The sequence below is a fragment of the Acinetobacter sp. CAU_H_29a_1 genome (genome assembly GCF_058599505.1).
This window is the reverse complement of sequence record NZ_CM178655.1, coordinates 1845488-1960243: the sequence shown is the minus strand read 5'-3', so window position 1 is coordinate 1960243 and position 114756 is coordinate 1845488. Positions and strand designations below refer to the sequence as shown.

The following is a 114756-nucleotide window of genomic DNA, read 5'->3' as shown; positions in this document are numbered from 1 at the left end:
GGCGTTGATGATCCAGAATACAAAGCAGCGCTTGCATACTTTGGTCAGTCACCTAAGCCTCGTACACTGTATATCGGTTATTGGGATAAGACGGGGTCGGAATCAGTGCAGGCTGCGGTTGCTGAATGCCTCCAATCTCTCAAGTGGTATGGCCTAACTATTGCAGCCGACCTGACTAATGTAGAAGCTGACGCCGTAGCAGCATTGATTGAAGCATCTGACCCTGTGCGTATGTTTGGCTATACCACTCAGGAAGAAGAAAGCTTGAGTGCAACCAGTACGACTGATACTGCGTATAAGCTCAAGAATAAAAACTACCGTCGCACCTTTGCGATTTTCTCTTCTGATAATCCTTATGCAGCAGCTTCTGTGTTTGGTCGTGCATTTAGTGTCAACTTTATGGGCACTAATACCACAATCACGCTGAAGTTTAAGCAGCTGCCAGGCATTGCAGCTGAAGACCTGAAAATCAGTGAAGCCAATGCATTAAAGGCGAAGAACTGTAATGTTTTTGCAAGCTACAACAATGGCACATCCATTCTGCAGGAAGGGGTGATGTGTGATGGCTCATTCTTTGATGAAGTCCATAGCCTTGACTGGCTTCAGAATCATCTGGAAACAGCGTTATGGAATTTGTACTACACATCAAACACTAAAATTCCCCAAACACCTGCAGGTGTAAATCGCCAATGTGGTGTACTCGAGCGTGCATGTGAACAGGCCGTGACAAATGGGCTATTGGGTGAAGGGCAATGGAACGGTGATAGCTTTGGCGCACTAGAAACGGGTGATTATCTGCCAAAAGCATTCTACGTTTATGCCAATAGTCTTGATGATCAAGCTCAATCAGAGCGGGAAGCACGTAAAGCGCCCGTATTTCAGATCGCCACAAAGCTTGCAGGTGCCACTCACTTTGCAGATGTGATCGTTTCAGTTAATCGCTAAGGAGTTTTTATGACAGCTTATTCTTTTATGGATACCCAGTGCTCTTTAACAAGCGATGATGGGGTAATTGATTTGGGTTATGGCGCAGCAATTGCTGAGGAAGGCATTACCTTTGCCATGGCTGGTGATAAAAATACCATGACCATTGGTGCAGATGGTGAGGGTATGCATTCCCTTCATGCGGATAACTCTGGCACCATCACTATCCGTTTTTTAAAGACTTCACCAACCAATGCCAAGTTGATGAATATCTACAATGCTCAAAAATCATCAACACGGAAGTGGGGCAAAAACACTATCACACTCAACCATACAGGTTCTGGTGATAACCACACCGCGTCTAAATGTGCATTTAAAAAAGTTCCTGATTATACAAATGCAAAAGTTGGCTCAACCGTGGAATGGGTATTCGACTCAATCAAAGTTGATATGAAACTTGGCAAATATGAGTAATTGAAATGCAGATAACAATTAGCGGTAAAAACTACACGATCGGGCGCTTAAATGCGCTCGATCAACTTCACGTATCCCGAAAGATTGCTCCAATCATCCCAAGCCTAATTCCAATCATTAGCGAAGTTGCAAAGGGTGGACTCTCCAAAGTGATTGAGTCTATGGAGTCAGGTGATGATGTCGAGTTGGAGAATATCGATCTAAAAGAGCTTGATGGTCTTTCCAGTGCATTGTCACCGCTTATGGATGTCATTGCTGGGATGTCTGAAGGCGATACCAATCTTGTGATCCATAAGTGCTTATCTGTGGTTATTCGTGATGGTGCTGTACTGTGCCGTGGTGAATCAATCATGTTTGATGATTTAGACATAATGCAGATTCTTCCATTGGTTGTTGCCGTCATTCGTAAGAACTTGGGAAATTTTATTCAAGATCTTCTTATGAAGGCATCGAGCATGAAGAAGGTCGAATAAATTTTAAGTGTTTGCCAAATCATGAAGACTGGCTTTTACGGCCAGTCATTAAGGGTATGTGCAAATACGAGTCCCTAATCGATGGAACTCTCGATCTAGCTGATATTGCTTTGATGAATGATGCTCTTGATGTAGTTGCAGACAATGAGTTCTTAATCGAAGAAGCGCGGGAGCGAGAAAGCAAAGGGGTGTGATCTTGTATTAAGTGCTTTTTACAATTTCAAATGAATTAAAGACTACTGCAATAGTGAATAATGAAATCAATGAACCGAATAGCCGAGAATTAATCTCGGCTTTTTTATGTCTGGAGTTTTAGGAAGCATTTCCAATAATTTTAATGGATTGGATGCGTTTCAATAAGCCCAGAAAAGCAAAAACCCCGATGTTCGAGCATCGAGGTCTTTTGTGTTCACAACCTTGACCAGAAGGAAGCAAACCGTAAATGAATTTTAACCTAAATATACAGGTTGATAAAGTGATGAATAAATTGTCTGAAAGTAAAACTCTAAGAACTTGGACGTATGTGATCGGTCTAGTTTTTATCTTCGGCATATTAATCTGGCAGGCGGCTCCTATTATTACTGCCGTAGCAAAACTAATTGAAGTTATAAAATAAAGGTATTCCCATGGCACAAGCAGGTGTGATTCGTGACTTCATGGTCGCATTAGGTTTTAAGACTGACAATTCAGGCTTAAAGCAAATGCAAGATGCCATGGGCGGTGTGGAGCTTAAAGCAGCAGCATTAAAAGGTGCTTTACTGGCCTTAGCAACTGGCGCCGTCGTAGCAGTGCGTCAGACGGCAAGTGAACTAGATAAGCTTTACTTCTCATCACAGCGTATTGGTGCCAGTGTCACCAACATCAATGCATATGGCAATGCGATTGCTCAGCTTGGCGGTAGTGCTGAGGGTGCGGTAGGTTCTCTAGAATCTCTTGCCGAGAAAATGCGTAATTCACCAGGCTATGAAAGTCAGATTAATAGTCTTGGCGTTCAAACCAAAGATGCCAACGGTGCAATGCGCGACCGTGTTGAGGTGATGAAAGATCTAAGTGGTGTTTTATCTAAAATGCCCGCTCACCAAGCGAATGCCTATGCAAGTTCTTTAGGTATTGATCAAAATACTTTACTGGCCATGCGCGATGGTAAGTTTGTATCTAACATGGATAAATACCAAAAGATACAAAAAGAACTTGGTATGAATGATGACCTTGCCAAATCTGGCAATGAGTTCATGTCGGAGTATCGTGATCTAACCATGATGACTAAGACAGGTTTTCAGGTCATTGTGATGCAGGCGGGTAAAGCTTTAATTCCCATTTTAAAGTTGCTAAACACTTTAATTATGGCTGGTGTATCTGCATTCAGCCAGTTGAATCCGCAGATTAAAGAAGGTTTAGGAATCGCTCTTCGTTTTGGTATGGCAGCTCTTGTACTGGGTGCATTTATTAAAACATTTGGAATGATATTTAAGTTTATCCCAATGTTGAAAGGCTTTATTGGTCTGCTTAAGTTGTTCAGACTAGCTTTCCTTGCATCGCCGATCGGAATCATCCTTGCCTTGGCATCTGCTCTGTATTTGCTATATGACGACTACAAGACATGGAAGGAAGGTGGAAAGTCTTTAATTGACTGGTCCAAGTGGACGAACGGTATTGATAAGATTATTGCGAAGATCAAAGACTTTTTAGCCATGTTGGAAAAAGTTAAGGATAAGGTTATTAACTTTGTTCAAAAGATTGTCTCGGATCCGATTAGCGCCGTTAAAGATGTTGTCGATATCGCCAAAGACGAAGCAAAAAATGTTGCCCAAAAAGGTGCAGATGCTCTCAATGATAAAATTGCAGAGACTGAAACAGGCAGAAAGGCACTAGATGCAGTTGGATCAGGTGTAGCCAAAACCCTCGCATTTTTAGGCAATAAGGAAGCTCAAAAAGCTGTTGAGATTAATGAGGGTAAATCCGCCGTGACTGCTAAAGATATTGCTCTTGGTACTGCTAAAGCGGTACAAAATGCAGTTAAGGGGACGGTAGCCCAGTCAACCAGTAAATATGCTTTTAGTTTCGGCAAGGATGTGGATAAATATATTAAAGAAGCATCTATTAAGTACGGAATTGACGAGAAAATACTACGAGGATTTGTAAAGATGGAGGCTGGTTGGACTGGCAAGATGTCACCTACTGGTGCTATTGGTACAGGTCAGTTTATTCAAGGTACTTGGAATGGTTTAGCGAAATCCAAAGAAGGTAAGAACATTGGAATGACTAAGATTGATAAATCTAATTTTAGAAAATCTAATGACCCAAGATACAACAAACGTGTGAACACCTTGGCAACTGGTCTATTGGCAAAGCAAAACGCAGATATTTTAAAAAAATATGGAATTCCTCTAACAGGAGAAAATCTATATTTAGCTCATAATATTGGAGCAGTTACATTTGCAAAAGCTTTAAAAGGTAAGGGTGCTAATTCGGATGGGTTACGTGCAATGCGACAAAATGGGATGAAAAAGAGTGAAACTCCTAGGCAGTTTGTTAAACGACAAGCAGCTATATATCAAAAGCACTACAAAACAGCCAATCAATATGCCGACTCGGTTAAACCACCATCAACTCCTAAGAACTCTAAAGAGTTGGCTAAATTTGCACAAAATGCAGATGTACCAAATGGTAATCCACACAAATCACAAGTGAGCAACTCATCCAATATGACCGCTTCCAATGTGACTATTCACCAAAGCTTTAAAACGGATATGACGATCAATGGAGCAAGAGATCCAATTGAATCCGCTAACGCAGTAAAAAGGCATAATGAAAATTCATTAGCCTTTATGGCTAGGGGTGCACAGAGTGTATTGACATAGGAACTCATTGCTTTTTATATGGCTGATAGATTTTAGGATTATTCAGCCAAGCACCTGATTGCATACTCCGAATGCATAAATTAGGATTCTCCCATTGGCCATCAGGTTTCTCCTTACATATGTCTTTAACAACCTTCATGCAGGCATACATAACAACGTAGTCATAGGAGTGCCTAGTTTTAGCCTCTCCTACGCATAAACTCCAAGATGGTGCAGTGATAGCATGGTCATTGTAGATAATTAGTAGTTTTTCAAAGGCTATTTTTTGATTGTTAATGCATTCTTCTGCAGAAGTCTTATTTCCAGTAGCATTTGCCTCAATATTACAGTTATCCACATTTATTCTCATAATATCTTTATGGGGCATTGCTCCGAAAGAATTGGAGTCGTATGGTGAGGCCCAAGCCCCAACACTGAAAGTTGAAGCCACTGCTAAAAGTAATAGTTTTCTCATCTCAACACCTTGGAATTTTTTAAAAAGCAATAATTTATAGATTTATAAAGAAGAGGTTAGTAATATGCAAACTTATTTAAAATTAAATAATGAGGCTTATGAAAGCTTTATGGATTACGTCAAGCATATATTGCAACAAGCCAATTCCTTTGGTTCAAGGTCATCTATTCTGAGTATCTTAGCTTGGATATTAGGATCATTACTGTGTGCAACTACTTTAGCTAGTATTTTTAATGCTGATAAATTGATATTAATTGGCTTGTTTATTTTAGTCGTTATAATGATTATCGCAATTTTGGTTGCTTTTTTCTTTTGTTTATTTACAAATAAAACTGACATTCTTAGAAGTGAGAAATTCAATATTGAAAAACTTGCTCTCGAAAAACATGTGCCAGAAGATAGCCTAAATGGTGAGTTTAAAACAATCAACACTCAAAACACTAAAGCACTCACAGCCAGAGTAGATACGAGTGAGGATGTTAATGATGAAGCGTAGGTATATAGTTTGTTTGCAGAATTTAACTCAGAAACATAATGACGCTTTAAAGGAGTTTTTCAAAAGTAATGGCCTTGGTTGGTGGCATTGGGTTGGAGATACTTGGTTTTTAACAGATCCATCTGGAAAGTTCACTGCTCAGCTAATAAGAGATAAAGTAAAGAAAATAGTTCCTAACGAAAGATTTGTTGTAGTTGAAATTAATGAAAATGGTGATACATGGTCAGGAGTAACTGTAAACGACCCAGATAAAAAAATGTTTTCATGGTTTCAAAAGGTTTGGAAAAAGTAAGTTAGAAATCATTTTTCAGTGCCACCTTCGGGTGGTTTTTTTACACCTAAGGAAAAGTAAACATGGCAATTGGCTCATTAATTAATACCGTCACGTCCTCATTGCTAACTGAGTCGGTTGGGTCCTTACTGCTTGCAGGAAAGGGGCGAACAATCATGGGGCTTTTTGCGGATGTGACGATTGAAGAAAAACATAAAGATGAATTAAAAATTACTGAACACCCAACTGAAACAGGTGCAGCTATTTCTGATCATGCCTACATGGAGACACCAGAGCTCACGATGAAGGTGGGTTGGTCTGAGAGTGCTGGCAAACTTAATGGATATGTAGGTAGTACCTCACTTGGCGGTGCAACAAGTCTTGTCGCCGTGTACGAGTCATTACAATTGCTTCAAAAAACTAAACTCCCCTTAATTGTTTCAACAGGCAAGCGCCTCTATACAAACATGCTTATTAAGTCCCTCTCATGCACCACTGATAAGACGACGGAGCATGTCCTAATGATTGATATTACTTTTAAGAAAGTAATCCGGGTGATGACTTCTGAGACCACGGTACTTGTAGAGAATCAGGCTTCACCTGCAGGGACAGCCTCTGTTCAAAATGGTGGAACAGTTCAAACAAAAGAAGTGAATGAATCAATCCTAAGCAAAGTATTTGGGGGGTGATATGGCCTTACATGAGATACCACTAACTAATACCAATCAGCAATTCAATGTTCGCCTTGGTTCAATAATTTACAAGTTGCGCCTTATTTACCGTTTAGATGCATGGTACCTCGATATTTTAGACAGTTCAGGGCAATTGATACTTGCTGCAATACCATTGATTCAGGGTGTAAATCTTTTAGACCAACATCAGCACTTAATCAAAGGTGGCCTATTTGTACTGAATAGCAATGCTGACGAAAGCCAATCCTTTAATGATCTAGGTGTGAAAATTCAATTATTTTGGAGAGATTGATATGTCGCTACAGTGGGGAAGATTATGCCGGCTTACAATCCAAATTAATAAAGATGCTCCTGAGGCATTAGATCTATCAGACTTCCATATATATTTTCATATCTCACAACCCACGACTGAAGCACCAAAGGCGGCTGAAATTTATATCTACAATATGTCTAAGGAAACGATGGATTTACTGTGCGGTATTGATGATCAGAAGATAGAGGGCCAAGTTATTCTTGAGGCTGGTTATGAGGATTCAGGTTTAGAAATCATATTTAAAGGTAAGGTCTTTCAGTATCGACGTGGTCGTGATAATCAAACAGATACATGGCTTTGCATCCTTGCTCAGTCAGGTGATGCTGCGAAGAATAACGCCATTATTAATCAGTGTGTGCCAGCAGGTACCAGTGTTGAAGAAACTAAAAACATCCTATTGAAAGGTTATGAAGATGCAGGTTTACAGCTTGGTGAGTCGCCGCAATTGTCTGACCAAAAGCTGATTCGGGGACGCGTACTATTTGGCTCTCTAGACACAACCATGAAGCAATTTAGCAAGGACAATGATCTGGCATATACATTGTCAGACGATGAAATTCACATGCGCATTATAGATAAATATACGATTGAACCTGTGCAGATTTTAAACCCGCAAACTGGTGTGATTGGAATGCCTCAATTAACAAGTGAGGGATTAAATATTACTTGTCTACTCAACCCCAAGCTTAAATGGGGCGGACGAGTTCAGGTAGATATGACCAATATGCAAACTGAGTCATATGATATTAACTACGGTGGCCAAATGGTCGACCAACCTTACAAGAACCCGAACTTAGCAACTGGAGCGGACGGGGTGTTTATTATCTGTTCAATTGAGAGAACGGGCGATAATCGCGGTAATGATTGGCATGACAGTTTAGTTTGTATCGCTGTAGGGGGCACAGTTCCGAAGTCTGGTGTTTCTATCACGGGGGTGGCAGGGTAATGGCAATTTCATTAAGTGAACGTTCACCCGATATGCTTCAAATCATCAAAGATGCGATTCAGGGAGAGCTCGCCAATCTATGGACGTCACTTCCATGCATTGTTGATAGCTATAATCCTGACGCCGTGACTGTTGTTGTACAACCCGCAATTAAAATCCCAGTAAAAAAAATAGATGGATCAATTGAATTGGTGCTGATGCCTTTACTTATGGATGTACCAGTCATGTTTCCTTGTGCTGGAGGATTTACCATTACTCACCCTATTAAGGAGGGTGATGAGTGTTATGTCTCACTGGCAGCTCGAAATATCGATATTTGGTGGCAATCAGGTGGTATTCAAAACCCATTTGATACTCGAAAGCATGATCTTTCAGATGGGTTTGCATTTTTTCGGCCACAATCACAGGCGACAAAAATTAGCGATATTTCTACAACAAATTTAGAAATTCGGAATGATGCAAACACCTGCAAAATTCAGATTACACCTGCAGGTGAAATTCACTTTATTGGCACTAAATCAGTTTTTCATCATCCTGTTGAAATGCTAAAAACATTAGATGTATCAGGCGCAGCTAGTATGCAAACCACCTTAGATGTTACTGGCAAGTCCACACTTACTGGTGGGGCTTCTGTCGAGGGCATTGAATTTAAGACTCATAAACACAGTGGGATTCAACGTGGAGGCAGTGACTCTGATGGGCCAAAGTAAATTAACGTTAAATGAGGGGTCGCTGAAAGGCGTCTTTTTTTATGCGCTATAGAAAACTTGATGAAAATGGCGACTACGTCTTTGGGGTCGGGGTGAATAGTTTTCTAATTAATTCGCCTGAGGCAGTAGCACAAGCTGTTTTAACTCGCCTGAAGCTTTGGGTCGGTGAATGGTTTGCAGATACGTCAGACGGTACGGGATGGAATCAGTCAATTCTGGGGAAGCGGTCAGGCAATTTATATGAGCTTACATTGCGACAACGAGTCCTAGAAACGCTCGGTGTACAGAGCATAGAAGAGTTCGAAGGAGACTTAGATCCAGAGACACGAAAGCTCACCGTTTCAATTGTGCTGAACACTATTTATGGAAACATAGAATTATTAGAAGAGGAGCTTAGAGCATGACTATTTCGTCGGTTGCAGTTGTTATGACTGATGCAGGACCAGTAGCTCCAACCTATTTTGAAATTGTTGAATATTTAAAATCTGAAAATCGAAAAATCTACGGTGAAGATATTTACCTCGAAAATGATTCGCAGGATGGGCAGTGGATTGGTGTTATTGCTAAGGCGATTGCTGACTGTAATTCTTCTGCCATTAAAGCTTATTCAACCATGTCGCCAAAGACTGCAACCAAGGAAGCATTATCGCGTAATGTCGCTTTAAACGGCATTAAACCTTCACCTGCGACGTATTCAACCGTCGATGTTGTGATCACTGGAGTAGCTGGCACAAGTATTACCAATGCCAATGTTTCAGATACCAGCAACAACATTTGGGTTCTGCCTGTATCTATTACCATTCCACCAGAAGGTACGATCGTTGTTACGGCTACCGCAGAAAAGGCGGGTGCTGTTATCGCTATGCCAAACACCGTTTCAGTGATTGGTAAACCAACTCGCGGTTGGCATGGTGTCAGCAATCCAAATTCATCGAGTGTCGGGCAGGATGCTGAGTCTGATACCAAGCTGAGACAACGTCAGTCATTATCAACCGCTAATGCATCAATGTCGCAGCTTGAGGGATTGCGTGGGGCGATCCTTGCGTTAAATGGTGTGACTCGATGTGTGACCTTTGAAAACAAATCAAGTCTCACTGATGAAAATAACCTTCCTGCAAAGTCTGCGTGTGTCGTTGTTCATGGAGGTGATTCCCACCAAATTGCTAAGCTGATGCATATTAAGAAATCCATGGGATGTGATTGGTATGGCAATACCGATGTGACTGTATTGAATGTTTATAACGAGCCTGAGGTCGTTTCAATCTATCGTGCAGATGTGACAAATATCAGCTTCAAAATTTCCATTACAACCAAGGAATCTTATAGTGCTGATACAGGAGATATTATTAAGAATCTTCTCGCTGAGTACACCAATGCCTTGAATATCGGCGACAAAATCACGCAGAACAAAATTACTGGAGTGACTAATTTATATGGCGCGGAGCAGTCACAAACCTATGAGGTTGTAAGTATCAAAACCATTGCAAATGGAATTGAGCATGCGGGTGATTACACTTTGCCTTTTGGTAATGTCGCCTTTTGTGATGCGACCACAATTACTATTGAGGTGACAAGTGGATAGTAAAAATACCAGTGAATATTTAGGCCTCGTCACCAGTCAGCATCGACAAAAAAGCAAGTTCATAGAATCAATAAGGGTTTCAGTTGATCCTATTGTCGGTTGCCAAAACTTGCTTTCTAAAATGAGCGAGCTCCATGATTTAGAAACCGCAACAGGTAATTGTTTGGAGCAATTAGCGCATTGGACGGGTACTCCGTTAATTATTCCTGGTGCAGCTCAGCTTGAGTATTTCGGCTTTATTGATCAAGAAAACGCTATGACATTTGGGGAAACAGATGATCCGAGTATCGGTGGATATTTTCGAGAATCGGGACAGTCGGGGACTGGAGGTCTAACCCCTACAGGTGATTTTTTAAGAAGACTGATCAAAGCAAAGATTCTTAAAAATAAGAGCACAGGAAATATCAATGAAACCAAAGCAATTCTTGAACTTGCGCTCAACCACAGTCATTTCAAAGTGTTTGATAACAAAGATATGACGGTGACTTTTAAAAACCTCGCTACGCAATTTACAACGATGCAGAGAATATTGGTGCAAATGTTTTTCCCATTGCCTGCAGGTGTTGAACTTATTATTGAGGATTAAAAATGGCTATTGAAAAGCTATCCGAATTTGCTAAAGATGGGCAAAAGAATACCGATGATTTAAATTTAACTGATGGATTTTCTGTTAGCAAAAAGCCAGCAAGACAATGGTTTAACTGGATATTCAACTCATTAACTTTAAAAATTAATGAAATTATTGATGATAAGTTAGATAAAACTGAGAATGCAGCAACTGCAAGCCAATTGTTAACAGCGCGGTCAGTTAGTTTTAGTGGAGCTGCAACGGGTTCGTTTTCTTATAACGGATCTGCAAACTCATCATGTGTATTGACCTTGGCAAACTCAGGTGTGGCAGCCAGCACTTATGGTTCAAATGTCACTGTGCCTGTCATTACGGTGAATGCAAAAGGCATCATTTCTAGTGTTTCAAACCAAGCCATTCGTGCTGCATCAACAACACAAACAGGTATTGTGCAACTTGTTGACGATTTGGTTACGGATGATGCAACGAAAGCAGCCACAGCACGACAAGTTAAACTTTTGCATGGTTTGCTTTTTGGTGTAAATCAATCAACAAAAGAAAGAACAATTATATCGGGTACAACTTATACACACACAGGAGCAAAACCAATGCACTTGTCTATTGGATTGTCGGGATCAAGTACTACAAAAGCATTAATTGTTCATAAAGGAAATATTTTGCTTGATACAAATTCATCAAATCGCTATGTGGCTAGTTTATTGTTGGCAACAGGTGATGATTACACCATTTCAGGTAATTCGATCGTTTGTGTGGAGTATTCATAATGCAAAAATATATCAAAGATGACTTATCAGAGATTCGTTATTTTGAAGATGATGTCATTGTCAAAAAATGGATTGATCTAAAAGAATATCGATTAATGACTGAAACAGAAATTATAAAACATGAAACTCCAAGACTTAGCCAATTTCATACCGTTTGGAATGGATCGAAATGGATCGACTCTCGCACACTGGAAGAAATCGCAGCTTACAATCGATCTTTACTTCCAAGACTTTCAAAACGTCAGTTCGCATTATATCTCTACGATCACGGAATGTATGACCAAGTAATGGGTGCAATCAATGCGAATCCGCGTTTCAAGATCGAATATGACTCAGTTTCTGATATTGAACGTTTGAGTCCGATGGTTTCAGATATAACTACATTACTTGGTTGGACAGATGAGCAAGTCGACCAGATGTGGGAACAAGCAAGCACGCTTTAAAATATAGAAATTGAATTGGCCGCATTAGCGGTTTTTTTATTGCCAAAAATTAGGGGGCGAAATGTCTGAAACAACAGGGCAAGCAATTGCTGAAGCGAGTGCTGCAGTTACATCAATTTCAACCAAAACAGCAGTAGGGGGATCAATTGCTGGCTTGTCGGGGAAGTTATTGGGTTTAGATCCAATCACAGCGATTGGTTTGTTAGTAGCGATTGCAGGCTTATTAGTGAGCTTTATGAGCTTCTTGATTAATTGGTACTACAAGCGCCAAGAAAACAAACGTGCCGAACAACTACATCAGATTGCGCTGAGTAAAGCTAAGGGTGAATGCAATGTCGAATAAGACGAAATACTGGGCAATAGGATTAGCAGCTTCGGCTGCTTTTTTTTGGAATTTAGAAAGCAAAGAGGGAAATGTGTCGGTTCCTTACAAAGACACTGGTGGTGTTGTGACTCAAGGTATCGGATCAACAACCAAGCCTGATGGCACCAAGATTAAAATGTCTGATCCACCAATTTCACGCAAAACCGCATTGGAATGGGCAAAAGCACATGTGGCCAAAGACGAAATTCCATTTCGAAAGTCTCTCCAGAGCGTGAAGTTGTCTCAAGTCGAGTATGACGTATATCTCGACTTCACCTACAACTTTGGCCAAGCCAATTGGAATCAATCTTCCATGCTTCGCAATTTGAAAGCGGGGAAGTACAAGCAGGCATGTGATTCATTATTGAAATGGAAGTATGTGGCCAAACGTGATTGCTCTGTACGATCCAACAATTGCTATGGCGTTTGGACACGACAAGTTGAGCGTCACTCGAAATGTATGGGAGCACAGTAGATGAATGAATTTAAAAAAGTTAGCAATGTGCTTCTTGAGTCTAACGGTATTTATTTTATTGAATGCCCTGGTTGTAAAACCTTGCATCCATTCCATGTTGATCCAAAACACAAAATTCGCTGGGACTTCAATGGCGGGTGGTGTATCAAAAAGTATGCTAAAAAAAAGCAGGTTGAATTTTGATAAAATAGAGAAATGCAAATAACTCTAGAAATCAAATGTCCAACCTGCCTCAGTGACAATATAAAGAAAAATGGCATCAAAGTAGATGGGAAACAGAACTACCAATGCAAAGACTGCAAACGTCAGTTTATTGGTGACCATGCTCTGAGCTATCTAGGATGTAATTCTGGCATTACTCGTAAAATATTACAGTTAATGGTCAGAGGCAGCGGTATACGAGATATCGCTGAAGTTGAGCGCATTAGTATCGGTAAAGTCTTACGGACTTTAACTGAATCGGCCTATCAAATTCAGCCTAAACAAAGTCATTATGAATCTCTCGAAGTAGATGAATTCTGGACTTTTGTTGGAAATAAAAATAATAAACAATGGCTTATTTACGCTTACCATCGAGAAACAGGTGAGATTGTTGCTTATGTTTGGGGTAAGAGAGATTTAGCTACAGTCCAAAGGTTGAAGACAAAGCTTAAACAATTAGGTATTCACTACACCCGAATTGCAAGTGATCATTGGGACAGTTTCATCACTGCTTTTAAAAACTGCAAGCAAAGTATTGGTAAGTTTTTTACTGTAGGAATTGAAGGTAATAATTGCAAAATAAGGCATCGAATAAGGCGTGGTTTTAGAAGAAGTTGTAATTTCTCCAAAAAGCTTGAAAACCATTTTAAAGCCTTCGACTTAACCTTCTTTTACATCAATAATGGCTTCATTTAATGTCAGCATACTTTTTAAAACACCACCCAATGGCGATTTAGAGAAACCAACATTTAGCCCAAGCTTAATGGTAAATCAAGGCCACCCTAGTCAATGCCATTCCTTTGTCACGGATGGAAAAATTCAATTCCTATCTGATTGCCATCATGGATTGGCGGGGCAAACAGTTGATTTGCTAGAAGTGGAGGAATTCTGATGCCGTTACTTTATTGGATTTGGAACAACAAGCGCTGGACATTAATCATTTTGCTTTTGATTTATGGATTTTTTCAAACATGGCAATCCAATTCACTGGCTGGTGATTTAAGCAAGGCTAAGGCCGATTGCAAAAGTAAGGTGCAGCAGGAGGTCGATAAGGCAGTTAAGCCCTATCAAGATGCAATCACGAATGCCAAAGTACAGAAGGCCATTACTGAAAAGGCTTGGTCGGATAAATATATTGAGGTAGAACAAAATGCGATTAAAAAAATACAAGATGCAAATGCTGCCGCTCGTAGCGCTGACATGGCTGCTAATGGGTTGTCAAAGCAACTCAGTGAAGCAAACAAACGTCTGTCCGCAGCTCCCCGCCAAACCATCATTGAGTACACCATTACCAACGGTGAGTTACTCGAAGCTTGCACAGCAGAATATCGAAGCATGGCAGAAAAAGCAGATGGACACGCAATTGATGTCGAACGATTGAGTGGGACTTGGCCTGAATAAAACTCATTAATTTTGTCAAAAACCGATTTAAAACTTGCGTATCATGTATATAAAATCGGTTTTTTATTTATTAACAACCTTAGCACCTTTCCAAAACTCCCCGCGTACGCACTAGAAATGAAATCGCAATACTTTCAGCGTGAAACACTTTGGCATCATCCTTATTATCGACCCAAAACCATTCAGGTTGATAGACCAGTTGAACATCTGAAAAATCATCGTATTCCAGCATTTCTTGTGTTGCATCTCGATATGCAAGCCACTTACCATCTTTGGTGATGTAGGCCATTAGCTTTCTATCTTTGAGAAAATAGTTGATTTATATTCACCTAAAACAATGTCCTCAATAGCATTCATTGCTTCACGTAATTTTCTTTCACTAACTTGTACATAACCTGCAGTTACATCGCGGTCATCTTCTTCCTTATGATTGAGTAAGCGCTTAATTGTGTATCGACCATAATCCAAGTTTTCAGCAATAGAACCAAATGTTCGACGTAGATCATGGAAACTAAACTCAATTCCGCAAGATTTATTAATTTTCTGTCGTACTTTGGAAATATTAACAATATGTCCCGAAGACGATTTAGCAGAAGGGAACACCCATTCTGTAGTGGCCTGTGAGTAGCGCTTTTTCATTAATTCAAGTAGAAAATTACCCATTGGCAATGTGTGAGGTTCGCCATTCTTCGGATCTATAGATGTTATGCGCCCATACTTTAAATCAACACTTGACCAAGGGAGGGATTCACATTCTTCACGTCTAAAGCCAGTCAAAACTAAAGTCAGTAAAAAATCGCGGTTAGTTTCTAATTGTTGGCCACGATCTTTATATTGAAATACAGCTTTAATCCAATCAGGCATTTGATCCTCATTGATATAAGTCTTACGTCGTCTAATTTTGTTCCAAGCATTTTTAGCATTTAGGGTTTTAATAGGATTGTGAGCATCAAGAATCGGCTTATCATTTTCATCTAGATAATGCTCAACTGAATAATTATAAATGGCACGAAAAACGCGCATGGCCATATTAGCTTGAGCCTTACTTCGTTGTGATAGCTCTGTATGTTTAGCCTGAATCATAGTACGAGAAATATCATCCAGCTTTAAATTATTCCAATCTTTTAAATAGTCATCAATCACGATGGTGTAATCTTTAATGCTTCTTGGTTTTAAGGTTTTATGGAATAAGTAATTATCAAAAGCTGCTTTTAATGTTGGTTTGCTTCTTGATAGGTCGGTTTTAGCTTTTTCATCCGCAATAGCTTTGCGTTTCATTTCGTTTGGGTTGATGCCTTGCGTCATTTGAGCAAGCTTATCTCGGGCAATGTCTCGCGCCTGAGCAAGTGTTAGATTGCCATGTAGACCAATTGTAGACCGTACTGTCTTACCAAGAACCTTCTTTTCAACGATATAGGTTTTACAGGTTGAATTGACACGAATAGCAAAACCAATAAGCTCAATGTCACGATAAATGGCAGGAGTCATTTCGAGTTGGTCAATAAGTGTCTTTGTGAGCTTTACTCTGGATGATGACATCGCTAGAATCACTACCAATTGCAATACTTTGCAATATAGCACAATAATTTCTAGCGTCTACTATAGGACTACAAGTAAAAAATACTTGCTCAATAGGAAAATATTAGATAGTATTGCAGCACTGCCAAGCTATTGAATATAATCGCTTTGCAATCTTATAGGGCCTATAGCTCAGTTGGTTAGAGCAGCGGACTCATAATCCGTTGGTCGACAGTTCAAGTCTGTCTGGGCCCACCAAATTTTATACTTATATAGCTTTATATAAGATCTAAACCCTTAATTCTAATAGAGTTAAGGGTTTTTTAATGCTTTACTTAAATGTATATAACTTCATATGGGAACACGTCCTGTGTATCCTTGTTTGTATCCTTTAAATAAAATATAACTCAGGGATACACCAAGGAAAAAATCTCTGGAGATTCCATAAGTTATGAAAACAAATGATGTAAAAAGTGATGTAAACGCTCATTCAAAAAATACACCTCAGAATGTAAATATAAGGCGTAAAAAAAGCGTTGAAGATATTTACAAAGCACTCAAGCCGAAAGCTAAAGAATATCGTCAACCCACAGACATTGCTGGATTGTATTGTCGAGTTCAGCCAAACGGTAAAAAGTCTTGGCAGTATCGCTATAAGAATGATCAAGGTAAATGGGCATGGATTGGTTTGGGTGCTTATCCAACAGTAAATTATGTACAGGCACGAGAAAAAGCAGAAGGTATGTTAAATGGCACGCTTGAAATAAAAACACAGGCTGAGATTAAAAAAATAAAGTTACAAGATAAAGATGCCTTATTTTCTACTTTAATGAATGAGTGGTTAGAACGTAAGAAATTAACGTGGAAAGCTGAAACCTATCGAAAAGAAAAACAGTCCATTGAGAAACATCTTTTATCAGTTTTTGGGGATCGGGAGTACGCTACAATTACTTCTAGAGAGTGGTTAAATCATTATACAGAAAAACAAATTAACGAAGGTATTTTTAACCGTATTGAAAAATTGATCTCATACTGCTATGGAGCCTATAGTTTAGCTAAATTTAAGAAAGATCTCTTATATAACCCTTTAGAAGGTATAAGAGATCATTTAGCTAAAGGGGAAACAGAGAGCATGAAGCATGTAAAAATTCATGAGTTACCTGAAATGATTTCTTTAATCAGAAATTCCTCTTCTCGACCCGTGGCGATCGGCTTAGAGCTTTTAATTCACATGTTCCCTCGACCAGGGGAGCTGAGACAGGCACGATGGGAACAATTTGATTTTGCTGAAGCTGTATGGATCCGACCGCCGAGTATGATGAAAAGAGGTATTGAGCATGGTATACCGCTATCTCAACATGTTATGAACCTTCTAATAGAGTTAAAAGAGATTTCTCCAGAAAGTGAATACTTATTTCCAAGCCGTGACAATATTAATAAACCGATTTCTAATCTGACATTTAATGCGGCATTAAACAGGCTGGGGTATCGAGGTAAGCAAAATCCCCATGGATTTAGGCATATTGCATCAACAAATTTGAATAAAAATTTTAGTTCTAAATCTCAGGTGATCGAGTCTGCGCTGTCTCACTTAAAAGGTGGCGTTAAAGGGGCATATGATAAAGAAGCACATCTAGAAGAACGCTACGAAATAATGGAGTGGTGGAGTAATTATATCGAGTCTTTACTTAAGCATTAACACAAAAACGTGATCACTTTTTTTGTGTTTTAGGACGGATGGGATTAGAATTATTTTTTTTTGATAGCATGGTTTCTCTATTATTAAACGAGGATCCTCAATTGGATCATTTTAGAGCACATACATCACATACTCGTCGTAGTATTGTACGTACTGTTAAAAATTTTGATGATTTAGATATACCAGTGGTTTGTCACAATATGAAGCCATTTCGCTTAAAATACAACCAAGTTTGTGAGTTGCTTAATGTAACACGAGATTGCTTACGTAAAATCATCGAAAATGATCTTTCATTTCCAAGACCATTGAAAGAATGTAGTACTCGTCAAGCAGCAGTATATTTTGATACAGCTGAAATTGAAGAGTGGTATAAAACTTACAAAGCTAAATGTAGGAGTGAATAATCACTATTTAAACAACCATCTAGGCAATACTAGATGATCAATTCCACATAGCAAACACACAATGTGTTTATATCCATTTCGGGGCTATGCAAAAAAACCACTTTAAGTGGTTTTTTAATTTTCTAGTCTTCAGATTCTATATGCAGGGTCGACTCTAGTTATGATCTAAAGAAACAATAAATTTCTCAATCATTCTTCGCTCAACCTCAGGTAATTTTTGCAGGGTACTCACAAGGGGATCAACACCTAATGCACTCATCTCTTCACTCCGTCCTAAAATGTAATCGGCTGATATATTAAGTACGACAATGAGCTTATAAAAATTTTCTAAAGAAGGTTTACGTGAGCCCGACTCAAAATGCGCAATAGAGGTTACGGGTATTCCCGTTTTTTCAGCGAGTTCTTGCTGTGTCAGCTTTCGTATCTTTCTAACTTCTTTCAATCGAATCTTAAATTCATTCGAGTCTAATTCAAGTGTCATTATTACCGCCAAATAGACAATAAAAACTTGACGTTTTAGTCATGTTTTTATATAAATATAGACATAGTTTAGATGCTTACTTGTGAAACGAGAAGCAACTAAATCATTACTTGATAAAAATCTGGTGGTGTTTCAAAAAGTATGCTGAAAAAAAGCAGGTTGGATTTTGATAAAATAGAGAAATGCGAATAACTCTAGAAATCAAGTGTCCAGCCTGCCTAAGTGACAGTATAAAGAAAAATGGCACAAAAGTAGATGGTAAGCAAAATTACCAATGTAAAATATGCAGACGTCAATTTATTGGTGATCATGCTCTCAGTTATCAAGGCTGTCACTCAGGTATCAAAACCAAAATATTACACCTCATGGTGCGAGGCAGTGGTGTCAGGGATATAGCAGAAATTGAAAGAGTAAGTATCGGTAAAGTTCTACGGACACTTAGCCAATCAAAATATCAACTTCGAGCACAGCAAAGTCATTATGAAACCCTTGAAGTAGATGAGTTTTGGACTTTTGTTGGTCATAAGCAAAATAAACAATGGCTAATTTATGCCTATCATCGAGAAACAGGTGAAATTGTTGCTTATGTATGGGGTAACCGAGATTTAGCCACGGCAAAACGACTTAAATTAAAATTGAAGCAGTTAGGTGTAAGCTATACATGTATATCAAGTGACCATTGGGATAGCTTTGTTACGACCTTTAAAGAATGCAAACAGTTGATTGGTAAATTTTTCACTGTGGGTATAGAAGGCAATAATTGTCGATTACGGCATCGAATCAGGCGAGGCTTTAGGAGAAGCTGCAACTTCTCCAAAAAGCTTGAAAATCATTTCAAAGCCTTTGATTTAGTGTTCTTTTATATCAATAATGGATTCGTTTAATGCCAGCATACTTTTTGAAACACCACCAAAAATCTAAATCAATTGAAGGCCAAACGCTCATGATGAATTATTCTTCGAGTCGAATTTTGACATCGATGCATCCTAGTATTCGCCATCTCAATATTCGCAATGTAGCTAAAATTGTAGCCTCAAAAATTATTTGTAATACGCAATTACAGTTGCAATATAATCCTGATTTTTGTAGGCAACTGGGCGTATCAACTTATCTCAACACACACATAGGATTAGCTTATTTCATTGATGATCGCTATTTTGACCATTATGGTTTACAACCAGAAAACTTAATAAATTTTTCAGATGTCTATGCTCAATTGTTGCATGACTTTTATGAGTTTTCAGGTTATCAGCCAGATCAGCTATGATCTAGGTTGCGACGGCGTACACAGGATCAGTAAAACCAACATGCAATAGCGTAAGACGGTTAGTGCCTTTCCATTGTTTTGGGATACTAGCTCAAACTTAAAAGAATTATTTAGACTGCTGTTCATGCTGCAAGATAGAAATTTAAACTGCAGTCGTTCCATGAGCTTTTCCTCAGAGATTTCAGAAGATATAGCAATCTGCCAATATTTTTCTGGAAATAAAGAATAAATTCCTGTCAAAAATCGATTTGCTAGCCTTATATCAGCACTATTAAAGATTAATCCAGCATGTGAAATGTTGGCTTTCATTTCAAAAATATGTAGTGCATTTAAGATGTTTGCATCATCACTTTTCAATTTATTAAGCTGTTTAAAAAAATACTCTAAGACTATTTTTTCTTCCTTGGTTTCAATATGTGGAAGTATGCGTTGTGATTTATCAGCATCAATAATGAAGCGAGGTCGGTTCTTGCGATTTTTGAGTTGTTTGAGCTTAAGTATATTTTGTTGCCACAGCATGAGTGTCTTAATTGGAAAGTCATACTTTTGAGACAGAAGCTCAGGTGTATAAGATTGATCTAATGCATTGAGTATTTTTATGATCAGTGCAGACGGATATTCTGATCGAGCAGTACCATAGATGCAATCATCAGTAGGTTTTTGCTGAATTTCTTTTTTATTGATTGGCATACTTGATTGTTTATCTATGCCTAATGGTATTACATGAGTCGCTTGAAGCATTTGAGTGTCAAAACTGCTGAGGTGGATCTCTTGAGCATGTTTCAACGGCGTTATTAAAGTTGGACAGATTTTTTGAATAATTTGGGTGGAAAGCATCAGATCAAATTGACGTAATTGAAAACCTGCCATCACATAGCTGAGATGGATATAGCTTCGGAAGGTCTCGTTTGGTTCAATATGACCGAGCAGGTGCGCAATTAAATACCAGCTGTCTTGTGGTGCTTTAGAGCGTAATAGATGACTTCTGATGAGGTTGTAATGATCGTTTGAATAGTCCGTGAATGCAACTACAAACTCGTAGTCCATAGTCAAAATTATAGCGAGGTTATTCGCTGCAGTATGCCGTAAAGAATGAAAAGAATAACGATGACCAGGCAATATTGCATCTAGGATGCGTTGAAAAGGAAGTGTCACCATATTAGGTTTAAGGCGTTCAGTACTGTTCCACATCGTGAACAAGTATTGACTGGGCCTATAAGCACGGCGCCGTACTTGACAGTAATGTTGAAATTTAAGATGCTCCTCTTGAGTTAGTAGAATTTGAACGTTGAGATTGCGTTCAGCACTATCTGTTTTAAGTAAATGTTGTTGATGCTTTGCACGATATGGACGTATCCAAATTGAACTGGCTTGAATACCTTCAACATCCTTGATTCGCATGCCGAGTATTTCATTAATCCGCATGCCCGTACGAAACGCTATCGTATATACGATACTGAGCATTTCTAAATCATGGGCTGTATAGCTTGGGCTTTTATAGTATTCAAGTCGCGCAAGCATCTGTTGGAATATTTTTGCAGAGATGATTTCGGCTTTCGGTGAGCTTAAATGAAACCTTTCATTCTGCATTGGGAACACATCAGCATCAAATATGACACGCTGAAAGTGATGAAAACGTTTTAAGAGATCAAATTTTTGTGATTTAGATTTACCGACGCCGTTTAACATACGCTTGTAGATCACTTCTAGGTGATCATTGAGATTGCATTCTTCTATAAAATCGGTGCTATGTAATAACCATGACTCGGCAAGTTTGGTGTAATAACTATAGATTGAAGAATGACGAATCTTCTGCTGATGATTGATATAGAGTAAGTACTTGTTTTGATCGAGCTGATAAAGCTCTGTGATTTGCTTAATATCTTCTGTAGTCGGACGAAATAAGCTAAATAGCCAAAGCCCAAGCCGTTTCGCATTTTCTGGAAGATAGGCATGTTGGCTGTGCAGCAGGTTACATAGATCCGAGGTAGTCTTATGCCTATTTTTAAAGAACGTCAAAATTTGTTTATGCAAAGCAGTAAGTGCCTCAAGAGGATCTTCAGTGTGTAATTTTTCCTCTTTTACTCTGTTGTTGATATTTTGGGGCTGTGGTTCTTCAGTTTGATCGGAGTGGTCAAGTATTAGCTGAGGTGAGAGATAGCGTTTAAAAGCACTTGGACTTAAGCCACAGCTTTCTATTTCTTCAGTTAAACACTGTGCAAGCGCAGGGCTTAATTTGACCTTGTCTAGTTGCATAAATGAATGACTGGAGGTTTGTAAAAGCTGATTAAATTTCTTCTGGTTAAAAGAAAGCTCTAAGGCATTAAAAACGTAACGGATATAAGTGTAACAATCGTGTTGGATATCTATTAATTGTGTCTTAAATCGAGTAATCCAGAGCTGTGTTAGCCGATCTGGTACAAAATTTCGAGATTTCCTTAAGGTTTGTTTAGGATCATATAAATCACCATATTGCGGCGATTGAGGTTCTAAGAATAGAAGCGGAAGTTGTAAGGTCTGAAGATGGTAGATTGCTTCATCAGATTTGAGATGTTCAAGTAAAGCATTCAAGCTTGAATGATGTGAAAGTCCGCCGTACAGGATTGCACTTATAAGAAGATTGCCAACAATTTCATCATCCGAAAAATATTCTACAGTATGCCAATAACGCCAGAGTCGCTCTTTTAAATATGTGAGATATTTCGAATTCTCTAACCAAGATTCATTAAAGAGTAAAGAGGCTCGTTGAATAGAAGCGAGGTGCTGCGTAGGCAGTGGTAAGTCTGCATCATTGGTGCGATTGTATTGAATGATGTGTTTGCGGAAGTGCTGATAAAAGCTCTTTTTTAAAGAAAAGCTTACTTTTTGTTGCTCTAAGTGCTGAATCACTTGGTTATAGAGATCTGGGAAATTTTGTGATTGTTGTGTCTGTTGTAATTTTTCTTGGGAGAGAAATTCATCGATGATTGCTTGAATTTGTAAGTGCTCTTTTATGCGCTTTTGATCTCTATTCTTTGTACGGCGTTCATGTGCATAATGTTTTTGTTTAAGCATGTTCATACATCCCATCAATTTGGTAAGCGTGCTGCATATTGTTGAGGCAGTTGGCGAGTTCTTTATATTGTTGAAGCGAAAGACTTGAGAATTTTTGCCCCATTTCTTGTTGGTTTTGCTCATGCCCAAACAAAGCCAGAATGAAGTTTTCATCTGCTTTTTCGGTGAGATATGCACGAGCTGTGTGCCTAAGCCAATTGGCATGATCAAGTTGCATAATACGAGAGAAACTGTTGACTAAATGAGGGCTAAGTGCTTGCCATTGTCCATGTTGATAGACACTGAGGAGAGGCTTTTTACTGCTTAAAATTTCTTGAATATACGGTTGATGCTCTGGGTACAGTTGTTGGAATTCATTTAAATAGGTAATGAATAAGCGGATTTGCTTTACAACAAAATCACATAGAGGAATTAATCGACCATCATTTGTTCTACTGTGAATTTCTTTATCTGAAAGCCAAAGCCATTGTTGTTTTAAATCGAAATTTTTTAAGAAACCTGGGAAGTCGCTGACAGGTCGAGCTGCACTGAACAATAATAAGATATGCCAAAGCCATACATTATAGTGATTAAACATATCAAGCATTTTTCCTTGATGTTCAGCTTGAATGATCTGATGTTGTAAGTATGCAAATATAGCCGTTACTATTGCTGGTTTAGGGGCTTTACAACTACCAAACCTTTGTTGCTCATCATCGATGACATAGATTTCTTTTGCTAAGTCTTTTGATAGCTGATGTACTGTACCCTGATAGCTTTGCTGCAAACGGTAGATTGGATACGAACAATATGAAATAGAAACTGATCGATTTGCATCGATGCCTGTAAGAATGTCGGCTAGTTGTTCATTTTGAGTGTAATGGTAAATACAGTGATGTAATAAAACACTTATTTTTTTAGTCGATAACGACGGAATGAAGAGTTCTTCCCGACATTTTTTTAATGCATGTGCGACTTGCTCTTGCTTCAGTATTGGCTGTTGTCTTAGACCCTCTACCAGCTCTTTGACTAAAGGTAAATCGAAATGGGTTACCTGATTAAGCAATTGGTCTTTGTATTCAAAAGCAGAGTCCTCAAACAGTGTGAATTTGGAACGTAGAAAATATTGATCGTTTTCAAAAATGACCTTCTGTCGTTTATTGAGTGCATAGCGTTGTCTGGATTGTAGGTATAGCCATTGCTCAATAGGAACACCACTCAAGAAACTGAGTAAGATAAAAAGATATGCTTTGTTTTTTTCTGGATGATTTAAATAGAGTTGATGACAATGTTGTACAAGTAAGCTCAGGCTATTGAAGTCAGGATAATGCTTGCTACACGTAAAATCATGCTGCTGTCTAATAATGTGTTGTTGTGTGAGCTGGCTAATTTTATGTTGTAAAAAACTAGATTGGCTTGTTAATGGCGATACCTGTGCTGTATTGATTGAGTATTGCTGATTTGGCTGTTCATCCTGTAATTTCTCGTAATATAGAGCAGGATCTTCCTTTTGTAGTATGTCTTGTGGGCAGCATAAAATTGCGCCGTACTCATCTAGATAATGTGGTTCATCTATGTGTTTGGGCGGTGCTGAATAATTTTTTTTAGGTTTCAGTGCCAACACATAATCATAAAAACGCCGTAGATCAAGAATCAATAAATATTGAAAACGGTTCAGATTAGAATTGGTTTCTAAGCTGCGTAAGCTCTTTACAAACTCAGCTAATGGTGTTTTATCGCTAGGAAGTTGTTGCCATAGCCATAAATATTTTTGTTGAGACTTACTGAGCTGTGTTGCTTGCTGCGATGCAGCATAAGCTTCATTTGCTAACCTAAATCGATCAAGTACTTTAATAATCGTTGTTTGATGGTCTTTTTTACCTGCATTTTGAATAGATTTAAGAATGCAGACAGCATGTAAATTGTGGACTGACCATCGCTGTATAACAGAATGCTGGGAGTGCTGTTGTACTGAATAAATATAGGCACAAATAGGATGTGCTGAAACAGAAGGTGGAGCAGGTAGAAACAGTGATTGGTGATTCTGCTCTATCTCATTATCGAGCTTTAATAACTGCTTCAGTTCAGGAATATCAACTGTGCGATTTAGGTATTGCTCAAGTACTTCAGCATAATGATCGTGTATGAACTCTTGCTCTAAAAGGCGCTGAATTAATTGCTTAGCCTGCATGTTGCGCTCTCCAAAAAAGGTTTGGGCTCGGTTCAGAATGTTTGAGTGCTTCGCATTTTTCAGTGAGTTGCTGGATTTTTTCGGTGTAACTAGAATGGATTTTTTTTTGTTGATGCAAGAGCTGATTACGACTACAGCCAATAATTTTTGCGAGCAAATCAAGCGATAACTCACAGCGTGGTTTATCATGATAAAGAGCGTTTAAATCGTAAATTGCTTTTTTTGAAAGTGAGGTATTGAGTGCATGTAATAAGCTATTTGGCTGGATAAGGTTGATCGTAATTTTAAGTTCCATGATTAATTTGAATAAGTTCCAGCTCAATTGATATTCAAACTTGGTTAAATCAATGTCGGTGAGCACAACGTAGCTTGCGTCTATACGCAGATTTTGCTTTTTGGAGGCGTATACAAGCAGAAAGTTATCTAATACACAGAATTCACTCTCGGAAATTGTTGAGAGACAAAGTAACTTGATATCTGGCTGAATAATTGAAGGTAGCCGTGCCGCCCTAAATATTTGTGCATAGCAATTGTAAATTTTACTTAAAGGTGGGTATGGGGTAAGGGTGACCTGATGTGAGTCAAACTTAGCTTTAGCGTATTTCTTCTGATTTGAGTGTTTAGATGCCATGTTTTTGCTCCTTATTTTAGTAATGTAAATAAAGACATGGCTAAAAAATCAATTTCAAAAAAAAGATCAAGAAAATGGTTATAAATGTGGATGGTTTTTGATGAATTTCAGATTTTGAAAATAATATGCTTAGTGCAGAGCTAGATATATTTTTGTGTAAGTTGTTGATTATTAGTTATTGAATGTGGCTGGTTTTACTAAGTTTTGTATTTTCTACATCAATTATGGCTGCATTTAATCCCAGCATACTTTTTGAAACCCCACCCCCATATGTACTACTAATTAATATTCTTTTGTACAGTCTATCTCTAGCAAAACATGTTGTAAATCAGGCACAATCATCACTATAAATTTCAAGTTTTATAGCCTTAGGGCAAGCGGTATTTTTTAATGACAAATAATAACTTTTCACAAGTAGCAGCTTTCATTTGGTCGGTGGCAGATTTACTGCGTGGTGACTTTAAACAATCCCAATATGGTCGTGTGATTTTACCTTTTACCTTACTGCGCCGTCTTGAGTGTGTGTTGGCGCCAACTAAAGCCGAAGTGCTTGCTGCGAATGAAAAAGTAAAACAAATGCCTTTACCAGAAGAAGCCAAAGAAAAAATGCTTCTCAAGGCAACAGGTGGACTGTCATTCTTTAATACCTCTGAATTGGATTTAGGTAGTCTGGGGCAAAAAGACATCCGTGCTAACCTGAACAATTACATTCAGAACTTTTCTAAAGATGCCCGAGAAATCTTTGAACACTTCAAATTTGACGAATTTATTGGTCTACTGGATGATGCCAACTTACTTTATAAAGTGGTGCAAAAGTTTGCTGCAACCGATTTAAGTTATAGCGCCGTATCGAACCATGAAATGGGCTTGGTGTTTGAAGAATTAATTCGCCGTTTTGCTGAAAGCTCCAATGAAACAGCAGGGGAACATTTTACCCCACGTGACATCGTACGTTTAACGACTGGTTTGGTCTTTAGCAAAGATGATGATGCTTTGACTAAAGAAGGCATTATCCGCACCGTATATGATCCCACGGCGGGTACGGGTGGATTTTTATCCTCGGGTGCAGAATATGTCTATGAGCATAACCCTGAAGCGGTAATGCGGGTTTTTGGTCAGGAACTCAACCCAGAGTCATACGCGATCTGTAAAGCGGATATGCTGATCAAGGGGCAGGATGTACGTAACATCAAATTGGGTAATACGCTGTCTAATGACCAACTGGCATATGAGAAATTTGACTACATGCTGTCAAATCCACCATTTGGTGTGGATTGGAAGAAGATCGAACAAGACATCAAAGATGAGCATGAGCAAAAAGGTTTTGAAGGGCGTTTCGGTGCAGGCTTGCCTCGTGTATCGGATGGCTCTTTACTGTTCCTGATGCACCTGATTAGCAAGATGCGTGATACTGACAGCAATGGTCAGGGTAGTCGTATCGGCATTATCCTGAATGGTTCGCCGTTGTTTACTGGAAGTGCAGGTAGTGGTGAAAGTGAAATCCGTCGTTATATTCTAGAGGCCGATTTGTTAGAAGCGATTATCGCGCTACCAACCGACATGTTCTATAACACTGGTATTGCGACCTATGTGTGGGTACTGAGCAATAAGAAAGATGCTGAGCGTAAAGGCAAAGTGCATTTGATTAATGCTACTAGCCTCAGTTCAAAAATGCGTAAGTCTTTAGGCTCGAAGCGTAATTATTTAACCGATGAAGAAATCCGTACCATTACCCAAAACTACGGCGCATTTGAAGCGGTAGATACCTTAGCTCATGATGGTGAAAGTGATCAGAAAAAGCCTTTCTCAAGTAAAATCTTTAACAGTTACGAGTTTGGCTACCGCCGTGTGACTATTGAACGTCCTTTGCGTTTATCGGCTCAGGTGAGTGATGCTGCTGTAGCATCCTTACGTTTTGCACCGAAGCCATTTAATGCCGTGATGCAAAAGCTATATGAGCAATACGGCGCAACATGGACAGCAGACAGTTATGGTCAATTGACTGAGTATGAAGCCGAGATTCGTGCGCTGATTAAAGCTGAATTTAGCGAGCTGAAAGAAAAAGATATTAAAACCGTACTTGAACCGAAACTGTGGTTAGAGCAACGTCAGTTATTCAATAAAGCCCAAGCCTTACAAGCCAAAATTGGTACGGCGCAATGTGATGACTTTAATGCCTTTGATGATGTCCTCAAACAAGCACTCAAAGATGCCAATATAAAACTTGAAACTAAAGAGAAGAAGCAATTTATTGATGCGATCACCTGGAAGAATGCTGATGCTGAGCCTGTCATCAATAAAGTGGTGAAAGGCTCAGAAAATCCGCTGTATGGTCAGTTTAACTATAAAGGCAAAGTTGTTGAGTTTGTGCAGGATGGTGATTTACGTGATGCAGAAAATATTGCCTTAAATCCAAATGTCAGCACTACCGATTTAATCGAGTCTTACTTTAAGCGTGAGGTGCAACCGCATGTGCCTGATGCGTGGATTAATGCCGATAAGCGTGATGCACAGGATGCTGAAATTGGTATTGTGGGTTATGAGATTCCGTTTAACCGTCATTTTTATGTGTATGAGCCACCACGTGATTTAAGCGAGATTGATGCGGATTTGGATGCGATCAGCCTTGAAATTATGACACTTCTTCAAGAGGTGCATTCGTAATGGCGAAGTATCAGAAATATGCTGAATATAAACATTCAGGTATTGAATGGTTAGGAGAGATTCCTAGTCATTGGGATATGAGTAAATTGAGATATTTATTCAATTTTAGTAAAGGATTGACTATTACAAAGGATAACCTTGAAGATGAAGGTATCCCATGTGTAAGTTATGGTGAAGTCCATTCAAAATATGGATTCGAAGTAGATCCTACTAAACATCCTCTTAAATGCGTAAATAATAGTTATCTAAAATCATCTGAAAATGCTTTGTTAAATAAAGGTGACTTTGTTTTTGCAGATACTTCAGAAGATTTAAAAGGTTCAGGTAATTTTACGCATCTGGTAAATGATGAAAAAGTTTTTGCTGGTTACCACACGGTAATAGGACGTCCGTTTGATTATTCAGTAAGTAGATTTTATGCTTATTTATTTGATTCAAAAGAATTTAGATCACAAATTCAGTTGGCTGTAAAAGGTGTAAAAGTTTTTAGTATTACACAAGCAATGTTAAGAGCTGCTGATGTATGGCTTCCCTCGAATAACGAAAAATATAAAATCGCCAATTTCCTCGACCATGAAACCGCAAAAATTGATACCTTAATTGCTAAACAAGAAAAGCTGATTGAACTACTTAAAGAAAAGCGTCAAGCCGTGATTAGCCACGCCGTCACCAAAGGTTTAAATCCTGATGTCGCAATGAAAGATTCAGGTGTGGAATGGTTAGGGGAAGTGCCTGAGCATTGGATGGTTAAGAGTTATCGTCATGCTTCTAAAATTTATCGTGGGAAATTTAGTCATCGCCCTAGAAATGATCCTGCTTTTTACGATGGAGAATATCCATTTATTCAAACAGGTGATGTGGCGAGAGCAGGTAAATATATTACAAGTTATTCTCAAACCCTAAATGAAAAAGGGAAAGAAGTTAGCCAATTGTTTCCAAAAGGTACATTAATGATGGCGATTGCAGCTAACATTGGTGATTTAGCTATTTTAGGTTTTGAAGCTTATGCACCTGATAGCGTTGTTGGTTTTAAACCAAATCAAGATATTGATTTAGAGTTTTTAAGATACAGTTTTATGGCTGCTTTACCTGCATTAGAACAAACATCAACTCAAAGTACGCAAGCTAATCTTAATGTTGAACGTATTGGGGCTGTACAAGGGGTTTTTCCATCTTTGGATGACCAACAGAAAATTGTTAGTTATTTAAATGATATGTTGAATAAATATAGTGTGATCGAAAGGGAAATGAACAAAGCTATTGAGCTTCTACAAGAACGCCGTACAGCCCTAATTTCCTCTGCGGTGACAGGAAAGATCGATGTACGCAACTGGCAACATCCCAATGAAGCTAAAAAGGGGTTAAGCTCGTGAGTATGCTGAGCTGTCTCAAACCAATGCGGACTTCAGCAGATACAAAAAATCATTGCATAATTAATTGCAATGATTCACTATATGCTCAACAACACCCGACAAGGCTAGGCAAGCAATTGCATCCTCAAACTGTCGGGTTACTTGTTTCTAGCGCCCTAAAAAATATAACAATCAGGGCAAGCCAGTTATGAAATCTTTTAACAAGCCTGCCAAAACTTTTGCTGAACAAATCGAGTTATTAAAAGCGCGTGGCATGCAATTTGCCAATGAACAACAGGCACAATTTTACCTAGAGCAAATCAATTATTATCGCTTAGGTGCCTATTGGCTTCCATTTGAAGATACCCATTCACCACATTGCTTTAAACCAGAGACTAGTTTTGAACAGGTTTTAGAGTTATATGTATTCGACCGTGAATTAAGGCTACTCATCCTGGATGCCATAGAACGCCTGGAAGTTGCCGTTCGTACCCGTTTTGCCTATGAACTGGCACATCGGCATGGTTGTCACGCCTATCTGCAAGGCCAGTACTTTAAACCCGCCTTTAGATGGCAAAGCTTACTCGAATCACTGAAAACTGAAGTGTCCCGCGCAGATGAAGTCTTTATAGAACACTATAAACGTACCTATGATGATCCTGAATTACCACCGATTTGGGCCACCTGCGAAGTCATGAGTTTTGGGCAACTGTCTAAGTGGTATCAGCTCTTGGCACCGATTCAGACACGTAAAGCCATTTCCAGTCATTTTGATTGCGATGAAAAACAGTTTGAAGGCTTATTACAGCATTTTGTCTACTTAAGAAATACCTGTGCTCATCATTCAAGACTATGGAACCGCAAATTTACCAAAACTATCGCTAAGCCACGCAGTAAGCCGATGGGGCTTCGGGTGCAATGCAATTTTGAACCTAGTAACTCAGCAGATCGAAAAATTTATAACAGTCTGGTATTTCTACTCTATTTCATGGACAAAATCGCCCCGCAGCATACATGGCGTAAACGTCTGGTTGATCTGCTTTTGACACATCACAACATATCAAAAATAGCGATGGGCTTCCCTGAAGATTGGCAAAGCCATCCTATTTGGCACATAGAACAGTAATAAAGAAATTTAAGTATTGAGAGGGTCGGGGGAATAATGAGATCGGATGCAACTTTAGAGACCATCTTCCAGCAAGATATTATTGCGCAAATGCAAAGCCATGGTTGGCTTGTGGGTTCAGGCGCAGGCTATAACCGTGAAAAAGCGTTGTATGAACAGGATGTTTTAGACTTCGTACAAAAGACCCAAGACAAAGAGTGGCAGAAGTTTAAAAGCATCTTCCCGAATGATACTGAACGTCATTTTTTAGATACCGTGGTGGCTCAGCTTAAAAAAGCCAACATCAATGCCACCGATGTTGAATCTCGTAGCTATGGCACATTGGGCGTATTACGGCATGGTATCCGTACCCGTGGGGTACGTTTTTCATTTTGCCAGTTTAAACCTGAACATGGCCTAAACCCTGAACTGAATCAACGCTATCAGCAAAACATCTGCCGTGTGGTGCCTGAACTGGTGTATAGCCCATATACATCCAAAGCCGAATTAGAGGCAACTGGCAAACAAGCCAAAAAATGGCGCATCGATCTGACCCTGTTTATCAATGGCTTCCCTGTGGCAACTATGGAACTGAAGTCTGAGTTTAAACAGGCTGTGCAAAACGCCATGACCCAGTACCGAAAAACCCGATTGCCCAAAGACCCTGAAACCAATAAGCCTGAACCCTTGCTGATGTTTAAACGCGGTGCATTGGTGCACTTTGCCGTGAGTCAGTATGAAGTGTATATGGCGACACATTTGAATGGTGATAGCACCTATTTCCTGCCATTTAACAAAGGCACCAAAGAGCAGGGTGCAGGCAATGACATTCCTGAAAATCAAAATGAATATGCAACAGGCTATTTATGGAATGAAGTACTCACACCTGATAGCTTGCTGAATATTGTCGGTAACTTTATCCATCTTCAGATTGAAGAAAAGGAAGACTGGGAAGGTCGTATATACAAAAAAGAGAGCCTGATCTTCCCACGTTATCATCAGTGGAAAGTGGTCAGTAAACTGGTTGAGGACTCATTAGCTGAAGGCACAGGACAGAAATACCTGATTCAGCACAGCGCAGGTTCGGGTAAATCCAACTCGATTGCATGGACGGCGCATCAGCTTTCCAGTCTGTATGATGCCAATAATAAAAAGATGTTTGATTCGGTGATTGTGGTGACAGACCGAACCATTTTAGATGCGCAATTACAAGACACCATTTATCAGTTTGAACATGCAGATGGCGTCGTGGGACGGATTAACAACAAGGAAGGCGATGGCTCCAAATCGGAGAAACTGGCAAAAGCTTTGGAAATGGCTCAGCCGATTATTATCGTGACCATTCAGACTTTCCCATTTGTACTACGTGCCATTGAAAACAGCACCAGTTTAAAAGAACGTAAATACGCCGTGATTGCCGATGAAGCCCATTCATCCCAAAGCGGTTCCACGGCGCGTCAGCTCAAAGAAACTTTGATGATTGAAGAGCGTGATGAAGATGAACAGCTTTCTTCGGAAGATATACTCGATGCCGTGATGGCATCACGTAAGGGTAGTGCAAACCTAAGCTTCTATGCCTTTACCGCAACACCAAAGGATAAAACCTTACAACTGTTTGGACGCTTGCCCGATCCAAGCATGCCGCCGTCTAAAACCAATATTCCTGTGGCATATCACGTCTATTCGATGCGCCAAGCGATTGAAGAAGGCTTTATTCTGGATGTACTGAAAAACTACACCAACTATAAAGTCATTTATAAGCTCAAGCAGAAGATCGAAGAAAAAGATGCTCAGGTCGATGCCAAGAAAGCCAAGACCAAGCTAAATCAGTGGGTACGCTTACACGATCATAATATCTCGCAAAAAGTGCATATCATCATTGAGCATTTTAAGAAAAATATTATGGGCTTACTCGGTGGACAAGCCAAAGCCATGGTGGTGACCAGTTCTCGTAAAGAAGCAGTGCGTTATAAACAAGCCTTTGATAAATACATTGCTGAACAGAAGTATGCCAACATTCAAGCCATGGTGGCATTCTCTGGTGAGGTAGAATTCAACCAGAACGATTCTGATAGTAGTCATTTACTGGGGCAGAAATTCACTGAAAGTAACATGAACCCGAACCTGAAAGGTCGTGAAATACGTAAGGCATTCGATAGCGATGACTTTCAGGTAATGATTGTGGCAAACAAGTTCCAGACCGGCTTTGACCAGCCGAAGCTGTGTGCAATGTATGTCGATAAGAAATTGGGTGGCGTGGAATGCGTACAGACCTTATCTCGTTTGAATCGTACTTATCCGGGTAAAGCAGAAACTGGCACCTTTGTTCTGGATTTCTTTAATGAACCGCAAGATATTCTGGATGCCTTCCAACCTTACTACCAAACGGCAGAACTGGCAGATGTGTCCAATCCTGATCAGGTGTACGATTTGGCCAACAAGTTGAAGTCAGCAGGTATGTTCCTGATGACTGAGGTAGAGCAGTTTACAGAAGCTTTTTATAGCAAGAACAAATCCAATGCGGCACTTGCCAATATCTGTAAGCCTGCGATGCAACGCTGGCAACATCGTTACACGGCAGCCGTGAATGATTATGATGTCACTAAGAACCGTTTAGAACGCTGTAAACAGACAGGTGACGCCGTACTAATTGCCAATGCGGAAAATGAGTTTGCAGAAGCGAAGAAAGCCCGTGATGCTCTGGAAATCTTTAAAAAGGATTTAGGCAGTTTTACCCGTTTCTATGAGTTTATGTCTCAAATCGTGGAATATGACGATCAAGAACTTGAGAAGCTCAGTCTTTTTTCACGTAACTTACGCCCAATGCTGCGTGAACAAGCTACGGATGAAGATGAGATTGATCTGAGCAATGTGGCGATGAGCCATTACCGCTTGTCTAAGTTACGTCAGCAAGATATTCAGCTTAAAGCAGACAGTACTGAGCATAAATTGGAGCCTGGGAATGATTTGGGTACAGCCAAGGCGAAAGACAAGAAGGAAGACTTCCTGTCGGTGATCTTAAGCCGCGTGAATGAGATCTTTATCACGGATAAGCTGACTGATAAAGACATGATTAATTATGTTCATACCGTGGCAGATAAGATGTCTGAAAACGTGCGGATGATGAAGCAGATTCAAAATAACACCCGTGAGCAGGCGATGCTCGGTGAGTTTGATACGGCGCTTGATGACGCCGTATTGGATAGCAATGATGCACATACTGAGCAAATGACACAGCTGATGAGTGATCCTGCGAAGATGAAGCAGTTTGCACATATTATTTATGATGTGTTGGTGAGTAAATAAGAGCACATTTAATCCTGAAAAATGCTTATGAAATGAGCATTTTAAAAATAGCTTTCAGATAATTGATTATGATTACACCGCAACTAATAGAAAAAAAACTTGTTGATTTTTATTTAAAAACAACAGGGCATTATGGTAATTCTATAATGCAAAGTATCGATGTTACTGAAGAAACTTTAATTGAAGCATTAGAAGGAATTGATCAACCTATTAAGACATTTGAAAATATTATAAAAGTTCAAGATGCTAGAGCCTTTAATAGGTTTTTGGCTAGCGAGGAAACTTACTTTTGAATCTGTGACTTTAAGAAATTGAGCTCGCAGCATATTACATTTTTTTTGACACGATTCCCTTAGGTAACCCTCCAAATTCATGCTAAAAAAAATGTAAGGTTTGTTGGCTTGGAAATTGGTTGTCTCAAGCATTAGTCCCTAAAACTATTACATTTTTTGATACTATCTTCTAAGATTACCTAATAATGTATATGGCTAAATGTATTGCTAGGTTTGAATTTTTTTTACTGGGCATTTGAATAAGATTAAAGGGTAGATTGCCCTAAGCAATATTGAATAATCCTTCTGGGAAAAACGTTAAATGAATGACTTGCATGAATTGAATGGCCTAAAAAATATTTATCTCTATGATTCATACTTACCAAATAATTCTACAAAAATTGAATTAGGTGAAGGGAATTCTAATTTAACGGGTGCAAATGGTGCAGGAAAAACCTCTACCTTAAATTTAATCCCAATATTTTATGGGGCCCGTCCAGACAGATTAATGGATCGCTCTGCCAATAAACTCAATTTTACAGATTATTATCTCCCTCATGCGCGTAGCATGATAGTGTTTGAATACAACACACCGATGGGACTTTGCTGTGCTGTTTTTTACCGTAATCAGGATAAACAATGCTATCGCTTTATTCAGGGCAGCGCATCTGAGACTGTTTTTTCAAAATCTTCTATCGAATTCCATAAGCAACACAAGACGGTAAAAAGTCTGTTGCAAGAAATTGAAATGAAAGGTTATTACGTCAGTAAACAGATCGACAATAGCCTGGATTATGTAGCGGTTCTAACTAGCGATAAAAAACGTCTGAATCGTGATTTCAAACTCAGGGATCTTGCTTCTATTTTCTCTCTTAGCGGCAAAGGCCATGAATTAAAGCATATTGGGGCATCCACCCAGATCACCCTAAATAAAACCAACCTGTTAGATAACTTTAAGCTCATGTTGGTTGATGCTTTTTTAGAAAATGAGCAGATGATGAATCAGCGCTCAAATACGCTGAATTCTTCCAGCCTCATTGCTGATGTTCAGACATTACGGGAGTTTGATAAGGAAAAGCCAAAACTGCAACTGGGGATCGAGCAGCGACATGCTTTAATGCAGACTTACTCTTTGCTGGAGGCTTATCGAGGTCAGGCACTCAATAAACTAGAGTTTAATAATACGACAATCGCACAGCTTCGTTATCAGAGAAGCCAAGCTATTGAACATGCCAAAGCTGGATTAAAGGTGATTGAAAATGAGATTATTGCGAATAGCTCCAATGAATCACGGGCGAAAGGTGAGTTGGAAGGTTTACAACATAGTTTAGCTTTAATAGAGGAAAACGAGCAGAAATATAAAAATGCAGACATTCTGAAAAAACAGGAAGAATTCAGTAATCTTGCTAAGTACAAGCAGGAAGCTGAAGATGCGCGCCGTTATGTGGATGAGTTAGAGAAGAACCAGAAAGAAATTGTTCATAAATTTGAAAAACTTAAAAATAATGCCTTGGAAGAAAAAGACCGAGATTTAGCTGCTATTCATGAACGTAAGAATGAGGTTTCTAATTTAATACACAATTTGCAACAGGATAGGTCTCATGCAGTAGATCAACTGGCTTTGGATGAAAAAAATGAGCTTAATGCTTTCGAGCAAAGCAAACAGAATGAGCGCAAATTTTATGAAGATGAGGTTGATCACTGCAACAATTTGATTGCTGAAGCATCTAATCATACTCAGGAAGAGCAACAGCAAATCGAAGAGTACCAGCTGAATCTACACACTCACCAAAAAGCGATACGGAATAAGGAACAGCAACTCAACACAGCAAACGCTGATTTATCACGCCTAAAAAGCGAGCACACTCGAGCTAATGTAGATTTTGATTCAGCTAAACACCATTTAGATAAATCTACACAAACGGAACATCAGTTAAGAGATATCTTGTATCAGAAAAATACATTATTGAGCTTTCTGAAACAATGTCCTGAAGACGATTGGAAACACAACATTGCCAAACTGATTAATCCTAAATTATTTTTGCATACCGGGTTGAAGCCTTCTTGGGACTCAGAACAACAAAGCGGACATGTTAGTTTCTATGGCCTTCATCTTGATACTTCCAAGCTGGATCTTCCGGTTGAAGCCGAATCACTCAATGAATTGGAGCAGCGCCTTGCAAAGGCAACCACTATTTTGGAAGAGGCTAAAGAGAAATACAGCCATACTGAAAAAGCAGTGGCTGCAGCTGCCAAAGCAGTTCAGAATTTTGAGCTAAACCTCATTAAATTACAGAATGAGCTGCGTCAATGCCGAGAAACATTTGATAGTACCCAGCGTATATTTGAGCAATATAAGCAAAAGATCCAAACAAATGTAATGGATCGGAGAAAATTAGCTGAAGGACAACGTGATCAGGCTCGTCAGCGATTAAAATTATTCAATCAACAAGTAAATGTAGAACGCCAAATGATTCATGATCGTTTTGGCAATGAAAAAAACCAAATTCAGCAGAGTTATGATTTCAAAATTAAAGAACAATTAGAACGTAAAGCAATGTTGGATGAAAGATCTAAATCTGTGATTCATAAATGTGATAATAAACTCATAGATCTTGAATCTTTACGTAATAGTGAATTGCAGCAAAAAGGTTTGGATACTACGCTTTATCAAAAGGCACAGGATCAGCTAAAACAACTGAACCATAAATGTCATATCGTGAAAGATTATGAAATCATCTTGATGCAGTACAAGATTTGGTTCGAGCAGGAATACTCTCGTAAAACGGGGATCTGCACCTTAATCGGAAATCTCGAACAAGAAATTTATGCTTTCCGACAAAATTTTGACAAACTGAATGTCAAAACCGAAAAACTTAAAGAACAATCACGTCATGAAGTTAACCTTATTGAAAGCAATCTTCAGCAGGTTGAAGAGGAAAATACCAAGATAGCCTCTTTAAGAAACCGTATTAATTCAGTACTGGAAGGTATTCCGCATATTGAACAGCTTGAGGTTGCTGAGCCGGTTAGTTTTGAATGGTTTTACCGGAATACTGAGGATCATCTTAATCGTCAGAAAGAACAGCTCAAGGAGCTGAAACAATCCCTCAATACAGTACTAAGTATTTTACGCCAGAATAGTGATTTCGAGCTCTACAAGCAGTGGGAAAACCGTATGGCGCTGTTAGGTAATGTGAACACCACCACATATGATCTTTACGGTATGAAAGAAATCGAAAATATGCTGTTGGTGGATATTCCCACTAAAGAAAACCTCACGATCAATAGTTTTAAACTGGCTGCTTATGATTTACGTAATTATGGGCAATCTTTGGCTAAATTCCGCCGTAAGCTGAATGCGATATCTAAGGATCTTACGGAGCAAACCAATACAACCAATCCATTTACAGCGTTAGGTAATATTCAGATTGAATTACTTTCTGTACTTGATGGCCTCAATGTCTATGAGCAGTTAGATCGCTTTGAAAAAGATCTGGATGAAGAATCAATCCAGAAATCATCTCAGCTCATACTACCGAGTGAGAAGCTAATACGGTCATTTGAATCAGCTGTTAAAGCATTAGAAAAGTCGAATGTTCAGACTGACGATATCCGCTCTTTAGTCAAACTGCGTATCAGCTATGAGGAAAATAACCGTAAGGTTTATGTGAACAATGATTCTGATTTGCTTTCCGGCAGTAGTACTGGTTTATCACGATTAATTGTCATTATTATCTTTACGGCTTTAACACGAAAACTATGTCCAGATATCAATACAGTCATCCATGTACCACTCGATGAAATCGGCCAGTTTGATTCACAAAATACAATGCGATTATTCGAGTTGATGCAAAAGCAGAATATTTATCTGGTCTGCGCTCAGCCGAACTTATCCAGTGAATTAAGTGAAAGCTTTGTGCATAAGAATGATATCGACCGAAACTTCGGTATACGCAAGTTTAAAACCCAGAAAAACGAAAAACCTAATCCGCTTTTAGCCTAGTGGGGACCTATTATGCAAATTGCTAAATCAATTTTTTCTGACATTGTAAATGTTTTAATTTCTGGGGGAATTATTGATGAACATGTCCACAAAGATCTCTACCACAAGCTCCAAGATGATCTGGTCTTGGAGGAAATAAATAATTATCTCGATTGGATGGGAAAAAAGTGCGTCCGTACCAAAGATAATTATGGGTTCTACTGTGTCTTTAGTGAAAGTCGCAAGAACAAAGCAACCCGTGAACTTCTAAGAAAACAGTTCAGCGAAATTGTGTCGAAAATGGAGCCCTTGAATGACTGGCTTCGCTTATGTCGTTCAATAAAAGACAATAGCCGTATCATGCAATGTGGGGATACGGTGACTTATGGTGAACTCATCACTGAGGTTGAACGATCTCCACTTATTATGTCGCAACTCAAAGAGTTAGTCATCAAATTAGGTAAGGCATCCACCTCACCCAAAGAGCAGATTAGCTCTGTGCTTCAATACCTTGTCAGCAATCAATATCTGCATCCAACCGGTAACACTGGCACGACTTATATTGCGACAGCTAAGTGGTCTGTTTTCTATGATGAGCTAGAATACATTTGTACTTTTAATGGCATCAATTACGATGAAATACCTGAACCGGAGCAGGGCGAGCTGATATGAGTGAGTTGGAATATCCAGCAGCCAAAGCGGCAAAAGCCCTCAACAACTACATTGAGCATATCGGTAATGCGATTGTATTTAACAACGCAATTGTGCCTGTAACTGATGACAATGAGTATTTAATCAAAGTATTGAATAAAGCAGAACTTGGCTATTTCAACACTGAAAAAAATGGCTTTAACTTATACAACCACGTGATTTCATTCGTAACGTATTATGAGAAAAAACGTAGGGTTACTGACAGCTCTAAACAGATTCATAAACTTATTTCAGATATTCGTGCCAATATCAGTGAATTTGAAACGACCAAACTCAAAAGTGTAGAAGATGCTGAAATTTATAAGGATGAAATTAGTGAAGGTATTGTTGAATTAGCCAATACTATTTTTGAGAGCTGCTATGATTTCTCCACCCAAGCACTTCAAGACCTGGCATTGTTTAACAATCTTGAGGTCCGTATTCAACGCATTGAAAAAACCATCAGGATTTTAAGTTCATTGACTGAAGTGATGGGCGCACTTTCAACCAACGCAATGCTTGAGCTTGGTGCTTCAGATAAAGATCTTGAAAGTTTGGTGGTAAATAAGCTGATCCCCGTATTCATTATCTGTAGTAAAGAGGTGAAATACAGTGCTTCTAAATTAAACAAGCAGTTGTTTGATTGGAAACAAGAATTATCTTCGCAGAAAAAAAGCAACATGGTGGATGCTTTCCACCGCTTTTTAAAAGGAAAATCTACATTAAACCTGGAGTTTGATGAAGCGACGGCGTCAGAAGTTTTTTATCATGTGCCATGCAGTGAACTCATCAGCTATGCAGATCTGGATGCTGATGAAGAACAGGAAATGCTACGTGAACTTGGCTCAAAAGTATTTGCCAAGCGTGAAAAACGGATAGAGCAGAATAAAAATCAAGAAAATCTGCCAGATGTTAGAGAAGGGAGTGAGGTTGTTGAACAGCCTTTAACTGCTTTAGAAATTGCTACGAGTAATTTCTTTGATGCATTGCTTGTGGATGGGGGAAAACATCAACAATTGAGTGGCGTTGAAACATATGAGCTGCTAATGCCAGGATGCGATATCGATTTTTGGCTGATCGCTTTAACCAGCCACTATAGAAACCGATTCAAAGATAAATTGAACATGGAATTTGTCGAAACTATAGATCCTATATTTGATGGAAATAGTTGTGTATCTGATGTCATCATTTCTCGAACTGATAAATTGCAACAGATTGCCTGATAGGAGAACATGAGTGACATTTGGTATACGTGAACTATCGGTAATTCAGACGGCATTGCAATTAAAAAAGCGGTCTATGGCATTCAATAAAACCTGGCAAAAAGTTCATCAGGATTATCAGATTGGAACGGTCCATGGTAAGGAGCTTCACCTTACATCCAAAGAACTGGAGTATTTGGAGCGCTGTATCTATGCAAAACAGGTTAAAGTCGCTCCTGAACAGTCTCTGAATTTAGAATCTGATCGTATGGATTTGTTAAACTTTTTGAAAGATGAAAAGTCTGGTGGATATTCTGTATTCGGCGATCAACTTGTATTTGCATCGGTGCATGCAAAATTGCCATTAAAACAGGAAGAGGTAACGATTGGATATAAGGGCTTAGTGCCCACGGTTCATGCCCATGTGTTGTGTTGCAATAAGATTGAAAAACTGATTATTGTTGAAAATGGAACGATGTTGACGAGACTGTTTGATTGGTATGAACAGCTACCTGAAAAATGGCAAGACAGTCTATTTTTATATCGTGGTCAGGGTCAAAATGCACGTCAGGTGTTTGAATTACTAGCCAAACTTCCCGAACATGCTGAAATTGCATTTTATGGTGATTTTGATCCATTTGGGTTGAACATCGCTGCTCATTTCCTTAAACGTAGAACAATGTCGATATTAATTCCTGAATGCTGGAATGAAATCAACCGAAACCATGTGGACAATAACACTACGAAATTTTTTGAACAGATCCATAAAAGTCATGATCTTTATACTGATACTGTTCAGCCTTTAGCTATTAGAAATTTGTATAGGCATATACACATCAATCAAATTGCTCTCATGCAAGAAAATGTGAATAGGTTAGGGCCTTTAATTGAGTTAAAGGTTGATTGAAATTCAGTTAATATCTATTTTAAAGAAATATTTAAATAAAAATATTTAGTGATAAATTGTTTTTTAATTGTAGTAGGCTTTGTTGCACAAACCTATCTGTAAAGGCTTTTTCAGCGATATAATTTTCAAATGAAGAAGCCTACACACAAAATCTACCGCACAACCAATTGGCCCGCATATAACCGAGCACTCATGAGTCGCGGAAATATTGCCATTTGGTTTGATCCTGCTACGCAATGGTATGCGCCATCAAAAGGCAAACAAGGGCGAAATCAAACCTACTCCGACGCAGCCATCCAATGCTGCTTAATGATTAAATCCTTATTCCGTCTGTCTTTACGTATGGTCACTGGCTTTGTGCAAAGTCTGATTAAACTTTGCGGATTAAATTGGATAGCTCCAGATTACACCACGCTTTGTAGAAGACAAAAGCATATTGATATTGTAATCAGCTACCAAAAAAGTAGCGATGGGCTGCATCTACTCATGGACTCTACAGGCATGAAGTTTCTAGGTGAGGGCGAATGGAAACGCAAGAAACATGGACCTGAATATCGTCGCCAATGGCGTAAACTTCATATTGGTATAGATGCTAAAACCCTACAAATACGAGCAGTTCAGCTTACAACCAATAATGTCAGTGATTCACAGGTGCTTGGTGATTTACTTAATCAGATTCCACAAGATGAGCGGATTGACTCTGTTTATACCGATGGAGCTTATGACACCAAGCAATGCCGTCAGGTCATTGCAGATCGGCAAGCGCATGCGGTGATTCCACCTAGAAAAAATGCGAAACCATGGAAAGATACAAAGAGTAGCTCGCTAGAGCGAAATGAATTACTTCGAACAATTAAACGTTTAGGCAGGACACTATGGAAAAAATGGTCAGGCTATCATCGTCGAAGTTTGGTTGAAACTAAGATGCATTGCATCAAATTATTAGGAGATAAACTCAGTGCAAGGAGTTTTGATAGCCAAGTGAATGAGATCCATGCACGTGTAGCAGTCCTTAACAGATTTACGGAATTAGGTCGACCACTTACCCAAGTTACGCCTTAAATTTGGCTCAATTAGGGGCGCTTTGCATTTCAAATCTTTGTGCAACAAAGCCTCAGTAATGCCAAACTTTTGGATCATCAATACCGTACTTTTGCGTCAGTAATGCCACACTTTTGCATCTGAAAATAAGAAAAGCTGGAAAAATACAAAAGTACTGGGGCTAATTCATAAGACTAAATAATAGTAATAATTATCATATGTTTATAGTAGTATCCATTTTTTAGTACTTTATAAAAATATTTGGGGTAAATATGAAACTGCACAATGATAATTTAATTTTTTCTCCCTCAGATTTGATTTTGTTTTTAGAAAGTCCTTTTGCTTCCTGGATGGAACATTTCAGTCTTATTTCTCCTGAAGCTTTAGATTTTAAAGATCAAGATGATGCAATGATGCTTATGCTCCAGGATAAAGGTGCAGAGCACGAATCATCTGTGTTGGAAGGATTGAAACGACAAGGCTTAACAATTGAAGATATAGGATTAAGCTCAGATAAGAAGGCTGCAACGATACAGGCCATGAAAGAAGGTGCAGATGTTGTTTTCCAGGCTTGTTTAAGTCAAGATCAGTTTACAGGATTTGCTGATTTTTTAGTCAAGGTTCCAGGTTCTAGTCAACTTGGGGACTATCATTATGAAATTTGGGACACCAAACTTTCAAAATCATTACAACCATATTACACCATTCAATTGTGTTGCTATCAGGAAATGATTGCAGCTATTCAAGGTCGTTATTCGGATGATTTTGTCATTATTTTAGGTGATCAAACTCAACAGAGATTGAGAACACAAGAGTTTTACTATTACTATCGATCCGTAAAAAATGCCTTTTTGCAATTGCATGAAAAATTCGATTTGGAAAATCGCCCCAATCCTTCTGATTCTAAGTCATGGGGGTGTTGGAATAACTATGCAAAACAATTGCTCAAAGAGGTAGATCACCTTTCACAAGTCGCCACAATTACACGCTCGCAAATCAAGAAGCTGAATGCTGATGGTATTCAGACGATGCAAGACTTGATTAATAGTGATAAGCCAAGCATTAAGAGCTTGAATACTGATGTATATAAAAGATTAAAAGCTCAGGCCCAAATTCAGCGAAAAAGTGAAGGGCTTGCAACGCCTTTATTTGAAATCATTAACACTCATGAAAAACTAGGATTGGCACTATTACCTCAGCACTCTGAAAATGATGTGTACTTTGATATCGAGGGATTTCCTTTAATTGAAGGGGGGCTTGAGTACTTGTGGGGATGTACATATTTCGATGAAAAAGGTGAGCGTAAATTTATAGATTTTTGGGCTCACAATGAAGTCGAAGAAAAAATAGCATTTAAATCATTTATCGAATGGGTTTATGCACGTTGGCAGCAAGATCCTACGATGCATATTTACCATTATGCAAACTATGAAATTGCTGCATGTAAGAAGCTCATGTGCCGTTATGGTGTTTGCGAATTTGAAGTAGATCAATTGCTAAGAAATGAAGTTTTTGTTGATTTGTACAAGATCGTTAAAAATGGATTGCTGATTGGTGAACCTAAATATTCTATTAAAAATGTAGAACACTTATACCGTGGTAAACGTGAGACAGAAGTGGGTTCCGGCGGCGATTCTGTTGTCGTATATGAAAATTGGCGAGTTAATCCAGATGGATTAATCTGGCAAACATCAAAAGTCCTGAAAAGTATTCGAGACTACAATATTGATGATTGTAATAGTACGCAAGAGTTGGTGGCTTGGTTGCATCAGAAACAGCAAGAATTTGGCATCCAGTATGTAGGAAAAAAAGACATTGTAGAAAAAGAGCTAAGTGAGGAAATAACGGCAATAACAAACTTAAGAGATCAATTATTGAGTAAAGCAGAATCTCTTAAGTCTCACGATATAATTGAGTCACAAATTTGTGAAAACATGGCTTGGGCACTGGAATTTCATCGTAGAGAAGCTAAGCCAGTTTTTTGGCGACTTTTTGAAAGAATGGGCTTAACAGTAGAAGAGCTTTATGATGATCTTGATTGTCTAGTAAACTGTATTCGTACAGACAAAGAGCCATTTAAACCGACTCCTAAAGCAAGAAGCTTAGCATATGAGTATGCATTTGATCCTCATCAAGAATTTAAAATGGCAAATACCACTAGCTTTTATATTCTTGGGGAGGAAGATGAAAAGGGAAACAATCTTAAAGCGACATTATTAAAAGAGCATTCATCAGTTTCAAAAGGCAGAATTTGCTTACAGCTTAAAGAACCGCTGTCTGTTGTGCATTTAATCCCGGATGATTATGTAAATCCAAAGCCTATTCCAAAAGCAATAGAAACAGTAGTCCGAAGCTATTATGAAAACCAGCTCAATGATGATGCTATTCTCCATTTTTTAAGACGGGATTATCCACGCATTAAGGGTATAGAAAAGGGAGAAATAATTGTTTCGAGCCATAAAAACTTAGAAAAGTTGGATCAAATAAAATCGGCAATTTGTAATTTGGATAACTCATATATTGTGATTCAAGGACCTCCTGGAGCAGGAAAAACCTTTACAGGTAAGCATGTTATTGCAGAACTACTTAAGCAAGGAAAAAAAGTAGGCATTAGCTCAAATTCCCACAAGGCAATTAATAATCTTTTGATTGGTGTGGCACAGTATTGCCAAAATGAAAATATTCCAGCTCATTTCTGTTGTACAAAAAATACAGATACTGAAATTGAAAACTTTGGAATTTCAGAAATTAAGAATGACAAAATAGTTGAATATCTTGATGGAGCATGTGTCGTTGGTACCACAGCGTGGGGGTTTTCTCGTGAGGAATTAAATAAGCAATTTGATTATTTGTTTATTGATGAAGCAGGGCAAGTATCGGTAGCAAACTTAATTGCAATGAGTCAATCAGCTCATAATTTGGTTTTAATGGGTGACCAAATGCAACTAGGACAACCCGCTCAAGGTACGCACCCTGGCGATAGTGGTTTGTCTATTTTAGATTATTTGCTAAAAGATCATCCAACAATTGAGCCTAATCGAGGCATCTTTCTCGACACTACCTACAGAATGCATTCAAAAGTAAATGAGTTTATCAGTCAGGCCATTTATGAGGGTAAGTTAAATTCACACAAGTCTAACGATCTGCAAGTTATTCAAGTCCCTGATGGTTATAAGGGGGTATTAAACAAGGAAGCAGGTGTTGTATTCATCCCCGTTGAACATGAAGGAAATACTCAAGCGAGTGATGAAGAGGTTCAAGCGATTCAACATGCTGTGAATGAGCTCATTGGGCGAATTTATACCGATAAGGAAGGTAATAAAAAGCCTATTACTTTAGATGATATTTTATTTGTAGCACCATATAATTTTCAAGTGACTAAGCTTAAATCTGCTTTAGGTGAAAATGCAAAGCTGGGAAGTGTAGATAAGTTTCAAGGCCAGGAAGCACCTATTGTGTTTTTCAGTTTATGTGCAAGTGATGCGAATGATTCACCACGTGGAATGGATTTTTTGTTTGATAAAAACCGTTTAAATGTAGCGAATTCGAGAGCACAGTCTTTAGCGATCGTGGTGGGGAATCCCAACTTAATAAATTGTAATACAAGTAATATTAAACAGCAGAAGTTAGTGAATGTATTTTGTCAGTTAATGGCATATGCAAAATGAATAGCGGAATACATTAATAAATTAATTTAAGAGTTAAAGGATATATAAGTGGCTATTGAAGTTCTAGATAAAAAATATGAATGGATTGAGTTTTATAGGAAAACAGTATTTCCTCATATTCTTGGGTATGAAGAAAAACAAACCGAACTTGCTAATGATTTAAAAAAATTTAAAGAGGAAGTAAGTCATAATTTTCGACCTGATAAAATCTTAGGTGAAAATGGTTTAATAATTGATGATCCGAATCATCATACCGAAATAGATCCTTTTACAGTGTTAGCTTTAATCAATGTAGGAACCACTGAAAAGAGAAAAAAATTGCACAGACTTTTATTAGATAAGTCTTTCGACCTTGATCTAAAAGGTATTGCAGAGTCTGATGCTCAAAGTGTGTGGTTTTATCCATATAAGGCAAATGAAAAAACAAAATAATAGTAGAAAGATCGGTAAAAATTATCCCTAACTTATGGAACTTATTTAAAGATGTTGTCGAAATTCAGAATGAAGATATCGATTCAATAAAAGATCAAGTTTTAGGTATTTTACCCAATGCATCTATCGGAATTAATAAGCTTTCTACAGGATTGAGCCGTTGCCGGCCAGATTTGTTTTTTCCTTTAAATTCTATAGGTACGAAGTTTCTTAATAAGTATGGTATTAACTACACAGATATTTCTGTTAATAACGTAGAAAAAGCATCAAAAGTATGGACAGACTACTGTACTGCTATAACGGAAATAAAAAATAGGTTTGAAAATAAAGAACTCTATGAATTGTATTATCAAGCAGTTTGTGAAGTAGAGTCTGAGAGATGTAAAAATGGAAAAGATAAAAATAAATCGGATGAGAATGAATCTTCTGAATTAGATGAAAATATAAATAATTTAGATTTTCCTCTTAATCAGATTTTATATGGTCCAGCCGGCACAGGTAAAACATATGTAACTATCAGTAAGGCTCTACAAATAGTAGTACCCGAGTGGTGGAGTGAAGATTTAGAAAGGTCTAGATCCACTATTGTTGAACAATACAAAGTTTTAGTTGATGAAGGTAAAATCAGTTTTGTTACTTTTCACCAAAGTTATGGTTATGAAGACTTTATTGAAGGCATCAAAGTTAAGAGAGTAGAGGGACAATTAAATTATGACGTTGAATCTGGTGTTTTTAAAAATATTTGTGAACGAGCAAAAAACAATCCAAATGAAAATTATGTTTTGATTATTGATGAAATTAATCGTGGGAATGTTTCAAAGATTTTTGGTGAGTTGATCACATTAATTGAAGAATCAAAAAGAGAAGGAAAGTCAGAAGAACTAGAAGGTCTAGAAGTTACATTACCATATTCTAATGAGCCATTTAGTGTACCAAATAACCTTTATATTATTGGAACAATGAATAGTTCTGACCGCTCATTAACTTCAGTTGATATCGCCTTAAGACGGCGTTTTGAATTTATTGAAATGATGCCCAAGCCTGATGTATTAAGCGGTATAGATATTGAAGGAGTAAGTGTTCAAGCTATCTTGGAAACCATGAACAAGCGTATTAAGGTTTTATTAGATCGAGACCACTGTATTGGTCATGCGTATTTTACCTCGTTAATAGAAGAACCAAGTTTAGAATTATTGATGACAATTTTTGAAAAAAGAATAATCCCATTATTGCAAGAATACTTTTTTGATGACTGGACTAAGATCAACTTAGTACTAGGTGAAAATGGCATGGTTTATACAATAAACTTGGATTCATCATTATTTCCATCGATGAATCCTAGTGAAATTGAGCATCTAACAAAACGAAATTGGGATGTATATAAGTATTTATTTAAGAATGCTCCATTAGAAAAAAAGATAAATGCTTTAAATCAAATTATAAGACCGAAGAAAGACTATAAAATTCCAAAACCAGAGATTACAGATGAAGAGGCCTCATAATTGTGCTCAGTTTGCGTGAATACGGTGTCATTGAAGACTATGGCACTAACCAACCTTATGTAATAGGACTAGATCATATCTGCGTCCCTACTTCGGTATTCGATTATTTATGTGAGCTTTCTAGCCAAGCTAAAAAAAATGGTGCTGCCATTTTTGAGTTAGAAGGCAGACGTAAAATAAAAGTCGATAACTATGTCGGTATTATTCAAACACCATGTGGTCATACCATTGAGATTTTACCCAAGCATATAGAGCTACCAGTTCAACAGGAAGATAGTAAGAGTCAGGAATTCCACAAAGAAATAGAAAACGTAATTAAAAAAGAACGTGCATTACTCAGAAAAATGCTGCGAGCCTTATGGAAGCTTCCATCCCCTCGAGAAGCAGGCTCAGCCTCATTGGATAAGTTAGATTTACCTTTGAGTGAATGGATCATGAGTCGCTTTTTGGAGGCATGCAACCTATTGCTTCAGCGAGGTGTAAGGTCTGAATATCAATGTGTTGCAGAGCAAAGTGCCTATTTGAAAGGTAAATTGAATATCCAAAGATATCTGACTCAACCAGTGACCGAGCAACATCGTTTTCCGATTGAACATGATATTTTTTCTTTAAATACCGCGCCAAATCGTCTTATTAAAACTGCATTAGAAAAAATCTGTAAACTCACAAAAAATACTGATAATTGGCGATTGGCAAATGAAATCCGTCTTAAATTGAGTGAGGTGCCAACGAGTAGATTGCCGCGTTTAGACTTTCCCCAATGGAAATCAGGTCGTTTATATGCTCAATATGAACCAATCAAAGTCTGGTGTGAAATAGTCCTAGGAGAGCAGACACCATCTGCATTACATGGTGAATGGCATGGAATGAGTTTGCTGTTTCCGATGGAAAAGTTATTTGAAGCTTATGTGCTGAGTAAGCTAGAAGAACAATACTCAGAGCATTACCAAATCCAAAGGCAGAAGAGTAATAAATATTTGTGCCATCATAATGGAAAAGATAGATTTAATCTTCGACCAGACATTTATTTTAAAGCTAAAAAAGATACACATAGCAATATGATTCTAGATACGAAATGGAAATTATTGGATCAGAATAGTGAAGATCAGCGTTATGGAATCAGCGATGGTGATATGCAGCAAATGTTTGCTTATAGTTATATGTACCTTGAACACGATAGTCCAATAGTTTTGATTTATCCAAAAAGTATAAAATTTAATGAAGCTTTACCAGAGTTTCAGTTAAATAAGCATGAAAGAGATCAAGGGAAAAATCCAGAGATATTGGTTCTTCCTTTTGATCTAGATAATGATGAATTAATCGGTTTTGATATGAAAAAATTAAGCCATTAGAGACTATTGACTCAAATGTACGATAGCTAACCTATTATCTGATAGTGGATACTTTGAAAGCACAACGCTAAAGAACACATCTCTATCTTTTGCATATGTTAAATGATCAACAGTATTTTCTATCCGCTGTAAATAGCTAGATTCAGAAGAGAATTCATAGCCTATTGAAAAATTGAAGGATACTGTTTCAGTATTCGATATCGTATTAAGGTAGGTATGGAGTTGTTGTTCATAACTAACATTATCTTGCAATATTTCATGGATATTGATGTATCGATATCCATCTTTATATGAGTCAGAATTAAAAAAATCCTGAGGATCAAGATAATATTCAGCCGAGCAATAGAACTTAATAAAACTATGGTAAAGATTTTCTAAAGCTTGTTGAGAAGTCATCGACTGCTCGTACTTAAATATTAAGGCATGTAGATCATTTTCTAATTTATTCTTTGAACATGTAGGCATGATAAGATGAATTTTATTGCAATTTATTTGTAGATTGCTAAGTTCATCACAGGACTCCAAGATGACAATATGGATTTTATTTTCAGTCTTTCTAGGGATCTGTTCTAAAGTTTTAACTGTAAATAATATAGGGTTTAGTCCATCTTCAAATGGCTTATAAAAATCAAGTGAAATTTTATTATTTGTATAAATAACAATATTTTGTAATGAATCGGAGGCTGTGGTGGTCATGTTCTATAATGTGATTCAAAATTCGTAGAAGGTTTTATTCATAGCATGAACGATATAATAAAGATACTTGTAAACCAAAATTATAATTCAGTTTATATCGTTGGAGATCTTCACGGATCTTACAGTCTTCTAATGCAAGAGCTTCATCTAAAGAATTTTGATTTTGAAAATGATCTACTGATATGTACAGGAGATATCATTGACAGAGGTACTGAAAATTTAGAATGTATTTCATTACTCGATCAAAAATGGTTTTTGACTGTGCGCGGTAATCATGAAGAAATGTGTATTCGAGGACAGCATGATCCTAAAATGAAAGACATGCATGCAAGGAATGGGGGAGCATGGTTTTATAGACAATTTCAAAAGACACGACAGCGAATTATTGATCAGTTAGCAAAGTTACCATTGGTGATTGAAGTTGAGCTGAAAAATAAAAAGGTAGGTATTGTTCATGCTGATATTGATATTCATGATTGGAATGCCTTTAAGCACGATATTGCACAAGGTGACTACAAGATTTCAGGTGTCAGTTCTGCTTATGCGAACGCGCTGTGGGGGAGAGGACGAATTCGTCAGCATTCCGCTCACTATGATGTTGTCGAAAATATTGATGAAATATATCTAGGTCATACCATTGTAAAAGAGCATACTCAAATCGATAATTGCCATTATATTGATGTTGGTTCCTCTTTTACCAAGAAGCTGTGTATTGTCAAAATTCAATGAATTAGCGATGTGGTAGGGGAGTTTGGTGGTGAAAAAAGCTTAATTGATCAAAAAAGAAACAGTTAAACTATGTATCCTAGCTTGTATCCTGTAATTTTTAAAAATAAATTAATTTAATAAAAACAATAGGGTAGGTAATAGTTTTCGTCTGTCTGGGCCCACCATATATATCAACCACTTAGGTGTATTAATCCTAAGTGGTTTTTTTATAGTTAATTTCTTGTAAGCACTATGTAAGCAATTAAAAAATCAGAAAGCTTACATACTTATAATGTTGTCTTGTCATTGAATTTCATTTTGAAGGTTTTAATTCTGACTTATGACCATCTGAATCAATCTCATATTTCCTAAATGTCTTTTTAATATAGAGATTGGCTAAGGTAAGTTTGGTCTCTATGAGGGCTTATTCGGTGAATCCGTTACTCATTTTTTTCTCGTTTATAATTGGCGGGCTTGTAATATTAGTGTTCTGGAAAATATTATTAAAAGATATTTACTATAAGATCTGTAGATCTATAAGAGGCAAAGAGACAGAGGCTGAAATTGTTTATTACTTAGATTCTCTTATTAAATTTCAATATCAACCGCTATTTTTTATGCAGTTGCGTCTCAACATCGATGGAAATTCTCACTGATAAATTTAAAGTGATCATGAGAAAAAGTGATACTGCAAAATATGCCGTTGGAAAAAGCGTAAAAATCAAATACGACCCTAAAAATATTGAAAATGTCATAATACTAAATGTAATTGAAAATCTATAAATAATGATGTGGTTCCGTTAATTAGACCACTCAATTCAGTTTTATAAGTGATAAATCCGCTCTAAATATTTAAATTATGCTGCCATTACTTTTAGTAAATGTTGATCATAAAATTCATCCGGTGTTGCCTTATTCAAACTTGAATGAGGACGTATCATGTTATAAAAATCCAAATATTCAGCAATTGATTGTTTCGCTTGTTTAACCGTATCGTAAGCCTTCAAATAGACTTCCTCATGCTTCACGCTGCGCCATAAACGCTCAATCATCACATTATCCATCCATCGTCCTTTCCCATCCATACTGATACGGATATTTCGCAATTTTAACTCATTCAAAAATGCCTCGCTTGTGAATTGACTGCCTTGGTCTGTATTAAACACCTCTGGACAACCATATTTCACAATTGCTTCTTGCAACGCATCTATGCAAAAGTCTGTTTCCATACTGATCGATACACGATGAGCCAGTACTTTACGACTATGCCAATCTATAATTGCACACAGATAGACAAAGCCTTTAGCCATAGGAATGTACGTGATATCTGTACACCAGACTTGATTAGAGTGATCGATGACCATGTTTTTCAACAGATATGGGAAAATACGGTGTGCAAGATTAGGCTTACTGGTATTGGGTTTTGGATACAAGGCATGTATTCCCATCAAGCGCATTAAACGTCGGACTTTACGCCGACCTATTTGATGTCCTTGACGCTGTAGCATATCTCGTATCATTCGACTGCCCATAAATGGGTAGTCGAGATGAATTTCATCGATCAGACGCATCAAACTCAAATCAGTTGATGAAATCTCTTTGGGCTTGTAATACAACGTACTGCGATTGATTTGAATCAATTGCGATTGTTGTCGTACCGAAAGTTGATGGGTCTTATCGATCATTTTTTGCCGCTCAGCTGCCCTATTTTTCTGAGCGCACCTTCTAAAAAATCAATTTGCAATGCCTGATGTCCTATCTTGGCATGTAGAGCTTTGAGGTCAATCTCTGGTTCTTGTTGTGCTGTTGGTCGTGAAAAAATATTGACTGATTGCTCAAGCAGTTGATTTTTCCAATCGATGATTTGGTTTTGATGTAAGTCGAATTGAGTAGAAAGTTCAGCGAGTGTGTGGTCGCCTTTAATTGCTGCGAGAGCAACTTTAACTTTAAACTCTGCTGAATGATTACGACGTTTTCTTCGTGTCATGGTTGACTCCAAAAACAAGCATTTCCCATGCTTATTGGGGAGTAGATTATCACTTATAGGCGTGGTCTAAAATCCTATACCCACATCATAACTCATGTCTAAAACTTTAGAGACTATTCATCATTTAAAATTTTAAGTTATCAAGCCGTGCTGATAAGTTAAATGAAGCTTTATGCAATCTATTGCATAAAGCTCCGTTATTCTTAACTATAAATTATTGAATATTATATATAATTTAGGAATCAGTAGATTTCACTTTATCTGGTAAAGCTCGCCAAACAAAGATAGAGAGAATTAAAAACATCACACCTGAAATAGTGAGCACTTTACTATGTGAATGAATAAAAGCGTCTGAAGCTGCTTGTTTAAGCTCTTGCATCAACGCTGGGTCCAAATGTCGAAGCAGTGAGATCGCTTCACCAATTGAAGAGCTTGCCTCAGTAAGCATATTTGCAGGTAGCATCTCTGGTAAAACAATAGCTTGGGCATAGAATAATGAAAGTAACAATCCAAAAATAGCAACTCCCAAACCAGCCCCGAGCTCATAAGCCATACCCTCAATAGCTCCAGCTGCGGTTGCTTTTTCAGGGGAAACGGCAGACATAATAGCTGCTGTAGAAGACAGTAATGCAATTTCAACACTGATATGCGCATCCACCTTATCCGATATGCATTCATGTATTACTGGTGCAATTGGTTCACTGCGTGGTCCATTACACGGTGGAGCAAACGAAGCTGCGATGGAAATGATTGAGAACTGGACGTCCCCTGAAGAAGCTGAGCGAGAAATGCTGGGCAAATTAGAACGTAAAGAAAAGATCATGGGCTTTGGACATGCAATCTACAAAGACAACGACCCACGTAATGGCATCATCAAAATTTGGTCAGAGCGCTTAGCGAAAGATGTCGGTGACACGGTCCTGTACCCAGTATCAGTACGTTGTGAAGAAGTGATGTGGCGTGAAAAGAAATTATTCTTTAACGCAGACTTCTTCCATGCATCGGCTTACCACTTCATGGATATTGCGACCAAATTATTCACACCAATCTTCGTGATGAGCCGTGTCACAGGTTGGGCAGCGCATGTGATGGAACAACGCGCAGACAACCGTATTATTCGCCCAAGTGCGGACTATACTGGGCCTGAGCTGCGTAAAGTTGTACCGATTGAGGAGCGTGCTGCCGCATAACGCGATAACACATGATCTAAATAAGGTCTCATTTTTATAATTTGAGACCTTATTTTTTATCGGGTGAGAAGTATAGGATCTTCAATGTTATAACCTGTTTCAAAAGGAATTCCGAGATATTGAACAGTTACCAGCACTTTTTGTTGATTAGGAACTTTCTCTGTACACGACAAATTTCATAGGACCCTTGTCCTATCAGGCTTTTTCTTTCTTAAAATTGCTAGCACTTTCTTAAATTCTTCTTTTTTTCCAAAACCAATCAAACGTAGAATAGCCATTTGAACATAGTCCAAACCGTAGCGAAATAAACTTACTGAAAGTCGTCCATGCTTCTTTATTTTTATCGCTTTTTTCCGATCATGTTGCCATTCACCTGTTAAATAGCACCAACAGAAACCGATAGCTAGCACTGCTATCAATTTTTTGACTCGTCTAGGGTCTGTTAAACGAGTATTTTCAAGATTGAATCCACGTCCTTTGAGACAACTAAATAACGTTTCGATTTCCCAGCGTAATGCATAATCACGAATAGCAGAAGCATTAAACATAGGAGAAACAACAAGTAAAAGTTCTCCATCTTCTAATCGTAGCGCACTAATATACAGTTTCACTCGACCAACCCAAATACGTCGTTTACGACATTCAGTTTGACCAACTTGAAGATGACGAAATAAATCACTAATTTTATGATTCTTGGCTAAGTGATTGGTCACAATAAAGTTTTTTTAACACGTATACAGAAGTTAATGTCATTTTCAATTAACCATGTAAACCATTTCTCACCGATAAATTCTCTGTCTGCAAACACATTCACAATACGATCTTTACCAAAAATGGAGATAAAGCGTTGAATCAAAGCAATACGCTCTTTTGTATCTGAATTTCCACGTTTATTGAGCAATGTCCAAACAATAGGTATCGCTATTCCACGATAGACGATGGCTAACATCAAGATATTGATATCTCGTTTTCCCCATTTCCAATTAGTTCTATCCAAAGTTAATTGGACTTTATCAAATGAAAATATATTGAAAATTAACTGAGAAATTTGACGATAATCGAAATACTGACCTGCAAAGAAGCGTTGTATACGTCGATAAAATGATTGTGGTAAGCACTTGATGGGTAAGGCTTTAGATGCAGAAGAAAGATTACATGTCTGTTTTACAATTAATGCAAGCATAATCAGTGTAAAACATTTTGCATGTGACTTGTTCCACTTTAGATATTTGTTTAAGATGAGATATAACTCATTGAAATGTGTCATCATATTCGTCTTCAGAAAACAAGTATTATGCCATTATTTCAATGAGTTATCTTTTTTTGTCGTGTACAAAGAGGAACTTTATAACTTTGAGAAATGCGCAGCCCATTTTTATAGTCCACCGCCTTGTGTACGGGACTTTTCAAATTGTTGTATTTCACTTGATATTGATAGCTAAACTTCGGGATGTCGACTTTAGGATCATACCAAGAAGCTTCTTTTGAAGCCTTTTTACTGATGACTTGAATTTTAACCTGTTTGGGTGGAATTGGTGTTAAAGCTTTGAGTCGTTTTTTTATTTTTGCAATGTCATGGTCAAACTTTTGACTGTCTTGATCATAGTCAATTTTTTGAGTTTTTGGATTGATATATAAAGATTTCACTTCAATCAGTTTGGAGGGTGTTTTGCTGTTAAGTTGATAATAATACAATTGTGGTAAACGACCACGACCATCTAAATAATGTCGCATCACATAAATTTTTTGATCAGCTTGGTCAAGACCTAAAACTTCAATATTTTGTGGCCCCCCTACAGTTGCAAAACTGTGGCTTGAAAAAAATAAGGTGCTGAAAAGTAGAGGATGGATTATTTTCATCATCATGAGACGCTTCACATTTTTATTGATTATGGTTCAGTTTAAAGGCTCTAAATGTAGAAAAATCAAATTTAGTGTAAGATTTAAGCATTTTGAACACGTTCAGTGACCATTTGAGCGACGTTTTTTGTAAGTTGATCAAGTCGCTCAAGCGCACTGCCCAGTAGTAAATAATGGTAAGTACTTAAACTGTTTTGATAATGAATGGCAATGTAAAAGGTGCCTTCTGGTTTTTCAGGCGTTGCACTTCCACCAGGTTTGAGCAACCCTGTACAGGAGACAATAATATCGGCATGACGAAATAGTCGATGCCCGTGAAGTGCCATAGCTTCAGTGACTTCAATTGACTCCGCTGTATATTGCTGAATAAGTGCAGGATCAATCTTTAAAATTTCACATTTGATGCTGGGGTCATAACTGACCAGTCCACCGAGTAAAATGTCTGCTCCGCTATGTTTATAAATCGAAAATTGACTGGATAGATAACCTGAACTGGCACTTTCGATAAAGGCAATGGTCAATTTTTTCTGTTCTAGGAGGTTGCAGCATTGCTTGAGTACTTGCACCACTTTAGCCTCCCGATGTCCATTATTTTGATCTGTTTGACAGCTTAGTCATAAACACGGTAAACACCGACAAAACGATTACATGCTTTACTTTCACTTTTTACAGAAAGAATGGCTTTTTGAAAGTTAAACTGATAGTGACAGTTGTTTTCATTATCCGTAATGTTTTGCTTTTGATCGGGTGTAGTGTAGGCCAAAAATGAAATGGTTTGGGTTTCTATGCGGTTATTGGGGCTACGATATGCAATACCTTCGATCTTAATTTTATCTTTGGATAGCTGATGCACTTGTAGGTGCACAGGTTGCTTGGCAATGGTCCCATGTTCAAACTTTAAATAGTGTTGCGTCAAACTTTGATTTAATGATGTGTAGAAGTTCAGATCATCAATTCGGAAGTCCATCTGCTGCTGATAGCATGCTAAGGATTTACACTGCTGTAGGCGGTTTAGCCATAGCTGATGGGTATCGACCAATAAACGCTGAGGCGCATCACTGATTAAAAAAGCAGTCATGGATTGCGTGTCTAATTTTTGTCGAATATCTTTGAATTGATCGCTACAGATCTTTTTAAGGCTAGATGAAGTTGGATCATCACAGTCAATGACTTGAGCATAACTAAAGCTGGTACAAAGACAACTTAGACACACTAAAATACTAAATTTTTTCATAAGTTTTATGTCGGTTTTCAACAGCATGATCGCTTATACTTTCACTATGTTGCGCTGCTTGTAACTATAGCGAAAGAGAAAGCGTGAATACAAGATTTCAATCATTTATTTCTTAAAGGAAACTGAGCATGGTTGCACATATTCGAATTGGACAGGGACTTGATGTACATGCTTTTGAAGAGGGTGAATTTGTCACACTGGCAGGTATTCAAATTCCACATACACACGGCTTAAAAGCACATTCAGATGGTGATGTGGTTTTGCATGCTTTAACAGATGCATTATTGGGTGCGTTGGCTTTAGGCGATATTGGTCAGCATTTTCCCGATACCGATCCTCGCTTTAAAGGAGCAGACAGTCGAGTATTACTCAAACATGTCTATCAGCTTATTTTAGATCGTGGTTATCAGTTGAATAATGCCGATATTACTGTGGCATGTGAACGTCCGAAGTTGGCGCCGCATAATTTAGCGATGCGCCAAAGCATTGCAGACGTTCTCGATGTTGAAATCACGCAGATTAGCATCAAAGCAACGACCACGGAAAAACTGGGTTTTACGGGTCGTCAGGAAGGTATTTTATCTACAGCAACAGTGCTGATTTCTCATGCAAAATGATCAGGATTGATCATAGCGAGCTTTAATTCTTGTGTTGCTTTACGACCTTGAAGTTGTAAGGCAACAGCATGGGCCAAACCTGTCCATGTGTCATTCGGTTCCCAAATTTGATGCATGGCTTCATGTGCGGTTGGCATATCGATATTCATATAATATTGACGATATAAATACATCAAACTACTGACACGATAATTTTCTGAACAATGGACCCAAATGGTTTGTTCTTGTACCAAATGATCAATCATATCTAAGACCAATAAACATTGATCATCAGAGGGTGTATCCCATGAAATCGGCACATGTATATAGTTCAAACCGAGTTCTAAACAGATTTGATCTTCATTGATTAAATAGTTATTGCTATTACTGAGCGCAAGATTGATGACCGTGTTTACGCCATACTCTTTAATTTGCTGTAATTGCTCAGCCGTCGGTTGTCCAGAAGTAAACAAATGCTCATGGATAAATTGAAAGTTAAGTGTTTGGCTTAAGTGTGTTTCAATAGCGTTCATAATTATTTCTTAATCTTAGAATGAAAAACGCCATCCGAAGATGGCGTTTTAAAAACTTAACGGTTCGGTAAAACGTCTTTGAGTGCTTCGTGCATCTCTAGTAATACCTTTTCTGTGGTATCCCAGTCAATACAACCATCGGTTACTGACTTGCCGTATTCAAGATCGCATAGGTTTTCAGGAATTTCCTGACGACCACCTTTCAGGTGACTTTCAACCATAATGCCGATAATAGATTTATTCCCATCAATAATTTGTTCGGTAATATTCTTCAGAACAAGCGGTTGAAGGAACGGGTCTTTGTTTGAGTTTGCATGACTGGTGTCAATCATGATTTTGGTACTAACTTTCGCTTTAGCCAATGCAGCTTCTGCTTCTGCTACAGAACCTGCATCGTAGTTTGGCTTGCCATTACCACCACGAAGTACCACGTGTGCATAAGGGTTGCCCGAAGTACGAATCACAGAGACTTGGCCTTGGTTGTTTAGACCCAAGAAGTGGTGACCATGTTTAACCGACTGCATGGCATTGGTTGCAACAGTTAAACCACCGTCTGTGCCATTTTTGAAACCTACGGGTGAAGAAAGACCAGAAGACATTTCACGGTGCGTTTGGCTTTCAGTGGTACGTGCACCAATCGCTGACCAAGAGATTAAGTCTTGGTAGTACTGTGGTGAGTTTGGATCGAGTGCTTCAGTCGCACATGGCAAGCCTTTCTCATTTAACTCAACCAAAAGCTTACGACCAATGCGTAAACCTTTTTCAATGTTGAATGAGTCATTCATGTCAGGGTCATTGATCAGACCTTTCCAACCCACAGTGGTACGTGGTTTTTCAAAATAAACACGCATTACGACATAGATTGAATCTTTAATTTTATCGCTTAAAACTTTTAAACGGTCTGCGTATTCGTGAGCAGCGACAGGATCATGAATTGAACATGGGCCAATCACAACAAAAATGCGTTTGTCTTTACCATCTAAAATATTGCGAATCGTTTCACGACCGTGAAGTACAGTTTGATATGCAGACTCAGTGAGAGGCAATTCAGTTTTTAATTCCGCTGGGGTAACTAGCGGATGAATGCTTTGTAAATTCACGTCATCGATGTCGTTTTGGGTAATAGAGTTTGACTGTAGAGTATTCATTGCCGTCACTGGTTCGATCGTATTAAGTTGCTTTATAAGCTGAATATAACACGGTTTAGCTGATAAAAGGTTATAAAAAAGTCGAATGAATCTTTGAAAAAAAAGTGATGAATCTTAGGTTTATTTTAAATCAGAATGCCTACACTGAGGCATTCTTAACTGTTGAAATTTGAATGACTTGAGCGGTTTCAGCTGGCTTCACTGGTTTGACTTTGATCGGATTCAACATGAAGTTGACACCCAGCGCAAACAGAGTAATACCCAACACTTTACGGATGATTTTTTCAGGAAGGCGTGAACTAATCAGTGTTCCAATAATAATTGCTGGAATAGACCCCACCAATAACCACATAAGGAGGTGGAAGTCGACGTTGCCTGAAGTCATATGACCCATACCTGCAACGAACGTAAGTAACACCGCATGCACAACATCAGAACCAATAATACGAATCATCGGTAGGTTGGGGAACATAATCACCAAAGCCATGATTCCGAAAGCACCTGCACCAACTGATGATAGTGTCACGAAGACCCCAAGAACCACACCCATCATCACAATGTACTTACGTTTATTGCTGGTTTGAAGCTGAACTTTTTCTAAGTCTTCGGTCATATCTGGGAGATCATCTTTACGTAGTTTGTTGAAAAATTTTTCAATTTGATTACGAAAGACAATCGATAAACCTGTAATGGTCAACATGAAGCCTAAAACCATGGTGAGCACGGCTTTGTAGTGGGTAGACTGGCTCAAATAGTTGTCGAGTACCCAGTGCGTTGCAAAGGAAGCAGGAATACTGCCAATTGCTAGCCAAAGCACAATCGGCCACACAATATTTAGCTTTTTGGCATGCACAAATGAACCACAAAATTTTGAAATTGCGGCATAGAGCAAGTCTGTACCAATGGCAATGTGAGGTTCAATTCTGAAAAGGCTGATGAGGATCGGTGTCATTAATGAACCACCACCTACACCAGTAATTCCCACACAAAAACCGACTAAAACACCTGCGAGAATAAATTCGAGTGGACCAAACATTGTTATATGCCAAAATATCAAAAAACGTGCATATCTTATGATGTTTTCATATAAGTCGTTGTCTTGATTGTTGATTTACTTATTCTAAAAAGAGATATAGAAGTTATTGTTTGAGCTGTAGGCGCGCTTTTATTTTATGCCCACAATTGTCAGTAACCACCATAGATTGAGACTTATGAGTGTTCGTAAAATATAAAGAGTGGCTAGTTGATGCTTTTTCCATTGCTCAAAATTCGCCGAGGTCGAGCCATAGGTCATATCTAAGTGCTGCTGACGTGGATTAGCTAATGTGATCTGTTGAATAAACACCTCCTTTTTGGTGTTTTTTAGATTCCAAAAAGTGCGCTCCAAATAGTAAACCTCGACCTGCTTTGCCGTAAATTGGTGACGATGTGATGACTGGTCACATAGTGTTTGAGCAGGTTCTCCCATCAATGCGCAGTTTGCGATCCATAAATGATGCTGTTGTTTAAATTTCAACGTGCTGATTCGTCCTTTACCAACTTCAACGGTGATTTCATCAAAGGTTTTACTCTGAATCTGAGTGGGGATCCAGCTGCTTGGGAAACAAAAAAATACAAGCAAATTGAAAATGAGGGAAATAAAAAGTGTCCAGCCAAAATGATGCTTCGACCAACTGCAGAGCTGTTGAAAGGGGGGTGATGATTTCTTGTTGTAACCAATCTAAAGCTGAGCGCAATGTTTTCCCTGTGAAAATATCTATAAAAGTGCTTATTATTGAGCGTGTTATAACTAAAAAATCACGGTGCTTCAACTTAAATGATTTTGATTAGTCTATAAAATTCTGTTGAGATGGTTCTGGCTCATATATTTACACACCTTTTTATTTGGCTCATGATCGAAATAAAAAAGTGTGTGAGTTGTAGAGTAAATACTTACTTAGATTGAGCTGTTTTTTTGGGTTTTAAGTCATTGATGCCCAGAATCAGTGTAAAAAGTATCGGGGTTGCAAATACAAATAAACTGACACTGCCCACACCGCGGCCCGTGAATTGAATCAATAAAATTAATGCCACGGCCAGTACACCAAAAGCCAAATATCGGCAGATTTGATAATGTTCTGCACACTTAGCCCAACGTGACTTTTGGGTTTTAGGGCGCTGCTTATCGCTGACCAGAAATAACACATAGCATGCGAAAGTGATCAGAAGTCCTGCAATCAGGTAGATCATGAATTGGGCTCCTGAACCGCAGTATTGGCATATTTTTTCTGAATTTTTTGTACTGCTTTTTGTTGAATGGGCTGGATTTTTTGATGTAAGAAAATAGCTAATATCGCAAGGATGATGATCATAAGATCAACTCGCAAGAATAACCAATATTCATGTAAGTCATGCACATATTGGTGACTGATTAAATAGTAAAGATTGAAAATAGGCAAAGATACCGCCAGTAAAATGAAGACTTTCAGTTGAGTTTTCCAAAGGTGTTGCTGTGGAGTGAGCAATGCAATGACTAAGCTGAGTAACCAAGTGCCGAAAAATGCGTAGATTTCGTAGTTGGGTTGACCTGCTTCTAACTGAAGTAAACGGTTTGTGCAAAGATAACTGAGCATGGCGATCGGCAAGCCAATGATGGCAGCCGTATTTAAGCGGTTAACCACATAATGCCCAAAGTGGAAACTTTGTTTCTTATTTTGTAACTGACGTTTTAAGCTCCAGAGTAGAAGCCCAGACGCAATCATGGCACAGCCTAAAAGCCCTGAGAAGAATAACGCAAAGCGTAATAGGGGCTGTGCAAAGTGTGCCATGTGTAAACCATAGACTCCATTATTGAGCGTGGCGATTGCACTATTATTCCGAGTGTCACCGAGCAGGGCACCAGATTCGCCGTTAAAGCTGAGTTGGGCTTGGTTTCGCGTGATGCTTCGGTCAGTTGACTCAACCAAGTTCACCTGAGCGATATTGGTATTGGGGTGTTTGACCGTAATATTGCCAATTTCTGTTTTACCCCAACGCTGCTCAGATTGTTGTATGAAGTACTCAATCGGTCGCATCGTAGCAGGTGTCGGTTTAGCCTCAGAGCTGATGCTAATATTTCTAATTTCATCAAAATATTGGAACGGTTGCTCTGGGTAAAGTTTCTTCATGCCATTGGGAAGAATGAGATAAAAGAAAATGGCTAAACCAGTGAATGTAATGGTCAGAAAAAAGGGCAAAGCAATAACAGAGGTGACATTGTGAAAGTCTAGATACGAGCGTTGCCCCTTGAAGGCTCTTAGAGTAAAGAATTCGGTGAATATCTTTTTGTGTGTGATGATGCCTGAAATGAGGATGATTAACATTAAGAAGGCAGCAATCGTGACTAAAAGCCTACCTATGAAATAGGGCACACCATACAGCTGATAGTGAAAGCCATAGAAAAACTCACCGCCTTGAGTTGCAGATAAGGTGACTTCTTTACCTGTGTTCGCATCCAAAGTTTTATTTTCGTAGCCACCATCGGCCTTTTGCCAGTAGATTTTATTAACAGGTGAACTCGGACTAGCTACGCCGATATACCAACTTTGCGCATCTGCAGCATTTTTTTGTAAGTATTGATATGCCGACTTCATCGCAGTGTCTTGTTTGACTTGTATGGTGGCAAATTGCGGTTGCATCCACAAATTTATTTCATGACTATAATAGGTCGCAGCACCTGTTAAAAAAATGGCAAATAATAACCATCCCAGTGTTAGTCCAAGCCAAGAGTGTAGCCATGCCATTGATTGGCGAACACATTTTTGCATGGTTTAACCTACGAACTTCAGCAATAGAAAAAAGCAAAGGGAAAGAGAAATAGTTGAAGCGCTTAACTTTTTCAGGGATTGAACACAAAAGCTCAAAATGACAAAAATGATAAAGAAAATAAGAGATAGAAAAGCCGCTAAATAAATGGATTCTGCTTTAGCTAAGTGAGGGTAAAAACTAAGGGTTAGTAGTTCTGATAACATGGATGTACATAAATAGCCTAAGCCAAATGCGATCAAAAACCGGAACATAACGGTTATAGGGTATTTAAGCTGACTTAGGGACATAAAGATCACATGAATGAAGTCATAATGGGAGGCTTAACGTTGTATTCACTAAGCATTGAACCTAAATTTAATATTTAAGCAAAACATAATCATCTCTATTGTGCGTATAAGCAATCGACGTAGCCAAAATACTGGTATTAAGCAGCGTAAGTTGAGCAACAGAGTATATATGAATTAACGATAATGATTCTCAGTAATTTTATGTTCTAATAGGCATCTTATGCAATATTTAAATGATCGAAAATTGAAATTAACTCGACTTTTTTTGTGCTCTTCATATGAATCAAATAGGTCACTCATTTTATATCTAGACCATAAAATAGAAAGACTCGACCAATACCCATCCCAAAAGACGCTATGTTATGATGCATGGGTTGAAAAATAAGGAATAATGCTTTGCAAAATCGGAAACTTAAAATTGGAATCGTAGTGGGTGAAGTATCAGGTGATACTTTAGGTGCTAAACTTATTCGCAGTTTTCGTGAGCAAGGAATTGATGCAGAATTTGAGGGTATTGGTGGCCCGCAAATGATTGCAGAGGGTTTCAAGAGCTTTTATCCGATGGATATTTTGTCTGTCATGGGGCTAGTTGAGGTTCTTAAAGACATTAAAAAGCTTTTTGCTGTGCGTGATGGACTGGTAGAGAAGTGGACAGCCCATCCTGTCGATGTGTTTATTGGGATTGATGCGCCAGACTTTAATCTGCGCCTTTCAAAAAGTTTAAAGCAAAAACAACTGCCAATAAAAACCGTGCAGTATGTTAGTCCTTCCGTTTGGGCATGGCGTCAGGGACGGGTTCATGGTATCAAAGCTTCTATTGATTTGGTACTGTGTTTATTTCCGTTTGAAAAAGCATTTTATAAAAAATGGGATGTTCCTGCTGCGTTTGTAGGACACCCCTTGGCAAGCCAATTGCCTTTGGAAAACCCAATTTTACAAGCCAAAGAAGAACTGGGTTTAGATCTGACCCAAAAGCATATTGCCTTATTGCCCGGAAGTCGACGTGGTGAAATTGAAAAGCTCGGTCCACTGGTTTTAGATGCTGCAAAATTGCTCTACGCCAAATATCCAAACTATCGCTTTGTGATACCGGCTATCAACGATGCGCGTAAGCAACAAATCGGAGCTTTGCTTAACCAGTATCCAAAAGCACTGGTCGATCAAATTGACTTGCTTGAAAACTCAGGCACCGAGTCGAAGATTGGGCGCCAAGTCATGAACGCCGCTAATATTGTGGCTTTGGCTTCAGGTACCGCGACTTTAGAAGCCATGCTGTTACATCGTCCAATGGTGACCTTCTATAAGTTGAACTGGCTCACCTACCATGTGGTGAAATTCTTGATCAAGATTCAATATTATTCATTGCCGAATATTATTGCGGGCAAGAAAGTGATACAAGAATTAATTCAAAAAGATGCAACGCCTGAGAAATTGGCGGCTGAAATTGAAAAATTAATGAATATTGAAACCGCACAGATTCAGGCTATGCAGCACATTACCATGCATAAACAGTTACTTGCAGGTAATAGTGAAAACCCTGTTGAGGCGATTTTAAATATTTTAGATTAATTTTCTTTAAGACATCGTAATAGTACAGTGAGAAACAACCCAAACGTATTTGGGTTGTTTCTTTTTATTTTAAGGTTTTAGTCCAACAGCCTTGGCACGTGCAGCGTGTAACTTTTTATAACTATCGATTAAACGTAAGTGACGGTCTAAGCCTTCAAGCTTCATACTGGTTTCTGTTAAACCATAGAAACGAATGCGACCTTCAACTGTGCCTATTACCGCATCCATACGTTCATCACCGAACATGCGGCGGAAGTTGGTTTCATATTCTTCCAGTTCCATGTCGTCATCCAACATCACTTCGAGCACGACATTCATGCATTGGTAGAACAGACCACGTTCAACGGTATTGGTGTTGTATTGTAAGAATGCTTCAACCAAATCTTTCGCTTCCTCAAACTGCTCTAATGCAAGATAGATGAGTAGTTTAAGTTCAAGCAGAGTCAATTGACCCCATTCGGTATTGTCATCAAACTCAATCCCGATCAAAGTCTTGATTTCAGTATAGTCATCTAGCTCACATTCTTCCAAACGTTCAACCAGCGCTTCGAGTTGTTCATTGTCTAAACGGTGTAAGTTGAGGATGTCTTCACGGTAAAGCAGTGCTTTGTTGGTGTTGTCCCAAACCAAGTCTTCAACCAAGTAAATTTCTGAGTAACCTGGCACCAAGATACGGCAGGCTGTTGCACCTAAATGTTGGTAAATGGCCATATAGACTTCTTTGCCCATATTTTCCAAAATACCGAACAGTTCATCAGCCTCATCAGCATTTGAGTTTTGGCCTTGATTGGTAAAGTCCCACTCGACAAAGTCATAGCCCGATTTGGCACTAAAGAAACGCCATGACACAACACCACTTGAGTCAATGAAGTGTTCAACAAAGTTATTGGGTTCGGTGACCGCATTTGAGCTAAATGTTGGGCGAGGTAAGTCGTTCAGACCTTCAAAACTACGACCTTGAAGTAGCTCAGTTAAGCTACGCTCAAGCGCAACTTCAAAGCTTGGGTGTGCACCGAAAGAGGCGAATACACCACCTGTACGTGGGTTCATTAACGTCACACACATCACAGGGTATTGACCACCTAGAGAGGCATCTTTCACCAATACAGGGAAACCTTGCTCTTCTAAACCTTGGATGCCCGCTAAAATACTTGGGTATTTCGCTAAAATCTCTTGTGGTACATCTGGCAGGGTCAGTTCACCTTCCAAAATTTCACGTTTTACGGCACGCTCAAAAATTTCAGATAAACACTGTACTTGTGCTTCAGCTAAGGTGTTTCCTGCACTCATGCCGTTACTAAGGTATAAGTTTTCAATCAAGTTTGATGGGAAGTAAACCACTTCCGCATCAGACTGGCGAACAAAAGGTAAAGAGCAAATACCACGCTCAGTTTTCCCTGAGTTTGTGTCGTATAAATGCGTACCTAACAGTTCTTCTTCAGGGTCATAAATTTCAAGGGTATACTCATCCAGTACACCTTCAGGCATTTCACCATTTGGACCTGGCATGAACCATTTTTCATCTGGATAATGCACAAACTCGGCATTGGCAATGTCTTCACCCCAGAACTGGTCGTTATAGAAGAAGTTACAGTTCAGACGTTCAATGAACTCACCCAGCGCAGAAGCTAAAGCACTTTCTTTGCTTGACCCTTTACCGTTGGTAAAACACATGGGCGACTGAGCATCACGAATATGTAAAGACCACACATTTGGTACAATGTTACGCCAAGAGGCAATCTCAATTTTCATGCCTAGACCAGCCAAAATACCTGACATATTGGCAATGGTTTCTTCTAAAGGTAGGTCTTTACCCGCAATGATGGTGCTGGTTTCAGAAGCAAGACTTGGAATAAGCAAGGCTTGAGCATCAGCATCAATGCTTTCCACTTCTTCTATAATAAACTCAGGACCTGTTTGAATCACTTTCTTAACAGTACAACGGTCGATAGAGCGCAAAATACCTTGGCGATCTTTTTCTGAAATGTCCGCTGGGAGCTCAACTTGAATTTTGAAAATTTGTTTATAGCGGTTTTCAGGGTCAACAATGTTGTTTTGAGACAAACGAATGTTGTCGGTTGGGATGTCACGTGCTAAACAATATACTTTGACAAAGTAAGCTGCACAAAGCGCAGAAGATGCTAAAAAGTAGTCAAATGGACCGGGTGCAGAGCCATCACCTTTGTAGCGAATCGGTTGATCGGCAATGACTGTAAAATCATCGAACTTCGCTTCTTGGCGAAGATTATCGAGATAATTAACCTTGATTTCCATGCTGGCACCTAAATTTTCTTATATGTCAGCATGGACATACAAGAGATAAAATATTGAAAAATAAGCCGAATCACGGATGGAAATTGGACTTAAAAAAGTGTGGCTAGAGCGAAAAAGAACAAACAAGCAGTGGTTTGAAGCCATCTCTAGCAAGGATGCGGGATATTATAGTGTGATTTTCACAAGATGCTAATCTTTGTCTGCAAGTTCAGGGTATTTATCTTGATGGACAAAGACATAAGCTTAGAGAAGATTGCTATTAAACCATTAAGGACGGGCACTTTAAGTTGGGTTTGGATTATTTCTATATTGGCTTGGGCTCATTTGATACTGTCGTTTAAAGCTTTGGCTAAAAGCCGTTTCTGAGTTGTATCCGACCCTATGTGCTATTTGCTGAATGCTACCTTGTCCATTACGCAGGTATTGGGCGGCTAAACGCAGACGGTGTTGTTGCAAATAAGCCAAAGGACTAGTGCCTAAAATTTGGCTAAACAATGTGGCAAATTTAGAACGTGACATACAACACTGTTCTGCAAGGGACTCAACGGTCCAAGGCTGTGCGGGTTCCGCATGAATTTTTGCAAGTGCATTGGAGAGTTCAGGATGAGACAAAGCACTCAGCCAATTGTTCGAGTCTTGCAGCGCATCAATATAATCACGCACACATTCAATTAATAAAATACTCACCAAATGATCCAAAATTTTGTCACGACCCGGGCGTATGCGTTGGACTTCTAGAGCGAGAAACTGCAGCCCAATTTGCAACCATTCAGGAACCGTGCTGAGATCTTTGTGTTGAAGGTGAATAAACGCGGGTAAGGCCTGTACCAACGGACGCGCCATAATAGGGTCCATATGTGCATGTAAGGCCAAGATCACGGTTTTTTGTTGTGTCGCATCACTGCCAAAAGAGACTTCTTTGTGTTGGTTTTGGGCAAATAAGTCAGAAATATCGAATACTTCCAATAGTTGGTCGGTGGTTGAGGATCGACACTCATGACTTGGACCCGAAGGGAGTAAGATCAAGTCTCCGACTTCAGCAACAATAATTTGTTTAGAATCTAAACAAATGGTGAATTTTCCTTGAAGTACTGCATAGGCCATCATGGTGGATTGTTCGGTATAGCGAAAAGCCCACTCACCATGCGGTTTAAGGTAGAGGTACTCAGATTGGTTGAGGTGTATATCTTCAAAAATTTTACTTAAAGCATCCATACTTTACGGTTTCTAGTCTTTATTTCTTGGGCTTAATATTTGATTTAGGGTCAACTTAAGTCATTTCAGGCCAAGGACGATTACGCTGTTTTCTTGGACGTTAGCAACTGTTCTTTATGACCCATTTCTAGAAATATAAAGGCATAACAAAAAAATTGGAAGAATGGTAATGAATGCATCAGTGAAAATGACGAATGCTAGCGTGGTCGTCAAAAATGCAGCAGGGATCGATAAAAAGCGTTTTGGCTGGCTATTGAGTCCTGGGCTTCCTGTAATTGGCATGGGCATTTTAGCGGGCTATCATTTTGGCCCGAAACCCACCAAGAAAATCTTCGCTTTGGGTGGGCCGTTGCTACTGCATGTCATTATTCCTGCGGTAGATGGTCTGGTCGGTGCAGATGAAAATAATCCTTCAGATGATGAAATTAAGGTCTTGGTAAATGACCCGTACTATGACCGTATTGTGAAATTGTTCATTCCGCTACAAATGGCAGCCAATTTGTTTGCAGGTTATGTGGTGACTCGCCAAAATGTCTCGATGCTCGACCAAATATTATTGGGCATCTCTATGGGGGCAATTAATGGAGTAGCGGTAAATACAGCACATGAGCTGTGCCACCGTCCTAAAAAATCAGATCATTATTGGTCACATATGACTTTAGCGCCGTTGGTCTACAACCATTTCCGCATTGAGCACCCTTATGGGCATCATAAACGTGCTGCAACGCCAGAAGATCCTGCTTCATCGAAAATGGGGGAGACTTTTTATGAGTTTTGGCCACGCACTGTTTTCGGTGGGTTGAAGTCGGCTGTTGAAATTGAACATAAGCGCCTAAAACGAAAGGGACTGTCTTTCTTCTCTAAAGAAAATGAACTGTTTCATGGATGGGCGATGAGTGCTGGTTTTCATGCAACCATGTTGAAGTTGTTTGGTAAAAAAGTGACGCCATATCTGGTGACACAAGCATTTTATGGCGTGAGCCTGTTTGAAATTATTAATTATATTGAACACTATGGTTTAAAGCGTAGCCAAAAAGAAGATGGAAGTTATGCGCGAACCATGCCTGAACACAGCTGGAATAATAACAACATTGTGACCAATTTATTTTTATATCAGCTACAACGCCATTCAGATCATCATGCCTATCCAACCCGCCCATTTCAGGCCTTAAGACATTTTGATGAAGCCCCTGAGCTACCGAGTGGTTATGCCACCATGTTGATTCCAGCGTTAATTCCAAAGCTGTGGTTTAAAATGATGGATCAACGAGTGTTCGATCACTACGAAGGTAATTTGACCAAAGCCAATATCTTGCCAAAGCGCCGTGCTCAAATCTTTAAGAAATTTGGATTAAGTGCTGACTAAACTGCGATATTTCAGCGCTAGCAAGCTGAATACATAGTTGACATCGAACTTACAGTCATTGATTTGTTGAGTGCCTGTAAGTTCGATGCTCATGAAATGCGTACCGCTAAACTTTCTTTTTGAATAGGCATATAATGTTGGGTATGTAGTGAAAATATTGAACAGAAATGACACCTGCAACCAAACTTTTAAAAGCCAATAAAATCGATTTTTCTATTCATGAGTATGAACATGATGCCAATGCAAAAAGCTTTGGGCTTGAAGCCGCAGAAAAATTAAATCTACGTGTCGAAGAGGTATTTAAAACACTGTTAGTGACCGACGAAAAAAACTATTTTGTTGCGATTCTTCCTGTACATCATCAGTTAAACTTGAAAAAAGTTGCACAGGCAGTGGGGGCAAAAAAACTAAAAATGTCTGACCCTAAAGATGCAGAACGACTGACAGGTTATTTGGTCGGTGGGATTAGTCCTGTTGGACAGAAAAAAAGGTTAAAAACCGTGATCGATCAAAGCGCACAACAGTTGGAGAAACTCTATGTCAGTGGGGGGAAGCGCGGCTTAGATATCGGTTTAAAACCTCAGGATTTAGCAAAAGTACTTTCAGCCACTTTTGCTGATGTACTGGATGAATAAAGAACAGTGAAGTCTTCACTTCTTCGTCCCTATTTGATTTAAGTCTTGAGCTCTTTTGAGTTTTAATTCGAGCACAAATGAAAGCCCATTCAGTCACCTGAATGGGCTTTTCCTTATGAAATATAGGGAAATTTTATAGTTCGAATCAATTATAAATTCATAAACTATCATTTAAAGCTATGGTGTAATTTTATATAGGTTTTATTAGAAAAACTGATTAAATTTTTAAAAGTATTAAAAAACAATAATATATGTTGGTGTCGTGCGTATATTTTCAAAATTAAACAAAATTGCAAAGACAAATGATAATAATTACTATTAACATGATTTTGCAGCGTTGGTCAACGTGAACACCTTTAAGAAACATAATTACATGAAATGAGCTTGGAATAAGCTTTAAAAAGAGGAAATGGTCAGATGAAAGAGCTAGCCAATCGCTTGGCGATGCAGCATCTTGTCAATGCATACTCACAAGAAACAGGCAAGGCAAGCTTGTTTGAGAAGTATCAACAAAATTCAACTCAACTCGCGTTTAGCCAAGGTTTGACGCTGTTATCTTTGCCGCTGAGTTTAATCCAAGCACAGCTTTTTGTTCCGTTGAGCTATGTCAGTCGTGTCGGGCGACATCGTATTGCGGCTTTACCGCAAATTTTTCAAAAAGGCCAAAAGCTTAACTTTAGCGCAGCAGCCATGGTCAGTCTGTTACTAGAAGAGTTAGTGCAACAATCCGAATGCCATGTCGATGCTGCATCCTTGGTTGAGCGTTGGATTCAAAGTCGTGATGCATTACAACAGTTTTTAAATATTCGGGCAGAGAATTTTGATGCGCTCGTACAACTTGAGCAAGGTTTTATAGAGTCTGAACAGGCTTTGATTTTAGGTCATAGCATGCATCCTGCACCGAAAAGCCGAACAGGTTTTGTCCATGAAGACTGGCAAAAATATTCCCCCGAAGCTTGTGGGCAGACCCAACTGCATTATTGGCTGGTGGCATCTGAATATGTTGCGGAAGGAACAGCGCTTGAGCAGGCTTTTTCAGAGCAACTTGAACAAGAAATCAAATGGCATTTGTCTGAATCGGAACTTGAAACCTTAGCTGCATATGCACATTACAAATTGCTACCACTGCATCCATGGCAAGCCCGCTATTTACAAAGTAAAGCATGGTTTAAAAGTTTAAAGGCTAAACTGAAAATCATCGATTTGGGTGAAAAAGCATGGATATTTTCACCAACCACTTCTGTACGTACTTTGGCGAGTTTTAATGCGCCGTGGATGTTAAAGCCATCGCTTTCAGTGATGATTACCAACTCTATTCGCGTCAATTTAGCAAAAGAATGTCACCGAGGAGAAATGACCCATCGACTTTGGCACAGTGAGTTAGGGCAAAGTATTTTAAAACAATGTCCAACTCTAAAAGCGGTCAATGATCCTGCATGGATTGCTCTTCAGGTCAATGATGAAATCATCGATGAAACGATTTGTATTGTACGTGATCAGCCGTTTACTCCCGAACAGCAAGTCACGTGTATTGCTTCATTGTGTCAGGATCATCCCGTAGAAGAACGTAATCGTTTTAATGCATTATTTGATCAAATTGCTTCTCAACAAAAGTTAAATGATAAAGCACAAATCGCTCATGATTGGTTTAAGACCTTTTTAAACATCAGTCTGAGCCCACTCATGTACGTCTACCATCGTTATGGTATGGCCTTTGAGTCACATCAGCAAAATGTCTTGGTTGAATTGAAAGATGGCTGGCCACAGTGGCTATGGCTACGGGACAATCAAGGTTTTTACTATATCGAAGAGTTTGCTGGTGAAATTTTACAGCAATTCCCAGAATTGAATGATAAAGCCCATGCGGTAGGTTCAAAGACTTTTGTCGATGAACGTTTTAGTTATTATTTCTTTGGCAATACCTTGTTTGGCATCATCAATGCCATCGGTGCAACAGGTTTTGTAAGTGAGCAAGATTTACTATCTATTTTACAACAACATCTCTTTGAGCTGTTGAAACACTATCCAGAGAGTAGTTTGATTCAAAGTCTGTTGTATCAACCAACCCTGCCTTATAAGGGTAACTTACTGACCCGTTTATATGAACTGGATGAATTGATTGCACCCGTTGAAAATCAGTCTGTCTATATTCAGTTAGCCAATCCGCTATATATCAAACAAGAGGATGCCCTCTATGCTTGATTTTATTGCGATTGGCCTTGGGCCATTTAACTTAAGCCTAGCCAGTTTGTTGCATGAAAAGACTGATTTGCACTATCTGTTTTTTGAAAAAAAAGCGCAGTTCGACTGGCATGCAGGTATGCAACTGCCCAATACCGTCTTGCAAGTTCCATTCATGGCGGATTTGGTATCGATGGTCGATCCGACCAGTCCGTTGAGTTTTTTGAATTATCTAAAATCACAGCAGCGCTTATATAAATTCTACTTCCTTGAGCAGCCCCATATTCCGCGCCGTGAATATAACCATTATTGCCAGTGGGTGGCAGATCAACTGGGTCATATACAGTACCAGTCAACGGTAAAGGCAATTTATGCCAAAAGCGAAGGTTTTGAGGTGGTGGTTGAGCAAGGCGGCCGTTTTATTCGCTACTTGTGTCGAAACTTGGTGATTGGTTCGGGAAACCAGCCTTATTTGCCTGAATGTTTGCGTAAGTTACAACAACAAGTCCCTGAACAGTGCATTCATTCTGCAGATTACTTAACCCATAAGAAAGACAAACTCAAAGGCAATGTCGTGGTTTTAGGCTCAGGTCAGTCTTCTGCTGAAGTCTTTTTAGATTTGTTTGATCAGCAGTATCAACATGATCGTGTACCAACAGTTGACTCCAAGCTGCATTGGCTGACGCGTTCCAATGGTTTTTTCCCGATGGAATATGCACCATTGGGATTGGAACATTTTAGTCCGAACTACACCCAACATTTTTATAGACTCTCAGAAACACAAAAAGCAGCGCAGTTAAAAGATCAAAGCTTGCTGTACAAAGGCATTAGTGTCAAAACCATACGTGAGATTTACCAAAAACTTTACCACCGTAGTATTGCCTCTGCTACACAAGCAACACATTTGCATGCACAAATTCAGTTGCTTGATGCTGAGTTACTGGAAAGTCAGCAGATTCGCTTGAGCCTTGAACATACCGTAACCGAGCAACGTTTTTATATGGAGGTTGATTTTGTAGTGGCATCTACAGGTTATTACAGCCCTGAGTTTTCATTTTTAAAATACTTAAAGCCCTTGATTACAACAGATCAAGCCGGGCGTTGGAAAGTGAGCCAAGACTATCGCTTGCAGCATACAGCAATGGGTGAAATTTATGTGCAAAACCAAGAAATGCACAGTCATGGTGTAGGTACACCAGATTTAGGCCTAGGCGCATTTCGTGCTGCGACCATTGCCAATCAACTACTGGGTTATCAGCTTTATGAGCTGGACAGTAATGAACAGACCTTTCAGCATTTCAACGCTGAGCAGAACCCTGAAATGTATGTGCAGAATGACACATCTATTACACGAACAGCTGCTTTAGCACCATCGATTCCTAAATCAAAAAATATTGAGCAGCGCAAAATACAAACAGGGGCACATCCCTCTATGCAGCCTTATACATTCGAGAAAATCATATGAGCTTTGCACAACTTCAAGTGAATCAGAAACAGTGGCGTTTGGCAGGACAGCGCTTAATTGAAATGGCGATTGCTGAATTTTTATATGAAGAAATTATTCAAGTGACCGATTTAAAGAACAATCGTTACCAGCTGACGTTGGATGATCAAACCTATACTTTTAAAGCACAAAACTATTTATTGGGACATTGGCAGATTGAGGAGGGTTCAGCACGTGAGTTGAGCGTGGCTGAAGACCTGCCTGCATGGAACTTACATACTTTTATTCGCGCGTTTTCAAATCAAACCGAAGTGAAGCCTTTTACCAAGGCATATCTCATCAAAGAAATGAACAATACATGGTTAGCCGAGGCGCATTTATTTGATGAAAGTCGTTTAAGCAGTGAAGCAGCATTGACGGCATCGCATCATGAAATTGAAGGTATGCTCCGTGGTCATCCGTGGTTGATTATGAGCAAAGGTCGTATGGGTTTTGGTTATGACGATTACTTAAGTGCAGCTCCTGAACTTTCGCCAACGGTCAAAGTGCTGTGGCTCGCGGTGCATCATGATTTGGCAGAGTTCCGTTCTACCGAGGAGTGGCAAGCAGGGAGACTTTATCAATGTGAGTTGGATGCAGAAGAGTTAGAGAACTTTGAGCAACAGTTAGATGCGCTCGGACGTTCAAGCCTTGATTACTTTCTCATTCCAGTACATGCATGGCAGTGGCATCAATGGTTAGTACCAACCTATGCCAATGAAATCGTGGATCAGCGTATTATTGAATTAGGCGTTGGGCAAGATGATTATGTACCTATGCAGTCGATTCGTACGCTTTGCAACATCAGTCAGCCTGAGCGTCATTATGTCAAATTACCTGTCAGTATCTTCAATACTGCGGTGTATCGTGGGTTGCCGTCTAAACGAAACTTAGCAGCTCCAGCCGTCACAGCTTGGTTAAAGCAGATTCAATCTCAAGATTCAGACTTGAAACAGTCAGGCGTTGCATTCTTAGGTGAAGTTGCAACTTTGACTATTCATCAGCCTTGTTTTGATCAGATTGATGGTGCGCCGTATCAGTTTAAAGAACTGTTTGGGTGTTTGTGGCGTGAAAGTGTAGACCCAGTGATTGGAACAGGTGAACAGGCACTTTCTCAAGCGGCTTTATTACATCGAGACATCAACGGACAGTCGATATTAGCCGTGTTGATTCAGGCGTCGGGTTTGAGTCCATTACAGTGGTTAAAACGCTTTGCCGAGGTATCTGTTACTCCGCTCTTAATTTGCTTGTACAAATATGGCTTGGCTTTTTCTCCACATGGGGAAAACACCATGCTCATTCATGCCAATGGCGTACCGCAGAAAATGGTGCTGAAAGACTTTATTGATGATGTCAATTTGGTTGATGAGGACTTTCCAGAATTGGCCAGTTTACCGATCGAAGGGCAAATTTTACTGCGTCATCCTGCGCATGAACTCAGCCATTTTATTTTCACTGGGCTGTTTATGGTGCATTACCGTTATATCGGTAATGTATTTCTACAAGACTACCCTGAGCATAGCGAAGTTGAATTTTGGCAAACCATTTCATCGGTCATTGATGCTTTCCATCAGGCGCATCCAGAGTTGGCAGAACGCATTGAAAAATTTGCCATGTTTAGGGCCGAATTTGAAAAAATTTGTTTAAACCGAGTGCGTCTATTTACCACCAGTTATAACGATGAAGCAGAACGTCCTGTCCCTGTATTTTTAGATCCAATTGCCAATCCTGTCTGCCCTGAAACCTTAAAACGATGGTCAGAGCAGGTGTCCAAGTCAACTGACGATACAACGACAAAGCGTATCGCATCATAAAAAACCAAAAAATTAGCAGGCTTCTACATGAAAACACTTTCACAACAACTTCCCGATTTTTACGAATACTATGAGAATGAGACGCAATTTCACTTGCGCCAAGTACAGTATCCGCAGGACTTAGTACTGTTACATAAATGGATGCATGAGCCTCATGTTATTCCACAGTGGCAGCTGAATAAGTCTGAAATTGATCTCGCGGTGTATTTTGAAAAAATGCTGGCCGATGACCATCACCGTTTGTTGATCGTAGGTGTGGATGGACAGGATGTAGGCTATACCGAAATCTATGAAGGCAAGCGTGACCGTCTAGGACGTTATTACGATGGTGATGATTTAGACCTTGGGTGGCACTTACTGTTTGGTGAAAAGTCGGCTTTTGGTAAAGGCTACTTGCGCCCAGTGATGCGGCTATTAGGTTTTTATATTTTTGAAAATGCACCTTCCGACAAAATTGTCGGGGAGCCTGACCATACGGTTAAACCCTATGCCGCAGTGGTCGAAGAAATGTGCTATGAGGCGCAGCGCTTGATCCCAATGCCTGAAAAAACGGCCATGTTGTATTACTGCTTTAAACAAAAATTCTATGAAAAATTTGGAGGGTATTTAACTGATTCAAATGCATTTATGCAAAACCATAACCCACTCAATAGGACTGAGGAAATTACATGAGCTATAGCTCAGAACATATACAAATCATGGACATGCGCTTTTCGGCGCATGTCACTGTCGCTGAATTTGAACAATGGCTTAGCCAAGTCGAACGTTTTTTCTTAAAGAAACAGCATTTTGTTTTGGTCATGCAAACCGATATCGGTACGGAATTTCCTGAGGAATACCGTCAACTGCAAGCGGTTTGGTACAAAAAATACAAACAACTTTTTTTTCAATATTGCTTGGGTCTGGTTCGAATTGCACAAGACCCAACCGACCAACAACGACTGAATACACCTTCGCTGCATGCTGCATGGCGGGTGCCTTACTACGTCACACTTGATCATTCTGATGCACTGCAATGGGCAGTGCAGAGGTGGATATGCAAAACCTAAATACACAAAGAGCAACACGCCAAATCTCAGCTTTGAGCTTAGCCGTTATCATTGTTTTATATCTGGCACATGCCTTGCCTTTGTATTTTTACAATGTGGCATTGCCCGCTATTTTGCGACATCAGGGGGTAGATTTACGTTGGATTGGAATGCTGTCGCTGCTTTATATTCCATGGGCGTTTAAGTTTTTATGGGCACCACTCATCGACCGGCTTTATATCAAAAAGTTAGGTAAACGAAAAACATGGTTGCTCTTTACACAAGTAGCACTGGTACTTGGAGTATTGGCCTTGGCCTTTACCCAGTTCTCTTACGGGCTGGTGGTGTTTGTTGTGATTGGTTTGTGGATTTCAAGCTTTGCGGCGACCCAAGACATTGCCATAGATGGTTATACCGTAGAAACTTTTTCAGCGTCTGATTACCGCCTAGGCAGTATGGCTCAGAGTATAGGAGTCGCTTTGGGGAGTATGTTGGGTGGTGCAGCGACATTATGGCTATACCAGTACTATGGCTGGGAAAGTGCATTGGTATGTTTAGCACTTATGACCGCTTTAACGATGTTTGCTGTTTTTTATATTCAAGAAAATACAAACGAACAGACAAATATTGCCAAACAAGCTCCAAGCTTAGTCCGTGCTTTTAAACGCCCTGAAATTTTATCTGCCTTGGCACTGATCCTGTGTTATCGCGTGGTAGAAGCACCGGCAATGGCGATGCTCAATCCAATGCTGATTGACCAAAAATGGACGCTTGCCCAAATTGGGCTACTGATGTCTGTGATTGGAGCAGGTGTTGGTTTGTTGGCTGCTGTGAGTGCCGCATTTTTACTGAAAAAAATTCAGGCTACACAATTGCTCATTTGGGCGGGGTGGTGCCGAACAGCGTTGTATGGGCTGATTGGTGCAGCCATTATTTTGGGTTGGTTAAACCAGTGGCATCTGCTCTTGGGGGGATTTGTCATTGTCATGCTTGCGATTCGTTATGTCGCGATGACTTCGTTATATGCCTATTTCATGCAAAGCAGTTCCAAAGAACAGGCAGGCACTGATTTCACCATTTTAGTGTGCTTTGAACTGTTGGTTTATTTCCTCGGGGGAGCCGTATCGGGCTTTTTAGCCAAAGCACTTGGCTATGGCAATTTTTATGTGGTGTTGGCGGTTGCGTCTGTAGTCAGTGTACTACTGAGCCAATACATCATTGCACGTCATCAAAAACTCAACAAAAACTGTTGAATCAAGAAATTTAATAAAAGGAAAAAGAAATGAACCGTTTTATGTTACCTACGCAGTTGACTTGTTTAACACTGGCTGTATGTACACAGTTATATGCTCAAGATAACGTTCTAACAAATTCAGCAAGTCAGACAAGTCATGTTGAGGCCCAAAAAAAAGAAACCACACAACTCGCACCGATTGTAGTGACAGCAACCCGCTCTGCAAAGAGTATTGCGGATATTGCGGGCACCGTTTATAGCATTGATCAAGCTGAAATTGAGAAACAGGCCAATGCTGGCAAGAGCATTGCAGATATTTTGGGAACACTGGTACCATCTCTTACACCGAGTAGCGGAACAACTTCAAACTATGGCATGACCATGCGTGGTCGTGTGGTTCAATACATGATTGATGGTGTGCCACAAACAGGTTCACGTGATGGTTCACGCCAACTAAATAGCATTCAACCGTCTATGATTGAACGTATTGAGGTGGTTTCGGGGTCGACCAGCATTTATGGTTCGGGAGCAACGGGCGGGATTATTAATATTATTACCAAACATGGTGGTCAAGACCCAATTAGCTTTGAAACCAAAATTGGGATGACGTCGGGAAATAATGTTAAATCAGATGCAATGGCTTATGAAGCATCGCAAAGTGTCTTATTTAATCAAGGTGCATTGCAAGGAGCTTTCGGTGCAAGTTACACCACTCGCGGTGAAATTCAGGATAGCCATGGCAATCGCATAGGACCTGAGGTTGCACAGACAGACCGCCAAGATACGGACACATTAGACCTCAATGGTCGTTTGACGTGGAATATTTCAGATAGTCAAAGCTTAAGTTTTGGTGCGCAATATTTTAAAGATGAACAAGACAGCGAATATGGGCCAGACTATGGTGCATACGGTCCTTATAATTTAGCCAATCTTATTTTTAGAACAGCGCCGTCTTTAAAAGCAGTCAAAGGTCTAGAATTATCTGAGCAGCCACAGACTGAAAGATGGGGTGTTAATACTCAATATCAAAATGAGGATATCTTGGGACATGCTTTAAATGCAGAGGCCTATTACCGTAAAGAAAAAGGCCGTTGGTTTCCAACAGTTTCACCACTTGGTAATAGCTCTTTAAATGGTGCATTAGCACAACTTTATCCGAACTATGCAGACCCAAGGTCACCAGATTTTCTAAATGCAATTCGTTATGGCTATGGTGTAGTGCAATCCTCTAATGAAATTGATGTTGCTGGTACACGTTTGATGTTGAGTAAAGACTTTACGCTCAATGACCGTATTTTAAACTTGAATTATGGCGTGGACTATGAAAATGAAAAAAACAAAGCGTATGTAACCCGTTACGACTTTGATGATTTCTATAATAGCAATGGTTTAAAACATACCGCAGTCAAAGATTATAAATTTGGACCTGATTTTGAAAATAATAAACTCGGTTTCTACTTGCAAGGTGATTATAACCTGACAGATCGCTTCAACCTGCAAGCAGGTATTCGCCATGAAAGAATTGATAGTGAAGTCTCTGATTCAACACCATATCGAGAAGCTATTCCTGCCGATATTTTGGCAGAATTAGGTTATGACTATGATGCTAAGGCTCTAAAAGGTGGAAAGATTAAGCACGATGCAACTTTATTTAATATCGGTGGTGTTTTCCATTTAACCGATGCTCAGCAAGTCTTTGCGAATTTTTCACAGGGCTTTAGCTTACCAGATGTACAACGCATGCTCCGTGATGTGCCAGCCACTTTCGTGGTAACGAGCAATAATATTGAGCCGATTAAAGTCAACAACTATGAGTTGGGGTGGCGTTTGCGAGGTGAATCAGGTACGAATTTAGGGCTAACAGCTTTCTATAATGATTCAGACAAGGTGGTTAAGTTCAACGGTATTCCAAACTACAACATTGAGGTCATTGATACGGACGAGCGCGTTTATGGGGTTGAAGGAAATGTATCCTATCGACTACAACCGAATTGGACAGTGGGTGGAACCATGGCTTATACCCGCGGACAGTTTAAAAATACCGCAGGAAAGTGGCAAGAGCTAGATGCAATTCGTGTTGCACCACTGAAAGGCACGGCATTTTCTGAGTGGCAGTTTAACAATGAGATGAGCCTGCGTGTTCAAGCTCTTGCTATCGGTGGTACAGATAAAGCCAAAAAAGATGCGGTAAAGTATGGTTCAACGCTTCCTGCTGAAATCAAAGGTTTCGCAACAATGGACGTTATAGCCAATGCCAAAGCAGGTCCTGGTACTGTGGGCTTTGGTGTGTATAACGTATGGAATGCAGACTATAAAACTGTATTTAGTCAGGCTGTCGCACCAACCTATGGCGCCATTTCAAGCTTAGCAGCTCAAGGTCGAACCTATGGTCTGAGCTATACATTAAAATATTAATTGCACAACCAGAGGTAGCTTTCAGCTACCTCTTTGCTTTGTAATCTCGCTTTAAGAAATGGTTTAAATAATAAAATGAATAGCAATAACAAAATCTTTATTGCAGGCAGCCTTGCCAATGGCGCTTGTTTTTCGATGATTTTACCTTTACTTGCACCGTTTATTCGGCAACTGGGGCTGACGGAACTGCAAGGTGGAGCATTGGTTTCGGCTGGTGCTTTGGTGATGGCCATTTCAGCTATTTATATTTCTAAACAAACTCAAAAATTCAGCATTTATCAATTGTTAAGTATTGGTTTTATCGGTATGGCAATCACTTGGGGCTTATTTGCGGCGGTACTCAGCTATGGACTGAGTTATGCCATTTCATTTGCTGTTTTGTTTAGCTTACTGATATTGACCCGTGCCAGTACTGGCTTTTTTATGGCGATGCCACAAATTGCGCTGCAAAGTTATGTTATGACGGCTTTTCAAAGTGAGCAGGAACGTAGTCAGAATATGGCGAAGTTTGGCGCGCTGAACAGCTTAGGTGTGGTGATTGGCCCTTTAGCGACGACATTATTGCTGACATGGAGTATGTTGACACCGTTATGGGGTGCAGTGGCTATTTTAACGGCTATGGCGGCTTGGATTGTACTGGGCTTTCAAAGGAAGCAAGCATCACAGACACAAGAACGGGAGGGTACCACGGCTAAATTACAAGACGTGTCTATAGAAAAGCTGCAATGGTCAAAGTTAGGGATTTGGTTATTGCTGGGCTTTAGCTTATATGTCGCGATTGTCACCCTGAGTTTAACCGCTGGATTTTATATCCAAGATCGATTCCATTTCGACACGTATCAGAGTGCAGTGTATTTTTCTCAGTGTTCATTGATTGTGGGGATAGCACTGGTTTTGATGCAATTGATGATTTCAAAATGTTTTAAATGGTCAATTAAACAATTGCTTTGGGTCGGTCTTGTGACGATGGTTTTAGGTTTATTACTTTCACTGAGTGCTGGTCAGATTTGGACTTTCCAAGCAGCTTATGTTTTTTATGGTATTGCCGTGGCTTGTTTAATTCCAGCTTTTACCACGGGGGCAGCTCAAACCGCACCAACCACGCTACAAACTAAAATTGCTAGTTTATGCACGGCTACGCAAGCACTGAGTTTCGTTTTTGCACCTTTACTAAGTACAGGCTTATATCAGTGGAATCAACATTTACCCTATTATTTTTTATTGGTATTGATGATGGCGCTGATGCTGTACTTCAGCTTTAAACACATACAAACCAACAAGGATTTAAGTAGCATGGCTTGAGATCCTTTATCGAAGAGGATTAACCAAGAAGATAAACGACAGCGTGAATTAAACTTGGGCCAAACAGCACCATGAAAATACCGGCTAAAACCATACTGAGGCAGGCCGCGACACCTTCTTCTTTATGACGTTTGAACGCAGTACTGGTACCAAAACCATGTGCGGCACTACCCAAGGATGCACCTTGAGCAAATTTAGAATCCAGTTTTAGAACAAGCAATACGGTGTTAGCCAAGAGTCCACCAACGATACCCGTAATCACTGTGAATAAAATCACCAGCTCGACTGAGCCTCCGACGGCTTGTGTGACTTCCATGGCAAAAGGGGTAGAGATAGAGCGGCTCATCAGACTGTAACTGGTCACAGCATCAAAATGGAATAAACGTGCCAAGTAAAAAGAGCTGACTACGCCAACCAACATACCCACGATAATGCCTAAAGCAATCGAAAAAGCATGCTGCTGAATGACTTTGCGATATTCATAGATCGGGATGGCAAATGCGACCGTTGCAGGACCTAACATCCAGACTAACCATTTGCTGTAATACATATAGTTGTCATACTGAATGTTGAAAAACACCAGACACAAAATAATCAGACAGGGAATAAAAACCGCTGGTGAGAGCAATACATACGGGTGTTTCTGATAAAACTTTTTACCCCAAAGATAGGCCAATATAGTTCCGATAAAACAGATCAAGGCAACGAAGTGAATATGCATGATCGTTCCTTAAATGTGACTTTTCAGCTGATGTGATTGCTTCGGCTTTTTTTGAAACTTGGCCTCAAGCTTAAAGCCCAAGAAAACACAGTAAGCAGTGCAGGTCATCACGCAAATGGTCCCAAGGACAATAGATAAAACCAGTTGCCAACCTTGGGTGAGAAAAAGATGTTTATATTTGATTAAGCCAATAATACAGGGGATAAAAAACAACAACAGTTCAGCTAAAAGCAAATCCGAACCTGACTTAATCCAGTCCAGCTTAAATACACCCGCTAACAGAGAAATAAGTAAAAGCGTTAGACCCACGACCCCACCTGATATTGGTAAAGACAGGGCGATTTGTATCAGCGTTCCGATATACCAAATACCAATCAGCAAACCTACTTGAAGAGTAGAACGATAAGGCAATTTGAACGAATGCATTGGAAGACCACAGGGTATAAGTTGTTGGTGTTATTTTAAGTTTGACCTGATCGTGTAATTATGAATAATAAAATAATAATTATGCTTAATTGGAATAATTTTGGATTTTAAAACTCTAAGAATATTTGTGCAGCTGGTGAAAAGTCACAGTTTTAGTCTTGCTGCGGAGGAACTATCTGTGACTCAACCTACTATTAGTAAATCTTTAAAACAGTTAGAAGACGAGATAGGACTGCCTCTATTTCATAAAGGCGAAGCAGGGCGTAAGCGAGAAGTCAAATTGACCTATATGGGAGAACAAGTCTATCTGCATGCCGTGCAGATTTTGCAGCAGGAGCAACAGATCTTTGAAGCAGCAGACCAAATTCGTGGGTTGAAACAAGGTGTGCTGAGATTGGGTTTGCCACCTTTAGGCTCAGTATTGTTGAGTTCCTTAATCGTTAAATTTCACAAATTATATCCCAACATTGAATTGAACTTTTTAGAAGTCGGTGCGACAGGCATTGAAGAAGCCATTTTGGCCAAAAAAATCGACGTTGGGATTTTATTGGGCGAGTTAAAACCCAGCATTCAAGGCATTCAAATTATAGATTCACCGTTGTGTTTGCTTTCCAACTACGATTCTCAGTGGAGAAAGCGCGATGTGGTGCAGTTTGCTGAACTTAAAGAAGAGTCATTTTTACTGTATGCAGACACCTTTACTTTAAACCATGTGATTCTAGATGCTGCAATGGCGGCTGGCTTTGAACCCAAAGTATTATGCAAAAGTAGCCAGTGGGACTTTATTGCCAAAATGGTCGAGTCAGGTGTCGGTATTGCTTTATTGCCGCAAATTTATTGTGAGCAGTTAGATCGCGATAAATTCAGTGTCAGTTTAGTGGAACAACCCAATTTGCGGTGGAACTTAAATATGGCATGGAATTCAACCGTAGTGATGAATCCTGCAACTCGTGCATGGTTATCGATCATTGATGAATATAAAGATCAAATTCATTTTTAGATATTTCATCTTCAGACACGCTTTGTTAAAAAATAATCACTTTAGTTACGTTTTGATTACCTAGGATTACCTTTTGGTTACAAAAAAATGCCTAAATGCCAATTTATTGATCAATAAACAGACAAAAATGTTTCATAAAATCAGATCAAAGTCTCTGTGCCCGATTTTTGTATAGTATAAGTGCAAACATAAAAACGGAGGCTAAATGTTTAAATTTAAGAATGATATTGTGCATGGTGCGCTTTTTGACATGGATGGAACAATGTTTGATACCGAACGTTTACGGTTTCAAACCTTGAAACAGGCATCCAAAGAGTTGATTGGGGTTGAGTTTTCAGATGCCTACCTTATGGCATGTTTAGGCTTAAGTGCAAGAAGTGCGGAGGCCTTGGCGCAAAAGCAATATGGACAGGAAGTTCCTTATGCCGAGATTCGTAAGCGGGCAGATGAATTAGAATTAGAAACAGTGCGCCAATATGGTGTGCCGATTAAAAAAGGTTTGGTACAAGTTCTAGAACGCTTACGTAAAGCAGGATTACGTATGGCTGTGGCGACCTCGAGTCGAAGAGCGATTGCTGAAGAGTATTTAATCAATGCCAATGTTTATAAGTTTTTTGACGTCTTGGTGTGTGGTGATGAGGTTGAAAAGGGGAAACCACATCCTGAAATTTTCTTAAGTGCAGCGCAAAAACTGAACCTTGAACCTGCGCAGTGTTTCATGTTTGAAGACTCAGAAAATGGTATCCGCTCGGCATATGATGCTGGGGGCATCTGCGTACTGTTCAAAGATATTAAAGAACCCAATGCAAGCATGTTGGCACATGCCAATTATTATTTTGAAAATATGTATGACTATCTAACGGAATTAGATATCTACAGCTCGCATCTTGAAATGCCCAATTTACAAGAAAGCTTTCCTCAAACTTTAAATCAACTAACTGTGGGGATTCATGGATTTGGTGCCATTGGCGGAGGCTATATTGCACAAATCCTGTCGCATTGGGATGGCTATACGCGTCCTAAAAAAATCTATGCGTCTACACGTAACAGTTTATACCGTTCAGCCGTAAATGCTTTTGGTGCGTATTGTATTCGCTATGGGCAAGTGTCTTATGATGAACGCATTGAAAATATGCATATTATTGATGCTGAAGATTTACAGCAGATGCATGCCATGTACGTCGAGTCGAGTTTAATTGCGATTTGTTTAGCTGAAAATGCTTTAGCCAGTGAAGCTGCAACCATTGCACAGGGCCTCTATGCACGCTATCTGGCGCAAGATGAGCAAGTTCAAACTCCACTGACGCTGTTAATTATCTTAAATAAAATTGGTGCCAAGCAGTTGGTTCTAGAGCAAGTACGTAAAGCATTAGTGGAGTTAACAGACCATGCTGTAGCTGACTTTATTTTAGAGCAACACTATTTCTGCGATACGGTAGTCAACCGTATGGTGTCTAAGCTGAGCGATAAAAATCTATATCGTCAACTGTGCATTAAATACAATATATTTAAGCAATATCAACTTGATGACGAGAGTAATCAAATTGAAGTTGAAGATGTCAGTAAACTGAGTGCAGAACAAGAGCGCCGTGCCAGTGAATATGTAGAAGATTTAAGACAAAATTTTCAACCGAGTCATATTTTACAACATATGGATTTAATTCTTTTCAATGCTGAAATGGATATGCCGATCTATGTGGAAAATAAAAGCTCCTTACTCAGTAAAATGCGTCAAATGATCTTGGTAGATCAAATTTCAGATATTCAGCTCATTAAAAACCGTTTATGGAATGGCGTACATGCCATGACTGCGTGGTATGCAAGCCTACTCGGACATCAGACCATTGGTGTAGCGATGGGCGATCCGCGAGTGCAGTATTATGTTGAAAAACTGCTTGCAGAAGTGACGCAAGGTCTGGCGCATTATCTACCAAAACGCAAAAATGATTTAACGCGTTTGGCCCGAAGTTTTGATCAATCTTGTCAGTATGCTTATAAAGACCCATGTAGTCGGGTTGGGCGTGATCCACTGCGTAAGTTGAGTGCATTTGAACGTGTATTTTCATCGGTCGCGTACAATGTTTCGAATGGATTTTCTTTTGAAGCACTATTAAGTGGTGCGATCTTTGGCTATTTGTATTTGATGGAAGAAGAGGAACAGCCCATAGATGTGTTGTTAGGGCATTTGAAGCAACAACTTCAACAAATGAACCTGTCAAAAGCGCACAAAAAGGCGCTGTTTTATGTTATTCAAAAACGTCTCAATGAATATCAAAAAGGTGAGCTAGGAATGGAAGACTTTATGATCCCTGACCAACCTCAAAATACTGAAATGAGCTGTGCTTAAGACTTCATGACGTTCAAATGTCTTTGAGCCGTCTAAAATGTTAAAGCAACATAAGAAAAGCTGGATAAAAAGAGCTTTTCTTATGGTCTTAAATCTTTTAACGTTAGACCTAAGAGAGACTTGGTTTTTTACAATGAAATGGGATGAGATCGGGGAACAACCGTGTTCAATTGCACGAACGCTGTCGGTGATTGGCGATCGGTGGACGATGTTGATTTTACGAAATGCATTCTTGGGTGCACGCCGTTTTGAAAGTTTTCAACAAAACTTAGGTGTCACTCGTCATGTGCTTTCTGAGCGTTTAAAGCGCTTAGTTGAACATGATATTTTGGAGAAAAGACCTTATACAGATCGCCAAGAGCGCTTTGAATATTGTTTGACTGAAAAAGGCCTAGCTTTATACCCAGTGCTGATGTCCATGGCAACATGGGCCGATCAATGGATGGACGAAGGCTTAGGTCGTCCCGTGCAATTTATTCATAAAACCTGTGGGCATAGCATTCAGCCACATTTGGTTTGTAACGAATGTGGTGATGTCATATATGCCAAAGACATCAAAGCGATACCGACACAGGTTTATGTCGATGCTTTAGCTGTTCAATCAGACGTTAAACAAGCTTAAGTTTATAAACAGTTTGCAGGTTTTGGCACGCCTGCCAAACGACTCAGATGGCGCGCTACAAGCCCAGTATTAAACTTTTCTTGCAGTATGGCATTATTGATGTCTGCACTGACTGTTTTTATTAAAAACTTAATCAGCGGACGTGTTGCAGGTGAGTGTCCAAACTGTTGGTAAAACTTACGCACTGCCATGAGGATTTCAAAGTGCCAATCGGTCAATTCAAGCTCTAAAGATTTTGCTAACTCTTTTGCAACCTCTTGATTCCAAATGGTGTAATCGACTAAATGACCATCTTGGTCTAATTCTAAATTCATCTAAACACTCAAAACTATTTCAAACTGATACAACGACTATGGTTTAAGCATAGCTCAGCAAACCTAGCATAGCTGATGGTTTCTAGGTTACTCGAATGGATAGCAGCAATATTTTCAGCATCCTGTTCAAGCACAAATACACAAGCTAGCTGCTGAATAAAAGTATGCTGTATATACAGGGCTGCATCACCCATTAAAACCACATCATCCCCTGATTGATAGAGGTTTTGTAATTTACTCAGCGCTTGTTCCGTCGCGGAAAATGGAGACTGTACGAAATAAAGTGTTTTGCTCATAATTGTTTCCTTACCAATATAATACATGGTCAAACTGTTGTATTAAATTGGAATTGAGTTCAACACATTCAATTTCTTGCTCGGTTTGTTGAACAAAAGCAGAAGCTTGATTCTTGGTTTCAATCCAAATCGGGCTTAAGTCATAAAACTCAAAGCTATCAACCATGTTTGAAGCCAGTTTAAACGCATGTTTTAAGGGTTCAAATGATTGAGCATTGTTTAATAAGCTGAGTGCAGCATCTTGTAATAAGACTTTGACTTCACAGCCAAAAGTTGCAAGAACCATGGTTGCAGAGAGGCTTTCATGCACCTGCAAAGAGTTTAAATTGGCTTGGGTTAAAATAACCAGTACAGATTTCACACAATATACCTTTTAAAAGCAACAAATTCTTGAAAACTTAGCACTTAGAATTGAATTAAGCGCTCTGCAGACTGAACAGCATCGGCCAGTTCCCCTAGGCCTACCAAGTCAAAACCTGTAGCAAGATTATGCTGTGCTAACTGATGACGCTGTGCGTTTTCGGCATTGGTAATTCCTCGGGCTAAGGCTGCACTTACACAAACGGGTAGGCGAATGGCGAGTTTTTGCCACTCAGAACATAGATTCCGTTGGTCGTCAGGTACCCATTGCAGGGCATTGGCAACTTGAACAGCATCTTGGTAGAAAAACACTCGAAAGGGTTCATTTTTCCCATGCAGTGCTTGCGCTAAACCTAGAGCATGCCATGCATGAATTGAACTCGGTGCGGAGGTAATTAGTAATAAAGTACTCATCAAACTTCACTAGAGGAATGTCCAAAGCTTGCTTGGTACATTCGGACTTCATAATAAAAAGGTAGTATACAATGATTTTAGGTGGTATCTATAAAATTTCGCATCAAATACAAAAACAAATTAATAATAAGTAATTAAAAAACAGCATCTTATGAATAGATTAAAACATACGTCAGTTGGAATCACATTTTAAAAATGCACGAAATTACCTGTATTTTCTTTCCTTTTACTACATTCTCGATAGAATAAAAGGCAATCTGCACCAAATCTGCACCAAGAAAAATGAAGCTTCCGAAACCAATACAACGTGGGTCAACTTGGCGTATCACTGTTACTTTTGACAAGCAGCGATACTCAGTGACCAGAGATACTGCAAAAGAGTGCGAGCACTGGGCATCAATCAAACTGCTAGAGCTTAAAACAGGTAAGGCTGATTTAGAACAAGGAATAAAGCCAGCATACCCATTTCGCCAATTATGCGATAAGTACTATCAAGAGCATGGCAGACATATGCGATCTGCTAGAACAATTATGCTCAAGATAAAAAACCTTGATCGCATTGCACCCAATGTTGCTGATAAGTCTATTTACGATTTTAAACCCAGCGACATTGTTGAGTGGAGAAATAAACGGAAAAAGGAAGTCAAAGTATCAACTTTAAGAAATGAGCATGCTATCTATTCGGCTGTTTTCACTTATGCCTTGAAAGAGCTTTTTTTAATTGAGTCGAATGTTTGGCAAACTGTACCGATGCCAAGTAAGGAAAAATCACGAAATCAGCGGATTATGCCTGAACAGCAAGAAGTGTTGCTTAAAGCGTTGGATTGGGATGGTGTGTCTACACCTGAGAAGTCAAAGCACTATGTAGCATGGGCATTTCTATTTGCGCTTGAAACAGCAATGCGACAAGGTGAAATACTGGCAATGCGCAGAACAGACTTGAGAGATGGTTTTGTACATCTGCCGATGACTAAAAATGGCGAGTCTAGAAACGTTCCTTTATCGAAAGAAGCAAAGCGTCTGCTTTCATTATTACCTTTGGATAATGACGCTCTGGTGCCGATCGACAAGGATATATGTTGCGCAACGTGGGTGAGAGCTAAAAAAAGAGCGAATCTACCTCACATCAATTTTCACGATTCACGACATGAAGCAATTACAAGAATGGTTAAGGTTCGGAAATTACCAGTTGAGGTTTTAGCAAAGATCACCGGGCATAAAACGATTGGGATATTAATTAACACTTACTAGAATCCAGACGCTCAGGACCTAGTTGAAATGTTTAATGACAGCGAGAGCTAATTAGCTCTCGGTCTGCCTCTTTTATTTTTTGTTGTGAGTATGCCGTGCGCTAGGCGAGGGTTGTACAAGCATTTCCCTTGTGTGCCTTGATTAATAGATGCAAGGCGCTCACGGATGGTTGTCGTTGATAGATTGTATTTTTCTGCTAATTTAGCAGCAGATACTAATTCCATCTCAACTTCTTTCAGTTCTTTGACAATTCCACCACCGATATTCTGACCAAGCATGACTTGTGGTGGAGAGTCAGCCTCAACCGTGATTGTATATTTTGATAATCCCATCACTTCACCTCCAATCTTTTACCTGCTTCCACATCCGAAATCTTCATAAATGTGATCCAGTGAGTATTTGCACGCTTTCCACTGATGTGTCCGAAGACAGGCTTTTGATCAGTCAAAGCTAAAATTTCACTGACTTTAATTTGTGTTTCATTCCACTTAAAAATCAGAACACCGCCGTTGGCCAACACGCGGAAACATTCCTCAAATCCTTTTCGAATATCATCCCGCCAACTTGCTTGAAGTTTTCCATACTTCAAAGCAAGCCAGCTTTCTTTTCCTGCTTTGATCAAATGAGGTGGATCAAATACGACTAAATTGAATTGACCATCTTTGAATGGCATTGCTCTAAAGTCCATTTCAATATCAGGAGCTACCTCAAGAGAGCGACCATCACATAAAATGTGTTTTTCAGTACGAATATCTCCGAATACGACATTTGGATTTGTACGATCAAAATGCATCATGCGAGAGCCGCAGCAGGGGTCAAGGATTGGGACATTCATGACTTTGCTCCTGAGAATCCTTAATTGCATCAACCCAACTTTCAGCTTCAAGCATGTGCTTAATTGCATTTGAAAGCTTCTTATTGGCAATATCTACATAGGTTTTACCTGAGTTTTCATTTGCTCGATCTTGCTAAACATGCGCTCAACAATTTCAGTAAATGTGCAGCCTTCCATATTGTGATCTGCACCAAAGTTGCAAAGCTTATGAATCGTTTTTAAGCCTGCGATTTCAATTTTTTCTGGATTTTCCATCACACTCTCCTGAGCAAACATCTGCGCAAAATCCTGATTTATTGTTTAAATTGCGCAAATAATTGCTCGAAATATTTATTTAACCACTGGCACAATTGTCAATTGACCGCCTGTTGTTGATTCAACCAATTTAGTGAAATAACCAATTGCATTACCTAATGTTGTTTCATCATCTTGAGCAGGGCGCTTTATCAAAATATCAATCGCTTCTAAAAGTTTTCGCTTTTCATGCACTTCCATCACGCCACCTTCGAGTTATGCGTTTTATTTTTGATCTTCGCCATCAAGACACAGGTTTCGTTTGTTTCTGGTGTGGCAAGCTTTCGATAAGATTGATTTAAACGAACAAGCTCGGCGCGACTAATCAACATCAGATTTTCAAGTCGACAGTCTTGCTTGTTCATATTTTTAAAAACAAGAACATGGTTATCTGGTATCTTCCCGTGGTGCTGCTCCCAAATCCAGCGGTGCTTTGATTCAAAAACATTTGGTTCAGCAACCTTTACTTCAACATAGCCATCAACGGTGATTCGCTCATAACCGACAGACCTGTGATTAAGAGGTGTATTTCCTTTTTTAAAGGATGTTGAGTTCGCACCCACATAACCCTTTAAGCCTTTATTCCAAGACTTTTGACCAGGTGAAAAGCATCCTGTTCGACCTGTTTTTAATCCCATACGCAGACATTTGGCCTTGATGCCATCTACTGAAAGCTTGTAGCCAAACTTTTCATTAAATTTACAGGTTAGTTCAGTACGTGGCGTTTCCTCATGCTGGCGTAAAAACATCAGCATTTCTTCGGTGTACTTAATCGCAATACCTTTCGCCATATCAAACACTCACATTCATATCACCAACAGAAATCTGTGGCGCTTCTTGATTCGTGTTAAGCCCTTTGTATTGAGCCACCAGTTTTACCGCTTCCAGTTGAGTTTTGTGCGCATCCACAATCTGCTCACTCACTTGCGACATGGTTTGAGCGCGCTTTACCTCTGAATCAAGAGTGTCTTTGTCAGCCTTAGCCAGACGATCCAACTGATCAAACAGATGCTTGTTTAAATCTTTCAATGTGCTCATGCTGCCACCTCATTAAATGGATCATGTTTCTTAAATTCTTCAAATAATTTGGCAGCTGGTCTGTTTAATCGACCGTTTTCCAAAATCATAACGCCACGTGGAAAGTTTCGATTGTTGATCTCGTGGTAAAAAGAGATAACACCAGCACGTGCCACACCTTTGTATCCAAGCTTCGCTAGCCAAATCAGAAATGCTTCACTCATGAGTGGGTGGACAAGAGTTGCTTTTTTCATAGAGTCACCAATGCTTTACGGAGGTAAGGATCTAAGTCACCTTGACGTAGCAACCAAGTCACATAACTTGGATCAAGGTCTTTAACTGCTGTGCCTTTATGCTTTCCAAAAGTTATGTACTTTGGTATACGGGCAGTTTCTGACATGATGAAAAGTGAATTCATGTCTTTAATGCCCAGCTGCTCTACTAATGTTTTTAGAATTACACCAGTGAAATAGATGTCAGCTTTAGCATTGTGGGCATGCCGAAGGTGTTTTCGTGCAAGCTCCAAATCATCCATAACGTGGTAGTACATAGCGCTTAATGTGTGGGGCAGGTCGGGCCATACCATGCGACATAAAGCTAATGTGCAAATACCTTTGACAGTGAAGTCTGGCTGGCATTTCTGAATAGCTTTAATGTCATAATCAATATTGTGTCCAATTAGGTATTGGACATCTTGAGGCATCTTGAATGTGTCAAAGCTTAGCTTTTCAGCAATATCAGCTTCAAGAATGTGGTGCGTTGCTAAAGCACCCAGAGCGATAGGCTCAGGGCATGAGAAGTACTCATCAAAAACTTCCCCTTGGTTGATTACCAACACCCCTTGCTCAAAAGAGCAAGGTGCGTAAGCAATCTCAATTGGGTAACCATTCAGGTCGTGAGTTTCCGTGTCTAAAATCAATGCATTCATAGCCAATTAACCTCAGTACGGAAAATCATCTTGCTGGTTGGCACCTAACACTGGTGGCACATCATCGTAATAACCATCAAACCCTCCTTGGTTGTAACCATTGTTCTGGTTAAAACCCTGGTTACTTCCACCATAACCACCACCATTATTTTGTTGGTAGCCACCACCATTGTTGTTTTTAGGCTTACGTGTCGTGATAGGGTTAGACATAAGCGAAGCAAGTGATTTTGGTAGTGCTTCAGGTGTAGTTTTACGTTCAATAATTTCCTTGGCCATCAACTCACTTTGAGCGTGAAAACAAGAGAAGAAATTCATCTGGTGTTTCCATTCACCGTTGTCATTTTGGTAGTTTTCACGCTGCAGAAGAAAACCAATACGCTGGTTAGCCACTTCAGGGGCTACTACACAATTTTTAGTAATACGCTCTTTAGCGTCAAAGTCATATTTCTCTAAAGGTGCATTTGTTGGTGTTAGACCACGAGCCCCTACACAAGCGAGCAGAGCATTAATTTTGTGAACTCCACCCAATGGAGTACCGTCTTTTTTCTCGGTCCAAATAGAAAATGAAGCAGATTCTTTATTGTCTGTTTCAAATTCAATTTCAAAACCGGTTGTACCTGATTTCGCTGTGATAAATTCCATATGCTTAATCACACCAATATATTTTCCAGCTTCTTCAATACGTAGACTGCTGTCTGCTTGCTTTGCTGAGTCAGGGTTATAGCCAAATTGTTTGTATTGCTGATTCATGAAAATTACTCCAAGTTTAAATTTAGGTTATTAAGCAGATTGGTCTTGTGTTTGAATTTGAGGGTTCGGGATGCCATAGAATTCGCAAATCGCTACATCCACATGGTTTAAATCGTTTTCAATATGGTCAGTTTCAAACAAGCCATCTGGGGACTTAACAGTCGAATTGCCATTGTTTTTAGTCTGGAATACGTATTGACCATTAATCACCGCAGTCTGAAGGCAAGTGGTTACCATGCCCTCAAGAGTGATTTTCTCGTCTAGCATCTTCCCAATAGTTTTGATCTTGGTTTTACCTTGAGCGTCTTCTTCGGTATGACTTAAAAGGTAGACGCATACGAATGTTGCCTTCGTCATCTTGGCTGATGAACTCGGAAAACTTTTGAGTAGAAGTAGTCATTAGCCTGCCTCCACTAAACGATGCTTTTCGATATAGCCTTTGATGAGGGCATTGAAGTTCTGATGGTCGATGTGGTTTGTGAAGTCGTTGTATGGATTGCCTAAATCGTTCTGCAAGCAATGCTCAACAGAAGCGCTTAACAAAGCTCAAGCAGAACATCACAACGCCGTGAATGCGATGGTTCGTGAAAAACACTTCCAAGGCGCAAAACTTCCAACCCGTCATGCGAACAGTGGGTTCAGAGAATACTTGGTCGCGAATAGCGGTCAGCAAAATGCAAAAACTCAATGCGTCACGTTTGTGAAGGATTTCACGAAGGGAATTAAGCGCAATTTGATCATGATTGGTCGTACCGGTACTGGGAAAACACACTTAGCTTGCGCCGTAGCTCGAAACATTCTTGAGACCCAAAAGTATGCCCGCTATGTGACCTCTGAAGACATGGCCAATGAAATAGCGAATGCATGGACCAAGGCTGATGATAGTGAAGTAAACGCTGTTCATCGCTTCACTGAATACGATCTATTGATTCTTGATGAATATGGATTGCATGACCGCCATGAAAACCGTCTCCAGCTGGTGCACAAAGTTCTTTACTCACGTTATGACGCTGGCAAGCCAACCATGTTGATTTCAAACATGACAGCACATGAATTGGAACAAGACCTTGGTGATCGTCTCTGGTCTCGTTTTCAGCATGATGGTTTGGATGTGGTTGAGTGCAATTGGGCAGATGAACGTGTTGGGGGTAAAGCGTGAAGCGTCTAAGTACTTCAGTGAATCAGATTGCAATATTTGAACGTGTGATCCATGCGCTCAAGGCAATTGAAACTACCCCGATAGCAACTGTATCTGAGCTTCGCAAAACAGCATTAAGTGATCTCAGTTTAAGAACAGCACAGCGATACCTGAAGGGTTTAGAGCAAGCCGGGTATATCAAACGAAAAGATTCAGGTTTTACAGATGAATCACGATTCTTTTTAACGGATAAGGCAAAGCAGTTGTTTGAGGTGAAGGGATGAATAAAGGCGACCGCGTAAAAGTAGATTTTATTGGTGAATCCGCAACAATTTATTCAGGCAAACGCTTCACTGGTTGCGGCGTATTAGACCGAGTTGAAGATGGTCGCGTATTTGGGCGCTTGGATGATGGAACGCCGTTCATGTGTTTGTGTGCTGATGTGGAGGTGGTTGAGCATGAGTAATCCATTTCATATTGGTGACAAGGTGATTCATGACGTTGAAGCATGGAAGCAACCAACAAGCACACTAACTGTGACGCATATTAAGAATTTTGCAGTCGCAGCAATTGATGACAGTGGGCAGAAATTTGTTGGAAATTATGGGTGTTTTACCTTGATTAAACGAGGTGCAAGTGACCAGCATCTCCCTCGCTGAATATCGAAAAATCTACAAACCAAAACGCAGGGCTAAACGTCATGCATCGGTCAAGAAGCAGCGTGTTGTTAGTGAGGGTGAGCAAACTCTAAGCCTACAACTCAAGGCGCTTAGAATTGAGTTTGAACAGGAGTTTGAGTTTCACCCTACACGTAAATGGAGAGCTGATTTCCATTTGAAGGGCAAAAAGATATTGGTCGAAGTGGAAGGAGGGATCTGGAGTAATGGCAGACATACACGGGGTAAGGGGTACTTAGCAGATTTAGATAAATACAATGCAGCAACAATGATGGGTTATCAGGTAATACGGTTTAGCACCGAGCAAGTGAAAAGCGGCAAAGCGATTGAGCAAATAGAGAAGATGGTGGGGGATTTGGGATGAAACGTAGGAATAATGACTGGCTTTGGATTGCTGGTTTCATCTTATTGATGATTCTTGCTGTTGCTGTAAATACGTGGAATACGGTTCAGGTTTGCAAAAGTCAGGATGTGTACTGGGTTAAAGGTACCCAGCATACATGCAAATTATTTAAATGAGTGGGTGATGGGATGAATGCAGTTGTAAAAACAACAGTTATGGATTGGTCTAAGTTCACGGCAGAGGAATGGTTTAAGCAATATGGTGCATATGTCCAGACCTGTCGAATGGCATCGGGAAATGCTCCTGATAACTTATGTGTAAATCAGATTTATTGGTTGATTTGTGAAAATAACAAAGGGTATGAGAGTACCCGTAAAGACGCCGTGATCTGCAAAATCACAGATCATGAAGCAGAAGAAGTGCGTAAGTTAATAGTAGACTTAAAATTCTCTACTCGTATTTGTGATTCAGCTAAAGCAGCGCTGTGCCTGTTCATTGATAAGAACGTAAGGGGTATGTCTCTACGACAGATGGCGAATGAGTTCAAGCTTGGGAAAACCTCAATTGATAACATGATTTTTGCAGGTAAGTATTTTTTAAATGGACACGATAAAAGGTTAAGAATCAATTGACTGTCCAGACGGGGTATGGCATATTTCTGTAATAGTGGACGAAGTTATAGTAATTCACTTGATTACCGTAAAAAGCTCATCGATTTTGGTGGGCTTTTTTTATTCCTAAATAATTTGGAATAAAATGTGAATGAGATCTCAATATAAACCAAGTATATTAGTGGTATTAAGTTTTCCATGATAGTTAATATCAGTTTATACCTGCACCTTCCCCAAGATGCAGGTTTTTTTTGCTTCATTTTTTATTCGATTAATGATTTAATTATTTTGTTGTAAATAAAAACAACGATTCCTTGTATCAGCGCAAATGACCAAGGGGAAAAGCCTTACAGAGATGTAGGGCTTTTTTATTGCTGTATATAAATTGCATGGGCTTTGATGGGCTTTTTAAACAACTAAGATGGTATGGTGACGCTCTCTTTTAAGTGTCCCTCTATATGCCTGAAATCTATAAATACATTTACACTCAGATTAGTGTATTCGGTTCATTACCAACACATAAAGTTCTTATAAATAGTACACATAACAAGACCAAATTAATTTTCGCTGATAATACTTTTGTTTATGGGGCTGTTTCTGATTGGGCACTAGGTCTATCCGGGCTTGATTCGAGAAAATCAATATGGTCGGAATAACCCAAGTTGTTTTTAGAGGGTGAAAAGAGAAGATTGAGCCTCTATCGAGCATCTCATCCAGCTTTTATAACTGAAGCAATTTTAGGGTAGGCTTTAGATATTTTGAATTTCGTTAATACTATAAGTGTTTATATTTCAAATAAAGTTTGCTTTGTGGTTGCTTAGGGCGTATAAAGCTAACTCGTTGATGCGGGATGGAGCAGTCTGGTAGCTCGTCGGGCTCATAACCCGAAGGTCGTTGGTTCAAATCCAGCTCCCGCTACCAACGAAAAAAGATTCAAAGTTTATAGCCTAGTCCCCGTGGATTAGGCTTTTTTTATGGCGGCTTGACTTTATTCGTAGTGGTTTAAAATTTAATGCCGCCACCCAGATTTTACATACATCAAAGCTCGGTCAAATGACTGGGCTTTTTTAATGCCTGAGATTCTATAAACCTGACTCACTGGTGATCTTATGAAATAACGTCAGCCATTAGGTAATTCGGATTTGTGACGCTATGCATTCATTTGCTCAGCTAAAAGCGCAAACGGTGGGATGCTGAAACCAGCCGTATAAATTGGTTTGAATCCAATGTGATTTCGTCACATATTGAGTTAGCCTTAGAGCCATAAATTGTGGGTGACACCCCGACTAATCAAGATGAAAGACACAAAGCGGATCAATAGCTAACTTTGAGAAGTTTATTGTGTCGAGTAGCGGTAGATCAGTTGCCGAGCTGGTCAATATCGTAATCTAAGGCAAAGGTGTGGCAATTTGCCACATCCTTTTTTTATTGCCCTGAGAAATATTAGTGTAATCACACCAAGTTAAAATGCTTGATTAGCCAGGAGTAAAATCATGCTTAGATTACTGATGTGCTTATTCGGCCTGCATGGTGCGACTGAGATCGATTACACGATTGATGATGAAGAAATCAAGGTGTGTCGTGATTGCTTGAAAGAAATTAAGTGATATTTAAGAAATTGAGTGATTTATTCATCATAGTGAAACAATGGGATTATATTCTGTGAAAAATAAAGATGAATTAAAGAATTAGTAATAAAGCGCAAATTTAACCCGCTTACTTTGGGAGAGGTAAGCGGGTTTTTTATTGAGCAATTTACATTTCCTTTTAGCCGAACGGATTACGGCACATAAAACCCTGCTCAATATGCATTATTGGCGGGTTTTTTCTTATTACTAAAATATACATAACCCATAGTTTCATTATATGGGATGTAGGTCATTAGATATAAACTGAAGCTTAGAAAATATTTGTTAAAATATTGTGCTTGTTTAAATATTTTAATATGTTATCAATCTACCTTTACATTATATATCGAGATTTTTATGAAAATCGCGGTTATTGGTGGGGTAGCTGCAGGTAAGGTTAGGGAAATTTTAGCTGTAGGGGGAGTTGCTGACGAAATAGAGTGGCAATGTGAATACGAAAAACCAGTTGCACCAATAATATTTAGCGCTGGGTTTCAGAAAGTTATTGCCAAGCCTGGAGTGGCTGAAATAGAAAAATATAGACTTAAGATTTTAGAAAGAAATGAAGAGTTAAGGCTTTTTTATGTTCTCGAATCTATGGAAGAAGATTTAATTAACACTCAGTTAGATGAATATTGGTGCAAATCAGATATCTTGGGGCACAAGAGGAAATTTGAGTCTTCAGATGTTCTAGCTTGACTCGTAATGAGTTGCTGGCAATTGACGGCATCATGATTAAGTTGAAGGATCGGATTAAGAATTTGCGTGAAGCGCTATATGGATGAGAAAGATACAATCAAAATGATGCATTGCGACAAGATATAACGCCTTTTACGAACATCAGGGTTGCCTATCGACTTTACATGTGGTAACCGAAAAACATTGACCGAATATTCTCAATGGAATACTATTCGCATATACCGCTAATAATTAACGGTTCTGCGCGAATCATTCAACCTAATCAATAAAGTGTCTGTATATGTGTTTAACCGAAATTGAAGCTAAGCGTAAGCTTAGAGAAATTGCAAAAGACACTAGAAAGATCAAACTAACAAAACATGTTAGGGAGAGAATGCAGGAGCGCGGTATCTCGCTTAAACAGATTATTTGCTGTTTTGAGCACGGAGATATTACGGAAGGTCCATACCTAACTACCCATGGAGATTGCCAACTGAATATTTCGGTTCGCACTGCGGGTGAGTTTATTACAACAGTGGTTGTGATTAAGGTTCGTGAAAACGGGGACTTTTCCATTGTTGTTACTACATTTAAAGAATAGGCACAGTTATGTATCACTATGAAGAGTGTGGTTTAAGCAATGTTTGGCTTGTTGATGGTTTTGAAATTGAAACCGATGAAGAATATGGTGAATTGGTGTCTATTGCATCAGTGAACGAACTTCATAAAACAATTGGCCTCTATTTGATTAATGAAAAACCAGAACTAAATGGTGAAGAAATTCGCTTCTTGCGAAAAGAACTAAATCTTTCGCAGAAAAACCTAGCAGGCATTTTAAGCGTCAACGAGTCCACTGTTCGTAACTGGGAGAGTGATCGTGTAGAAATTGGGAAGCCTGCTGAACTTGTCTTGAGAGCATTATATAAAGAGCAGGCCCATGGGGGTGGTGCTCTTATAGAAATGATTGAGAAGCTTAATCATCAAGAACGGACTCATGAGACTGATAATATGAGTTTTTCGTATTCTCGGAACCGATCATGGAAACACAGAGAGCATGATGCAAGATAACTAAACCACCTTCGGGTGGTTTTTTAATGGGCGCAATATATGAAAAGGCCACAACCACCGGAACGACTTCTAAATATAGACCCTTTAGATAATGTTGATTTTGAGCCAGCAAAGGAGCTTGAAGAGTGGATTATCGATACTTTCATTTCCAGTGATGGAAAGCTTTATAACCCTGATCATTCACACATATCGCCGTGGCCTAGCACCTTATTTAAAGTTCTATGGGCATCTTCAGCATTCATCAAAGCTGACAGAGTTGTATTGGGCCAAACTGAAAAGTTTGCTCCGATGGCAGGCGGTTGGCGCAAGTTGCGACAAGAAAAACAAATGATTGATTGGTTCGGCTGTGTGCCCGATTTCATTATCACTATTGATGCAAAGTTCGCCTCACAGGCAAGTGATACAGAGTTTTGTGCGTTGATCGAGCATGAGTTGTATCACTTGGGTGCTAAGCGAGACGAAGATGGGAATTATCTAATAAGCCCCTCAACAGGTGAATATAAATATTATTTACGACCACATGATGTAGAAGAGTTTCATGGTGTGGTTCAACGCTATGGTGCATCAGATGATGTACAGAAGATGGTAGACCTTGCTAATGATGGGCCAACAATTGGAAAAGCTAAAATTGCACACGCTTGCGGTACCTGTCTTTTAAAATTGGCTTAAATTTTTTTTGCCATTTTACTTGGACGTACTTGGACGGATTTAGATAAATGGCAAGACTTAATAAACGGGTGAAACTCTATATAGTTCGGTCATTAGCAACCTATGAGACACCCACTGAAACTGCTAAGGGCGTCCAAGAAGAATTTGGCATTACGGTAACGAAACAACAGTGTGAAGCATACGACCCAACCAAAAAGACAGGGCAGGATTTAAGCGAAGAATTCAAAAAGGAATTTTATCGAATCCGAGAGGATATGAATAAGAACGTTAATTCAATTCCTATCGCAAATATTGCTTATCGTTTAAGACGTCTTCAAAACTTTATCGATCATGATCGCTACAAAGATAACGCCGTGATTGTTCCTGATCTATTAGAGCAGGCTGCAAAAGAAGTGGGTGGGCTATACACCAACCGTAAAGAAATTACTGGAGCTGATGGTGGACCAATAAAAACTGAGAATGAACAGACTCAGCCCCCTATGTATACCCCTGAGCAGCTTGCTGGGATGTCAGCGCAGGAGCTATCTCGCTTAGCAATTAATGGCAAATTATGAGTTACGCAATTGAAGAAATAGCGCCCCTCATCAAAGAGTGGACGATTAGCACACGTTTGCCTGAAGTCATTGCTGAGATGACCAGACGTTACTATTACCGAGCAGTAATTGAGCAAAGTGAACTCAGCATTCAAGCAGAGATATACAAGTGCAAGAATGATCCAGCACATTGGTTTAATCATTGGGTACAGTGGATTGGTGAAAAGCCAATGCAATGGTTTGAGCCTAAAAACGATGGACGTTTAATCTATCGTCAAGATGGAGGCGGCACAGATCGGGAAGTTGATCAATTTCTTAAGTTCTTTCTTACTCGTCGTAAGGCCACATTTGAACAACCTTATGGCAAAGCATTACTGGCAACACTCTATTGGTTGTTTTTCTTTAAACAGAATGGATTTAAATTCTGGGCAAAGTTCTTGGAGCGTTTTGGTACTCCGATCTTACTGGGTAAAAAGCCATTGCAGCAAATAAAGGTATTGCGGATAGCACGATTACAACACAAGCCTATATGCTTGATCTTGATGTTCAGGTTGATGCCACAGGCAAAGCCACAGTTACTAAACTGGGTGAGATCCAGCAGGCTGCAATCGAGACTCAGCGCACTGTGAGTCAAGTTAGCCAAGTGACTTCACGTGAGCAACCTGAAATAAGCCCTGAACAACAAGCCACCAATGACCACTGGGATGATTTCAAAGCTAAGATGAAAGCGCGTACTGATGAGCTGAATGCAAAATCACAAGCACGTGGTTCAGGTGGTGGTAATGCTTCATTACTGTCAAATGGTAGTGATTCAACTCAGCAAATTTCCGCCGTGCCTGATGCGCCACTTATTGCGACTAGTCTTGATATTCAACCAATGGAAGGCATGGAGACCAAGCAAAGTGTGGAGATCAAAATTGATATGGGAACGGGGCAGACAGCGACAGTATCAGCGGCACCCGATCAAGCCACAGCTCTTGAGGAAATGATGCGAGAACTCGAAGTAATTAAAGGAAGATCGTAATGCGATTAACACGAAAGTCGACCGGAGAAACCATCCAACTTGAGGATGGTTTTTTTTGGTCTGATGAAAACTGGTCTGAGATCGAGCAGAACCAGGAGTATGCCATTAGTGGGGCTCTGATCATTCAAGAGGGGCGTAAGCAAGCAGGTCGACCAATCACATTACAGCCAGCCAATAAAACTAAAGGCTGGATCAAGCTGAGCGACCTGAACACGCTTCGTTTATGGCAGAACCTGCAAGAGCAATTCACACTTCAGTTTGAATGGCCACATGACCAGCGTGTGTTTAATGTGATTTGGAATCATAAAGACGGTGCATTGGAAAGCTCTACAGTTAAAGGCACTCCAGCAACATCACTTGATACTTATTTTAACGTTACCATGCGATTCATTGAGGTAAGCGATGACAATTGAAACCAATAATTTAAAGCTCCTTGAGTCAGAACGCATTCGTACAGATGCTGATGATGGTGGGGGCAAATACTCAGGCCGTGAAATTGTCGATGGTCAGAGCAATAACCTGTTCAATGATATTTCCGAGATGGACCGCACCACGGGCCGTACTTCTATCCAAAAGATCTATGCTGCAGTGGATACAGCGGATACTGATGCTTTGATGGGGGCGACAGTATTTATCTCTCAAAATGCACAAGATCCGAATGTCTCCGCCGTGTTATTCAGTACCGATAGCTGGACAGATGAGCGTAAAGAAGCGCAGAACCGCATTGAAAACTATAATGCCAAAGGCGCACAGATTGCTGGCACACCACTCGATACACATTGGAAAGGCATGAAGTCTTTACAAGTGGCCATGTTTCCCCAAGAAGCGGAAAGCGCTATTGGTACATCAATTGTATTGATCTCGAATGAAGGTAAAACTTTAGAGATTGAGCAATACTTACGGATCACTGAGGTGTCAACAAGAACTGCTTATGTGATGGTCGACGGCAAACAGGTGGAATATAAAATTGCCACTTATGGCCTCAGTGATGCATTAAAAGCTGATTTTGTGGGGCTATCTGCAAAGCAATGGTATAGCGGTGAAAAGAGTACCACCATCATCCGTGACACTATTGTGGCGGATACGGGGAAGTATTACTCTAGTGCGAATTTAAAAGAAGCTGCACAAGTCGGTGATTATTCTGTGGTTGCTGAGGATGTTTATACGCAGTTAGTTCCCTCAGCGCAGACTGAAACCCCGATGGTGAATATCAATGCTGCAGGTGACTCTGTGGCTCTGGTGAAAGCCAAGAATGGTGTGCTAAGTATGACTTTTAATAATGTCACCATTAATACCGTGTCGAGCTTATATGTCGGCTCGTCGGTCATGCCAAAATCAGTTGAGTTTATTTTATTTGGCTCAGCGATTACCGACGTCGGTGGTGAACTTAAAAATGCCGCTGGTACATCCATTGGTACCATCAACTATCAAAACGGCTCTATGGCTTGGAATGCAAGCGCGGGGACAGGAACTACCAACCTCACGATTAACTTTATGCCTGCAGCAGCGGTGACAGCACCTGTTGAATCTGAACTGATCTATGTCAATCAAGAGAACATCGGTTTTAACTGGTTGCGTAACTTGATCCCGCTGCCATCTCCGGGCAGTTTGCAAGTGTCGTACTTGGTGCAGAATCAGGTCTACACGCTTCGAGACAATGGTGCTGGGCAATTGCGTGGTGTTGATTCATCCTTTGGCTCTGGCAGCATTGATTACGATACGGGTACTATGTCGCTCACCACGGGTGAACTTGCAGATGTCGGCAGCGCAATCCTGATGACATGGAGCAATATGATCACGGCTCAGGAGCGCTCAGGATTAACCATCAATAAAGCCTATGTCGAGATCCCTGTAAACGATTCGATTGTGGCAGGCACTTTAACTGTTGGTTGGTTGTTGAATGGCGTCGCCAAGACAGCAACCGATAATGGCCAAGGGCAATTCACAGGGGATGCCACAGGCACCATTGACTATGCGGATGGTATAGCGAAGCTGATGCCGACCTTATTACCCAATGGCGGTACCACGTTTAATGTATCAGGTCAGAAAGGTACTAAGTCTTCAGTTCAGGTGACTGCGGTACCGACCAGCGGTACGATCTCGATTGAATTGGACAATGGATCTGCTGCGCTGATTCCCAAGTCTGTGAAAGTCCGTGTACCCGTTAAGTATATGAGCCACACAGGTGAGGTTGAGCTGCGCGATATGCCGATTGATGCCACTACAGGACGTTTAATCAATGGTGAGGGGCAACAACAAGGCACCATTAACTATTCATCTCGTACCATGAGTATCACCCCAAGCACATCACTTGAAGCGATCGAGCGCGAGAAGATCATGCGCCCTTACTACGGAACGCATAATACATCGCAGGAGGCCATTGCGGCAGGCATGCTGGGAATGACGATTAAGTATGAAAATACCAGTGAAACGCATACTTTAAACCTGAATGAAGTAGCAACTGCGGTGACTGTGAGTGTCTCGTATCGAGATAGCTCAGCCGCTGCCTCTTGGTCAGATACAGTGATTGGTTCTGTGCTAAAAACGGATTTAACCGAAGGCTTTGCTGAGCAGATTCTTGCAGGTTCGGTTCGCTTTACCTTAGCTAGCTCAACCTATATCGATAAACTCGGATCACTGTATCGTAATCCATCAGTAACTACGGGTGCGGGAACAGTGGCTGGCCAGATCCATTATGGAAATGGAGCCGTAGAACTATCCGCTTGGGATGTAGGTGGGGCGAATAATCCAACTTTAGAGACCTTAGTGACTCAGCTTGAAAGTGTAAAAACCAACCAAGTGTCATATCGCGCACCGATGATACCTATCCGAGCACAATCCTTAACCCTGTCAGCCACTAAGGTGGAAGGTGGTGTTTTGAATATTATGCCAGCGGGATCTGGTGTGATTAATACAGCGGAATGCGACGGTTTCTTTAACTTTGATCAAGGCTATGGCCAATTTGTTTTTCGAGAAAAGATCGAAGTTACCAGTGCCAACCGTGCTGAAATTATGGCGCAGGATTGGTATGTGGCTGAGCTGGAATATACCAAGGATGGCAAGCAGTGGATTCATAAGCCCATCATGGTCTTGCCTGAAACTATCAAATACAGCGCAGTCGGTTACAGCTATATCCCGATTGATGCTGAGTTGCTGGGCTTATCTGCAGTACGTTTGCCGATTGATGGCCGAGTTCCAATTTTCAGATCGGGTGAGATTGGGATTGTCAGTGCGAGCAAGTCGCAGGAATTACCTGATTATATTGTAGGAAAGATCTATGCATTAGCAGATCAGCGGATTTCTTGGTGCGAACTTGAAGATGCGGATGGGATTAAAATTCCATTTGATTTGTACACGGTGGACTATGACTACGGCAAAGTGACTTTAAACGGTGATTTTGCATTAGGTAATCTGACTGGACCACTGACAGCCAAGTATCGCTATCAAGATATGGGTTTGGTTCGTGATGTCAAAATCAATGGCCAAGTGACTTTCACCAAGCCTTTGACGCACAACTACGATCCAGCGCATACCATTGTTGGTTCAGCACTGGTGATTGGTGACATGCAAGCACGCTACACGCGTAAATTTGTACAGTCGACGTGGGACAACCTTTGGAAAGATGAGGCGGTGGGGGCGGCAATTTCAGCCAACTACAATGACACCCTATTTCCGATAAGAGTTACGAATAAGGGCAATATTCAGGAGCGTTGGGCGATTGTTTTTACAGGCACTTCAGCTTTTCGAATCATTGGTGAATATTCTGGTCAGATTGGAACCGGGGTGATTACAGAAGATTGTTCTCCAATCAACCCAGTGACCAATGCACCTTACTTCACTATCCAAAAGGAAGGTTGGGGTAGTGGCTGGGCGAGTGGCAACGTACTGCGTTTTAATACGATTGCAACTAATCATCCGATTTGGGTGATTCGTACAGTGAAGCAGTCCGAACCAACAGTATTGTCTGATTCATTCCAAATCATGCTGCGCGGTGACATTGACCGAGTGGCTTAACTTTTAATTCAAATATGACCGCTTCGGCGGTCTTTTTTATGGACCCTTAATTATGGCAACAGATGTAGATGTTCAATATTTTAGCCACTTAAATAACTTAGTCTTGGGCAATAACTGGGGAGATTTAATTCGATTACTCGATAAGGTCTTAGTCACAGGTATTGATTTTACTCAGATCACTGCGGCAAGTATTGATGAGCAAGGCGATGTTTCGATCACTTTGTTTGCAGCACATAATGCAATGTTGTTTCAGGTGGTGGAGTTATCGGGTTTTACTCCTAATTCACTCAATCAAAAATATCGAATTAAAGGTGTGCCCAATACGACGCAGCTCATTTTAAAGCCTGTGTTAGATATTACTGAGCGCTCAATTATTACAATGGGCACTGGAAAGTTAGCTTCACTTGGTTATGACATTATTTTTAGAGATACGAATGATGTAAAGCGAGTTTATCGTGCTAAAAACCCTATAGCGCAACACCCTTTTATCCGGGTGGATGAAAGCCTAACCAGCCCAGACGGAACATCGGGAGTTTATGCAGAAACCTATGCAAAATACGCCATGGTTGGTCTATTGGAGCACATGAATCATATCGATGACTTTAAGAACCCAGATGTGCTCCAATTACCCTTTAACCCCTCTAATCCAGGCTATAATTGGCAGGTAAGTGGCACTGGTAGTGCAGTAGTTAGAGGTTGGTCTAGGTGGTATTGGGCACGTAACCTTGATATGAATGCTTCAGGAGGTAATGGCGATGTGGATGCTCCAACCGGTAATAATAGACGCTTTACAATCGTAGGGGGAGGGGACGCTTTTTACTTTATAAGATCTCATTTACCTGGTTCATACAGGAAAACTGTGAGTGGGTGTGGTTTGTATGACAATTCCATTCCTAATGATGTTATCCCTAATTGGTATTTATGTAGCTGCTTGGAGACTACTAATGCTAGCGCTAATACTGGGTTTTACAATCGTGTAGGCGCAACCCCAGTGAGTAATGGTGGTGAGATTACCAGCGTGACTAATCCAGGGGTGATTCTAGTACCCAAATACACACTCACTTCTAAATTATCTACGCATACATATGCGCAAGGTATAGCTCCGAACTATAAGTCAGGTGGTAGTAGCCCCTTATATAATGGATCGATAGGAGGGGTGTCTGCTTTAAATATCCCAATCTATGCAGCCACCGATAAGATTTTACTCGGAACACTCAAACATATTTGTTATGCCGGGGATAATCTAAGCGCCATATATGCAACCACCCCAAAACTAACTGGGAGTTCAATGTATGTGGCAGAATGTTCTCTTAATGGAAGTGGTGATGGTGGTTTTTACTACTATCTTGGAGAGCTTGAATGAAACCTATCTCTTTTAAACCATTGCTGTCGGATTATCTTTTGCAGAGTGTAGCGACTGGCGCTGTGGTGGCAAAAATTACGGGGTCTGTCAAAAAGCTAGGTGAGAAATATCAAGATGCAACGATAGTGCTCTACAACAAAGGAAACTTACAGCCAATTGCAATACAAAAACCTGATGTAAATGGATCTTATCGTTTTTTAGGGTTAAATACCAATTTAAAAGCATTTGTTGTGGCATTTGATCAGAATCAACAATACAACGCAGTCGTTCAAGATAACGTGGTGCCAAAATGAGTAAAACATCTATCAATGCTCGACTTTCCGTGATTCAAGCCTTTGCAGGTTTTATGGATAGCGGTAGCCAAAGTGCTACCGTTATTTTTTATGAGGGTGTGCAACCCACAAGCCCTGCAATTGCAGTAGGTCCAGAAAATGCTTTAGTGACCTTAGCCTTTCCTGAGCCATGCATTAAAGAAACCACGGCCACCTATGTTGAGTTACATCCAACTGACACAGGTTCGGTTATTAAGACGGGCACAGCCACATGGGCGCGTATTTTCAATGGCGCAGGCGAGGTGGCAGCAGATTTAACTGTAAGTACAGATATATCACTAGCCAATACTAATCTAGTTGTGGGCGGCACGCTGTTCATCCAGTCCATTAAACTTAGACCGTAACTAAAAAGGGTGCTCATGTGGATTTTAAAAATAAGCTCGGCACCGTTGATGCGCACAACCTAAACTTAAACTTTAAGCCTGAAAATACCGATAGCCATAACATCATTCTCAATTTTGAGCATATAGCCGACAGCTCGACCAATCTCAACTTTGGTGATGAAGTATCTGCAGTTATTGATACAGTACTTGTTACTGAGTTTTCCTTTGAAGTCACATCAGTCTATGCTGACAGTGGTGCAAATACTGCAGTCATAGACACGGTGTTAGATACCGAGTTTAGTTATGAAGTTGTTGCAGTCTTTAAAGATAATATCGATGTTGTTGGGCAGATTGATACCGTCTTAGACACCAGTTTTAGCTTCGACATTGTTGCAGAGTTTGCTGAAAACCTGTGTACGATTGATACTGTCTTAGATACTGCATTTCAATTTCAAATTGATGCGGTATTCGATATTAATCACATCGTCGGAGTGTCTTATGCGTTTGATTCTAGTTATCAAAAAGCAATAGCTGCTTTAAGCGTGACGGAAATACCGTGGGCAAAACCAATATTAAGAGTCTCGAATAAAGCTCTTTTTTTTGATCAAGGATTAGTGATCAGTCATGGCAATGACATTGGATTTCAGCGTGGACAGACGTTATCTGAATCCATCCATAGCGCCTTTGATCAAGGTGCAAAGCTCAGCCGCAACCAAACGGTACGCTGGCAAGAAAATCTCCAAATTCGTATTGCGCAGGATTTGTATTTTGATGAGTCAATCAAGATTCAATTGAACCGTGAATTCGCCTATCAGGAGATGATCCGAAAGCGGCGCAACATCTCTTATTCACATCAGGTCGCGCATGTCTTTGAAAAGCGCTTTAGCTTTGACTGGGACAAAGGCTTGGAGCTGGTTACACAGGACGAAATTTCGTGGGATAAGGCCAAATCCATCCATTATCGTAAGCATCCAATTGAACCATGGCCAGAGCCTGAAACTCCTCAATATGAAGGGACGGGCGATCTTGAGTTTGTATGCCTATGCCATGAGTTGGATGCACACAATGTTGAACTCAACTTCGGTGCAGATGATTGTATACCGGGCATACCGAATCGTAATTGGTGGTACATATTGAATAGTTTATCTGTGACGCGCCTCGACAATGGCGTAGCAATTGAAGTCTATGACGGGAATTACAGTACTGATCGCAGCTGCTGGTGTTGGTCCTATAGTTTGACCGTACCTGCATCCGAGATTGGCAAGCTTGAACCGATCAATGGACAACCTGTGATTTTAAAAATTATCGTGAATGGTACCGAGCATCAAATGCTGCTTGAGAACCGACGACGTTCTCGTAAGTTTGCCCAAGACACCTATACCTTGATTGGTCGCAGTCAAACGGCACTGCTTGCTGCGCCGACAGCGCCACTACGCTCATTCTTACAAGAGAACGATCGAACCTCCGTCCAGTTATGTCAGGCAGAGCTTGATCGCGTGTTTAGCGATACGGTGCTGAATTGGCAATTGATCGATGCACTGGTCTGGATCGTTGAGCGTGAATGCTTAAGTTATTCCAATTTAGCGCCAGTAGATGCCATAAAGATGGTGGTTGAAAGTGGCGGTGGGTTTATTTATAGCGAAAAGGGCAGCAATACGCTGACGATCAAGCCTCTTTACAAAAAGACCTTCTGGGATGTGTTGTCGATCGCTGAATATGATCGCTTGTTGCCTGAGTCTGCGGTAGTGAGTCAATCGACTGATTATCAGATCTATCCTGATTACAATGGTATTACGCTGACCAATGATCGTAAAACATTGGTGGCTCAAGTGAAACGCACTGAAACCAGTGCAGACACATTACTACAGCCTGAAAACAACCCGCTATTTAACCATGTCAGCATGGGGGCTTATGGTAAGGCTAAGCTTGCCAAAGCAGGAATGGTCGAAACACACACCTACAGTATGCCGATTTCGCCTGAGGTGGGTGAATGTGTGCCAGGAGAAGTACTGGCCTTTAATGCAGAATGGTGGGGGATTGTAGATAGTGTCAGCGTCTCGTTCAGTCATGCAGTGGTCAATCAAACTGTGAAAGTGGAGCGTGTGAATCGTGAGTAATGCATTACAGCGTTTAATTGATTTGCTTCCTACGGCTGCAGAGTTTGTAGGAACTATTACCAGTGTGGACCATCCCAACTACAAAGTGTTGGTAGTAGGTGGATCAGGCTTAAATCTGGTCACCAGCTCAACCCGCTATAACTTAGGAGCATCTGTATTCGTATCTGATGGTGAGATTAAACGACTCGCACCATTGGGTGAAGTGATTCAAATAGAAGTTTAAGTTTTTAAAAAGTATATGGCGCTCATTAAGCGCTTTTTTATTGCCAAAAAATTAGGAGTGGTCTATGAATGACCCGTTAAGCATCAAGGGCCTACCATGGCTTTTTAAAATTATCGCTGCAGTGGTTGGGGCAATCTTTGCTCTGACGTTATCGGGGGATATCGACACCGAGGGACGAATTAAAATCACGATGGGGGTGATTATGAAGTTCACGTTTAGTGTGGCGATTAGTCTGTATGGTGGTTCAGCATTTATTGAATATTATGGTTGGCATGTCTATTCACATATGACCCAAGGTTTTGTGATGTTGATCTTTGCGATTTTTGGAATGTTGTTAATTGGCATCTGGTATCAAGCGATTCAGCTATTACGTGGTAAAACCATTGGTGAATTAATCTTTGAAATTCGTTCAGCTTTTAAAGCAATGTTTAAGTGAGTAAGTGAAAAATGAAACAGATATTTGATTTTTTAAGAAAGATCAGCGGTGGAACACTTACTCAAAAACAAGTTGATGCTACGAATCAAGTGATTGCAACGGCTACAGATACATCAGTGGCTGATATGTTGGGTCTTGCTATCGATCAGTTGGTGGTTAGTCTTTTTGGTGTGGATCTCATCTGTGGTTTTGAGGGGAAACGGCTTACTGCTTATGACGATGGTGTGGGAGTGTGGACGATTGGTTTTGGTACCACGGCTTACCCGAACGGCATTAAGGTCAAGAAAGGTGATACCTGTACTGAAGCACAGGCCAAGGCATACATGGCGCATGATTTAAAAAAATTTGAATCGGCTGTAAATAATGCGGTGACTGTACCGCTTAATCAGAATCAGTTTGATGCACTGGTATCACTTGCGTACAACATTGGGACTAATGCATTTAGTGGATCAACTTTAGTTAAAAAGCTGAATTCCAATGATTTTCGCGGTGCAGCAGATCAGTTTGATGTATGGGTGAATGCTGGTGGTAAACGCATGCAAGGGCTTGTTAATCGTCGCGCTAAAGAAAAGGCTTTGTTTCTATCATGATCAAAGCATTATTGCTGTGCATCCTCCTATCAGGTTGCACAGCGCATTCGATTTCGTCAAGGGTGCATGTCACTGTTTGTGTTCAGTGTGTGAATTGAAAAAGCTCTCTATCTAAATGAGGGCTTTGGTATAAGTTTTATCGTGAGCGAAATAAGCGTTCTTAATTAATATATTGATACGACTAAAAGTGTTCAAGCATCTGATTGATTTTTAATTTAATTACTTATCAATAGATGCAGTAATAAAGTTTGCAGGGTGGTAGGAGCTTTGTATATGGGAAAAAATCATCATTCCCGAAACTAAAAAAACTAGAATTGTTATTACAGAGTTATAAAATCGCATTCACTAGTTATCAATATTACTGAGCTTCAGAGTAACAACATCTTACTGTATTTACAATAAAGGTTTAATTTTATTGTAAAAATCAAAAAATATAAGGCAAATAAATATACATATAAGAAAACTTGATTAAATTAATTTTTAGTGTATAGTTAAGTTAACTAGAAAAAAGTCTTGTTTCGGTAAATCTTCTTTAAGCATCGCAGTTTTAGTCATAATCCTTCGTTTTTTCAGATTTTAAGTCTCAAAATTTATTATTTTCAAAGTTATAAACAGTCAATCAAATGACTCACAATTATTAAAAAATCAGTAGGATTTATTATGTCAAACTCGAATGTTGTTAAAGGTACTGTAAAATGGTTCAACGAAACTAAAGGTTTCGGTTTTATCCAGCAAGAATCAGGTCCAGATGTTTTTGCCCATTTTAGCGAAATTGCTAATTCAGGTTTCAAAACACTGTTTGAAGGCCAAATGGTTGAGTTTAGTGTAGCTCAAGGTCAAAAAGGACCAAATGCTGTAAATATTGTTGCTATCTAAGCAATAATTGACAGTAATAAAAAGCACTAAACAGTGCTTTTTATAAATTGAAAGTTAGTTTTAAAGTTTTTTCAAATCGAGAAAACCTTCAGAAATAGGATACAAGTTGTTAAAAATAAACGATTTAATTGCAAAATCAAAAAATGGTACAGAAATTATAGTGTCGCTCATCCCTTTAAATAATATACAAAATACTCGTAATGGGTTAAAAACTATAGAAGTGGGTAAGCGAATACTTCTTCAATCAGGTAAAGAAGTTGATTTGAACCTAGATGGAAGAACTTTTTATACGTCTTTAAATCAGATGTTTAAGTTAAATTATAAAGTAATTTAATCAAGTTATATAATTTCTAAATAATTTAAATTAAGGACCCATCTATGTTAAAAAAGAAGTCACCGTAAAAGATCAATTTGGTACTGAATATAATATTCAAGCAACAGTTGATAAGTCTATTGTAGACCTACAAGATCACTCAAATTTAAAATATATTACTTTTGAAGGTGAGGATATTCGCCCTAGTTTTGAAATGTTTTTTCAGAGCCTTGAAAGTAGTAAGATTTTTAAGTTAATTTAATGTCTATATATAAAGAAAATTTGAATTTTTTATTTGATTTAAAATATATTAAACCTGTTTTTTTCATTTTAAAATCATATATGTTAGTTTTTATTTTATTTGTATCTATTGTTTTAACTAGTATCATACACAATGATGTTGTTGATACTATTTTGACTATTTTAAATTTTTTTATTGTTTTTAGAATTATTTTTGTGCTGCATGTAAAAATTATAAAGTCCATCTTCGAAATTTGTAGCCCTTAAAAAGCTCTTATTTTCAAGAATCAATAGAATAATCAAACCATGACATATCACTCCCTCTGTCATGGTTTTTTGTTGCCTCTTCATAACTCATATACATATTTGTTATTATATTTCACTTCCCAATTTTTATAAGTTTGCACACATAGACTTATTCCTTTTTATTCTTTATGATCACTGCTTAAATAACAACCAAACTAAGAATAAAAATGATTTCAAAACAATTTAGGATCGTCAATGGAATACTTGCAGTCATTGGCATTGCTGCATTCATCTTTTTCCAATACCAAATGAGACCTGACAAACTTGGTGGCTTTGAGAAAGGCACAGAAGAGTATTACGGCTATCAATACGCACGTGATAACAACCTAAAGAGTGCGGATCAATGCGATGATGAGAAGGATGATCCTGAAATGAATATAAATGAAGCGTTCATTAAAGGGTGTCGCTCATACTTTAAGAAATAAGTTTCTACCGCACTGCAATAATGGAAGAGCTCTCCAAGTTAGGGCTTTCATATAAGCGTTACTATGTTAAATATGTAATTAATTAGAGTTTACAAAATTGCTAAATTTTTTCTTAATTCTTCTCATGTCATCAAGTGTGTAACCATAACTTCCAAAACATTGATGTAGTATTTTGGGATCGCTCATTGGACTATCTAATACATTAAAGAACTCATTAATAGTATTTATATTTGATGAGTTAGCCTCATGCTTTTTTGTACGATGGTTGGTTTTAATTAATTGATTTTTACTAAAATCATAAGTTGTAATTAAATCTGGTAGTTTTTTTTCTTGAGGATTTCGTTTTCTGAAATCAGCATTATAAAGAGGGACACAGCTTTCTATTATTTGTGATAAAGCAGGATCATTTAAGAACTCATTCAGATTGGAAACTATATCCCCAGTAGGTTTCGAATTACTAATATTTGAAGGTTTTACTGGAAAACCATGAAACATCCACTGTATTCCCCAAATAATGGTAATCACTAAAATTACTGTAAAAATAATTTCTAACTTTTTCATTTCCCAACAACCTTAGCACCTTTCCAAAACTCCCCACGTCGTCTTACTAGAAATGAACTAGCGATACTTTCAGCATGGAATACTTTGGCATCATCTTTGTTATCGACCCAAAACCATTCGGGTTGATATACCTGCTGGATATCTGAAAAATCATCATATTCAGTTATTTCTTGTGTTGCATCTCGATATGCAAGCCACTTACCATCTTTGGTGATGTAGGCCATTGAACGCCCCCTCAAATTACAAACTTCACAATTTATTCAATAAGTTTTTTCTTTTCATAAACGATATACAGTACATAGCTATAACTGTAACACATGCAATATTCCGAACCTTTAAAATGATGATATAGTGCTCTTGCAGATTGACCGACTCAAGAGAATTTTGAGTCGGTTTTTTGCGTTTAATATCTGTGGATAAGTCATTTGAAACACCATAAATACACCAATAAAACGCAACTTGCTGATTATTATAAGGAGTATGTATACAATGATTTTAGTGACTGGTGGTTTAGGCTTTATAGGCTCTCATATTGCTTTGAGCTTTATGGCGCATGGGCAAGAGGTCATTATTGTAGACAATTTATCCAATGCGAACTTACAAACTCTTGAACGATTAGAATTTATTAGTGGCATGTACGTGCCTTTTGTCAAAATTGATATACGAAATACGCCTGCTTTAAACAAAGTTTTTGAGCAGTATTCCATCGATGCGGTGGTGCATGCAGCAAGTTTTAAATCGCTTGAAGAATCAGTACTGAAGCCTTTGGAATACTATAATGACAATGTCAGTTGTATCATGAGTTTACTGCGTGCCATGCAGCGCACAGGTGTCCGAACTTTGGTTCATCTTTCAAGTCTTGCCGTCTATGGTGAATCCAGCCTATATTTAGAAGAAGATTTAGAGCTGAATTACGGCTATCCAAACCCGTATATCAAGTCGCAGCAAATGGTCGAAGAAATTATTCGGGATACAGCAAAAACGGATAATGAATGGAAAATTGCAATTTTAAGAATG

General features: G+C 39.4%; 123 protein-coding genes, 2 tRNA genes and 4 pseudogenes (2 of these 129 only partly in view). 89 read left to right on the top strand and 40 right to left on the bottom strand.

Annotated features, from left to right (window positions below; all coding sequences use genetic code 11):
- From AC4MDD_RS09700 to AC4MDD_RS09680, 5 genes are all read left to right on the top strand, one after another.
- Positions 1 to 945, top strand: partial view of a DUF3383 family protein gene (locus AC4MDD_RS09700; protein ID WP_491881516.1) — the 3' portion only. It extends 171 nt beyond the left edge of the window; 945 of the gene's 1116 nt are visible here — the last part of the coding sequence; its start codon lies beyond the left edge, outside the window; it ends in the stop codon at positions 943 to 945.
- 9 nt (positions 946 to 954) lie between these two features.
- Positions 955 to 1398 (top strand): phage structural protein, encoded by a 444-nt coding sequence (locus tag AC4MDD_RS09695; protein WP_131230253.1) that lies wholly within the window; start codon positions 955 to 957, stop codon positions 1396 to 1398.
- An 11-nt stretch (positions 1399 to 1409) separates the two neighbouring features.
- On the top strand, positions 1410 to 1871 hold the full coding sequence (locus AC4MDD_RS09690; protein WP_490738458.1) for a phage tail assembly chaperone: 462 nt from the start codon (positions 1410 to 1412) through the stop codon (positions 1869 to 1871).
- Positions 1872 to 1927: 56 nt separating this feature from the next.
- Entirely contained in the window at positions 1928 to 2065 is a 138-nt protein-coding gene (locus tag AC4MDD_RS09685) for a DUF6889 family protein (protein WP_410169562.1), read from the top strand.
- A 432-nt stretch (positions 2066 to 2497) separates the two neighbouring features.
- Positions 2498 to 4732 (top strand): phage tail tape measure protein, encoded by a 2235-nt coding sequence (locus AC4MDD_RS09680; RefSeq protein WP_491881515.1) that lies wholly within the window; start codon positions 2498 to 2500, stop codon positions 4730 to 4732.
- A gap of 4 nt (positions 4733 to 4736) precedes the next feature.
- Here AC4MDD_RS09680 and AC4MDD_RS09675 read toward each other — a convergent pair whose 3' ends face one another.
- A complete protein-coding gene (locus tag AC4MDD_RS09675; protein ID WP_491881514.1) occupies positions 4737 to 5186 on the bottom strand; it encodes a hypothetical protein in 450 nt (149 codons plus the stop codon).
- A gap of 64 nt (positions 5187 to 5250) precedes the next feature.
- Between AC4MDD_RS09675 and AC4MDD_RS09670 the strand changes: the two genes are divergently transcribed.
- From AC4MDD_RS09670 to AC4MDD_RS09590, 17 genes and pseudogenes are all read left to right on the top strand, one after another.
- The gene (locus AC4MDD_RS09670) at positions 5251 to 5682 is read left to right on the top strand and encodes a hypothetical protein (RefSeq protein ID WP_317455358.1); all 432 of its coding nucleotides are present in this window, start codon (positions 5251 to 5253) and stop codon (positions 5680 to 5682) included.
- A gap of 13 nt (positions 5683 to 5695) precedes the next feature.
- A complete protein-coding gene (locus AC4MDD_RS09665; RefSeq protein WP_491881513.1) occupies positions 5696 to 5974 on the top strand; it encodes a hypothetical protein in 279 nt (92 codons plus the stop codon).
- Positions 5975 to 6036: 62 nt separating this feature from the next.
- Positions 6037 to 6642 (top strand): phage baseplate protein, encoded by a 606-nt coding sequence (locus AC4MDD_RS09660; RefSeq protein WP_178905288.1) that lies wholly within the window; start codon positions 6037 to 6039, stop codon positions 6640 to 6642.
- 1 nt (position 6643) lies between these two features.
- On the top strand, positions 6644 to 6937 hold the full coding sequence (locus tag AC4MDD_RS09655; protein ID WP_348958701.1) for a phage baseplate plug family protein: 294 nt from the start codon (positions 6644 to 6646) through the stop codon (positions 6935 to 6937).
- Position 6938: 1 nt separating this feature from the next.
- Entirely contained in the window at positions 6939 to 7904 is a 966-nt protein-coding gene (locus AC4MDD_RS09650) for a baseplate hub protein (protein WP_491881512.1), read from the top strand.
- The gene (locus AC4MDD_RS09645) at positions 7904 to 8614 is read left to right on the top strand and encodes a Gp138 family membrane-puncturing spike protein (RefSeq protein WP_491881511.1); all 711 of its coding nucleotides are present in this window, start codon (positions 7904 to 7906) and stop codon (positions 8612 to 8614) included. The genes AC4MDD_RS09650 and AC4MDD_RS09645 overlap by 1 nt, the downstream gene beginning before the upstream one ends.
- A gap of 41 nt (positions 8615 to 8655) precedes the next feature.
- A complete protein-coding gene (locus tag AC4MDD_RS09640; RefSeq protein WP_491881510.1) occupies positions 8656 to 9018 on the top strand; it encodes a contractile injection system sheath initiator in 363 nt (120 codons plus the stop codon).
- Positions 9015 to 10196, top strand: a complete 1182-nt coding sequence (locus AC4MDD_RS09635; RefSeq protein WP_491881509.1) for a baseplate J/gp47 family protein — start codon at positions 9015 to 9017, stop codon at positions 10194 to 10196. The genes AC4MDD_RS09640 and AC4MDD_RS09635 overlap by 4 nt, the downstream gene beginning before the upstream one ends.
- The gene (locus AC4MDD_RS09630; protein ID WP_490738001.1) at positions 10189 to 10782 is read left to right on the top strand and encodes a baseplate wedge 1 family protein; all 594 of its coding nucleotides are present in this window, start codon (positions 10189 to 10191) and stop codon (positions 10780 to 10782) included. Before AC4MDD_RS09635 ends, AC4MDD_RS09630 begins: the two co-directional genes overlap by 8 nt.
- A 2-nt stretch (positions 10783 to 10784) precedes the next feature.
- A complete protein-coding gene (locus AC4MDD_RS09625; RefSeq protein WP_491881508.1) occupies positions 10785 to 11549 on the top strand; it encodes a hypothetical protein in 765 nt (254 codons plus the stop codon).
- A complete protein-coding gene (locus AC4MDD_RS09620; RefSeq protein WP_131230279.1) occupies positions 11549 to 11992 on the top strand; it encodes a hypothetical protein in 444 nt (147 codons plus the stop codon). Before AC4MDD_RS09625 ends, AC4MDD_RS09620 begins: the two co-directional genes overlap by 1 nt.
- 61 nt (positions 11993 to 12053) lie before the next feature.
- Positions 12054 to 12335 (top strand): phage holin family protein, encoded by a 282-nt coding sequence (locus AC4MDD_RS09615; protein ID WP_058869409.1) that lies wholly within the window; start codon positions 12054 to 12056, stop codon positions 12333 to 12335.
- Positions 12325 to 12831: a glycoside hydrolase family protein gene (locus tag AC4MDD_RS09610; protein ID WP_317455369.1), complete on the top strand. Its 507-nt coding sequence runs from the start codon at positions 12325 to 12327 to the stop codon at positions 12829 to 12831. Before AC4MDD_RS09615 ends, AC4MDD_RS09610 begins: the two co-directional genes overlap by 11 nt.
- Positions 12832 to 13014 (top strand): hypothetical protein, encoded by a 183-nt coding sequence (locus AC4MDD_RS09605; RefSeq protein ID WP_491881507.1) that lies wholly within the window; start codon positions 12832 to 12834, stop codon positions 13012 to 13014.
- 12 nt (positions 13015 to 13026) lie between these two features.
- On the top strand, positions 13027 to 13728 hold the full coding sequence (locus AC4MDD_RS09600) for an IS1 family transposase (RefSeq protein WP_004693132.1): 702 nt from the start codon (positions 13027 to 13029) through the stop codon (positions 13726 to 13728).
- 28 nt (positions 13729 to 13756) lie between these two features.
- Positions 13757 to 13924, top strand: a pseudogene (locus AC4MDD_RS09595) (ubiquitination-like system serine protease family protein); the annotation flags it as partial.
- A complete protein-coding gene (locus tag AC4MDD_RS09590) occupies positions 13924 to 14433 on the top strand; it encodes a hypothetical protein (protein WP_491881506.1) in 510 nt (169 codons plus the stop codon). The pseudogene AC4MDD_RS09595 and the gene AC4MDD_RS09590, both read left to right, overlap by 1 nt.
- Before the next feature lie 79 nt (positions 14434 to 14512).
- On the opposite strand, the gene AC4MDD_RS09585 is transcribed toward AC4MDD_RS09590, so the two are convergent.
- On the bottom strand, positions 14513 to 14722 hold the full coding sequence (locus AC4MDD_RS09585; protein ID WP_491881505.1) for a hypothetical protein: 210 nt from the start codon (positions 14720 to 14722) through the stop codon (positions 14513 to 14515).
- A complete protein-coding gene (locus tag AC4MDD_RS09580; protein WP_026056451.1) occupies positions 14722 to 15972 on the bottom strand; it encodes a site-specific integrase in 1251 nt (416 codons plus the stop codon). The genes AC4MDD_RS09585 and AC4MDD_RS09580 overlap by 1 nt, the downstream gene beginning before the upstream one ends.
- Positions 15973 to 16132: 160 nt before the next feature.
- Here AC4MDD_RS09580 and AC4MDD_RS09575 point away from each other — a divergent pair.
- The 3 genes from AC4MDD_RS09575 (at position 16133) to AC4MDD_RS09565 (ending at position 18054) form a co-directional block, all read left to right on the top strand.
- A tRNA-Ile gene (locus AC4MDD_RS09575) sits at positions 16133 to 16209 on the top strand.
- Positions 16210 to 16402: 193 nt separating this feature from the next.
- Positions 16403 to 17650: a tyrosine-type recombinase/integrase gene (locus AC4MDD_RS09570; protein WP_005265732.1), complete on the top strand. Its 1248-nt coding sequence runs from the start codon at positions 16403 to 16405 to the stop codon at positions 17648 to 17650.
- 38 nt (positions 17651 to 17688) lie between these two features.
- Positions 17689 to 18054 carry a helix-turn-helix transcriptional regulator gene (locus AC4MDD_RS09565; protein ID WP_491881504.1) on the top strand — a complete coding sequence of 122 codons (366 nt, stop codon included), beginning with the start codon at positions 17689 to 17691 and terminating at the stop codon, positions 18052 to 18054.
- 154 nt (positions 18055 to 18208) lie between these two features.
- Here the strand turns inward: AC4MDD_RS09565 and AC4MDD_RS09560 are convergent, their stop codons facing one another.
- Complete coding sequence (locus tag AC4MDD_RS09560) at positions 18209 to 18535, bottom strand: helix-turn-helix domain-containing protein (RefSeq protein ID WP_114837262.1); 327 nt, start codon at positions 18533 to 18535, stop codon at positions 18209 to 18211.
- Positions 18536 to 18717: 182 nt separating this feature from the next.
- On the opposite strand from AC4MDD_RS09560, the gene AC4MDD_RS09555 reads away from it, so the two are divergent.
- Positions 18718 to 19419: an IS1 family transposase gene (locus AC4MDD_RS09555; RefSeq protein WP_004282341.1), complete on the top strand. Its 702-nt coding sequence runs from the start codon at positions 18718 to 18720 to the stop codon at positions 19417 to 19419.
- On the top strand, positions 19419 to 19802 hold the full coding sequence (locus AC4MDD_RS09550) for a hypothetical protein (RefSeq protein WP_491881503.1): 384 nt from the start codon (positions 19419 to 19421) through the stop codon (positions 19800 to 19802). The genes AC4MDD_RS09555 and AC4MDD_RS09550 overlap by 1 nt, the downstream gene beginning before the upstream one ends.
- On the opposite strand, the gene AC4MDD_RS09545 is transcribed toward AC4MDD_RS09550, so the two are convergent.
- From AC4MDD_RS09545 to AC4MDD_RS09535, 3 genes are read right to left on the bottom strand one after another with little or no spacing between them, the layout of a single operon-like run.
- The gene (locus AC4MDD_RS09545; RefSeq protein ID WP_491881502.1) at positions 19797 to 22856 is read right to left on the bottom strand and encodes a tyrosine-type recombinase/integrase; all 3060 of its coding nucleotides are present in this window, start codon (positions 22854 to 22856) and stop codon (positions 19797 to 19799) included. The two genes, AC4MDD_RS09550 and AC4MDD_RS09545, sit on opposite strands and share 6 nt — an antisense overlap.
- On the bottom strand, positions 22849 to 25026 hold the full coding sequence (locus AC4MDD_RS09540) for a hypothetical protein (protein ID WP_491881501.1): 2178 nt from the start codon (positions 25024 to 25026) through the stop codon (positions 22849 to 22851). The genes AC4MDD_RS09545 and AC4MDD_RS09540 overlap by 8 nt, the downstream gene beginning before the upstream one ends.
- A complete protein-coding gene (locus tag AC4MDD_RS09535) occupies positions 25016 to 25657 on the bottom strand; it encodes a hypothetical protein (RefSeq protein WP_491881500.1) in 642 nt (213 codons plus the stop codon). The genes AC4MDD_RS09540 and AC4MDD_RS09535 overlap by 11 nt, the downstream gene beginning before the upstream one ends.
- A gap of 390 nt (positions 25658 to 26047) precedes the next feature.
- Between AC4MDD_RS09535 and AC4MDD_RS09530 the strand changes: the two genes are divergently transcribed.
- From AC4MDD_RS09530 to AC4MDD_RS09465, 14 genes are all read left to right on the top strand, one after another.
- Positions 26048 to 28321, top strand: a complete 2274-nt coding sequence (locus tag AC4MDD_RS09530; RefSeq protein ID WP_491881499.1) for a type I restriction-modification system subunit M — start codon at positions 26048 to 26050, stop codon at positions 28319 to 28321.
- Complete coding sequence (locus AC4MDD_RS09525; RefSeq protein ID WP_491881498.1) at positions 28321 to 29694, top strand: restriction endonuclease subunit S; 1374 nt, start codon at positions 28321 to 28323, stop codon at positions 29692 to 29694. Before AC4MDD_RS09530 ends, AC4MDD_RS09525 begins: the two co-directional genes overlap by 1 nt.
- Before the next feature lie 187 nt (positions 29695 to 29881).
- Entirely contained in the window at positions 29882 to 30799 is a 918-nt protein-coding gene (locus AC4MDD_RS09520) for an Abi family protein (protein ID WP_491881497.1), read from the top strand.
- 36 nt (positions 30800 to 30835) lie between these two features.
- The gene (locus AC4MDD_RS09515; RefSeq protein WP_491881496.1) at positions 30836 to 34084 is read left to right on the top strand and encodes a type I restriction endonuclease subunit R; all 3249 of its coding nucleotides are present in this window, start codon (positions 30836 to 30838) and stop codon (positions 34082 to 34084) included.
- 68 nt (positions 34085 to 34152) lie between these two features.
- Complete coding sequence (locus AC4MDD_RS09510; protein WP_279670226.1) at positions 34153 to 34377, top strand: hypothetical protein; 225 nt, start codon at positions 34153 to 34155, stop codon at positions 34375 to 34377.
- Between the two features lie 301 nt (positions 34378 to 34678).
- The gene (locus AC4MDD_RS09505) at positions 34679 to 38362 is read left to right on the top strand and encodes an ATP-binding protein (protein ID WP_279670225.1); all 3684 of its coding nucleotides are present in this window, start codon (positions 34679 to 34681) and stop codon (positions 38360 to 38362) included.
- Positions 38363 to 38374: 12 nt separating this feature from the next.
- Positions 38375 to 39013, top strand: coding sequence for a hypothetical protein (locus AC4MDD_RS09500; RefSeq protein ID WP_104469925.1), 639 nt, complete (start codon positions 38375 to 38377; stop codon positions 39011 to 39013).
- Positions 39010 to 40254 (top strand): hypothetical protein, encoded by a 1245-nt coding sequence (locus AC4MDD_RS09495; protein WP_104469926.1) that lies wholly within the window; start codon positions 39010 to 39012, stop codon positions 40252 to 40254. Before AC4MDD_RS09500 ends, AC4MDD_RS09495 begins: the two co-directional genes overlap by 4 nt.
- Positions 40255 to 40267: 13 nt before the next feature.
- Positions 40268 to 41140, top strand: a complete 873-nt coding sequence (locus AC4MDD_RS09490) for a DUF7281 domain-containing protein (RefSeq protein ID WP_114837862.1) — start codon at positions 40268 to 40270, stop codon at positions 41138 to 41140.
- Between the two features lie 129 nt (positions 41141 to 41269).
- Positions 41270 to 42202: an IS5-like element ISAba12 family transposase gene (locus AC4MDD_RS09485; RefSeq protein ID WP_053579251.1), complete on the top strand. Its 933-nt coding sequence runs from the start codon at positions 41270 to 41272 to the stop codon at positions 42200 to 42202.
- Positions 42203 to 42453: 251 nt separating this feature from the next.
- Positions 42454 to 45849, top strand: a complete 3396-nt coding sequence (locus tag AC4MDD_RS09480; RefSeq protein ID WP_420938169.1) for a TM0106 family RecB-like putative nuclease — start codon at positions 42454 to 42456, stop codon at positions 45847 to 45849.
- Between the two features lie 48 nt (positions 45850 to 45897).
- A complete protein-coding gene (locus AC4MDD_RS09475) occupies positions 45898 to 46281 on the top strand; it encodes a hypothetical protein (RefSeq protein WP_491881495.1) in 384 nt (127 codons plus the stop codon).
- Complete coding sequence (locus AC4MDD_RS09470; RefSeq protein ID WP_491882610.1) at positions 46278 to 47783, top strand: McrB family protein; 1506 nt, start codon at positions 46278 to 46280, stop codon at positions 47781 to 47783. The genes AC4MDD_RS09475 and AC4MDD_RS09470 overlap by 4 nt, the downstream gene beginning before the upstream one ends.
- 2 nt (positions 47784 to 47785) lie before the next feature.
- Entirely contained in the window at positions 47786 to 49135 is a 1350-nt protein-coding gene (locus tag AC4MDD_RS09465; RefSeq protein WP_420938165.1) for an McrC family protein, read from the top strand.
- Between the two features lie 3 nt (positions 49136 to 49138).
- Here the strand turns inward: AC4MDD_RS09465 and AC4MDD_RS09460 are convergent, their stop codons facing one another.
- The gene (locus AC4MDD_RS09460) at positions 49139 to 49831 is read right to left on the bottom strand and encodes a hypothetical protein (protein ID WP_420938164.1); all 693 of its coding nucleotides are present in this window, start codon (positions 49829 to 49831) and stop codon (positions 49139 to 49141) included.
- A gap of 45 nt (positions 49832 to 49876) precedes the next feature.
- Here AC4MDD_RS09460 and AC4MDD_RS09455 point away from each other — a divergent pair, with 45 nt between their 5' ends.
- Complete coding sequence (locus AC4MDD_RS09455; RefSeq protein ID WP_420938163.1) at positions 49877 to 50560, top strand: metallophosphoesterase; 684 nt, start codon at positions 49877 to 49879, stop codon at positions 50558 to 50560.
- Positions 50561 to 51396: 836 nt separating this feature from the next.
- Here the strand turns inward: AC4MDD_RS09455 and AC4MDD_RS09450 are convergent.
- A protein-coding gene (locus AC4MDD_RS09450) for an IS3-like element ISAcsp5 family transposase (RefSeq protein WP_155857500.1) occupies positions 51397 to 52526 on the bottom strand; the annotation gives its coding sequence in 2 pieces (ribosomal slippage) (positions 51397 to 52274 and positions 52274 to 52526; 1131 coding nt in all).
- A 235-nt stretch (positions 52527 to 52761) separates the two neighbouring features.
- Positions 52762 to 53172, bottom strand: a pseudogene (locus AC4MDD_RS09445) (MFS transporter); the annotation flags it as partial.
- On the opposite strand from AC4MDD_RS09445, the pseudogene AC4MDD_RS09440 reads away from it, so the two are divergent.
- A pseudogene (locus tag AC4MDD_RS09440) lies at positions 53171 to 53716 on the top strand (citrate/2-methylcitrate synthase); the annotation flags it as partial. The pseudogenes AC4MDD_RS09445 and AC4MDD_RS09440 sit on opposite strands and share 2 nt — an antisense overlap.
- 56 nt (positions 53717 to 53772) lie before the next feature.
- On the opposite strand, the pseudogene AC4MDD_RS09435 reads toward AC4MDD_RS09440, so the two are convergent.
- The 5 genes and pseudogenes from AC4MDD_RS09435 to AC4MDD_RS09415 form a co-directional block, all read right to left on the bottom strand.
- Positions 53773 to 53889, bottom strand: a pseudogene (locus AC4MDD_RS09435) (aminotransferase); the annotation flags it as partial.
- Positions 53890 to 53892: 3 nt separating this feature from the next.
- A protein-coding gene (locus tag AC4MDD_RS09430) for an IS4-like element ISAba33 family transposase (RefSeq protein WP_076612069.1) occupies positions 53893 to 54983 on the bottom strand; the annotation gives its coding sequence in 2 pieces (ribosomal slippage) (positions 53893 to 54443 and positions 54443 to 54983; 1092 coding nt in all).
- Between the two features lie 38 nt (positions 54984 to 55021).
- Positions 55022 to 55582: an aminotransferase gene (locus AC4MDD_RS09425; protein ID WP_491881494.1), complete on the bottom strand. Its 561-nt coding sequence runs from the start codon at positions 55580 to 55582 to the stop codon at positions 55022 to 55024.
- Between the two features lie 77 nt (positions 55583 to 55659).
- Positions 55660 to 56142: a CinA family protein gene (locus AC4MDD_RS09420; protein WP_491882609.1), complete on the bottom strand. Its 483-nt coding sequence runs from the start codon at positions 56140 to 56142 to the stop codon at positions 55660 to 55662.
- Positions 56143 to 56186: 44 nt separating this feature from the next.
- The gene (locus tag AC4MDD_RS09415; protein ID WP_473340233.1) at positions 56187 to 56837 is read right to left on the bottom strand and encodes an A1S_1983 family putative colistin resistance protein; all 651 of its coding nucleotides are present in this window, start codon (positions 56835 to 56837) and stop codon (positions 56187 to 56189) included.
- A 101-nt stretch (positions 56838 to 56938) separates the two neighbouring features.
- Here AC4MDD_RS09415 and ispF point away from each other — a divergent pair, with 101 nt between their 5' ends.
- Entirely contained in the window at positions 56939 to 57427 is a 489-nt protein-coding gene (gene ispF / locus AC4MDD_RS09410) for a 2-C-methyl-D-erythritol 2,4-cyclodiphosphate synthase (RefSeq protein ID WP_004979990.1), read from the top strand.
- On the opposite strand, the gene AC4MDD_RS09405 is transcribed toward ispF, so the two are convergent.
- The 3 genes from AC4MDD_RS09405 to AC4MDD_RS09395 form a co-directional block, all read right to left on the bottom strand.
- Entirely contained in the window at positions 57415 to 57939 is a 525-nt protein-coding gene (locus AC4MDD_RS09405) for a protein tyrosine phosphatase family protein (RefSeq protein ID WP_491881493.1), read from the bottom strand. The two genes, ispF and AC4MDD_RS09405, sit on opposite strands and share 13 nt — an antisense overlap.
- Before the next feature lie 56 nt (positions 57940 to 57995).
- Positions 57996 to 59087, bottom strand: a complete 1092-nt coding sequence (locus AC4MDD_RS09400) for a 3-deoxy-7-phosphoheptulonate synthase (protein ID WP_004693350.1) — start codon at positions 59085 to 59087, stop codon at positions 57996 to 57998.
- A 139-nt stretch (positions 59088 to 59226) separates the two neighbouring features.
- A complete protein-coding gene (locus AC4MDD_RS09395) occupies positions 59227 to 60123 on the bottom strand; it encodes a sulfite exporter TauE/SafE family protein (RefSeq protein WP_491881492.1) in 897 nt (298 codons plus the stop codon).
- A gap of 456 nt (positions 60124 to 60579) precedes the next feature.
- Here AC4MDD_RS09395 and AC4MDD_RS09390 point away from each other — a divergent pair, with 456 nt between their 5' ends.
- On the top strand, positions 60580 to 60786 hold the full coding sequence (locus tag AC4MDD_RS09390; protein WP_491881491.1) for a hypothetical protein: 207 nt from the start codon (positions 60580 to 60582) through the stop codon (positions 60784 to 60786).
- A gap of 233 nt (positions 60787 to 61019) precedes the next feature.
- On the opposite strand, the gene AC4MDD_RS09385 is transcribed toward AC4MDD_RS09390, so the two are convergent.
- Together AC4MDD_RS09385 and AC4MDD_RS09380 are read right to left on the bottom strand one after the other, a co-directional pair.
- On the bottom strand, positions 61020 to 61316 hold the full coding sequence (locus tag AC4MDD_RS09385) for a hypothetical protein (protein WP_491881490.1): 297 nt from the start codon (positions 61314 to 61316) through the stop codon (positions 61020 to 61022).
- Complete coding sequence (locus AC4MDD_RS09380; RefSeq protein ID WP_491881489.1) at positions 61313 to 62872, bottom strand: PepSY-associated TM helix domain-containing protein; 1560 nt, start codon at positions 62870 to 62872, stop codon at positions 61313 to 61315. The genes AC4MDD_RS09385 and AC4MDD_RS09380 overlap by 4 nt, the downstream gene beginning before the upstream one ends.
- A gap of 684 nt (positions 62873 to 63556) precedes the next feature.
- On the opposite strand from AC4MDD_RS09380, the gene lpxB reads away from it, so the two are divergent.
- Complete coding sequence (lpxB, locus tag AC4MDD_RS09375; protein WP_491881488.1) at positions 63557 to 64729, top strand: lipid-A-disaccharide synthase; 1173 nt, start codon at positions 63557 to 63559, stop codon at positions 64727 to 64729.
- A 69-nt stretch (positions 64730 to 64798) separates the two neighbouring features.
- Here lpxB and AC4MDD_RS09370 read toward each other — a convergent pair whose 3' ends face one another.
- Complete coding sequence (locus AC4MDD_RS09370) at positions 64799 to 67003, bottom strand: OsmC domain/YcaO domain-containing protein (RefSeq protein ID WP_491881487.1); 2205 nt, start codon at positions 67001 to 67003, stop codon at positions 64799 to 64801.
- Positions 67004 to 67285: 282 nt separating this feature from the next.
- Entirely contained in the window at positions 67286 to 68218 is a 933-nt protein-coding gene (locus AC4MDD_RS09365) for a helix-turn-helix transcriptional regulator (RefSeq protein WP_491881486.1), read from the bottom strand.
- Between the two features lie 169 nt (positions 68219 to 68387).
- Between AC4MDD_RS09365 and AC4MDD_RS09360 the strand changes: the two genes are divergently transcribed.
- The 10 genes from AC4MDD_RS09360 (at position 68388) to AC4MDD_RS09315 (ending at position 81676) form a co-directional block, all read left to right on the top strand.
- Positions 68388 to 69584 carry an alkane 1-monooxygenase gene (locus AC4MDD_RS09360; RefSeq protein WP_491881485.1) on the top strand — a complete coding sequence of 399 codons (1197 nt, stop codon included), beginning with the start codon at positions 68388 to 68390 and terminating at the stop codon, positions 69582 to 69584.
- 167 nt (positions 69585 to 69751) lie between these two features.
- Positions 69752 to 70219 (top strand): Cys-tRNA(Pro) deacylase, encoded by a 468-nt coding sequence (gene ybaK / locus AC4MDD_RS09355; RefSeq protein ID WP_126036314.1) that lies wholly within the window; start codon positions 69752 to 69754, stop codon positions 70217 to 70219.
- Between the two features lie 417 nt (positions 70220 to 70636).
- Complete coding sequence (locus AC4MDD_RS09350) at positions 70637 to 72421, top strand: IucA/IucC family protein (RefSeq protein WP_491881484.1); 1785 nt, start codon at positions 70637 to 70639, stop codon at positions 72419 to 72421.
- Positions 72414 to 73865, top strand: coding sequence for a lysine N(6)-hydroxylase/L-ornithine N(5)-oxygenase family protein (locus AC4MDD_RS09345; RefSeq protein ID WP_491881483.1), 1452 nt, complete (start codon positions 72414 to 72416; stop codon positions 73863 to 73865). Before AC4MDD_RS09350 ends, AC4MDD_RS09345 begins: the two co-directional genes overlap by 8 nt.
- Complete coding sequence (locus tag AC4MDD_RS09340; RefSeq protein WP_491881482.1) at positions 73862 to 75697, top strand: IucA/IucC family protein; 1836 nt, start codon at positions 73862 to 73864, stop codon at positions 75695 to 75697. Before AC4MDD_RS09345 ends, AC4MDD_RS09340 begins: the two co-directional genes overlap by 4 nt.
- A 27-nt stretch (positions 75698 to 75724) precedes the next feature.
- Complete coding sequence (locus tag AC4MDD_RS09335; RefSeq protein ID WP_491881481.1) at positions 75725 to 76369, top strand: GNAT family N-acetyltransferase; 645 nt, start codon at positions 75725 to 75727, stop codon at positions 76367 to 76369.
- Entirely contained in the window at positions 76366 to 76746 is a 381-nt protein-coding gene (locus tag AC4MDD_RS09330) for a hypothetical protein (RefSeq protein ID WP_004979960.1), read from the top strand. Before AC4MDD_RS09335 ends, AC4MDD_RS09330 begins: the two co-directional genes overlap by 4 nt.
- Positions 76713 to 77978: an MFS transporter gene (locus AC4MDD_RS09325; RefSeq protein WP_491881480.1), complete on the top strand. Its 1266-nt coding sequence runs from the start codon at positions 76713 to 76715 to the stop codon at positions 77976 to 77978. Before AC4MDD_RS09330 ends, AC4MDD_RS09325 begins: the two co-directional genes overlap by 34 nt.
- Before the next feature lie 29 nt (positions 77979 to 78007).
- Entirely contained in the window at positions 78008 to 80374 is a 2367-nt protein-coding gene (locus AC4MDD_RS09320; protein WP_491881479.1) for a TonB-dependent receptor, read from the top strand.
- 75 nt (positions 80375 to 80449) lie between these two features.
- Positions 80450 to 81676 (top strand): MFS transporter, encoded by a 1227-nt coding sequence (locus tag AC4MDD_RS09315; RefSeq protein WP_491881478.1) that lies wholly within the window; start codon positions 80450 to 80452, stop codon positions 81674 to 81676.
- A 19-nt stretch (positions 81677 to 81695) separates the two neighbouring features.
- Here the strand turns inward: AC4MDD_RS09315 and AC4MDD_RS09310 are convergent, their stop codons facing one another.
- Together AC4MDD_RS09310 and AC4MDD_RS09305 are read right to left on the bottom strand one after the other, a co-directional pair.
- A complete protein-coding gene (locus AC4MDD_RS09310) occupies positions 81696 to 82397 on the bottom strand; it encodes an LrgB family protein (protein ID WP_335997252.1) in 702 nt (233 codons plus the stop codon).
- A 9-nt stretch (positions 82398 to 82406) separates the two neighbouring features.
- Positions 82407 to 82823, bottom strand: a complete 417-nt coding sequence (locus AC4MDD_RS09305; RefSeq protein ID WP_491881477.1) for a CidA/LrgA family protein — start codon at positions 82821 to 82823, stop codon at positions 82407 to 82409.
- A 100-nt stretch (positions 82824 to 82923) separates the two neighbouring features.
- Between AC4MDD_RS09305 and AC4MDD_RS09300 the strand changes: the two genes are divergently transcribed.
- From AC4MDD_RS09300 to AC4MDD_RS09290, 3 genes are all read left to right on the top strand, one after another.
- Positions 82924 to 83823 carry a LysR substrate-binding domain-containing protein gene (locus AC4MDD_RS09300; RefSeq protein WP_491881476.1) on the top strand — a complete coding sequence of 300 codons (900 nt, stop codon included), beginning with the start codon at positions 82924 to 82926 and terminating at the stop codon, positions 83821 to 83823.
- A gap of 205 nt (positions 83824 to 84028) precedes the next feature.
- Positions 84029 to 86170 carry a bifunctional mannitol-1-phosphate dehydrogenase/phosphatase gene (mtlD, locus tag AC4MDD_RS09295; RefSeq protein WP_491881475.1) on the top strand — a complete coding sequence of 714 codons (2142 nt, stop codon included), beginning with the start codon at positions 84029 to 84031 and terminating at the stop codon, positions 86168 to 86170.
- 133 nt (positions 86171 to 86303) lie between these two features.
- Positions 86304 to 86792, top strand: coding sequence for a winged helix-turn-helix transcriptional regulator (locus tag AC4MDD_RS09290; protein WP_005399539.1), 489 nt, complete (start codon positions 86304 to 86306; stop codon positions 86790 to 86792).
- Between the two features lie 2 nt (positions 86793 to 86794).
- On the opposite strand, the gene AC4MDD_RS09285 is transcribed toward AC4MDD_RS09290, so the two are convergent.
- The 4 genes from AC4MDD_RS09285 to tusD are packed head-to-tail and all read right to left on the bottom strand — an operon-like array spanning position 86795 to position 88176.
- On the bottom strand, positions 86795 to 87106 hold the full coding sequence (locus AC4MDD_RS09285; RefSeq protein WP_005399538.1) for a TusE/DsrC/DsvC family sulfur relay protein: 312 nt from the start codon (positions 87104 to 87106) through the stop codon (positions 86795 to 86797).
- Between the two features lie 14 nt (positions 87107 to 87120).
- Positions 87121 to 87402 (bottom strand): DsrH/TusB family sulfur metabolism protein, encoded by a 282-nt coding sequence (locus tag AC4MDD_RS09280; protein WP_039889636.1) that lies wholly within the window; start codon positions 87400 to 87402, stop codon positions 87121 to 87123.
- Positions 87403 to 87412: 10 nt separating this feature from the next.
- A complete protein-coding gene (locus tag AC4MDD_RS09275; protein ID WP_005399536.1) occupies positions 87413 to 87763 on the bottom strand; it encodes a hypothetical protein in 351 nt (116 codons plus the stop codon).
- A 44-nt stretch (positions 87764 to 87807) separates the two neighbouring features.
- Positions 87808 to 88176 (bottom strand): sulfurtransferase complex subunit TusD, encoded by a 369-nt coding sequence (gene tusD / locus AC4MDD_RS09270; protein WP_279691383.1) that lies wholly within the window; start codon positions 88174 to 88176, stop codon positions 87808 to 87810.
- Between the two features lie 282 nt (positions 88177 to 88458).
- On the opposite strand from tusD, the gene AC4MDD_RS09265 reads away from it, so the two are divergent.
- Positions 88459 to 89427 (top strand): tyrosine-type recombinase/integrase, encoded by a 969-nt coding sequence (locus tag AC4MDD_RS09265; protein WP_491881474.1) that lies wholly within the window; start codon positions 88459 to 88461, stop codon positions 89425 to 89427.
- Between the two features lie 47 nt (positions 89428 to 89474).
- Here the strand turns inward: AC4MDD_RS09265 and AC4MDD_RS09260 are convergent, their stop codons facing one another.
- The 10 genes from AC4MDD_RS09260 to AC4MDD_RS09215 form a co-directional block, all read right to left on the bottom strand.
- Positions 89475 to 89759 (bottom strand): helix-turn-helix domain-containing protein, encoded by a 285-nt coding sequence (locus AC4MDD_RS09260; RefSeq protein WP_063454287.1) that lies wholly within the window; start codon positions 89757 to 89759, stop codon positions 89475 to 89477.
- A complete protein-coding gene (locus AC4MDD_RS09255; RefSeq protein ID WP_491881473.1) occupies positions 89759 to 90262 on the bottom strand; it encodes a TRM11 family methyltransferase in 504 nt (167 codons plus the stop codon). Before AC4MDD_RS09255 ends, AC4MDD_RS09260 begins: the two co-directional genes overlap by 1 nt.
- Positions 90263 to 90355: 93 nt before the next feature.
- The gene (locus AC4MDD_RS09250; protein ID WP_491881472.1) at positions 90356 to 90517 is read right to left on the bottom strand and encodes a hypothetical protein; all 162 of its coding nucleotides are present in this window, start codon (positions 90515 to 90517) and stop codon (positions 90356 to 90358) included.
- 75 nt (positions 90518 to 90592) lie between these two features.
- Positions 90593 to 90757: a hypothetical protein gene (locus AC4MDD_RS09245; RefSeq protein WP_491881471.1), complete on the bottom strand. Its 165-nt coding sequence runs from the start codon at positions 90755 to 90757 to the stop codon at positions 90593 to 90595.
- Entirely contained in the window at positions 90757 to 91347 is a 591-nt protein-coding gene (locus AC4MDD_RS09240; RefSeq protein WP_491881470.1) for an HNH endonuclease signature motif containing protein, read from the bottom strand. The genes AC4MDD_RS09245 and AC4MDD_RS09240 overlap by 1 nt, the downstream gene beginning before the upstream one ends.
- Before the next feature lies 1 nt (position 91348).
- On the bottom strand, positions 91349 to 91594 hold the full coding sequence (locus AC4MDD_RS09235) for a hypothetical protein (RefSeq protein WP_010114700.1): 246 nt from the start codon (positions 91592 to 91594) through the stop codon (positions 91349 to 91351).
- On the bottom strand, positions 91591 to 91827 hold the full coding sequence (locus tag AC4MDD_RS09230) for a hypothetical protein (protein WP_125280165.1): 237 nt from the start codon (positions 91825 to 91827) through the stop codon (positions 91591 to 91593). The genes AC4MDD_RS09235 and AC4MDD_RS09230 overlap by 4 nt, the downstream gene beginning before the upstream one ends.
- Positions 91824 to 92501 carry a 3'-5' exonuclease gene (locus tag AC4MDD_RS09225; protein WP_491881469.1) on the bottom strand — a complete coding sequence of 226 codons (678 nt, stop codon included), beginning with the start codon at positions 92499 to 92501 and terminating at the stop codon, positions 91824 to 91826. The genes AC4MDD_RS09230 and AC4MDD_RS09225 overlap by 4 nt, the downstream gene beginning before the upstream one ends.
- A gap of 12 nt (positions 92502 to 92513) precedes the next feature.
- A complete protein-coding gene (locus AC4MDD_RS09220) occupies positions 92514 to 93251 on the bottom strand; it encodes a hypothetical protein (protein ID WP_491881468.1) in 738 nt (245 codons plus the stop codon).
- A 30-nt stretch (positions 93252 to 93281) separates the two neighbouring features.
- Entirely contained in the window at positions 93282 to 93608 is a 327-nt protein-coding gene (locus tag AC4MDD_RS09215; RefSeq protein WP_491881467.1) for a hypothetical protein, read from the bottom strand.
- Between the two features lie 121 nt (positions 93609 to 93729).
- Between AC4MDD_RS09215 and AC4MDD_RS09210 the strand changes: the two genes are divergently transcribed.
- From AC4MDD_RS09210 to AC4MDD_RS09075, 28 genes are all read left to right on the top strand, one after another.
- A complete protein-coding gene (locus AC4MDD_RS09210) occupies positions 93730 to 94410 on the top strand; it encodes an ATP-binding protein (protein ID WP_491881466.1) in 681 nt (226 codons plus the stop codon).
- Positions 94411 to 94427: 17 nt separating this feature from the next.
- On the top strand, positions 94428 to 94673 hold the full coding sequence (locus AC4MDD_RS09205; protein ID WP_491881465.1) for a winged helix-turn-helix domain-containing protein: 246 nt from the start codon (positions 94428 to 94430) through the stop codon (positions 94671 to 94673).
- Entirely contained in the window at positions 94670 to 94855 is a 186-nt protein-coding gene (locus tag AC4MDD_RS09200; RefSeq protein ID WP_279731596.1) for a hypothetical protein, read from the top strand. Before AC4MDD_RS09205 ends, AC4MDD_RS09200 begins: the two co-directional genes overlap by 4 nt.
- Positions 94848 to 95048 (top strand): hypothetical protein, encoded by a 201-nt coding sequence (locus AC4MDD_RS09195; protein WP_004693752.1) that lies wholly within the window; start codon positions 94848 to 94850, stop codon positions 95046 to 95048. Before AC4MDD_RS09200 ends, AC4MDD_RS09195 begins: the two co-directional genes overlap by 8 nt.
- Positions 95026 to 95430 carry a DUF559 domain-containing protein gene (locus AC4MDD_RS09190; protein ID WP_279731595.1) on the top strand — a complete coding sequence of 135 codons (405 nt, stop codon included), beginning with the start codon at positions 95026 to 95028 and terminating at the stop codon, positions 95428 to 95430. The genes AC4MDD_RS09195 and AC4MDD_RS09190 overlap by 23 nt, the downstream gene beginning before the upstream one ends.
- Entirely contained in the window at positions 95427 to 95585 is a 159-nt protein-coding gene (locus AC4MDD_RS09185) for a hypothetical protein (protein WP_491881464.1), read from the top strand. The genes AC4MDD_RS09190 and AC4MDD_RS09185 overlap by 4 nt, the downstream gene beginning before the upstream one ends.
- A 12-nt stretch (positions 95586 to 95597) precedes the next feature.
- On the top strand, positions 95598 to 96041 hold the full coding sequence (locus AC4MDD_RS09180; RefSeq protein ID WP_491881463.1) for a hypothetical protein: 444 nt from the start codon (positions 95598 to 95600) through the stop codon (positions 96039 to 96041).
- A gap of 823 nt (positions 96042 to 96864) precedes the next feature.
- Positions 96865 to 96941, top strand: a tRNA-Met gene (locus AC4MDD_RS09175).
- Between the two features lie 1064 nt (positions 96942 to 98005).
- Positions 98006 to 98347: a hypothetical protein gene (locus tag AC4MDD_RS09170; RefSeq protein WP_004693401.1), complete on the top strand. Its 342-nt coding sequence runs from the start codon at positions 98006 to 98008 to the stop codon at positions 98345 to 98347.
- Positions 98348 to 98627: 280 nt separating this feature from the next.
- The gene (locus tag AC4MDD_RS09165) at positions 98628 to 98927 is read left to right on the top strand and encodes a DUF4258 domain-containing protein (protein WP_176537797.1); all 300 of its coding nucleotides are present in this window, start codon (positions 98628 to 98630) and stop codon (positions 98925 to 98927) included.
- An 8-nt stretch (positions 98928 to 98935) separates the two neighbouring features.
- Complete coding sequence (locus tag AC4MDD_RS09160) at positions 98936 to 99394, top strand: helix-turn-helix domain-containing protein (RefSeq protein ID WP_419283564.1); 459 nt, start codon at positions 98936 to 98938, stop codon at positions 99392 to 99394.
- Between the two features lie 39 nt (positions 99395 to 99433).
- Positions 99434 to 100063 (top strand): putative metallopeptidase, encoded by a 630-nt coding sequence (locus AC4MDD_RS09155; protein ID WP_491881462.1) that lies wholly within the window; start codon positions 99434 to 99436, stop codon positions 100061 to 100063.
- 47 nt (positions 100064 to 100110) lie between these two features.
- Positions 100111 to 100617, top strand: a complete 507-nt coding sequence (locus AC4MDD_RS09150; protein WP_087010888.1) for a DUF2280 domain-containing protein — start codon at positions 100111 to 100113, stop codon at positions 100615 to 100617.
- Positions 100614 to 101225 carry a phage portal protein family protein gene (locus AC4MDD_RS09145; protein WP_491881461.1) on the top strand — a complete coding sequence of 204 codons (612 nt, stop codon included), beginning with the start codon at positions 100614 to 100616 and terminating at the stop codon, positions 101223 to 101225. Before AC4MDD_RS09150 ends, AC4MDD_RS09145 begins: the two co-directional genes overlap by 4 nt.
- Entirely contained in the window at positions 101222 to 101620 is a 399-nt protein-coding gene (locus AC4MDD_RS09140) for a hypothetical protein (protein WP_491881460.1), read from the top strand. The genes AC4MDD_RS09145 and AC4MDD_RS09140 overlap by 4 nt, the downstream gene beginning before the upstream one ends.
- Positions 101620 to 102033 (top strand): hypothetical protein, encoded by a 414-nt coding sequence (locus AC4MDD_RS09135; protein ID WP_491881459.1) that lies wholly within the window; start codon positions 101620 to 101622, stop codon positions 102031 to 102033. The genes AC4MDD_RS09140 and AC4MDD_RS09135 overlap by 1 nt, the downstream gene beginning before the upstream one ends.
- Positions 102023 to 105634, top strand: coding sequence for a hypothetical protein (locus tag AC4MDD_RS09130; RefSeq protein ID WP_491881458.1), 3612 nt, complete (start codon positions 102023 to 102025; stop codon positions 105632 to 105634). Before AC4MDD_RS09135 ends, AC4MDD_RS09130 begins: the two co-directional genes overlap by 11 nt.
- A 52-nt stretch (positions 105635 to 105686) precedes the next feature.
- On the top strand, positions 105687 to 106997 hold the full coding sequence (locus tag AC4MDD_RS09125; RefSeq protein WP_491881457.1) for a hypothetical protein: 1311 nt from the start codon (positions 105687 to 105689) through the stop codon (positions 106995 to 106997).
- Positions 106994 to 107290: a hypothetical protein gene (locus tag AC4MDD_RS09120; protein ID WP_491881456.1), complete on the top strand. Its 297-nt coding sequence runs from the start codon at positions 106994 to 106996 to the stop codon at positions 107288 to 107290. The genes AC4MDD_RS09125 and AC4MDD_RS09120 overlap by 4 nt, the downstream gene beginning before the upstream one ends.
- Complete coding sequence (locus tag AC4MDD_RS09115; RefSeq protein ID WP_491881455.1) at positions 107287 to 107673, top strand: hypothetical protein; 387 nt, start codon at positions 107287 to 107289, stop codon at positions 107671 to 107673. The genes AC4MDD_RS09120 and AC4MDD_RS09115 overlap by 4 nt, the downstream gene beginning before the upstream one ends.
- A 17-nt stretch (positions 107674 to 107690) precedes the next feature.
- On the top strand, positions 107691 to 109769 hold the full coding sequence (locus AC4MDD_RS09110) for a hypothetical protein (protein WP_491881454.1): 2079 nt from the start codon (positions 107691 to 107693) through the stop codon (positions 109767 to 109769).
- Complete coding sequence (locus AC4MDD_RS09105; RefSeq protein WP_058869408.1) at positions 109762 to 109992, top strand: hypothetical protein; 231 nt, start codon at positions 109762 to 109764, stop codon at positions 109990 to 109992. Before AC4MDD_RS09110 ends, AC4MDD_RS09105 begins: the two co-directional genes overlap by 8 nt.
- Before the next feature lie 64 nt (positions 109993 to 110056).
- Complete coding sequence (locus AC4MDD_RS09100) at positions 110057 to 110428, top strand: hypothetical protein (RefSeq protein ID WP_087010935.1); 372 nt, start codon at positions 110057 to 110059, stop codon at positions 110426 to 110428.
- An 11-nt stretch (positions 110429 to 110439) separates the two neighbouring features.
- The gene (locus AC4MDD_RS09095; RefSeq protein ID WP_491881453.1) at positions 110440 to 111018 is read left to right on the top strand and encodes a lysozyme; all 579 of its coding nucleotides are present in this window, start codon (positions 110440 to 110442) and stop codon (positions 111016 to 111018) included.
- Between the two features lie 660 nt (positions 111019 to 111678).
- On the top strand, positions 111679 to 111894 hold the full coding sequence (locus AC4MDD_RS09090; RefSeq protein ID WP_004693381.1) for a cold-shock protein: 216 nt from the start codon (positions 111679 to 111681) through the stop codon (positions 111892 to 111894).
- Positions 111895 to 112000: 106 nt separating this feature from the next.
- Positions 112001 to 112228, top strand: coding sequence for a hypothetical protein (locus tag AC4MDD_RS09085; protein WP_491881452.1), 228 nt, complete (start codon positions 112001 to 112003; stop codon positions 112226 to 112228).
- Between the two features lie 40 nt (positions 112229 to 112268).
- Positions 112269 to 112469, top strand: coding sequence for a hypothetical protein (locus AC4MDD_RS09080; RefSeq protein ID WP_491882608.1), 201 nt, complete (start codon positions 112269 to 112271; stop codon positions 112467 to 112469).
- A 451-nt stretch (positions 112470 to 112920) separates the two neighbouring features.
- Positions 112921 to 113178: a hypothetical protein gene (locus AC4MDD_RS09075; RefSeq protein WP_491881451.1), complete on the top strand. Its 258-nt coding sequence runs from the start codon at positions 112921 to 112923 to the stop codon at positions 113176 to 113178.
- Positions 113179 to 113256: 78 nt separating this feature from the next.
- Here the strand turns inward: AC4MDD_RS09075 and AC4MDD_RS09070 are convergent, their stop codons facing one another.
- Both AC4MDD_RS09070 and AC4MDD_RS09065 read right to left on the bottom strand, forming a co-directional pair.
- Positions 113257 to 113739, bottom strand: a complete 483-nt coding sequence (locus AC4MDD_RS09070; protein WP_491881450.1) for a hypothetical protein — start codon at positions 113737 to 113739, stop codon at positions 113257 to 113259.
- On the bottom strand, positions 113736 to 113963 hold the full coding sequence (locus AC4MDD_RS09065) for a hypothetical protein (protein ID WP_004693368.1): 228 nt from the start codon (positions 113961 to 113963) through the stop codon (positions 113736 to 113738). Before AC4MDD_RS09065 ends, AC4MDD_RS09070 begins: the two co-directional genes overlap by 4 nt.
- Before the next feature lie 265 nt (positions 113964 to 114228).
- Between AC4MDD_RS09065 and AC4MDD_RS09060 the strand changes: the two genes are divergently transcribed.
- Positions 114229 to 114756, top strand: partial view of an NAD-dependent epimerase/dehydratase family protein gene (locus AC4MDD_RS09060; protein WP_491881449.1) — the 5' portion only. It continues 480 nt past the right edge of the window; the window shows 528 of its 1008 coding nt (coding positions 1-528); the start codon lies at positions 114229 to 114231; the stop codon falls past the right edge of the window.

What these genes read in the sequence shown, in the direction of transcription:
- AC4MDD_RS09695 (WP_131230253.1), top strand. Translation starts at nt 955, where the DNA reads ATGACAGCTTATTCTTTTATGGATACCCAGTGCTCTTTAACAAGCGAT.
- AC4MDD_RS09685 (WP_410169562.1), top strand. Translation starts at nt 1,928, where the DNA reads ATGTGCAAATACGAGTCCCTAATCGATGGAACTCTCGATCTAGCTGAT.
- AC4MDD_RS09680 (WP_491881515.1), top strand. Translation starts at nt 2,498, where the DNA reads ATGGCACAAGCAGGTGTGATTCGTGACTTCATGGTCGCATTAGGTTTT.
- AC4MDD_RS09675 (WP_491881514.1), bottom strand. Translation starts at nt 5,186, where the DNA reads ATGAGAAAACTATTACTTTTAGCAGTGGCTTCAACTTTCAGTGTTGGG.
- AC4MDD_RS09670 (WP_317455358.1), top strand. Translation starts at nt 5,251, where the DNA reads ATGCAAACTTATTTAAAATTAAATAATGAGGCTTATGAAAGCTTTATG.
- AC4MDD_RS09660 (WP_178905288.1), top strand. Translation starts at nt 6,037, where the DNA reads ATGGCAATTGGCTCATTAATTAATACCGTCACGTCCTCATTGCTAACT.
- AC4MDD_RS09655 (WP_348958701.1), top strand. Translation starts at nt 6,644, where the DNA reads ATGGCCTTACATGAGATACCACTAACTAATACCAATCAGCAATTCAAT.
- AC4MDD_RS09650 (WP_491881512.1), top strand. Translation starts at nt 6,939, where the DNA reads ATGTCGCTACAGTGGGGAAGATTATGCCGGCTTACAATCCAAATTAAT.
- AC4MDD_RS09645 (WP_491881511.1), top strand. Translation starts at nt 7,904, where the DNA reads ATGGCAATTTCATTAAGTGAACGTTCACCCGATATGCTTCAAATCATC.
- AC4MDD_RS09640 (WP_491881510.1), top strand. Translation starts at nt 8,656, where the DNA reads ATGCGCTATAGAAAACTTGATGAAAATGGCGACTACGTCTTTGGGGTC.
- AC4MDD_RS09635 (WP_491881509.1), top strand. Translation starts at nt 9,015, where the DNA reads ATGACTATTTCGTCGGTTGCAGTTGTTATGACTGATGCAGGACCAGTA.
- AC4MDD_RS09625 (WP_491881508.1), top strand. Translation starts at nt 10,785, where the DNA reads ATGGCTATTGAAAAGCTATCCGAATTTGCTAAAGATGGGCAAAAGAAT.
- AC4MDD_RS09620 (WP_131230279.1), top strand. Translation starts at nt 11,549, where the DNA reads ATGCAAAAATATATCAAAGATGACTTATCAGAGATTCGTTATTTTGAA.
- AC4MDD_RS09615 (WP_058869409.1), top strand. Translation starts at nt 12,054, where the DNA reads ATGTCTGAAACAACAGGGCAAGCAATTGCTGAAGCGAGTGCTGCAGTT.
- AC4MDD_RS09610 (WP_317455369.1), top strand. Translation starts at nt 12,325, where the DNA reads ATGTCGAATAAGACGAAATACTGGGCAATAGGATTAGCAGCTTCGGCT.
- AC4MDD_RS09605 (WP_491881507.1), top strand. Translation starts at nt 12,832, where the DNA reads ATGAATGAATTTAAAAAAGTTAGCAATGTGCTTCTTGAGTCTAACGGT.
- AC4MDD_RS09600 (WP_004693132.1), top strand. Translation starts at nt 13,027, where the DNA reads ATGCAAATAACTCTAGAAATCAAATGTCCAACCTGCCTCAGTGACAAT.
- AC4MDD_RS09590 (WP_491881506.1), top strand. Translation starts at nt 13,924, where the DNA reads ATGCCGTTACTTTATTGGATTTGGAACAACAAGCGCTGGACATTAATC.
- AC4MDD_RS09585 (WP_491881505.1), bottom strand. Translation starts at nt 14,722, where the DNA reads ATGGCCTACATCACCAAAGATGGTAAGTGGCTTGCATATCGAGATGCA.
- AC4MDD_RS09580 (WP_026056451.1), bottom strand. Translation starts at nt 15,972, where the DNA reads ATGTCATCATCCAGAGTAAAGCTCACAAAGACACTTATTGACCAACTC.
- AC4MDD_RS09570 (WP_005265732.1), top strand. Translation starts at nt 16,403, where the DNA reads ATGAAAACAAATGATGTAAAAAGTGATGTAAACGCTCATTCAAAAAAT.
- AC4MDD_RS09565 (WP_491881504.1), top strand. Translation starts at nt 17,689, where the DNA reads ATGGGATTAGAATTATTTTTTTTTGATAGCATGGTTTCTCTATTATTA.
- AC4MDD_RS09560 (WP_114837262.1), bottom strand. Translation starts at nt 18,535, where the DNA reads ATGACACTTGAATTAGACTCGAATGAATTTAAGATTCGATTGAAAGAA.
- AC4MDD_RS09555 (WP_004282341.1), top strand. Translation starts at nt 18,718, where the DNA reads ATGCGAATAACTCTAGAAATCAAGTGTCCAGCCTGCCTAAGTGACAGT.
- AC4MDD_RS09550 (WP_491881503.1), top strand. Translation starts at nt 19,419, where the DNA reads ATGCCAGCATACTTTTTGAAACACCACCAAAAATCTAAATCAATTGAA.
- AC4MDD_RS09545 (WP_491881502.1), bottom strand. Translation starts at nt 22,856, where the DNA reads ATGCTTAAACAAAAACATTATGCACATGAACGCCGTACAAAGAATAGA.
- AC4MDD_RS09540 (WP_491881501.1), bottom strand. Translation starts at nt 25,026, where the DNA reads ATGCAGGCTAAGCAATTAATTCAGCGCCTTTTAGAGCAAGAGTTCATA.
- AC4MDD_RS09535 (WP_491881500.1), bottom strand. Translation starts at nt 25,657, where the DNA reads ATGGCATCTAAACACTCAAATCAGAAGAAATACGCTAAAGCTAAGTTT.
- AC4MDD_RS09530 (WP_491881499.1), top strand. Translation starts at nt 26,048, where the DNA reads ATGACAAATAATAACTTTTCACAAGTAGCAGCTTTCATTTGGTCGGTG.
- AC4MDD_RS09525 (WP_491881498.1), top strand. Translation starts at nt 28,321, where the DNA reads ATGGCGAAGTATCAGAAATATGCTGAATATAAACATTCAGGTATTGAA.
- AC4MDD_RS09520 (WP_491881497.1), top strand. Translation starts at nt 29,882, where the DNA reads ATGAAATCTTTTAACAAGCCTGCCAAAACTTTTGCTGAACAAATCGAG.
- AC4MDD_RS09515 (WP_491881496.1), top strand. Translation starts at nt 30,836, where the DNA reads ATGAGATCGGATGCAACTTTAGAGACCATCTTCCAGCAAGATATTATT.
- AC4MDD_RS09510 (WP_279670226.1), top strand. Translation starts at nt 34,153, where the DNA reads ATGATTACACCGCAACTAATAGAAAAAAAACTTGTTGATTTTTATTTA.
- AC4MDD_RS09505 (WP_279670225.1), top strand. Translation starts at nt 34,679, where the DNA reads ATGAATGACTTGCATGAATTGAATGGCCTAAAAAATATTTATCTCTAT.
- AC4MDD_RS09500 (WP_104469925.1), top strand. Translation starts at nt 38,375, where the DNA reads ATGCAAATTGCTAAATCAATTTTTTCTGACATTGTAAATGTTTTAATT.
- AC4MDD_RS09495 (WP_104469926.1), top strand. Translation starts at nt 39,010, where the DNA reads ATGAGTGAGTTGGAATATCCAGCAGCCAAAGCGGCAAAAGCCCTCAAC.
- AC4MDD_RS09485 (WP_053579251.1), top strand. Translation starts at nt 41,270, where the DNA reads ATGAAGAAGCCTACACACAAAATCTACCGCACAACCAATTGGCCCGCA.
- AC4MDD_RS09480 (WP_420938169.1), top strand. Translation starts at nt 42,454, where the DNA reads ATGAAACTGCACAATGATAATTTAATTTTTTCTCCCTCAGATTTGATT.
- AC4MDD_RS09460 (WP_420938164.1), bottom strand. Translation starts at nt 49,831, where the DNA reads ATGACCACCACAGCCTCCGATTCATTACAAAATATTGTTATTTATACA.
- AC4MDD_RS09455 (WP_420938163.1), top strand. Translation starts at nt 49,877, where the DNA reads ATGAACGATATAATAAAGATACTTGTAAACCAAAATTATAATTCAGTT.
- AC4MDD_RS09425 (WP_491881494.1), bottom strand. Translation starts at nt 55,582, where the DNA reads ATGATGATGAAAATAATCCATCCTCTACTTTTCAGCACCTTATTTTTT.
- AC4MDD_RS09415 (WP_473340233.1), bottom strand. Translation starts at nt 56,837, where the DNA reads ATGCTGTTGAAAACCGACATAAAACTTATGAAAAAATTTAGTATTTTA.
- ispF (WP_004979990.1), top strand. Translation starts at nt 56,939, where the DNA reads ATGGTTGCACATATTCGAATTGGACAGGGACTTGATGTACATGCTTTT.
- AC4MDD_RS09405 (WP_491881493.1), bottom strand. Translation starts at nt 57,939, where the DNA reads ATGAACGCTATTGAAACACACTTAAGCCAAACACTTAACTTTCAATTT.
- AC4MDD_RS09400 (WP_004693350.1), bottom strand. Translation starts at nt 59,087, where the DNA reads ATGAATACTCTACAGTCAAACTCTATTACCCAAAACGACATCGATGAC.
- AC4MDD_RS09395 (WP_491881492.1), bottom strand. Translation starts at nt 60,123, where the DNA reads ATGTTTGGTCCACTCGAATTTATTCTCGCAGGTGTTTTAGTCGGTTTT.
- AC4MDD_RS09390 (WP_491881491.1), top strand. Translation starts at nt 60,580, where the DNA reads ATGATGCTGTTGTTTAAATTTCAACGTGCTGATTCGTCCTTTACCAAC.
- AC4MDD_RS09385 (WP_491881490.1), bottom strand. Translation starts at nt 61,316, where the DNA reads ATGATCTACCTGATTGCAGGACTTCTGATCACTTTCGCATGCTATGTG.
- AC4MDD_RS09380 (WP_491881489.1), bottom strand. Translation starts at nt 62,872, where the DNA reads ATGCAAAAATGTGTTCGCCAATCAATGGCATGGCTACACTCTTGGCTT.
- AC4MDD_RS09370 (WP_491881487.1), bottom strand. Translation starts at nt 67,003, where the DNA reads ATGGAAATCAAGGTTAATTATCTCGATAATCTTCGCCAAGAAGCGAAG.
- AC4MDD_RS09365 (WP_491881486.1), bottom strand. Translation starts at nt 68,218, where the DNA reads ATGGATGCTTTAAGTAAAATTTTTGAAGATATACACCTCAACCAATCT.
- AC4MDD_RS09360 (WP_491881485.1), top strand. Translation starts at nt 68,388, where the DNA reads ATGAATGCATCAGTGAAAATGACGAATGCTAGCGTGGTCGTCAAAAAT.
- ybaK (WP_126036314.1), top strand. Translation starts at nt 69,752, where the DNA reads ATGACACCTGCAACCAAACTTTTAAAAGCCAATAAAATCGATTTTTCT.
- AC4MDD_RS09350 (WP_491881484.1), top strand. Translation starts at nt 70,637, where the DNA reads ATGAAAGAGCTAGCCAATCGCTTGGCGATGCAGCATCTTGTCAATGCA.
- AC4MDD_RS09345 (WP_491881483.1), top strand. Translation starts at nt 72,414, where the DNA reads ATGCTTGATTTTATTGCGATTGGCCTTGGGCCATTTAACTTAAGCCTA.
- AC4MDD_RS09340 (WP_491881482.1), top strand. Translation starts at nt 73,862, where the DNA reads ATGAGCTTTGCACAACTTCAAGTGAATCAGAAACAGTGGCGTTTGGCA.
- AC4MDD_RS09335 (WP_491881481.1), top strand. Translation starts at nt 75,725, where the DNA reads ATGAAAACACTTTCACAACAACTTCCCGATTTTTACGAATACTATGAG.
- AC4MDD_RS09330 (WP_004979960.1), top strand. Translation starts at nt 76,366, where the DNA reads ATGAGCTATAGCTCAGAACATATACAAATCATGGACATGCGCTTTTCG.
- AC4MDD_RS09325 (WP_491881480.1), top strand. Translation starts at nt 76,713, where the DNA reads ATGGGCAGTGCAGAGGTGGATATGCAAAACCTAAATACACAAAGAGCA.
- AC4MDD_RS09320 (WP_491881479.1), top strand. Translation starts at nt 78,008, where the DNA reads ATGAACCGTTTTATGTTACCTACGCAGTTGACTTGTTTAACACTGGCT.
- AC4MDD_RS09315 (WP_491881478.1), top strand. Translation starts at nt 80,450, where the DNA reads ATGAATAGCAATAACAAAATCTTTATTGCAGGCAGCCTTGCCAATGGC.
- AC4MDD_RS09310 (WP_335997252.1), bottom strand. Translation starts at nt 82,397, where the DNA reads ATGCATATTCACTTCGTTGCCTTGATCTGTTTTATCGGAACTATATTG.
- AC4MDD_RS09305 (WP_491881477.1), bottom strand. Translation starts at nt 82,823, where the DNA reads ATGCATTCGTTCAAATTGCCTTATCGTTCTACTCTTCAAGTAGGTTTG.
- mtlD (WP_491881475.1), top strand. Translation starts at nt 84,029, where the DNA reads ATGTTTAAATTTAAGAATGATATTGTGCATGGTGCGCTTTTTGACATG.
- AC4MDD_RS09290 (WP_005399539.1), top strand. Translation starts at nt 86,304, where the DNA reads ATGAAATGGGATGAGATCGGGGAACAACCGTGTTCAATTGCACGAACG.
- AC4MDD_RS09285 (WP_005399538.1), bottom strand. Translation starts at nt 87,106, where the DNA reads ATGAATTTAGAATTAGACCAAGATGGTCATTTAGTCGATTACACCATT.
- AC4MDD_RS09280 (WP_039889636.1), bottom strand. Translation starts at nt 87,402, where the DNA reads ATGAGCAAAACACTTTATTTCGTACAGTCTCCATTTTCCGCGACGGAA.
- tusD (WP_279691383.1), bottom strand. Translation starts at nt 88,176, where the DNA reads ATGAGTACTTTATTACTAATTACCTCCGCACCGAGTTCAATTCATGCA.
- AC4MDD_RS09265 (WP_491881474.1), top strand. Translation starts at nt 88,459, where the DNA reads ATGAAGCTTCCGAAACCAATACAACGTGGGTCAACTTGGCGTATCACT.
- AC4MDD_RS09260 (WP_063454287.1), bottom strand. Translation starts at nt 89,759, where the DNA reads ATGGGATTATCAAAATATACAATCACGGTTGAGGCTGACTCTCCACCA.
- AC4MDD_RS09255 (WP_491881473.1), bottom strand. Translation starts at nt 90,262, where the DNA reads ATGAATGTCCCAATCCTTGACCCCTGCTGCGGCTCTCGCATGATGCAT.
- AC4MDD_RS09250 (WP_491881472.1), bottom strand. Translation starts at nt 90,517, where the DNA reads ATGGAAAATCCAGAAAAAATTGAAATCGCAGGCTTAAAAACGATTCAT.
- AC4MDD_RS09245 (WP_491881471.1), bottom strand. Translation starts at nt 90,757, where the DNA reads ATGGAAGTGCATGAAAAGCGAAAACTTTTAGAAGCGATTGATATTTTG.
- AC4MDD_RS09240 (WP_491881470.1), bottom strand. Translation starts at nt 91,347, where the DNA reads ATGGCGAAAGGTATTGCGATTAAGTACACCGAAGAAATGCTGATGTTT.
- AC4MDD_RS09235 (WP_010114700.1), bottom strand. Translation starts at nt 91,594, where the DNA reads ATGAGCACATTGAAAGATTTAAACAAGCATCTGTTTGATCAGTTGGAT.
- AC4MDD_RS09230 (WP_125280165.1), bottom strand. Translation starts at nt 91,827, where the DNA reads ATGAAAAAAGCAACTCTTGTCCACCCACTCATGAGTGAAGCATTTCTG.
- AC4MDD_RS09225 (WP_491881469.1), bottom strand. Translation starts at nt 92,501, where the DNA reads ATGAATGCATTGATTTTAGACACGGAAACTCACGACCTGAATGGTTAC.
- AC4MDD_RS09220 (WP_491881468.1), bottom strand. Translation starts at nt 93,251, where the DNA reads ATGAATCAGCAATACAAACAATTTGGCTATAACCCTGACTCAGCAAAG.
- AC4MDD_RS09215 (WP_491881467.1), bottom strand. Translation starts at nt 93,608, where the DNA reads ATGACGAAGGCAACATTCGTATGCGTCTACCTTTTAAGTCATACCGAA.
- AC4MDD_RS09200 (WP_279731596.1), top strand. Translation starts at nt 94,670, where the DNA reads ATGAATAAAGGCGACCGCGTAAAAGTAGATTTTATTGGTGAATCCGCA.
- AC4MDD_RS09195 (WP_004693752.1), top strand. Translation starts at nt 94,848, where the DNA reads ATGAGTAATCCATTTCATATTGGTGACAAGGTGATTCATGACGTTGAA.
- AC4MDD_RS09185 (WP_491881464.1), top strand. Translation starts at nt 95,427, where the DNA reads ATGAAACGTAGGAATAATGACTGGCTTTGGATTGCTGGTTTCATCTTA.
- AC4MDD_RS09180 (WP_491881463.1), top strand. Translation starts at nt 95,598, where the DNA reads ATGAATGCAGTTGTAAAAACAACAGTTATGGATTGGTCTAAGTTCACG.
- AC4MDD_RS09170 (WP_004693401.1), top strand. Translation starts at nt 98,006, where the DNA reads ATGAAAATCGCGGTTATTGGTGGGGTAGCTGCAGGTAAGGTTAGGGAA.
- AC4MDD_RS09165 (WP_176537797.1), top strand. Translation starts at nt 98,628, where the DNA reads ATGTGTTTAACCGAAATTGAAGCTAAGCGTAAGCTTAGAGAAATTGCA.
- AC4MDD_RS09160 (WP_419283564.1), top strand. Translation starts at nt 98,936, where the DNA reads ATGTATCACTATGAAGAGTGTGGTTTAAGCAATGTTTGGCTTGTTGAT.
- AC4MDD_RS09155 (WP_491881462.1), top strand. Translation starts at nt 99,434, where the DNA reads ATGAAAAGGCCACAACCACCGGAACGACTTCTAAATATAGACCCTTTA.
- AC4MDD_RS09150 (WP_087010888.1), top strand. Translation starts at nt 100,111, where the DNA reads ATGGCAAGACTTAATAAACGGGTGAAACTCTATATAGTTCGGTCATTA.
- AC4MDD_RS09145 (WP_491881461.1), top strand. Translation starts at nt 100,614, where the DNA reads ATGAGTTACGCAATTGAAGAAATAGCGCCCCTCATCAAAGAGTGGACG.
- AC4MDD_RS09135 (WP_491881459.1), top strand. Translation starts at nt 101,620, where the DNA reads ATGCGATTAACACGAAAGTCGACCGGAGAAACCATCCAACTTGAGGAT.
- AC4MDD_RS09130 (WP_491881458.1), top strand. Translation starts at nt 102,023, where the DNA reads ATGACAATTGAAACCAATAATTTAAAGCTCCTTGAGTCAGAACGCATT.
- AC4MDD_RS09125 (WP_491881457.1), top strand. Translation starts at nt 105,687, where the DNA reads ATGGCAACAGATGTAGATGTTCAATATTTTAGCCACTTAAATAACTTA.
- AC4MDD_RS09120 (WP_491881456.1), top strand. Translation starts at nt 106,994, where the DNA reads ATGAAACCTATCTCTTTTAAACCATTGCTGTCGGATTATCTTTTGCAG.
- AC4MDD_RS09115 (WP_491881455.1), top strand. Translation starts at nt 107,287, where the DNA reads ATGAGTAAAACATCTATCAATGCTCGACTTTCCGTGATTCAAGCCTTT.
- AC4MDD_RS09100 (WP_087010935.1), top strand. Translation starts at nt 110,057, where the DNA reads ATGAATGACCCGTTAAGCATCAAGGGCCTACCATGGCTTTTTAAAATT.
- AC4MDD_RS09095 (WP_491881453.1), top strand. Translation starts at nt 110,440, where the DNA reads ATGAAACAGATATTTGATTTTTTAAGAAAGATCAGCGGTGGAACACTT.
- AC4MDD_RS09090 (WP_004693381.1), top strand. Translation starts at nt 111,679, where the DNA reads ATGTCAAACTCGAATGTTGTTAAAGGTACTGTAAAATGGTTCAACGAA.
- AC4MDD_RS09075 (WP_491881451.1), top strand. Translation starts at nt 112,921, where the DNA reads ATGATTTCAAAACAATTTAGGATCGTCAATGGAATACTTGCAGTCATT.
- AC4MDD_RS09070 (WP_491881450.1), bottom strand. Translation starts at nt 113,739, where the DNA reads ATGAAAAAGTTAGAAATTATTTTTACAGTAATTTTAGTGATTACCATT.
- AC4MDD_RS09065 (WP_004693368.1), bottom strand. Translation starts at nt 113,963, where the DNA reads ATGGCCTACATCACCAAAGATGGTAAGTGGCTTGCATATCGAGATGCA.